A 94,730-nucleotide genomic window follows, 5' to 3' on the forward strand; every position below is an offset into this window, starting at 1 on the left:
GGCGTCGCCACAGTGCCTGTGGCGGACTCAGTCCGGAACAATTTGAAAACCAGAATCTCGCTTAGGGCCGTGTCCACATTACGCGGGTAGGATCAGATAACGTCGCGACCGTGGCATATTTACACGAGGTTCGCGAAGACAACTACCAACCTAGTGATATGCGGAGTACGGTGTGATTATTTGTTAAAATTGACTCCAACCTGTAAATTAATGTAAAAGGATTATCGTTAAAGTTTTTTGCTAATTTACATAAGGAATAGTTATGAAGAAGTTACTTGCCACTGTAGTTCTCTCAATGGTTGTTACTGGCTGTGCTCAGCAAACATTTATCGTAAAAAAAGATGTAGCGGTAACACCAAAACAGATCACTACTCACCACTTCTTTGTGGCTGGTATTGGTCAGAAGAAAACTATTGATGCTGCCGCTGTTTGTGGTGGGGCTGACAAAGTTGTCCGTACAGAAGTACAGCAAACCTTCGTTAATGGGTTGCTTGGATTTGTGACCTTTGGCATCTACACTCCGCGTGAAGCTCGCGTATATTGCTCATAATCATTTTGCTGTAAACTAAGCCTGCTTAATGCAGGCTTTTTATTATTTTAAATAGCTGTACGCCAAGTAATCGGGGAAGTTTGGTAGGGGTAAAGGTGCCATCATTTGCCAAAAATAATCTACGACCCTCTCCTTGTGTGGGGTCTTCTCTAAGTAAAAATGCTCTCGTAACTTAATAATTATAATGCGCGATTTTATTTTTTAATCCTTCTCAACATAGATGCTGAATATGGTTCAGAGGCAGTTATTTCAGAAGTAATTGTTATTTTTTTTCCATTATCGGTGAGTTCAGTTGGTATACCTTTTACCAGTCTTTTATGGCTTGCTGAGTCAGTATCAAGAGGCGTAGAAAATAATCTGACAGTGCCATAATCAAAGTTAAGATCAACTTGTTCAAATTTTGCCCCTTTAACGTAAGGTACATAGATTCTGACAGAGTCATCTTTAGGTTGAAGGTTTGATATACTGACTTGTTTTCTATCGTAAGGCCCTTTATTGCCAGTGTATATGATATTTGCATTGATAAAAGGTATGTGCTGGTTTAATAAATCACTAGACTGATAGTCAATATACCCTATGTTTTTAGAATTCAACGTTGACTCATAAGGAATATCGTAAAAATTTGATCGTGTTATAAGCATGCAGCCGGCTAAACTGACTAAAGACAACAAAATAACTCCAAATGAAATTCTTTTTATTACTTTCAATTTTAACTCCTATAATTTCTTATTTTTTATATGATTGGTAAATTGTCCAATAATTGTCGCTGTAGCAACATTAGTCGATCCTTCTTTGCCGCTGCCCTAAGAGAGGCTAGAAGTTCAAGGTAGCCATCACATTCTCTGCAGGGTGCCTTATCGCTGGTTTGGGCTATCGCTTTATTTCCTTTAAACCCGGTCGCGGTGGCAGAAATGATTTCTTCATGGCTGGTTTTGTCGCCAAGGCCGGCCAGTGTTCTTGCCATCATTAAACCCTCAATATATAAATGGTTATACTCGCCGGCATCATACAGCAATCACGACTTAACCCAAATCTCCTGCTCTTGATTGCTGGTACCGCGCTTGGATATGACAGATTCGGAAAGGGCTATGCCCCGATGCATCTGTTGTTTTCCGTATAAGTCGGGCTGATGGTCTATCCTGAATCCTTTGGAGACCAGCAGAATAAGGCGAAATGCCAATTCCCTTCTTCCCCCGCGCTTTTGCATCATTATGAACAACTAGAAATGTGAGAAACCGCAACAGACCGTAGCAGGGAAGTAAGAGATAGGCTTGTTAGAGGGTGTAGATGTCTTTAACAACAAAGAGGATCTGCGAAAGTGGCGAGAAATCCAGCAAACAAATAACGTGCTGCAACGACCAGAAATCTACCGGAACCCCAGAAAGCAAAAACCCGCCTTTTGGGCGGGTTCTTTGAATAGTGGTGCCCGGACTCGGAATCGAACCAAGGACACGGGGATTTTCAATCCCCTGCTCTACCGACTGAGCTATCCGGGCAACGGGGCGCATTAAACCGTAAAGCTCTGACGACGTCAATGGGTTTCTACAACAAAGGCGATTGTTTGCTTTCTTTTCAGCCAGTAACACAATAATGATTCGGCGCCGCAAGGCGAGTTACAATGTGTTTCAACTTACTCCAACGATCGAATTCATGCTGAAAACCATAAAAAAAAAATATCAATCTATGGCGATCAATCATCGCTAAAAATCGAATGTGTTACCTGATTGTAATAAAATGGTTTTTTTTGATTGCCTAGGTGTTTTTTTGTGCATTGTGTCACTTTTATAACATTTCACCCCTGATAATGTTAATCAAATAACAACGGTCGGCTGTCTTCTTCGTCCGAGTCTGCCAAAGAAAACGAATTATATTTTGATGCATAAGGGAAAAAATGAAGTATATCGTAGGGATATTTAGCATTCTCATCATATTCGCCTTGGCTATGTTGGTGAGTAATGGCCGCAATCGCATTCGTTATCGCCCGCTGTTTGTCATGTTGGCCTGTCAGTTCTTGCTGACGGCATTACTGCTGAAAACCAATGTCGGCAACCGAGTGATCGCGGTGATTGCCGATGTGTTTGGCAACTTACTGGCGTACGCCACAGAAGGGGTGACGTTTGTTTTTGGCGGGTTGCTCAACCATGGGGAAACGTCCTTCTTCCTTTCTGTATTACTACCGATTGTTTTTATCTCGGCGCTGATCGGCATTTTGCAGCATTGGCGTATCTTGGGGTTCGTCATTAAGTATATAGGCCTGGGGCTAAGTAAAATTAACGGGATGGGGCGTCTGGAGTCGTATAATGCGGTAGCCTCTGCGATTTTGGGGCAGTCGGAAGTGTTTATCTCCGTTAAGAAGCAATTGGGGTTGTTGCCAGAGCACCGTTTGTACACCTTGTGTACTTCCGCCATGTCTACCGTATCGATGTCGATTGTTGGCGCTTATATGGTGATGTTAGAGCCGCGCTATGTGGTTACGGCACTGGTGTTGAACCTGTTCGGTGGTTTTATCATGGCGTCATTGATCAACCCTTATCAGGTTTCCGAGCAGGAGGATCTTCTGGAGGTCGTCGAGGAAGAGTCACAGAGCTTTTTTGAAGTGCTGGGTGAGTATATTCTCGATGGGTTCAAAGTCGCGATTATTGTTGGGGCGATGCTGATTGGTTTTATTGCGCTCATCGCCATGGCTAACGCATTGTTCACCGCTTTATTTACCATCTCTTTCCAACAGGCTTTAGGTTACCTGTTCTCACCGCTGGCATTTATGGTCGGTGTTCCTTGGCATGAAGCGGTACAGGCGGGCGGGTTGATGGCGACCAAGATCGTCAGTAACGAATTCGTTGCCATGTTGAACTTCTCACAGGGCGATTTTAATTTCTCAACGCGTACCGTGGCGATCATTTCAGTATTTATGGTGTCCTTCGCTAACTTTTCTTCTATCGGCATTATTGTCGGCGCGATTAAAGCGCTTAATAACAAACAGGGTAATACCGCAGCCCGCTTCGGTCTGAAGCTGCTTTACGGTTCAACCTTGGTCAGTTTTCTTAATGCCACGGTGGTGGGTCTGTTCTTTTAACCGTCTTAGCCAACTTGGCTGCATCACGGCGTAAATTCATGCATCCCGATGAGCTGACATCAGTCAGTGATTCGGGTTAGCACGTATCGCCAACGATGATGCAGCGTGAAGTATGGCGGGTAAACCGCTATCGCTCAGCATAAATTAATGCATTATTGCAATTAAACAGGGAACGTATGATGAAATTGACTTTTTCTCACAAACTAACGTTATTGGCGATGATGATTGCCGGTTCAGTCAATGCTTCCACCATTAACCTGCGCATACTGGAAACAACGGATATGCATGGCAACATGATGGATTACGATTACTACAAAGATAAAGCAACGTCGCAATTTGGTCTGGTCCGTGCCGCTACGCTTATCGATCAGGCGCGTAAGGAGGCGGCGAATACGGTATTAGTGGATAACGGCGATGTGATCCAAGGTAGCCCGATGGCGGATTACGCTGCGGCAAACTTGGAACAAGGACAAACACACCCGGTTTATCAGGCCATGAATACGTTGAACTATGCTGTCGGTAATATTGGGAATCATGAGTTTAACTATGGGTTGGATTATTTAAAGCGTACACTCAGCGGCGCTAAATTCCCCTATGTGAATGCCAACGTTTTTGATGCTAAAACCCAGCAGCATTATTTCAAGCCGTACCTGATTGTTGATACCGAAGTTAAAGACGATGAAGGCAAAACACATAATTTACGCATCGGCTATATTGGATTTGTGCCACCGCAGATCATGTTGTGGGATAAAGCAAACCTTGAAGGTAAGGTTATTGTGAAAGATATAACCGAAACCGCCAAGCAGTTGGTGCCTCAGATGCGTAAGGAAGGCGCTGACGTTGTGGTCGCGATTGCCCACTCCGGTTTTTCTGCCGACCCCTATAAAGCCCTGGCAGAAAACTCGGTCTATTATCTCTCCAAGGTCGAAGGTATTAATGCGATTGCTTTCGGTCATTCCCATGGCGTATTCCCGAGCCATAATTTTGCTGCGATTGATGGCGTTGATATCGAGAATGGCACCGTCAATGGTATCCCTGCGGTGATGCCGGGGCGTTGGGCCGATCATCTGGGGGTGATTGATCTGACATTGGCCGATAAAGAGGGGCAATGGCAGGTTGTGGCTGGTAAAGCGCACGCTCGGCCGATCTATGATGCGAAAACGCACAAAGCATTAGTGGCTGCGAAACCTGAACTGGTTAGCGTGCTGAAAGAAGCGCACGACAGTACTCGCCACTATGTCAATCAGCCGATTGGGAAGCTGTCTGAGGATATCAACTCCTATCTGGCATTGGTACAGGATTCGGCGGCTATGCAGATAATACGTGATGCGCAAAAAGCCTATATCCAAAATGCGATTCAGGGGGATCCGGATCTGGCGGAATTGCCGGTGCTTGCTGCCTCTGCGCCCTTTAAAGTCGGGGGGAGGAAGAACGATCCGCATGATTTTGTTGATATTACTAAAGGCGAATTGAGTTTCCGTAACGCGGCCGAGTTATATCAGTACGCGAATACGCTGGCTGCCGTCAAGGTGAAAGGAAGCGATCTCAAAGAGTGGCTAGAATGTTCAGCGGGTATGTATAACCAGATCAACATCAACAGTGAAAAACCGCAGTCTTTGCTTAACTGGGAGAAATTCCGCGCCTATAACTTTGATATGTTCGACGATCTGAGTTATCAGATCGATGTTACGCAACCGGCGCGTTACGACGTCGACTGCAACCTGATTAATCCGCAGGCTCAGCGTATTGAATCATTGACCTACCAGGGTAAACCTATCGATCCTCAGGCTGATTTCTTGGTGGCGGTGAATAATTACCGTGCCTTTACCGGGAAATTTGCGGGAACCGGCGCCAGCAATGTGGCGATCAATGCACCTGATGAAGTACGTTCGATTATTGCTGACTATATTCGTTTGCAAACCAAGGAAAATGGTGCTTATTCCCCAGTGGCTAAAAACAGTTGGCGTATAGCGCCAATAACATCGCCGAAAAAACTGGACATTCGTATTGAAACATCGCCAGTCGAGGATGCGCAGAAGAAAATAATGGCTGAAGCGCAACACCCGATGACGTATCTTGAAAAAGATGATATTGGTTTTGCTATTTATCGTATTGATTTACAGAAAAAATAAAAGGAGCATTGAATAAAATAAGCGTGGTGAATATGGCCGCCTATAAAAAGCCAATAGCACGTGGCGGTTACTTTATTCATTATACTTCACGTTGTTTGTGCGTTAGTGGCATCCGGTGGCTGGGGGGCTCGCCACTTGGATGCAGCGCGAATGATGGCGAGTATCTACGCTTATCTACCCGGTGTGGCACGAGGCATAGCAACATGGAATGCTGAGCATATTGATGTGCTGGTGTCACATTATTGGGTGATGATAAAACGGACTCCTTCTCGGGAGCGATGATTAGTCCATCTTTATTGTTTCTACCCGTCAATAGCGTTTACCAATTTTTAATAAAAAATAGAAAACGGAATATTTCTATGAAAAATACAATTCGGCTCAAGCGTAATGTTTCATCAATAACTTTGGGTGCGGCGCTGCTACTCTCTTTTGATATCGGTGCTGTAGAAGTAAACAAGAAAAATAATTTATTTAACGATTTTATTCATGACAGTCATGCCGACTTGTCACTACGCAATGTGTTTAAAAACCTCAGCACTGAGGATTATGGCCAGCGCTCCAATCAAACCGCCTGGGGCCAAGGCGTGACATTGGATTATCAATCCGGTTATTTAAATAATATGCTCGGTGTCGATGCCTCTTATTATGGCGTCATAAAACTAGCCGCCAGTGATGATTTCTGGGGGCGAAGCGTATTGTATAACGATCACGGCCATGCTAAAGGCTTCAATAAGCTGGGGCAGCTTTATATGAAGGCGCGTTTGGGGGATGAAGAGACCTATTTCCATCTCTATTCCGGCTGGCAGCAGATAAAAAAATGGGGGGCACTGAATAATTCGACGCGCGCGATCCCCAGCACCTATCTTGGTTGGCGCGCAGAAGCTGGGAGTGGGCCGCTACGGCTGCGCGGTGCCTACGTGACGCGTTACAGTGACAGGGATTCACCAGAAAAAATTCACTTTGTTACTGCGGATAAAAAACAGATTAACCAGATTTTCACTGGCGAATTGAGTTACGCCCAGCGTGAATATGCTGCCCGCTACTTCTTCGGGGAAAGCCATAATTATCTCCAACGTCATGGCCTTGAAATCGACTGGCGACCAGCTGATTTGGCGGAGTATCGTTTTGGGCTGAGTAGCCAACTCTATATGAATCACGGTTTGCAGGGTTGGCGGAGTATGTCGACGGGTAAAAGAACCTTTGATGATAATGCATACCATGCTGCGCTAGCGGTCAACTGGCAGGCTGGGCGATGGAAAAACAAGGCGGGCGTTTCCTATACGCATGCACGTTTATCCCAAGGTTTGGGGCGCTTCGAATGGCACTTAGCCAAACACAGCCGTGGTACCTTTAATTCGATGGCCGACAGTTGGGGCAACGATTATGTTGGCCATAGAGAGAAAATGCTTGCTTGGACGTTTGGCTATGCGGCAACGCCGGAAATTGAACTGGGCATGGTCACAAATTACGGCTGGGGTATGAAGTATCAAAACCGCAGTATCCAGCGTGGTGAAACCTTAGTCTATTCCCGTTGGACCCCCTCAGCGGTGAAGGATTTGAGCATACAGCTTTCTGGCGGCCCTTCTTGGAATTACCAAAGTCAGAATAATCAGCCAAAGCTGACGGCCGAAGGCAAACCGATGCGGGCGCAAAACCATTCGATAGAGCTGCAGGTTGATTACAAATTTAGTTTGTTCTAAATCAGATTGATTCAGCGTAGCTGGGTAAACTGCGCTGAATCAATAATATAAATATGCACTTCAAGTGGTTAATAAATTAATCGTTATTTATTTTTTTATTTAATATCAGTTATTTGATTTATTTTTTTCTTGATTTTATGCGCATAATGCTGGCTTGAAGCCGATGAAAAAACATGTAATCATTGCGAAAATTTTATCGCTAAGGCGATATTCATTACCGTAGAGGATTACGTGCATGACTGGTTTTGTGTTACAGCCGCCATTGCGCGCACGACATCTGATGTTACCTCCCTGCCGCCGTTGTTTTCTTCCGCAGCTTGCCTGTTACCCGAATACTCTTATGCGGTAAGGCTACCTGATGCTCGCTGTTAGACATTATTAAAAATAGAGTCTTACTCTGATTTTACTGATGTCTATCGGACGCGGCCGATCCCAGTTGCCGATAGTTATTGAATGCCGTGCATTACCCGGTACGTTTCGCTTTTCTGCGGCGCCAATGGCGCCATTTGTCGGGATAACGCTGTTGTCTCATTGTGTGCCTGTGGCACGCCCTCATCCTTAACCGTTTGAGAGTTAGCTTTATGAAAGAACTGAAAATAGCATCTAGCGCCAACCTGGTCGCCAGCATTGAAACCTTGCGTGAAGTGGTGCGCATCGAGCAGACCGATTTTACCGACGTGGCGGCGGTGGTGGTGTCGGTCGGTGACATTGATGCCGGTATTTTGGCGCAATTGCAGGCTACGGGCTTTCACATCCCAACGTTTGTTGCTGTTGAAGGGGAGGAGCAGCTTTCCCCTGATTACCTGCCGTTTATCTCTGGCGTATTGGCACTGAGCCATGCCAGCAAAGCATTTTACATGGCGCAATTGGAAGCGGCGGCGGATGCTTATGAACAGGCACTGTTACCGCCGTTCTTCAAAACGCTGAAAACTTACGTTGAAATGGAAAATGCCACTTTTGCCTGTCCGGGACATCAGGGCGGCGAGTTCTTTCGTAAGCATCCGGCGGGGCGCAAATTTTTCGAGTTTTACGGTGAAACGCTGTTCCGTTCAGATATGTGTAACGCGGATGTGAAGTTGGGCGATCTGCTGATCCATGAAGGTTCGGCCAAAGACGCGCAAAAACACGCGGCACGGGTATTTAACGCCGATAAAACCTATTTCGTGCTAAATGGGACTTCGGCAGCCAATAAAGTGGTGACCAATGCGTTATTGACGCGTGGCGATCTGGTGCTGTTCGATCGTAATAACCACAAGTCCAACCATCATGGTGCGCTGATTCAGGCCGGGGCAACGCCGGTTTATTTGGAAACTGCGCGTAATCCGTTTGGTTTCATCGGCGGCATTGATGCGCACTGTTTCGATGAGCATTATTTACGGGAACAAATCCGCGTTGTCGCGCCGGAGAAGGCTAATGTAGAGCGGCCGTTCAGGCTAGCGATCATCCAGTTGGGTACCTATGACGGCACTATTTATAACGCGCGTCAGGTTATTGATACTATCGGTCATCTGTGTGATTACATCCTGTTTGATTCTGCCTGGGTGGGCTATGAAGGCTTTATCCCCATGCTGAAAGAGTGCTCGCCACTGTTGTTGGAGTTAGACGAACTCGACCCGGGCATTTTCGTGACACAATCCGTGCATAAGCAGCAAGCGGGCTTCTCGCAAACCTCGCAAATCCACAAAAAAGATGACCATATCAAAGGGCAGAAGCGCCATTGTAATCATAAGCATCTGAACAATGCCTTTATGCTGCATGCGTCAACCAGCCCATTTTATCCGCTGTTTGCTGCGTTGGACGTCAATGCCAAAATGCACGCCGGTGAAGCAGGCCGACGTATGTGGATGGATTGCGTGAAGCTGGGCATTGAGACACGCAAGCAGCTATTGCAGTGCTGTTCACAGCTAAAACCATTTATCCCGTTGCAGGTAGAAGGGCAGGCGTGGCAGGACGTGGCTACCGATGAGATTGCCGGCGATGCGCGTTTCTTCACCTTCTCACCCGGTGAGACTTGGCATGGTTTTGACGGTTACGCGCAGGATCAGTATCTGGTCGATCCTTGCAAACTGTTACTGACCACGCCGGGTATTGATGCGGCAACGGGTCAGTACAGCGATTTCGGCATACCGGCGACCATTCTGGCCAACTACCTGCGTGAAAACGGTATCGTACCGGAGAAATGCGATCTGAACTCGATCCTGTTTCTGCTAACTCCGGCAGAGAATCCCGCCAAGATGGCTCATCTGGTGGATAAGTTGGTGCAGTTCGAACGGTTTGTCGAGCAAGATGCTCCGTTAAGTGAGGTGTTGCCAACGGTTTATCGCAAAAATGAACGGCGCTATCGTGGTTATACGCTGCGGCGTTTGTGCCAGGAAATGCACGATTTATACGTGAGTTATGACGTTAAGCAACTGCAAAAAGAGATGTTCCGCCAGGCGCATTTCCCGCCGGTGATGATGAATCCGCAGGACGCCAACGTGGAGTTTATCCGCGATAACGTCGAACTGGTGCCGATCGCGCAGGCAGAAGGGCGCATTGCCGCTGAGGGGGCATTGCCTTATCCTCCGGGCGTGCTGTGCGTGGTGCCGGGGGAGGTCTGGGGTGGGGCGGTACAGCGTTATTTTCTGGCGCTGGAAGCCGGCATCAACCGTTTACCGGGATTCTCGCCGGAGTTGCAAGGGGTGTATATCGAGAAGAAAGATCATGGCTGGAAGCGTATTTTTGGTTACATGATCAAACAATAAAAAGAGCCAAGATTGATGACAACATTGCCTTTGAACCCGAGAGACTCGGGGCTGGCGCTCCGGCAGCAAGCCACGTTGACCCCTTCGGCACGCTTTCCCTAATCACACGTGTTTTCATCCACTCAGAGCGGCTATTAACCGGCTCTGAGTGGATGCGTGGAACGTATTAGTGTCTACGGTAGCTCTTCTGCGCGTTGTTGACCTTCACCAGATAACGACGGGATTCGCTGGCCGGATGTTTGCTGGTCAATGTGGTGAATACATCGCCCGGTTGTAGACCGTTGATGATGCTCACCGCTTGAGTTCTGTCTTTGGAGAACACCCTCAATACGCTGCCCGCACCGCCGTTGTAGGCGGTAATCACGGCATAGCGCCGCGAGGTCGGGTTTTGAATACCGCCGAGGTAGTTGTTCTGCAATATCGCCAGATAGGCGGTGCCGGTGTCGATATTGTTGGCGGGATCAAACAGATAGCTGCGGCTTGGTGTGCCCCCTTTGCCACGCAGTTTGAACACATCTTTACCCGCCGTGTGTTGCATGACCTGCATCAGACCAAGCGCATCGGAGCGGCTGACCGCATACGGGTTGAAGCTCGATTCAGTTTGCATGATCGCCAGAATCAGCGATTCTTCCACCCCGTATTTCACTGCCGCTTGACGAATCATGGGTAGATATTTGTGTGCACGCTTATCTAAGTGATTGGGGACCAGTTGAACCGTCACTGAGTAAATAACGTGCAGGCCAGAAGTCCGTTTTTGTAACTTGTTCTGCACTAGATAGTCGGCAAAGTGTGATGCCCGCCATTCCCAGCGGATCGGCTCGCCGTTGTTGTCCAGCACCTGGCCGTACAAGAACGGCTCTTTACTGATCTGGATGTCGTTGGCATCGGAATAGAGATCGACAGAGCCGGGATCGTCGCCCATCAATAACGTCGTCACGATCGCTTTGCGCAGGCTGGCGGCGGGATCGGTTGGCGAAATCGTTTCAAAGGTGATGGTGCCCGCATCAAAGTTGATGTGGCTGCGTGTCAGATACCGATCGGTATATTTGACGTAATCTTTCGGCCCAGCGATCAGTACCTCGCTCAGACCCCAGATATTTTCGATGTTGTGGGCGAACTGGCCCATCAGAATGTCAAAGCCGTTGGTGTCTTTCACCCAGGCCTCGTTGAACTCATCGTTTTTTTTACTGGAACAGGAAATCAGCAAAGGTGCTATCACTAGCAACGCTAAAATTTTCTTCATCTTAAGCCGTAATATTTTTTTGGTGATGCAGGGGCCAGCGCCCGGCCCCGAAACAGATTATTCGCTCGGCGGTGTATAGCCTTCAATATGGACGTCATGCCCTTCAAACAGAAAACGCACCATTTCTGCTTCCAGCAACTTGCGATCGTCTGGATTCATCATATTGAGTTTTTTCTCGTTGATCAGCATGGTTTGTTTCTTCATCCATTCAGCCCAGGCCTCTTTCGAGATTTCGTTGTAAATACGTTTACCGATCTCACCGGGATACAGTTGAAAATCCTGGCCTTCTGCTTCGCGTTGCAGGTAGGTACAAAAAAGGGTTCTGCTCATGCTAATTCCTCGTTAATGGCGCTAATCCGATGGTTTTTGGCTTCAAAAATCAACCGGATATAAAGATGGTTGGCTTGGGCTTTGTTTGGCCAGTTGTTGTAGCAGGCGCTCAACCGGCGCGGCCAGCCCGACCGACGGCGGCTGGGCTAAGTTATACCAGAGACCACAGCCTTCATCCATGCCGCTACCCGCCTGATTGAGCGGCAACCACATTGGCACAATATCCAAATGGAAGTGACTGAATGTATGGCGAAATGCGGTTAACTGTTGTAACTCACCGCCTTTTAGACCGCGCTGTTGCAGCCACAGAGTTAAATCCTGCCGTTCGCTGAACTGCGGGAAACAAAACAGACCGCCCCACAGGCCTACTGCCGGGCGTTGCTCCAGCCACACGCGTTCATGGTGTTGCAGCAATAAGAAGTAGGCGGTTTTTTCCGGCAGCGTTTGTTTGGGCTTTTTGCCAGGATAGTTCGCCCAACTGTGGTTAGCGTAGGCAATACAGCCCGCGTTGAGTGGGCACAGCTCGCATTTGGGTTTGGAACGGGTGCACACCATGGCGCCCAGATCCATCATTGCCTGATTGAATTGACCAACGCCGTTGGCTGGCGTGACGTCGCTGCTCAGTTGCCACAGGCGTTTTTCAACCTCTTTCTTGCCCGGCCACCCTTCAACCGCATAGCAGCGTGCCAGCACGCGTTTGACGTTACCATCAAGGATGGGGTAGTGCTGCCCCAGCGACAATGACAGAATAGCACCGGCAGTCGAACGGCCAATGCCCGGCAGCGCGGCAATTTCTTCGAAGGTTGTCGGGAACTCGCCGCCGTGCTGTGCGACAATAGTCTGTGCCGCTTTATGCAGATTTCTGGCTCGTGCGTAATAGCCAAGCCCGGTCCACAGATGCAGCACTTCGTCCAGCGGCGCGGCGGCCAGTTGGCGTACGTTGGGAAAACGTGCCATGAATCGCTGAAAATAAGGAATAACGGTGGCAACCTGAGTCTGTTGCAACATGACCTCAGAGAGCCATACTTGATAAGGTGTTTTATCAAGCTGCCACGGCAGGGTTTTACGGCCGTAGCGTTGGTACCAGTCAAGCACTACGTGCGAGAACTGCTGCGCTTGCATCATAATCGGGTTCGTATCAGGCTGATCGTTGATGCGCGATTGCAGCATAGAGTCTACGTGGTGTAAACCGGAACTTTCCGACGTAGCACGTCAGGTACAGCAAATGGCGATAGCCGACACGTTTTATTGGCGCGTAGCAGTTAAGCGAGCCAAGTATCGGATGAAGATGGCGTAAAGCGGCCGGTGCGCTGGCCGCTAACAAGCTTGAAGTATCAAGAAGACTTGCTAAAGCGGTCTATCTTTGCATAATGCGCGTTTCCCTAATTGGCAGCCAAACGGACAGAAAGCACTATGATTAATGACGTCATCTCTCCGGAATTTGATGAGAACGGCCGCGCGATGCGCCGTATCCGTAGCTTTGTGCGCCGCCAGGGGCGGTTGACCAAAGGCCAGCAACATGCGCTGGATAACTATTGGCCGGTGATGGGTGTGGAATATCAGGCGCAACCTGTCGATCTTGCCGCGATGTTTGGCCGAGACGCGCCCACCGTGCTGGAAATCGGCTTTGGTATGGGGGCCTCGCTGGTGGCCATGGCGGGCAATAACCCGCAGCAGAACTTTTTAGGGATTGAGGTTCACTCGCCGGGCGTAGGCGCTTGCCTGGCTGATGCCCACGACGCCGGGTTGACCAACCTGCGCGTGATGTGTCACGACGCCGTAGAAGTGCTGGAAAACATGATCCCGGCTGGCTCACTGGATATGGTGCAGCTTTTCTTCCCGGATCCGTGGCACAAGGCGCGCCATAACAAACGTCGCATCGTACAGACGCCGTTTGTTGAGTTGGTACTGCGCAAGTTGAAGGTAGGGGGCGTTTTCCATATGGCCACTGACTGGCAACCCTATGCGGAACATATGTTAGAAGTGATGAACGGTGTTGCTGATTATCGTAATCTTTCCGAGAATAACGATTACGTACCACGCCCTGATTCACGCCCGGTGACAAAATTTGAATTACGCGGCCAACGTCTGGGACATGGCGTTTGGGATTTGATGTTTGAGAGGAAGGCATAATGGCTAACAACCGCAGTCGTCGTTTACGTAAGAAGTTGCACATAGAAGAGTTTCAGGAACTGGGCTTTTCCGTCGCCTGGCGTTTTGCAGAAGGCACTGCGGTTGAGGATATCGACAGCACGCTTGATGCATTCATTGATGAAGTAATTGAACCAAATGGCTTGGCGTTTGACGGTAGCGGCTATCTGCAGTGGGAAGGCTTGGTGTGCTTGCAGAAGATCGGTCAATGTACCGACGAGCAACGCGAACTGGTCAAAAACTGGCTGGAAGCGCGTAAACTGTCGGACGTGAAAGTCAGCGCTCTGTTTGATATCTGGTGGGACTAACGCCCCCAGTTGCAACGTAGGGGCCAAGCGACGCTGGCCCGGTTTACAGCAGCATTAATGGAAGGTGCCTTTACGGCGCCTTTGTTTTGTCTGGAGTGTGGCTCAGTGGTTACAACCTTGGATAACGCGTTGCTGGAAGAGATCCTGCAACAGGTTCGTCCGCTGATTGGCAGCGGTAAAGTGGCTGATTACATCCCGGCGTTGGCTGAGATCCCCGCCGAACGCTTAGGCATTGCCGTGTGTACCGTCGACGGTGAAATGTTTCAGGCGGGTGATGCCGCCGAGCGATTTTCTATTCAGTCTATTTCCAAAGTGCTTAGCCTGACGCTGGCATTAACGCGTTATCAGGAAAGTGAAATTTGGCAGCGGGTTGGCAAAGAGCCGTCTGGTTTACCCTTCAACTCGTTATTGCAGTTAGAGATGGAACAGGGAAAACCGCGCAATCCCTTCATTAACCCGGGGGCTCTGGTGGTATGCGACATGCTGCAAACGCGGCTCAGCGCGCCAAAACAGCGGATGCTGGAAGTGGTGCGGCAACTGGCCGGAGAAGACGATCTCGCCTACGATGCCCGCGTAGCGCGATCCGAGTTTGAACACTCCGATCGTAATGCGGCGATAGCTTATCTGATGAAATCGTTTGGTAATTTTGAAAACGATGTACTCACCGTTTTGCAAACGTATTTCCACTATTGCGCATTGCGGATGAGCTGCCAGGAATTAGCGCGTAGCTTCGTCTATCTGGCGAACCGTGGGCGCGATTTGCAAAACAATAAAGTGATTACGGCATTACAGGCGCGGCAAATTAATGCGCTGATGATGACCAGCGGTATGTACGACGGTGCCGGCGAGTTTGCTTATCGCGTGGGGATGCCGGGCAAGTCAGGCGTTGGCGGCGGTATTGTTACCATCGTGCCGGATGAAATGGCGATTGTCGTCTGGTCGCCGGAGTTGGACACCTCCGGTAACTCATTAGCGGGAACTGCGGCACTGGAACTGTTGTCTCAACGAATTAATCGTTCGATTTTTTAATCCTCCGTAGCGTGGGTTGGAAGGGAGTCTCAGGAGAAACTATGTTGAAGAAAACCGGGTTAGCCTTATTGTTGTTAACGGCCTCACAGGCGCATGCTGCCTATCAGTGCAACGTAAAACCCCAAGACGACGTGATTATTAGTCAGCAGAATGTGCAAGTAGTGGGCAGCAGCGGCAATCTGCAAATTTCACCGGATGGGGATGTGACGCGCGATGGCCAGACTTTGACGCTTACCGACACGCAACGCCAGAAAGCCTTCCGCTACCAAACCGCATTACGTAAGGATTTACCGTGGATTGATAACGGCGCACAGCAGCATCTGGAAAAGGCGCGTTCCGCGCTGGATAAGGTGATCGTGAGTGAGTTGGGCAGCGACAGCAATGTGCGTCATCGTCTGACGACGCTGAACCAACAATTGAAGCAGCAGATGAACCGCATTATTGAACACCGCCAAGATGGTCTGGCTTTCCATCACAAAGCGATCGATCAGGTGGAGCAGGATGGCCGCAATATCGTGCAGCAAAGTATGGGCGGCGTGTTGCAAGATAGCCTGAATGAAATGGGAATCAAGCAGGCGAGCAGTAGCGGTGGCAACCCTTTGCAGGCGATTATGGGTAACTTGGGTGGCCTGCAAAAAGCCATTCAGAACGAGTGGAACAACCAAGAGCAGGATTTCCAAAATTTTGGTCGTGACGTGTGCAACCGCGTGACAGCGTTGGAAACCCAGCGAAAAGATTTGCTCAACGCGTTGAAGTAACGTGGGATGATTTCATTCAGTGATGCCAAGCTGATGGCATCACTGAATTGATAAGTGTGGTTCGAACAGGTTCGACCCCTACGGGCTTAGCAATATACGCGGTCATTCTCGGTGTTACGCACTGAATAATCAGCGCTTTTTCGCACTATTCGTCAGCCAAAAACAGTTCTAATAGTGAGTTAAGGAACAGCTTACCTGTTTCGGTAATCTGCCAGTATTCCGCGGTTTCCACCAGATAGCCTTTTGCTAATGCCTGATCCAACGGTGGGCGAATCACGCTTTCTTCAAGGCCAGTGTAGGCGCTGAATTCAGCACGCGGTGCCGCTTCTAGCAGGCGAAAACGGTTCATGAAAAATTCGAATGGCCGATCCGCGATCGCCACATCATGCCGTTTATCCAGATAATTACCCTGCATAAAACCACGTGGATGCTTGGTTTTCGCCGTGCGCACAATACGCCCGTCACTGAACGTCAGTTTGCCATGGGCACCGCAGCCAATCCCCAGATAGTCGCCGAAGCGCCAATAATTTAGGTTGTGTTGGCACTGATAGCCCGGCTTGGCATAGGCCGATGTTTCATACTGTTGATAACCGGCAGCGCTCAGCAACGCGTGCCCCTGTTGGAAAATATCCCACAGTGCATCATCATCCGGTAGCTGTGGCGGACGTGAGCTGAATAAGGTATTCGGTTCGATGGTCAGTTGATACCACGACAGATGCGGCGGGTTGAGGGCGATGGCTTGGCGTAAATCGTCCAATGCCTCTTCCAGCGATTGATCCGGTAAACCGTGCATCAAATCCAGGTTAAAACTGCGCAGCCCAAGGCCGGTGGCGAGATGCGCTGCGCGTTTCGCTTCTTCTGGCCCATGGATGCGCCCTAGGCGCGTTAGCTTCTCGGCGCTAAAGCTTTGCACACCGATCGAGATACGGTTCACCCCGGCTTGTTGATAGCCGCTGAAGCGATCGGCCTCAACGGTGCCTGGATTGGCTTCCATGGTGATCTCGGCGTTATCTTCCACCCGAATTCGTGCCCGCACGCCGTCCAATAAGGATTGCATCGCCTCGGCGCTTAATAGGCTTGGTGTGCCGCCGCCGATAAAGATAGTGCTGATAGCGCGGCCGCTGGTCAGCGGTAAATCGGCATCCAGATCGGCCAGCAGGTGATCGACATATTCTTGGTGTGGCACAGTGCCTTTCAACGCATGTGAATTGAAATCACAGTAAGGGCATTTCTGGACGCACCACGGTATGTGAATGTAAAGACTGAGCGGGGGTAACTGCACGGTATTATTGGGCATGACGCATCGCTTCCAGCAACAGCTTCAATGCTTGGCCACGGTGCGAGATGGCACGTTTCTCATCACGTGAGAGTTCGGCGGCGGTGCGTGACAGCGTCGGTACATAGAAAATCGGGTCATAACCAAAGCCGCCTTCGCCGACGGACGCGTGAGCGATCTCACCGGCCCAACTGCCGTGGCAAATTAGCGGTGTCGGGTCTTCGGCATGGCGCAGATAAACCAGTACGCAGTGAAATTGTGCACCGCGCTGGCCTGAAGGCACATCTTTCAATACCGTTAGCAGCTTAGCCAGATTTTGTTGGTCTGAGGCGTTGTCACCTGCGTAACGGGCGGAGTAAATCCCCGGTGCGCCGCCCAGCGCGTCCACTGCCAGACCTGAGTCATCGGCAATAGCCGGCAGGCCGGTCAGTTGCGCGGCGTGGCGGGCTTTCAGAATGGCGTTTTCAATAAACGTCAGGCCGGTTTCTTCGGCAGAATCTACGCCCAGTTCGGTTTGTGCCACCACATCAAGACCGAAATTGGCCAGCAGATCGGCGAGTTCACGCACTTTGCCGGCGTTACCGGTGGCAAGAACGACTTTTTGCATAGTAAATACCTTGAATATTATTCGATGAGCGCGGCAATAACGGGCGGGATCAGTTGCGGATGTAGAATACGTATCTGCTTGTGCCGCCCCAGTTCGCCCTTTTCAATGGTGATATTGCTTTTCGCCACTTTAAATTGTTTGGCGAGAAATTTAACCAGATGGGCATTGGCCTGACCATCGACTGGCGGAGCCGTGATGGCGACTTTAATTTCGTCGCCATGCAGGCCAATGATTTGGTCGCGACTGGCTTTTGGCTGAATATAAAGCCTGATAACCAGCCCGTCCAATATCGGGGTGACGACACTCACAGCAAGAACCAGATCTCGCCGAACAGATCCATGCCCAAGTAGTTGATCAGATAAAGAATTAAGATCACCACCATGGCCGAGAAATCAATGCCACCCATTGCCGGAATAATGCGTCGGATCGGTGCCATTAACGGTTCCGTTAATTGGAACATCACCATGTCGATGGCGTTGCGCCCTTGGCTGATCCAGCTCATCAATGCGCGGATAATCATCACCCAGAAGATCAGATAACCGGCTGATTTTACCAGCGAAATCAGACCAAATAGCAAGTTATACGGGCTAAGAGAAATCGCGCCGCCTTGGATCAGTAACAACAGAGGATACTTGACGGTCATCAGTAAGAACGCTAACAGTAATGACGCGCTGTCGATAGGCCCTAACGAGGGAATGATGCGGCGCAATGGCCCGACAATCGGCTGCGTGATTTTAACCACAAACTGCGAGAACGGGTTGTAAAAGTCGGTGCGCGTCCATTGCATCCAAATGCGCAACAGTAGCACCATGACGTAAAGGTCAATAACGGTCTTGACCAGAAAAGTCAGCGTTAACATGTAGTAGCCCTTCTCCTATTAAAATGATTTTTCCATTTCTTGTGCACGGGAAACAGCGGCCTGCATCGCTTTAGCGACGGTTTCAGGCAAGTGTTGTTCATTGAATACGCGCAATGCTTCAGCGGTAGCACCGCCTTTTGATGTCACCTGCTCACGCAGGGTCGACAGCGGCGTATCGGCATTGGCTTCGACCAACGCTGCCGCACCGCTGGCGGCTTGCTGTACCAGCTCACGCGCCTGTTGGCTACTAAAGCCCATGCGCATGGCTTCTTGATGCATGGCTTCCATAAACAAAAAGAAGTAGGCCGGCGCGCTGCCTGCGGCCGCAATGACACCGTTGATGCCATTTTCGTCATCGACCCAACAAACTTTACCAACGGCATTCATCAGTTCGCTGGTGAAGTCACGATCCTGTTGGCTGACCTGCGAAGGCGCGAACAAACCACTCATGCCTTTGCCCACCAGCGAAGGGGTGTTCGGCATAATACGCACGATATTAAGGTTGTCACCCAGTATCTGATAGAAACGACCGATCTGCACGCCAGCGGCGATTGACAGTATGAGCTTATTGCTTAAATCGACGTGCTGCTGCAACGGTTGGCACACCGCTGCCATGATTTGCGGTTTAACCGCCAACACGATGACTTCGGCCTGTTGCGCACAGGCGATGTTGTCGTCACTGCTAACCACACCGTAATCGGCAGCCAGCGCGTCTCGATTGTGGGCGGAAGGGGCACAAACGCTGATCGATTGGGCGGGATACCCACCGCTAACCAGACCGGCAATGATAGCGCGTGCCATGTTGCCAGCGCCGATAAAGGTAATTTTACGATGTTGCATTATTTCGTTTCCCTCGTATGTTCTGTCAGGCCTGTGAGTAATTGCGGGCGCCGAAAATCGCGGTACCGATGCGAACCAGCGTGCTGCCCGCGGCGATGGCCGCAGCCATATCGTCAGTCATGCCCATCGACAAGGTATCTACCTGCGGATAATCCTGTTGCAAGGCGTGGAAAGCATCGCTCATTTGCTGAAACACTGCCAGTTGACGCTGATAATCACTTTCCGGTGCCGGTATGGCCATTAAGCCGCGCAGGGTTAACTGCGGCATGGCCGCCAATGCCTGTGCCAATGGCGGTAACTCAGCCAATACAATGCCAGATTTACTTTGCTCATCGCTGATATTTATCTGGATTAACACGTTGAGCGGCGGCAGAACTGATGGGCGCTGATCGTTCAGGCGTTGAGCAATGCGTACTCTGTCAACGGTATGGCACCAGGCAAAATTTTCTGCCACCAGCCGGCTTTTATTGGATTGTAGTGGGCCAATAAAGTGCCACTCTAAACCCGCTCCTTCTGGCTGCGAGCTGAAATACTGGATTTTGTCGACGCCTTCTTGCACGTAGTTTTCACCAAATGCCCGTTGACCGGCGGCAATGGCTTCTGCGATTGCCGCCACAGGTTTGGTTTTACTGACGGCAAGCAGTGACACTTCTTCTGGAGCGCGTGCGCAGTTTTTAGCTGCGGCATCAATACGGCTCCTGACATCCTGCAGATTCTGTTGGATAGTGCTCATTATTGACCCAGGAGATTGATATGGATATCGATGAGTTTGTGGCGCTTAGTGTAAAGCATAATGCTTCCGATCTGCACCTTTGTACCGGTCATCTGCCGATGTTACGTATAGATGGTGAGCTCCAGCCACTTACCCAGGGGAGCATTTTGTCTGCGGAGCGTATGCAATCGATGTGTAATACGCTGCTGACGCCACAGCAACGGCAGGTATTACAGCAGAGTGGGCAACTTGACAGCGCATTGTCAACGACTGACGGTCGACGATTACGTGCTAACTTCTTTTTGCGTAACGGCGGTGTTTCAGTGGCTCTGCGGATGATAGCCGAGCGGTGTCCGTCGTTGGCAGTGTTGCAGGTGCCGATGAGTATTGGTGCGTTAATTCAGCGCGAGGATGGCCTGATTTTAGTCACGGGAGCCACCGGCAGCGGCAAGTCGACGACGTTGGCGGCGATGATCGATGAAATCAATCAACATCAACGGCGACACATTCTGACTTTGGAAGATCCGATCGAATTTATTCATCACAGCCAATTATCATTAATTCAGCAGCGGGAGTTAGGGCGTGATACGCACAGTTTTGATGAGGCGTTACGTGCGGCACTGCGCGAAGATCCTGACGTGATTTTATTGGGGGAATTACGTGATACAACGACCATTCGTCTGGCGTTGACGGCGGCGGAAACCGGGCATTTGGTCTTGGCAACGTTGCATACTCGCAATGCGCCTCAGGCGGTAGAGCGGTTAGTGGATGTCTTCCCGGCAGAAGAAAAACCTTATGTCAGGGCGCAACTAGCCAACAGCCTGCAGGCGGTGATTGCGCAAAAGCTGGTGCGTAAGCCAGCTGGAGGGCGAACGGCGGTGTTTGAAGTTTTAACGACCACCCCGGCGGTCAGTAGCATGATCCGTGAAGGAAAAACTCACCAGTTAGCTAGCGTGTTGCAAACGGGGGCGCAATTTGGCATGCAAACCTTCGAGCAGGGATTGCAGCATCGAGTTGCGCAGGGAATATTATAATGCCACAATCACGAAAATTAATTAAAATGTGCAGGATATTATAAATATCCATCTATTTACTTGCTAAGACTATTTTCTTGGCGAAGTGCCCGTGGCTGTATGATGGGTATTTGAGAAAGGTTGTCTCAGATTATTCTAAGTTGAATAAGGAAATTCTTATGAATACCTGGCTGATTGTTGATGATCATCCTGCTATCTGTTTTGCAGTAAAGGCTATTTTGTCCCCTCTTGGTAATAATCATATTGTCACTGCAACCAATGGTATGACAGCGCTGGCGCAGATAAAAGAAAAAATGCCCGCTTTGGTCATCTTAGATATCATGTTAAATAAAATGGATGGTTTGCAAGTTCTACAACATATTCGTCAGATTGAGCCCAACATCAAAGTGATTGTTTATACTGGATTGCCTGTTGATATCTATGCTGAACGGGCATTACGTGCAGGGGCTTCTGCTTTTTTTAGCAAGGATATGGATATTGTCCAATTGGTTCCACTGTGCCAATTAGTGTTGCAAGGTTACGCCTGCTTTCCGCAAACGACTATTACGCCATTATTGCGTGCGCCAGTACAAAAAGAAAACACATTAGCGCTTCTTTCAGATAGAGAGTTGGCAGTATTACGATATTTAGCCGAAGGGCTGAGCAATAAAGAAATTGCCGATCGTTTGATTTTGAGTAATAAAACTATCAGCACTTATAAGACTCGTCTGATGGAGAAATTAAAGATAGATAACATGGAAGAGTTGATTACTTTCTTTGAACATCAGAAAACGTGTGTCGATGATGAGTAAGTTATTTTTTATACTGTGGTTTATTTGTTTGACGGCCTCGGCCGAAGGCTCGTTACCTTATCGCGAAATTAATTTAGTCGGCAGAGGAAAAATTCAGTTATCTGAGCCAACGTTAAGTAATGCTGATTGGCAGTGGCTGCGCCGTAAACGCGTGTTGATTTTCGGTCTTGCTGCACCGAATTACCCTCCTTTTGATATCACCAGCGGTATGCGCGATTATGGCGGGATTAATGCGGACTATCTTGGCATTATTGGTTACAACCTCAACGTCCAGATCAAGGTTCGCTACTACGAGGATAATGCGGCATTACGCCAAGATTTAGCCGAAGGAAAAGTTGACCTCATTGGTAATGTGGCGATAAAGCGTGGCGTGGCCTCTGGCTTGCTGCTTTCTACACCTTATGTTCCCGTGACGCCTGCATTAGTGGCGCGAACTGACGGCCTGTTGCGGCAACATCAGCCCAAAAATATTGCCGTTGAGCGTTTGTATCGTGATAACCCGAGTTTAATCAAACAATATCCCGGCGCGCATTTTCAGACTTTTGACGTGCCACGGCGTGCATTAGAGGCGTTGTCATTCAAAAACCTTGATGAGTTTATCGGTGATGCTACTGTCGCACGCTATTTGATCAATCAGGGAAACTTAAATAATTTACGACTGCAAATGCTGCCGCTATCGGGTATTCATGGTTTTTCATTTGGTGTGACGGATGGCAATGTGCGATTGCAGCGAATCGTGAATTCGGTACTCGGTATGATCCCCGAAAGTACGCATGCTGCGATTCAGAGCAGATGGAACGGTGGCATCCAAATGTCTCAAGGGGAAAAGCATCTCTTGTTGACATCGCTGGAAAGAAAATGGGTTGAAGAGCATCGCAAGGTTCGATTGGTGGTTAATGGTGATTTTGCGCCACTAGGCTTCTTCGATTTTCAGGGGACCTTTCGTGGCTTAACTGCCGACATTCTGGATGCTATCTCCAATCGTACCGGACTTGAGTTCGATATTATTCGTGCAAAATCTTTGCAAGATTCGCTAAATGTGATTAAAGCAGGCAAGGCGGATGTGGTTGCTGGCGTCACGGTTGATGCGGCGTGGCCGAATGGCTTACAGACAACGCGTTCTTACCTGTTTAATTCTTGGGTTTTGGTTGGATTACCTTCGCAGGATGAGGAGGAACAACCACGCAAGATTGCGTTGGTAGATGGACATCCCTTGCGGGAATTTCTTTCCGCCCAATATCCTGGTAGCCATATCGTTCCGGTGGCATCGCCGCAAGCGGGGATCGATGCCGTGAGAAAAGGAAAGGCGCAGGCTTTGGTGTTGCCGATGATCAGTGCGGATTATTTTCTAGCCCATGAACCTCCTGATGGGTTACGTATTCTAAGTTCGTTAAACACGGAACCGGCCCGTTTTGTGATTGGTATTTCGGGGAATGAATATCCATTAGCCACGATTATCGATAAGGCCTTACTGAATATTCCTCCGGAAGATATTCATGCGATGACCAGCACCTGGTACAACAACACCTATTTACTTGAAGGGGCGCAAAGCGATAACAAAATAAAGTACCGCTATTACCCTTGGTTACTTTTAGGGCTGGTTATGGGGCTAGTGTTGATGGCAACAAGCTTGATCATTAGCCGTATTCGGCACAAGCGTTTTTTACAGCAGCGTTGCCAATTTATTATTGATAGCGTGCCGTTGCCGATCTATTTAGCCGATTGGAAAGACCGCATCATTATGGGGAACATTAAATTTTTTGAGGCGGTTAATGCACCGGCTGCTGAGGTTGTCGGCGCTTTGTTGGATGATTATCAGTTGAAAACCCCCGCATCGTTAAATCTTGAGCTCGGTGACGAGGAGCAGGGCGAGACGTTGTTCGTTACCCGACACATTAATATTGGGGCGGAGCCGCGCACGTTACAGCAGTGGAGCCGATTACTGATGCGCGAAAACCAGCGGGTAGAGGGCAAATTGGGTGGGTGGCTTGATGTGACTGAGCGTGACCGCCTGATTGCTCAATTGCGGCAGGCCAAGGAGCATGCTGACGGTGCCAATCGCGCTAAAACAACGTTTTTAGCCACGATGAGCCATGAGATTCGTACGCCATTGAATGCCATTATCGGTATGCTGGAACTGGTACTGAGCCGTAAACAGAGTGATAAGGATCAGGACATGGCGCTCATCGGCATTGCGCATGAATCTGCTCATTCTTTATTGGCGCTGATTGGCGATATTTTGGATATTTCGCGCATTGAGTCCGATCGATTGATTCTGCATCCTGAACGAGCCGATATTCGTCGTTTGATCGAATCGGTTGCCATGTTGTTTGAAGGCGTGGCTCGTCAAAAAGATCTGGCGTTCAAATTGGATATTGACGCCGAGATTTCCGGCGACGTATTTATCGATCCCGTGCGTTTCAAGCAGGTACTTTCCAACTTATTGAGCAATGCCATTAAATTTACCGCCCATGGGCAAGTCTCTATTTGCGCAGCGGTAGAGCAAATCAGTGAAGATCGCATTGATCTGCGGCTGCGGGTTTCCGATACCGGTAAGGGAATTGATACAGCGATGCAAGCACGCCTGTTCCAACCCTTCACTCAGGGCGGCGGCGAGAGCGGTGGTGCGGGGCTTGGGTTATATATCTGTCACAAACTGATAGAGATGATGGGGGGCACCATCAGCTTAAGCAGTGAAGTAGGCATTGGCAGCGAGGCGACGGTGACATTATCGGTGGCCAGGCTGTTGAAGTTCAGCCCACAGTCGGTAAGGGCAAGCGGTTCCGTATCCCCATCCGTCAGTTTACAGATTCTGGTAGTAGAGGATCATGCCGCAGGCAGAATGTTATTGACTCAGCAGCTTTTGTTTCTCGGTCATCAGCCCGTAGCGGCAGCCGATGGGGAGCAGGCTTTGGCTTTGTTTGAGCAACAACGCTTTGATTTGGTTATTACCGATTGTCAGATGCCAAAACTGGATGGCTATAGTCTTAGCCGTCGAATTCGCCAAGGTGAGTGTGAGCGGCAACTGAAACCGGTGACAATTTGGGGCTTAACCGCCAACGCACAGGAAACAGCGCGTGCGGCCTGTTTACAAGCCGGTATGGATGATTGCCTGTTCAAACCGATTAATCTGGAGATATTAAAGCGCCAATTGATCGCACTGCCTGCTACGAGCGTCGGTGACCGCCAAGAAACGAGCTTTTCGGGTCTGGATCGCTTGCCAGCGGAGCTGCGTCAGCCAGAAGTCCTTGAGGAGTTCATTTCGACGATGTTGCAATGCCTGCAAGAGGACTGCGCGCAACTGAGACTTGAGCTCGATACCCAGCCGTTGGCAGCAGAAAACTTGATGGCATTGGGGCATAAGTTAGCGGGTGCCGCAAGACTGGTAAATGCTGAAGAGATGAGCAAGGCGTGTCAGCTATTGCAGGAGCAGCCGGGTCTGGGCACCGCTGAGGCTGTGTTGTCACAAGCCCAGCTATTAAGTGTTGAACTAAGGAAGAGTCTACGGACTACAAACGAATAGTCCTTTCCTACAGGGTAGTTGAGACGTCTGCAGATTTTAATGTAAGTCCGTTCAAACTAATCTTTGTCCTCCAGGAAGGAGGGGGCTCCTCTCCATGTTTAGTAATGTTAAAGGATAACATAATGAAAAAGATGACTAAGTTGGCTGTATTACCAATCGTTATGGCTCTGGGTGTTGGCTTCTCTTCATTAGCGAATGCTGGCTACGGTTATAACTGTGATGCGAAAGTTGCAGCTATTGAATATCAAATTCAGCAGGCTGAACGCTATGGTAACTACTACAAAGTAGCTGGCTTGAAGCGTGCTCTGAATGAAGTGAAAGCACGTTGCAGCCTGACTGACAACAACGCAGGCGCTATTCAAAACCTGCAAAATAAAGTAACTAAACTGGAACGTAAGCTGGCTGATAAGCAAGAAGACGTACGCGAAGTACAAGCCGATCTGCGTGAAGCTCAGGCTCGCGGCGACGCTAAGAAAATCGCTAAGTACCAGCGTAAACTGCAAGACAAGAAAGCTGACGTGAAAGAAATCCGTCAAGAACTGAAACAGGTTCGTGCTGAGCTGGCTTCTCTGCAGAAGTAACTGATTGCATATAGCCACGGCAGCTATCATTGCTTGAATCAAGCGGGATAGGTGGAGATGTTGTGGTAACCAAGAGGCGCTGATGCGCCTCTTTTTGCGTGTGTTAATACATTGATTTTGTGGTTTGCACTCAGGGATAGAATGAAACCCGCTTTTCGTTTTGCTATTGCGCCTTTAGCTCTGTTCGCCAATAGCGTCTTGGCTGAAGACAACCCCATTTATCTCATCTTAAATGACAATTTTAAGGGCGAGGTGCCTGTTCACCTTGGCGTCGATGGATTGCCATGCATCACTGCGCCTTTACTACAGGAAGGTGGTGTTCCTGAGGCGTCTATCCAGACGATGGAGAAAGATGCTACGGGCTGTATTCTGCCAGCGGTGTTGCAAGAGCAGAAAATCAACGTGTCATACGATGCTGTTGCAGAGTTGCTCACCGTGGATATCCCCGCCAAACTGTTAGTAAACGACACCATGGCGCGTTGGGATGACGGCGTTAATGCGGCTTTTGTGAGTTATCAGGTTAACTATGGCCATTATTCTGCTGAGCAGTCTCGTGATGCTGAACGCAATTACAGTCTGTATGCAGACTTTTTTGCTGGGGCGAACATCGGGGCTTGGCGGTTGCGTTATCAACCGGTTTACCAGAAAGATACCTGGGGCAATCCTACCTGGCATACGGAGAAGGCGTTAGCGTACCGGGATATTAAAGCCTGGCGCGCGCTACTCACGGTGGGTGACAGTTCGACGCCGTCGGTATTGTTCGAAAATGTCAGATTTCGCGGTATCACCTTGGTGTCTGATAGCCGAATGCAACCTGAGGGATTACGGCAGTTCTCGCCTTGGATTCGTGGCGTGTCGCGCAGTAATGCCGAAGTGAAAGTACGGCAAAATGGTGAAGTGATCTACCAGACGTTTGTCCCTCCTGGGGTTTTTGTCTTGAAAGATGTTTATCCTCCCGATCTCCAAGGTGACCTTACCGTGACGATAAAAGAAAGTGACGGTAGCGAGACTGAACGTAAAATTCCTTATTCATCAATGCCTAATCTAGTTCATGGTGACCAGTGGCGCTATGACGTTAGCGTAGGGAAGTATCGGCCTTACTTTGGCATGGAAGAAGAACAGCCCAAATTTATGCAGGCATCATTAAGCTACGGTCTACCGGGCAAAGTGACGTTATATGGTGGCCTGCAAGCAGCGGATATTTATCACAGTGTTGCCGTGGGGATTGGTAAAAGCTTTAACCAATGGGGGGCATTCTCTCTGGATTACAACTATTCATTGGCTACGCAACCGCGTCGCCCGTCATCAGACAAAGGTAAGATGGTTCGGGCGCGTTATGCGAAAGCTTTTCAGGGATGGGAGTCTTCAGTCAGTGTGTTAGCGCAGTACTATCCGCGGCAGCGCTATCGGACTTTTGGTGATGCTATCGAGCAGCAGACGACCTATTGGTGGGATTGGGAAGACGGTATTTATGTCGGTGACTTTGATGATGAGAAAAAGTACCGGCTCGAAGCGCGTTATACTCAATATCTGTCAGACTCAGACAACCTTTACCTGACGCTGGCGCGGGAGGCCAGACGCGGCAGAAATAAAGGTAATAGTAGTGTTGAGTTGGGGTACAGTTCGACTTGGGGCGCAGTTGATGTAAACCTGTTTGCGGAATACAACCGAACGTCGTGGGGCAAAGAGCAGAGTCAGGTTGGACTCTCTTTCTCTGTGCCGCTTGATAAACTATCGATGCCACGTCTCAAACTCAATTACGACCACACATTTGCGAAGAATGGCGCGGATAGCCGACGAGTGGGCATTAGCGGCACTGCGCTGTCGGACTATAGCCTGAGCTACGATTTGAGTACTACTCAAAGGCAAAACCGTGGCAGTAGCCAAGATGCAAGCGCCAGCTATCAATACAATGCGGGCTCGTTACGCCTTGGGTATTCGCAAGGCCAGGGTTACCGGCAGCAAAACGCCGAGCTTACCGGCAGTATTATGGCACACCAAGAAGGGGTTACGCTGGGGCAAATGCTGGAAGAAACCATGGCGATAGTTAGCGTGCCGGGTTCTCCTGGCATCGGTGTGGATAACCAATATGGCGTGACTACCGATTGGCGCGGCTATGCCGTGGTTGGCATGTTGACCCCTTATCGAGTCAACCGACTGTCGCTGGATACTTTCAATCTACCGGAGGATGAGGAACTGCCTGAGCCAGAGAATGAGGTGGTGCCGACCGCTGGGGCGATTATGTTTAGCCGGTTTGCCCCAGCGCGTAAAGTTAACCTGGATGATGTTCAAACCAGCTCTCCAAAATAACCACTGCCGAGGCTGAATCGACACTGCCTTTGTCTAACGCACGGCAGCCGCCGCGATCAAACAGGTGAGAGCGGGCTTCCACGGTGCTCAGACGCTCGTCATGCAGCGCGATTTGTACGCCAAAGCGGCCATGCAGTCGGTTGGCAAACTTGCGAGCGCGTTCGGTCAGCGGTTGTTCGGTGCCGTCCATATTCAGGGGAAGGCCAACGATGACCAGATCCGGTTGCCACTCTTTCAGCAGTTTTTCAACCTTCTGCCAGTCTGGCGTGCCGTCTTGCGCTTTGAACGCTGCCAGGGCACGGGCGGTTCCGGTGATTTCCTGGCCGATGGCAACGCCAATGCTTTTAGTGCCGAAATCAAAGGCGATAAGGGTGCGGTTGCTCATCAGGCACGTCCTGCGTGATTGGCGATGCGGCGAATATCGATACCCAAACGGTTTGCCGCTTCGCGCCAGCGGCTGGCTATTGGTGTGTGAAACAGAATATCGCTGTCAGCCTCACAGGTCAGCCAGACATTTTCCAACACTTCTTGTTCAAGCTGGTTTTTTTCCCAACCGGCGTAACCAAGAGCAACCAGTACATCTTGCGGTTGTTCCGGAGTGCCCAGCGTTTCCAGCACGTCTTTAGAGGTGGTGATCATGGTGTCCGGTGAGATTTGTATGCTTGAGTCAAACCCAGAACGTGGCGTGTGTAGAATAAAACCGCGGTCGTCAGCCAACGGGCCGCCAGCGAATACCGGTTTATCCAGGATAATGGACGGATCGCGCTCCCTAGGCAAAATCTGAAGTTTGCTCAGCACGCTTTCGACCGTGAATTGTTCCATAGGTTTATTAATCACCAAACCCATGGCGCCGTCTTCGTTATGTTCACAGATATAAATCACTGCGTGTTTGAAGCGGGGATCCTGCATCGTTGGCATGGCGATAAGAAAATGATGCTGTAAATTCATAGCGATATAAGAAGTTAAGTGAATTGTCGTCAGTATGCGGTGAAAAGGTGGCGAAGTCACGAGGTTACGGGCGATAGTCTGACCCGTAACATCATTACATCAACGTGTAGACAGACGCTTTTCGATGGCATCCATCAGCATACCGGTAATGGAAACCGGGAAGGCGGCTTCGATCTCGCGTACACAGGTTGGGCTGGTGACGTTGATTTCTGTCAGGCGATCGCCAATAACGTCCAAACCAACAAAAATGAGTCCTTTCTCTTTCAACGTAGGTGCAACCGCACGGGCAATTTTCCAGTCGCTCTCGCTCAGTGGGCGGGCTTCTCCACGCCCACCGGCGGCCAAATTACCCCGCGTTTCTCCCTGAGCCGGGATGCGCGCCAGACAGTAAGGAACCGGCTCACCATCAACCACCAGGATGCGTTTGTCACCTTCCTTGATCGCAGGGAGGAAGTTCTGCGCCATACAAAAACGGCTACCGTGTTCAGTCAGCGTTTCGATAATCACTGACAGGTTTGGATCTTCCTGCTTAACGCGAAAAATGGAAGCGCCCCCCATGCCGTCTAGCGGCTTGAGGATGATGTCGCCGTGACGCTGGTGGAAGGTGCGGATGTGCGCCGCATTACGGCTGACTAAAGTGTCTGGCGTCAGTTCTGGGAACCAGGCGGTGAACAGCTTTTCATTACAGTCGCGCAGACTTTGCGGCTTGTTGACCACCAAGGTACCTTGTACTTCTGCGCGTTCCAGAATATAGGTGGCATAGATGTATTCGGTATCAAACGGCGGATCCTTACGCATCAGGATCACGTCCAGATCGTGTAATGCCAGATCTTGTTCGCTGCCGAAGCTGTACCAGTTTTCTTTGTCTTCCTTAACATTCAACAACCGGGTTCGGGCACGGCCGTCACCGGCATGTAAATAGAGATCGTTCATCTCTATATAATGCAGTTCCCAGCCACGGCGCTGAGCTTCCAGCAGCATGGCGAAACTGGTGTCTTTTTTGATATTGATGGATGCGATAGGGTCCATCACGATGCCGAGCTTAATCATTGTTTCTCTTCTCCTTTAACCCAGATCGCCAAAACGCACCTGCAGCGCAGTAATTACGGTGAGCGCGGTGGTTTCTGTACGTAAAACGCGTGGCCCCAGCAGGATATCAGTAAATCCGTGGTCGGTGGTCATCGCAATTTCTTCAGCGGATAAACCGCCTTCCGGCCCAATCAGCAAGCGAACATGGTTCACCGGCAGTGGCAGGGTATTAATGCTATGGCTAGCACGTGGATGCAGGTTCAGCTTTAGGCTGTCATCTTGTTCCGCACACCAGGCTTCGAGCTGCATCGCTTCGCGGATTTCCGGGATGCGATTGCGGCCACATTGCTCACAGGCGGCGATGGCGATTTTTTGCCATTGCTGTCGTTTCTTAGCCAAACGCTCGCCATCCAATTTAACGCCACAACGTGCTGAAAACAGTGGGGTAATGGTGTTCACGCCCAGTTCAATAGACTTTTGGATAGTGAACTCCATCTTCTCTCCACGAGAAATCACCTGGCCTAAATGCAGGTTAAGCGGTGATTCACGATCTTCCAACTGCCCACCTTGAACGCGTACCTGCACGCTTTTTTTATCCACTAGGGTGATTTCGGCATCGAACACCTGGTTACTGCCGTCGAACAGTTGCAGTGCTTGGCCGGGGCTCATGCGTAGAACACGCCCGACGTGGTTAGCCGCATCTTCGCTCAGGGCAATGTCAATATGGGAACTTAGCGGCTCCGGGTGGTAAATGCGAGGTATGCGCATAATTATTTTCTCATCCTGACGAAACGCGCAGCCGATGCGGCTGCAAGTTGAACTATCAAAGCTATGTTAGCTCTTTTGTCGCTGACAAGCCTGCTGAATATACGGATTGTGATTCCCTTGCACCTTAGCGATGCGTGCCTCGCGCTGGCATTCCCAATCGTTTACCGGATATTGGCGATTCCACACTTCAAAGAGTTGGGTTTGCTGACGTGACAGACGCAGATGATAACGATCGCGCATATAAAAATAGGTGCGGGCAATCGTACCGCGCGCGCGCGCCGGGGGTTCTGTCTGTTTACTTTTGAAATTGACTTTCATTGGGCACTGACCATATTGGCCTTCGCCGCCGCGCCATTGGCTATACATAAAATTACTGCGATCGCCATTCACTTCGCCAACGGCAGGTTGCAGATTATGCAGATCGGTTTCTATCCGGCGATAGCTGGGATCTTTATTACAGTTTTTGCGTCCGCCGTGCTGCCAACATTGCAGTTGGTGGCCGAACTGCCAAGCAGGAACAACATGTTCCCATTCAATGCGCCCGGCACGTTGAGCATTCTTACGTGGCTGATAGCCGCAGCTATTGAGATCGGGAATGCCTTTTTTACCGTGCCAGTTAATTTTACAGCCGCAGTAAAAGCTGCCGGGGGCGTCTTGATTGATTTTGACCGCCGCCGTTTTTGCCTGCGAAAAGTTATTGATGCCATGCGCCTGTACCGCGCCAGAAATGAGAACCACTGCGAAAAAAAATTTGCGAAGCATATTCCAAAACAGCTCAAAATTGGAAAAGCAGGCAGGGTAACGGATGTGACCAGTAGGCGCAAATCTTGATATCGCCTTGTTTTAAACGGTAAATCGTTGCTATCCGCTTATGCGTCAAGACGATTGTGCCTGGTGAGATTTAACGATCGCGGTTATCGCTCGAGTGTTTCGCCAGTGATAAAGCGCAACTTATCACCACAGTGACGACAGCGATATTCACTGTCACCGCGTAGCACTCGGTTATGGCGGCGCACCGTTAATTGATGGCGTTGACAGCTACATTGGTAAGGAAACGTTTTGCTCTGCACCGAGCTGATTTCAAACTGGTGGGTACGGTTGGCTGATACATGCAGCACCGTTTCCATCATCCATCGCCATTCGCGCCCGTGCGGCGCTACGCGGCCAAAACGACGAAATACCAGCAGGTGCGCTAATTCATGCGGAACGACTTCATCAATAAAGCTGTGTTGATTTTCCAGCAATAACACGGGATTAAGGCGAATTTCCCAAGCCTGTAACCAGGCGGTGCCCGCGCTGGTGCCGCGTTGTTGGTAGACGACCTTGGGGTCGGGAAACGTTTCGGAAAAATGCTGCTCTGCCAACTGAAGTTTATCTCGCAGGCAGCGCATTACCGCTTGTTGCAGTGCAATGGGAATTCTGACTTTGTTCATCGGCGTAGCATAGGTCAGGGAAACGTCTTAGACAATAACCCGCAATAATGATAACTCGATCGATAACCGCTGATTGTAATCAAGCTGTTAACTGCGGGATAATAATTCGTGATTGATGAGTCTGTACCCGCAGTTTTCAACGGACGAGGTTGAAAAAACTCAATGGAGATAAACTCCTTGCGATTAGCGAGGTTATTTTGCGATTTAGCGCAATAACCAACGACCTGAAAATACGTAAGGTGTGGTGAGTTTTTTTGACGCAGCGAACCCGAATGCGCTGAAAGTGTGAATTTAACGCAGCTGATGTTGCAAGTGAGAGATAAATGTCGAATAAACCGTTCCATTATCAAGATCCATTTCCGCTGAGCAAAGATGAGACAGAATACTATCTGCTGAGCCGTGACCACGTTGCCGTCACTGAATTTGAAGGGCAAGAGATCCTTAAAGTGGCGCCGCAAGCCTTGACGCTCCTCGCCCAGCACGCTTTCCATGATGCCTCATTCATGCTGCGTCCGGCACATCAGCAACAGGTAGCCGACATCCTCGCCGATCCTGAGGCCAGCGAAAATGATAGGTACGTCGCGCTGCAATTTTTGCGTAACTCAGAAATCGCCGCCAAGGGGATTTTGCCTACCTGCCAAGATACCGGAACAGCCATCATCGTCGGTAAGAAAGGCCAACGCGTGTGGACCGGCGGTGGTGATGAAGAAGCGCTGTCTCGAGGGGTATACAATACCTACATTGAAGATAATCTGCGCTACTCGCAGAACGCCGCGCTGGATATGTATAAAGAGGTGAATACCGGGAGCAACCTGCCAGCCCAGATCGATCTTTACAGCGTAGACGGCGATGAATACAAATTTTTGTGCATTGCCAAAGGCGGCGGTTCAGCGAACAAAACCTATTTGTATCAGGAAACCAAAGCGCTGCTGTCCCCGGGTAAACTGAAAGATTATCTGGTTGATAAGATGCGCACGTTAGGCACCGCTGCTTGCCCTCCGTACCATGTGGCGTTTGTCATCGGTGGCACATCGGCGGAATCGACGCTGAAAACGGTAAAGCTGGCATCAACCAAGTATTATGATAATTTACCGACCGAGGGCAACGAACACGGTCAGGCATTTCGTGATGTCGCGCTGGAACAAGAACTGCTAAAAGCAGCACAAGACCTCGGTCTGGGGGCGCAATTCGGTGGCAAATATTTTGCGCACGATATCCGCGTGGTGCGCTTGCCGCGCCACGGTGCTTCTTGCCCGGTAGGCATGGGGGTTTCTTGCTCGGCTGACCGCAACATTAAAGCCAAGATTAACCGCGAAGGTATCTGGTTGGAAAAACTGGAGCATAATCCGGGTAAGTATATTCCTCCGGCGCTGCGTCAGGCGGGGGAAGGCGAAGCTGTCAAAGTAGACCTGAACCGGCCGATGGCTGAGATCCTCCAGCAACTGTCGCAATATCCTGTCTCTACCCGATTGTCGCTAAGCGGCACGATTATCGTCGGCCGTGATATTGCCCATGCGAAACTAAAAGAACGCCTGGAGCGTGGGGAAGGGCTGCCGCAGTACGTCAAAGATCATCCTATTTATTATGCGGGGCCGGCCAAAACGCCAGAGGGTTATGCTTCCGGTTCATTGGGGCCAACGACCGCAGGGCGTATGGATTCCTATGTCGATCTGCTGCAATCTCACGGTGGCAGTATGATCATGTTGGCAAAAGGTAATCGTAGCCAGCAAGTCACTGACGCCTGTCACAAGCATGGTGGTTTCTATCTCGGCAGCATTGGTGGCCCAGCGGCGGTGCTGGCTCAGCAAAGTATCAAGAGCCTGGAGTGCGTGGAATATCCAGAGTTGGGCATGGAAGCGATTTGGAAAATTGAAGTAGAAGACTTCCCGGCGTTCATTCTGGTGGATGACAAAGGTAATGATTTCTTCCAGAAGATTCAAAGCGCACAGTGTGCACGCTGCGTGAAATAAGCGTAATAAAAATGCCGCCCCTTAGCGGGCGGCATAAGCAGAAAGCAAACCGCGTTAACGCGATCCCATTTCGCGTAGCGGTTTTCCCGCCATCAAATTGCGTTCGATATGTTCCAGTGAGATATTTTTGGTTTCAGGAACCAAAGCAATGGTCAGGAAAATAAAGAGTAGGTTCAAGCCTGCATAAACCCAGAAGGTGTGTGCACTGCCCAAGCTGTTGAGCATGGTCAGGAAGGTTGCGCCCACGATCATATTGGCAATCCAGTTCACCGTGGTAGAGCAGGTAATGCCGAAATCTCGGCCTTTTAGCGGCTGGATCTCGGAGCAGAGTACCCAAATCAGCGGGCCTGCACTCATGGCAAAACCGACGATAAACATCAGTAACATCAGGACAGCGAAGTATTGCGCCGCAGGTGTCACCATGCCGACATTCATCATGGTGCCGAGTATGCCCATGCCGATTGCCATCACCAGAAAACCCAGCTTCAGCGTTGGCTTGCGCCCCCAACGGTCTACTAATCCGATGGCGATAAAGGTTGCGAGTACATTAACCAACCCGACGATGACCGTTCCCCACATTTGTTGTGCCGTGCTGGCAAAACCGGCCAGATCGAAGATCTTGGGTGCGTAATACATGATCACATTCATACCGGTGAATTGCTGCATCACTTGTAACAAAATGCCAAGGTATACCGCACGGCGGAAGTTTTTGTTGTTCTTGAATAATGTCCAGCCACTTTGTTTGATCGTTAGGCTTTGACGAATTTCGTCCAGCTCGGCTTTGGCTTGTTCGCGGGTGTCTCGCAGCATTTCCAATACCTTGTGCGCTTCGACATCTCGCCCGCGTGATGCCAGCCAGCGTGGGCTGCGCGGCAGGAAGAACACGCCGACTAACAGCAGTAATGCCGGAAGGGTGATAATGCCGAGCATCCAGCGCCATGAGCCGCTGTAGCTGAATGCGGTATCTGACAGATAGGCGGCCAGAATACCGATGGTTATCATCAATTGGTACATTGAAATCATACTGCCACGAATACGTTCTGGCGCGATTTCAGAGAGGTATAACGGAGCGGTGAACGAGGCAATACCGACCGCTAAGCCTAACAGCACGCGAGAAACCAGCAACACATCAACATTGGGGGCGAAGGCCGAGCACAGTGAACCGGCGACAAACAGCACGGCACCGATCATTAGACTGTATTTACGCCCCAATCGATAAGACAGCCAGCCACTGCCAACTGCGCCGACCGCCGCGCCGAACATCATTGAGCTGACTACCCATTCTTGTTGCTGTGACGTTATTTGGAATTCATCAGTAATAAACGGTAATGCACCGGCGATCACACCAATATCCAGCCCAAATAACAGACCAGCTAGCGCAGCCAAAAAACAGACAAAGAAGGTCAGTTGCGCAGGGGAGCGCCCCTTGCCTGCGGTAGTTGTCGTCATAACGCCTCCATATAAAACTGGGTAAACGGCTTTAAGGCTATGTTATGGAACCTGCGTGAAGGTAAAAGTGCGCCGGATCACATTAATGTAATCGATTACATTTTTAGCTGATTGTTATTAATTTAGCATCATTGAGTTTTTATAATTTTCTTTAATATCAATTGCTAATTTACTTTAATATGATGAATTTATCATGTAATCGTTATCAGTTTTTTTATGGAAAAGGAAAGGGGCAAGGCTGTGTTTATAGGCGTAACTGCGATTAGACGGCGGTTGCGCGGTTTTTTTGTTGCACGATATCCGCCATCACGGCCAGAGCAATCTCGGCCGGGGTTTTACTGCCTAGCGGCAAACCGATCGGAGCATGAATACGACTCAGTTCCTGTGGAGAGAGTTCGGCGATCTTACGCAGGCGTTGGCGGCGGCGAGTGCTATTTTGCTGCGACCCCATGGCGCCGATATAAAAAGCAGGCGTATGTATCGCTTCCATCAGGGTTAGATCGTCCATGAGTGGATCGTGGGTTAGCGCCACTACTGCCGTGTTGGCATGACAGCCGCCTTCTTCGATGAACTTAGCCGGGAACTGCTGTAGCAATGTGATATTGGGTTTTAGCTGACTCGCGAAGTTTTCCAATGCCTCGGGGCGGCTTTCGCAGACAATGACCTCAAAACCAAGCGCGTTGGCGAAGTCGGCACAAAACAGCGCCACGTTTGAAAGCCCTGCGATAAGCAGGCGCGGCGCGGCGGCAATGTATAAGGTAATGTCATTTCCTTGCCGTATCACTCGGGTGGCGCTAGTGAAATCGCTGGTGGCTAACGTTGTACAGGCATCAGGCAGGCGCAGGCGCTTGAGCAGCGCGTGATGGCCATCTAACGCGGCTGCGATTTGCGCCAGATAGGCAATACTGTCATCACCAGCCGGTAAGTACTCAATCAGCACCTCGAGCACGCCGCCGCAGGGCAGCGCCACGTTGGGCGTCAGGCCGCCTTCACCATAGCGTACCACCTGGCTGGCAGCTTGATATTCGCCGGTAGCGATGCGTTGTAAAAAGTCTTCTTCCACACAGCCGCCGGATAATGAACCGCAATAATGCCCATTACCGATCGCGGCCATCAGCGCACCTGGGGAACGCGGTGACGAGCCATAGGTGTTCAACACAGTACAAAACCAGACGGGCTGTTGCATAAGCCAGCTAATAGACTGGCTGACTACGCTAATATCAAGATGCTGCATAGGCGCTTTACTCGCTGGCTGGTAACTGTGACGGCAGGTCAATATCTTGCACCATCTCCGCCAAATAAATCGGCAACAGATATACCCGTCGGCCATTCAGTATGGAATACCCGCCGTCATCGCCTTGCAACGCACACAGCGGCTTATGTAGCGCGGCAGAAAACCCGACCGGATGCCCCGGTTGTTGGTTAAAGCAAGGACGCACGATCGCATGTTGCCGCAATGCCGCCGCCGTCTGAATAAATATCTGCGGTGTCACAAACGGCATATCTGCTAAATGAATCAGCCAACCGTCCCATTCTTTTGTGGCGGTTACGCCTGCGGCGATGGAATCGCCTAACCCGTGACTCTCTAGCAGAGTGAAATTGACGTGGTACTCAGTGCAAACGTTTTGCAGCAGGCTATTTTCTGGCCGAGTAACCACATGCACGGGTAAGCAAGACGCCAAGGCGTGTTGCAATGTTTGTTCAAACACTGTCACTTCCCCCAATGGCGCATTCAGCTTGTTACCTTTGCCGCCCGCCTGAATAAACCGTTTACCTTGCCCGGCGGCGGCGATCACAATACCTGTCACCATGTTGATTATTCTCGTGAGTGTCATAACTCTGGGGGAGGGAAACGATATAGAAGTTAAGGATGGTTTTGGCACAATTGCAACCTGTCACGGCGCGTGTAATGAAAACGCCGTGACAGTCGGGGGTTAAAGCGTATCGGCTGGCGGTATGCCAAATAGGGGCATACCGTCATCGCTCCATGCTAATGGTTTAATGCGCGTATGCCGATTGGGGTCATAAAGCGGGTCACCGTCAATTTCAGTGTAATTTCGCGCGTGATAAACCAGCACATCGTTACCGTTTTCGTCAACGGTGAAACTGTTATGCCCTGGACCGTATTGATGATGCTCATAACTGGTGCAAAACACTGGCTGCGGCGACTTATGCCATTGGCGGGGATCAAGTAGGTTGCTGTCGATATCTGCCCACAGCAGGCCGATACAGTAGTTTTCATCGGTCGCACTGGCGGAATAACTGATGAAAATTCGCTGACCGTGTACCACTACCGCAGGCCCCTCATTAACCCAGAATCCTTTGGCTTCCCATGCGAGTTCCGGTTTACTCAGCATGACCGGCTCGCCTTTCAGCGTCCATGGATTAGCCATTTCAGCCAGATACAAATTTGAGTTGCCGCGAATAGCCGGATCTTTTTGCGCCCACAGATAATAGTGTTTGCCGTGGTGGGAAAAGTAAGTGGCGTCGAGCGAGAAACTGTCAATGTGGCTGTAAATACGCCCTTTTTCCTGCCATTTACCTTCTAGCGGATTTGCTGCGTCACACTCCAAAGCAAACATGCGGTGTTGAAACAGGCCGTCTGCGATTTCTGGGCTGTGGGCGGCGGCGAAGTAGAGATACCATTTATCATCGATGAAATGCAGTTCAGGTGCCCAAATCAGAGCGCTCATCGGCCCGCTGGCCGGCTTGTGCCACACGACTTTAGGTTCTGCCTGCGCTAGCGCACACAAGCTAGTGGCACGGCGTAACTCTAGCCGGTCGTACTCCGGTACTGAAGCGACAAAGTAGTAATAACCGTCGCTGTGGCGAATGATAAATGGGTCGGCACGCTGTTCAATTAATGGATTAGGGTACTGTTTCATCTCAGATTCCTTACGGATGTTTGGCTTCAAGCTGTTGCTCGCGGTATTCAGCCAGCTCTTGATAATTGGTACGGCGTTTTTCTAAGTCGATCTGAATTTGTTTCATTAAATTCCTGTCTACCTTCAGCAGCCGCACGACGCCTGCGGTAATTAAATAGCCGATGCCAGGGATGACGGTGAACAGCAGCACGATGCTGTTGAGGGCGCTGGCACTTTGGCTGGCTGCATCGGCTTGGTAACCAGAGAACGACATCAAGAAGCCGACCATTGCACCGGCAACGGCCAGCCCCACTTTGAGAAAGAACAGGTTACCCGAGAAACTGATACCGGTGATGCGCTTCCCTGTTTTCCATTCGCCGTAATCGTCGACGTCAGCCATCAGTGACCAGTGCAACGGGGAGGGGATTTGGTGCAGGATATTCAACAGGAAGTAAGCCACCACGATAAGCCATGTCAACTGCGGGTTAAGGAAATAGAAACCGCAAGAGCAGATCGCCAGCACGATATTGGTCCAAAAGAACACTTTCAGCTTGCAGAAGCGATCGGTGAGCGGTTTGGCCAGCGCGCTGCCGAACATCATACCGATGACGCCCAAACTGATGAACAAGCTGGCGAAGGATGCCGATTGCTGCATCACGTAGGTGACGTAATACATGGTAGCCGCCATGCGGATAAAGCCGGGGCAGACGTTAAAGAAGGTCAGTAATAAGATCCGCACCCATTGGTCATTTTTCCATACGTCTTTCAGATCGGATTTCAATGCGTCGTGGGTTGGCACTGCCGGACGAATACGCTCTTTGACCGTAGCGAAGCAGAACAAGAACATGCCCAGCGCGACCAGCGCCAGCACGCCCATCGCCATTTGATAACCCCGTGCCTTGTTATCGCCACCAAACCATTCCGCCATCGGTAATAGCGTCATCGACAAGATTAACGTGGCGATACCGACCATGATGAAACGGTAGGATTGGCAGGAAACGCGTTCGTGCGGATCGGCGGTGATCACGCCGCCCAACGAACAATAAGGAATGTTGATGGCAGTGTAGGTCAGTGACATCAGAAAATAAGTGGCAAAGGCATAGACCACTTTGCTGTTATAGCTCCATTCCGGCGTGGTAAACATCAAGACGCTAAACAGCACATAAGGCAGCGAAATCCACAGCAGCCAAGGGCGGAAACGGCCCCAACGGCTTTGGGTGCGATCGGCGATAGCGCCCATAATCGGGTCGGTTACGGCGTCAATTACCCGTACCGACAGTAACAAAATCCCCACTAATGCCGGCGTCAGGCCAAAAATATCGGTGTAGAAATAATTGAGGAATAACATAATTGCACCACCAATCATGTTACAGCCGGCATCTCCCATGCCATAGCCGATCTTTTCTTTTATCGAAAGTGCAGTGCTCTTCATGGACATTTTCTCCGCGCTGGCAGGATCAGACTGAATGACAATGATTATTACCTTGCCTGATGCTGCGGCATCAGGAGTTCATGGTTATTGAGATGGACAAACGTGTCGCGGCAAGAGAAGTGTGAAGCAGTTGGCAAAATCATCAGGTAAGAAAAAGCCCGCATGTCAGTGCGGGCTTAATTAAGTGTATATAATCAATTAGTTGTGCTGTTTGCCGATCGTTGGTTACGTTGTTTAATCATGTAGCCAATGGCGAGTATTACCACCCATACCGGAATCAACAATACAGAGATTTGAATCCCCGGCGTGAGATACATAATCACTAAAATGCCGACCATAAACAGCAGACACAGATAATTGCTGAACGGATACCAGAAGGCCTTGAACTTTGGTGTTACGCCTTCACGGTTCTTAGCCGCGCGGAACTTCAGGTGCGCCAAGCTGATCATTGCCCAGTTAATCACCAACGCAGATACCACCAGAGCCATCAATAATTCGAAAGCCCGCCCCGGAATTAAATAGTTAATCAGCACGCAGAACGCGGTCGCTAGGGCGGATATGCCGATGGCGATCACCGGTACGCCTCGGCCATCGACTTTTAACAGGCTTTTTGGCCCATTTCCTTGTTTGGCCAAGCCGTAAAGCATACGGCTGTTGCAGTACACGCAACTGTTGTAAACCGACAACGCGGCGGTGAGCACCACGATATTCAGTACATTGGCCACCAGATTGCTGTTTAGCGCATGGAAAATCAGGACGAATGGGCTGCCGCCTTCAACCACTTTGCCCCAGGGATAAAGGGAAAGCAGGATGGTCAGAGAACCAATGTAGAAAATTAAAATACGGTAAATCACCTGATTGGTGGCTTTTGGAATGCTTTTCTCCGGGTTATCGGCTTCTGCTGCGGTGATGCCCACCAGTTCCAAACCGCCAAAGGAGAACATGATGACCGCCATGGCCATGACTAACCCCATCACGCCATTTGGCAAGAACCCGCCTTGTGCCCACAGGTTGGTCACGGTTGCTTCCGGGCCTCCCATGCCGCTAAACAGCAGATAACCACCGAATAGAATCATGCCGATAATCGCCACCACTTTAATAATGGCGAACCAGAATTCCATTTCACCGTAAACTTTGACGTTAGCAAGATTGATGGCGTTAATCGCCAAGAAGAAGACCGCCGCTGACACCCAGGTAGGGATTTCCGGCCACCAGTATTGTATATAGATGCCGACGGCGGTCAGTTCCGCCATCGCGACCAGAACATACAGCACCCAGTAGTTCCAGCCAGAGGCAAAACCCGCAAAGTTGCCCCAGTATTTGTAGGCAAAATGGCTAAATGATCCAGCCACCGGTTCTTCTACCACCATTTCGCCCAACTGGCGCATGATCAGAAAGGCGATAAAACCACCGATCGCATAACCCAGAATGACCGACGGACCGGCCATTTTTATTGTTTGTGCGATACCGAGGAATAACCCGGTACCAATAGCGCCACCTAAGGCGATAAGCTGGATATGGCGGTTTTTCAGGCCGCGTTTCAGCTGGTCGCCCTGTTGTTGACCATCCATCAATTTCCCCTCTGTCGTTGCAGAATGCCCACAGGCTGTAAGGCTGTTAATACGCTTAGTGTATTTTTTTATTTACAATGTTGTGTTTGTTGATTTAACGGGAAAGCTACCGTTCGAAGAAGAATAATGTTAAGCGAAAATCTTTGCACCTGATTTATGCAGCGAGTGGTTAAGGTTTCAGCAGTTTAGGCGACAAAATGCGGATTGTGTGACCAAAGAGGGGGAAGGCTGCACAAAATAAGCAATCAGTCACAGTAATCTTCATACCGATTGCCTTTAACCCGTGGCTGGCCTGTGTCTTATTGTGACTAATGTCACGGCTGCCAGAAGAAGGGATATTCACCAAAGCTTAATACGTCTGCAATCAAACTCCGCTATTCACGGTTCAGTCTGCCTAACCAAAGGTTTCTTAAACGTTAAATCGCACGTTGATGACGTAAATGGTATTACCACTGAAGGGTTACCAGTTTGCAGCAGGGTATCGTTCGAGGTGTTAAAATGTGCGGGTGTCCCTGATTTCGATCAAGGGTCATATGGACAGGAGGTGAATACTTTGTTACTTTACCATCACGTTTTTGAAATTGGTATTACCAATTGACTCCGCGCCATTCGCAGAGAAGAAATCACTCATGGCCTACAGCAAAATCCGCCAGCCTAAGTTGTCAGACGTCATCGAGCAACAGCTCGAATATCTGATCCTCGAGGGTACGTTGCGCCCAGGCGAAAAGTTGCCTCCCGAGCGCGAGCTGGCGAAACAGTTTGATGTTTCCCGTCCTTCTCTGAGAGAGGCTATTCAGCGCTTGGAAGCAAAAGGGTTGCTCTTGCGTCGTCAGGGCGGCGGTACTTTCGTTCAAACCAATCTTTGGCAAAGCTTCAGCGATCCGTTGGCTGAACTGCTGGCCGATCATCCAGAATCACAATTCGATCTGCTCGAAACGCGCCATGCGCTTGAAGGCATTGCTGCCTATTACGCAGCATTGCGCGGTACGGATGAAGATTTGGAACGCATTCGCGATTGCCACATTGTGATTCAGCAGGCTCAGGAAAGTGGCGATCTCGACGCTGAAGCGGATGCGGTGATGCAGTATCAGATCGCGGTCACCGAAGCGGCTCATAACGTGGTGTTACTGCATTTGCTTCGCTGTATGGGGCCGATGTTGGAACAAAACGTCCGTCAGAACTTTGAATTGCTCTACTCGCGCCGTGAAATGTTGGCAAAAGTGAGCAGCCACCGCGCCGGGATTTTTGAGGCGATAGTGGCACGTGAGCCAGAAAAGGCTCGCGAAGCCTCGCACCGTCACTTGGCGTTTATCGAGGAGATTTTGCTGGATCTCAGCCGGGAACATACTCGGCGTGAGAGATCGTTACGGCGGCTCCAGCAGCGCAAGGATTAAGGACGCGTCTTCGCAAGGCACACCAGCTTGTGAGGCGATCCGAAATGCTTATTTAAGCATTTAAAGCGGCAACTACACCCAACGTATTTCGCGTGGTAGCGAGATGGCAATGGCGTCACGCCAGCCGACATGCAGCCACATGTCATACACCGGGAATTACTGATGAGCCTGTCTTCGTGTGTTTTGGCGGCAGAACATAGGAAGACAGGCTCCAAATAAACCATTAGACAGATAAGGAATACCACCATGTCAGAACGTTTAAACAATGACGTGGATCCGATCGAAACCCGCGACTGGCTGCAGGCGATCGAATCGGTCATCCGTGAAGAGGGTGTTGAGCGAGCTCAGTTTCTGATTGATCAGGTATTGGGTCAGGCCCGCAAAGGCGGTGTGAGCGTAGCGGCAGGTGCCTCTGCGCAAAACTACGTCAACACCATCGCGGTGGAAGACGAACCTGAATATCCAGGTAACCTGGATCTGGAACGTCGCATTCGCAGCGCCATCCGCTGGAATGCCATTATGACCGTTCTGCGTGCATCCAAAAAAGATCTGGATCTGGGTGGCCACATGGCTTCCTTCCAGTCTTCCGCGACGTTTTATGAAGTCTGCTTTAACCACTTCTTCCGTGCACGCAACGAAAAAGATGGCGGCGATCTGGTTTACTTCCAGGGCCACATCTCACCGGGTGTTTATGCACGTGCCTTCCTTGAAGGCCGCCTGACAGAAGAACAGATGAATAACTTCCGTCAGGAAGTTCACGGTAACGGGCTGTCTTCTTACCCGCACCCTAAATTAATGCCTGAATTCTGGCAGTTCCCGACCGTGTCTATGGGTCTTGGCCCAATCAGCGCCATCTATCAAGCGAAGTTCCTGAAGTATCTGGAGCACCGCGGCCTGAAAAATACCTCAGCACAAACCGTTTACGCTTTCCTGGGTGATGGCGAGATGGATGAGCCGGAATCTAAAGGTGCGATCACCATCGCTACCCGTGAGAAACTGGACAACCTGGTGTTTGTCATCAACTGTAACCTGCAGCGCCTGGATGGCCCGGTTACCGGTAACGGTAAAATCATCAATGAACTGGAAGGTATTTTTGCGGGCGCAGGCTGGCAGGTACTGAAAGTGATTTGGGGCGGCCGTTGGGATGAACTGCTGCGTAAAGACACCAGCGGTAAACTGGTTCAGCTGATGAACGAAACGCTGGACGGCGACTACCAGACCTTCAAATCCAAAGATGGTGCGTACGTGCGTGAGCATTTCTTCGGGCGTTACCCGGAAACCGCTGCGCTGGTCAAAGACATGACCGACGACGAAATTTGGGCGTTGAACCGTGGTGGTCACGATCCGAAGAAAGTGTTTGCTGCACTGAAAAAAGCGCAGGACACGCAAGGTAAACCAACCGTTATCTTGGCGCACACCGTCAAAGGTTACGGCATGGGTGATACCGCAGAAGGTAAGAATATCGCTCACCAGGTGAAGAAAATGAACATGGAAGGGGTACACCACTTCCGCGATCGTTTCAACGTACCGGTTGCCGATGCTGATATCGAAAAACTGCCGTACCTGACCTTCGATAAAGATTCTGAAGAGTACAAATATCTGCATGAGCGTCGTCAGTCGCTGGAAGGCTACCTGCCAAGCCGTCTGCCGAACTTTACGCAGCAGTTGGAATTACCGTCTCTGGAAGACTTCAGCTCCCTGCTGGAAGAGCAGAACAAAGAAATCTCGACCACTATCGCTTTCGTGCGCGCGCTTAACGTGATGCTGAAGAACAAGTCGATCAAAGATCGTCTGGTGCCTATCATCGCCGATGAAGCCCGTACCTTTGGTATGGAAGGTCTGTTCCGCCAGATCGGTATCTACAGCCCGAACGGCCAGCAGTACACCCCGCAGGACCGCGAGCAGGTTGCTTACTACAAAGAAGACGAGAAAGGCCAAATTCTGCAAGAAGGCATCAACGAACTGGGCGCGGCCTCTTCTTGGCTGGCTGCAGCGACGTCTTACAGCACCAACGATCTGCCGATGATCCCGTTCTACATCTATTACTCGATGTTCGGTTTCCAACGTATTGGCGATCTGTGCTGGGCTGCGGGCGACCAACAGGCGCGTGGCTTCTTGATTGGCGGTACTTCAGGCCGTACCACGTTGAACGGTGAAGGTTTGCAGCACGAAGATGGCCACAGCCATATTCAGTCGCTGACTATCCCTAACTGTATCTCTTACGATCCAGCATATGCCTATGAAGTTGCGGTTATCATGCACGATGGTCTGGTGCGTATGTACGGTGAAGCGCAAGAGAACGTGTACTACTACATCACCACGCTGAACGAAAACTACCACATGCCAGCGATGCCGCAGGGCGCAGAAGAGGGTATCCGTAAGGGTATCTACAAGCTGGAAACGCTGGAAGGCAGCAAAGGTAAGGTTCAGTTGCTGGGTTCAGGTTCTATCCTGCGTCACGTGCGTGATGCGGCTAAGATTCTGGCTGATGATTACGGCGTGGGCTCTGACATCTACAGCGTGACGTCCTTCACTGAACTGGCGCGTGATGGCCAAGACTGTGAGCGCTGGAACATGCTGCACCCAACCGAAACGCCACGTGTGCCGTACATCGCTCAGGTGATGAACGATGCGCCTGCGGTTGCGTCTACCGACTACATGAAGCTGTTCGCCGAACAGGTTCGTACTTACGTTCCAGCCAGTGATTATCGCGTACTGGGTACTGACGGCTTCGGTCGTTCAGACAGCCGCGAAAACCTGCGTCACCACTTTGAAGTAGATGCTTCTTACGTGGTGGTTGCAGCACTGGGTGAATTGGCTAAACGCGGTGAAATCGACGCTTCTGTCGTTGCTGATGCAATTAAGAAGTTCGACATTAACCCAGAGAAAGTTAACCCGCGTCTGGCATAAGAGGTACAGAAGAATGTCTATCGAAATTAACGTACCGGACATCGGTGCAGACGAAGTTGAAATCACCGAAATTCTGGTGAAAGTGGGCGACACCGTTGAAGCCGAACAATCGCTGATCACCGTTGAAGGTGACAAAGCGTCTATGGAAGTGCCTTCGCCACAGGCTGGCGTGGTGAAAGAGATCAAAGTTGCGGTTGGCGATAAAACGGAAACCGGCAAACTGATCATGATCTTCGAAGCAGAAGGTGCAGCGCAGGCTGCACCCGCGGCTAAAACAGAAGAAAAACCTGCAGCAGCGCCAGCTGCCGCAGCAAAAGATGTAGAAGTACCGGATATCGGCGCCGATGAAGTAGAAGTGACCGAAATTTTGGTAAAAGTGGGTGACACCGTTGAAGCCGAACAATCGCTGATCACTGTTGAAGGTGATAAAGCGTCGATGGAAGTGCCAGCACCGTTTGCGGGCACCGTGAAAGAGATCAAAATCAATACTGGCGATAAGGTAAAAACCGGCTCGCTGATTATGGTCTTCGACGTGGCAGGCGGCGGCTCTGCTGCACCGGCAGCGGCTGAAACTCAAGCGGCTCCGGCAGCAGCGCCAGCGGCGGCAGCGGCCAAAGACGTTGCCGTACCAGACATCGGCGGTGACGAAGTTGAAGTGACCGAAGTGATGGTCAAAGTCGGTGATAAGGTTGCCGCTGAACAGTCACTGATCACCGTAGAAGGTGACAAAGCGTCGATGGAAGTGCCAGCGCCGTTTGCGGGCACCGTGAAAGAGATCAAAATCAACACCGGCGATAAAGTGAAAACCGGCTCGCTGATTATGGTGTTCGAAGTGGAAGGTGCTGCACCTGCCGCGGCTCCTGCGCAAAAAGCAGAAGCGGCACCGGCAGCGTCAAAACCAGCCGCTGCGCCTGCTGCCAAAGCAGAAAGCAAAGGCGAGTTCACCGAGAACGACGCTTATGTGCACGCTACCCCGGTTATCCGCCGTTTAGCGCGTGAATTCGGTGTAAACCTGGCTAAAGTGAAAGGTACCGGTCGTAAAGGCCGCATCCTGCGCGAAGACGTTCAGGCTTACGTGAAAGACGCGGTGAAACGTGCCGAGTCTGCCCCTGCTGCTGCGGGTGGTGGTCTGCCAGGTATGCTGCCATGGCCGAAAGTGGACTTCAGCAAGTTCGGTGAAATCGAAGAAGTCGAAATGGGCCGCATCCAGAAGATCTCGGGTGCTAACCTTAGCCGTAACTGGGTGATGATCCCGCACGTTACGCACTTTGATAAAACGGATATCACCGATCTGGAAGCGTTCCGTAAGCAGCAGAACGAAGAAGCGGCTAAACGTAAGCTGGATGTGAAGTTCACCCCGGTGGTGTTCATCATGAAAGCCGTGGCAGCCGCGTTGGAGCAAATGCCACGCTTCAACAGCTCTCTGTCCGAAGACGGTCAGAAATTGACGCTGAAGAAATACATCAACGTGGGTGTCGCGGTTGATACGCCAAATGGCTTGGTGGTTCCGGTGTTCAAAGATGTGAACAAGAAGAGCATCACCGAGCTGTCTCGTGAACTGATGGCCATCTCCAAGAAAGCACGTGACGGTAAACTGACCGCCGGTGAGATGCAGGGCGGTTGCTTCACCATCTCGAGCCTGGGCGGTATCGGGACAACGCACTTCGCGCCAATTGTTAATGCGCCTGAAGTGGCTATTCTGGGTGTCTCCAAGTCAGCGATGGAGCCAGTCTGGAACGGTAAAGAGTTCGTTCCGCGTCTGATGATGCCGATGTCTCTCTCCTTCGACCACCGTGTCATTGACGGTGCCGATGGTGCGCGTTTCATCACTATTATCAATAACATGCTGGCTGACATCCGTCGTCTGGTGATGTAATGAACAAAGGGCGCAGCATGCTGCGCCCTTATCGCTTTAGTGGCAGTTTTGTCGGTTGTTGCATGACTCGACAGAATTGTTGAGACACGGGTCACTCGAACACGCTTTGCAGATAATTAACAATTCTGTAAACTGCTCGCGGTGTAAGCGTCCCGGTGGATGAAGGGCGTTATAAGATTGATTAATAATATATCCGAAATAATTGGAACTGCATCAAGGCGGCAAGCAAGTGAATCCTGACGAGCTGGCATCAGTCAGTGATTTGGGTGAATGAACGCAGCCAACACGATGTTAGCTTCAAGCATGATGGGTATAAAATGACGTCTGACCCGCCGGACAATCAAATAAGAGGTCATGATGAGTACTGAAATTAAAACTCAGGTCGTGGTACTTGGGGCGGGCCCAGCAGGTTACTCTGCTGCCTTTCGTTGCGCTGACTTAGGTCTTGAAACCGTTCTGGTTGAACGCTATTCCACACTGGGTGGGGTTTGCCTGAATGTGGGATGTATCCCTTCCAAAGCCCTGTTGCACGTTGCCAAAGTGATCGAAGAAGCTAAAGCACTGGCTGAGCACGGCATTGTTTTCGGTGAGCCAAAAACCGACATTGACAAAATCCGCACCTGGAAAGAAAAAGTCATTACTCAGTTGACCGGTGGTCTGGCGGGTATGGCGAAAGGCCGTAAAGTCAAAGTCGTAAACGGCTTAGGCAAATTTACCGGCGCTAACACCCTGGTAGTTGAAGGCGAAAATGGTGCGACCACCATCAATTTCGATAACGCCATCATTGCCGCGGGTTCTCGTCCGATCCAACTGCCATTCATTCCTCATGACGATCCACGCGTATGGGATTCCACTGATGCACTGGAACTGAAAAGCGTTCCTGAGCGTCTGTTGGTGATGGGCGGTGGTATCATCGGTTTGGAAATGGGCACCGTATACCATGCGTTGGGTTCTCAGATCGACGTGGTTGAAATGTTCGATCAGGTTATTCCGGCGGCGGATAAAGACGTGGTGAAAGTCTTCACTAAACGTATCAGCAAGCAATTCAACCTGATGCTGGAAACCAAAGTGACGGCGGTAGAAGCCAAAGAAGACGGCATCTACGTTACGATGGAAGGCAAAAAAGCGCCGGCGGAACCTCAGCGTTACGACGCGGTGCTGGTGGCTATCGGCCGTGTGCCAAACGGCAAACTGTTGGATGCCGGTAAGGCGGGCGTGGAGGTTGACGACCGTGGTTTCATCCACGTTGACAAACAGCTGCGCACCAACGTGCCACACATCTTTGCTATCGGCGATATCGTTGGTCAACCGATGCTGGCGCACAAAGGCGTGCATGAAGGCCACGTTGCGGCAGAAGTTATCTCTGGTAAGAAACACTACTTCGATCCGAAAGTGATCCCATCCATCGCGTATACTGAGCCGGAAGTTGCTTGGGTCGGTCTGACCGAGAAAGAAGCGAAAGAGAAAGGCATCAGCTACGAAACATCCACCTTCCCGTGGGCAGCTTCTGGCCGTGCTATTGCTTCAGACTGTGCGGAAGGCATGACCAAACTGATCTTCGATAAAGAAACGCATCGTATCATCGGCGGTGCGATTGTTGGCACCAACGGCGGCGAACTGCTGGGCGAAATCGGTTTGGCTATTGAGATGGGCTGCGACGCAGAAGATATCGCGTTGACTATCCATGCTCACCCAACGCTGCATGAATCTGTTGGTCTGGCTGCCGAGATCTACGAAGGTAGTATCACTGACTTGCCTAACCCGAAAGCCAAGAAAAAGTAATTTCTTTGCTTGAACGGTTGATAAACGGCGCCTATATAGGGGCCGTTTTTTTATGGGCGCCCGGTTAAAAGGCCGCTCAGCGAGCGGCCAGTAGCTTACTTGTTCTGAAGTATGAGATTCAGTGTGACGCTATTACCGGAAATCATCCAGCCACCTTCGCCAACGCCAAACGCAGACCCCAGTACAATGAGCAGGATAAAGAGCGAATTCCTTTTCATTGCGCAGTCCTTATTCAGGAACCACGACCACCGCGATCTCACCGGGAAAACCTCAGTGGAACAAGCGCCTTGTAGCACTTGTCTCGCAGTTGTTGCAGCACTGCTCTCAAGCCCGGCGGCCGGCTGCTAAACCGGTAGAACAGACCCGTAGTCAGGGTACACAAACAAGAGGGTTTTATCTTTCTTTTTGGTTGTTTTTTTAACCAATGTTGTGCACAATCATCTGGCCTTGTAGCGCTTGTATCGTTTTTTACGATGTAAGAAATCCGCTCGGTGCCTGCTAACACCGCACGGAACAAACAAACCGCTTTTATAGCGGTTTTTTTGTGTTCGTAGCTCATCTTTTTCCCGCAGTATATCGATAACCGTTGTAAAAGAATGGGTATTGTGATGTGCTCATTACGCTGAATAAGCGTATCCGATCGGTAGGCTGCGGACGGCAGTTTGTCAGGGTGACAGCCGATTACACTGTGCTCAACGATTCAGCAAAGATTTAATGTTGCTTTTATGTGAACGAATTAACAACCGATTCAAATCCTGATATGCTGGCTGAGCGCAACCGGGCACTGTACCTTACAGTCCAGGACATCGACAGCAGTGCCTCGTAATATTACCGTGCGCTAAAACCCGGTTTGAATATTGAGCGCCAGGCACAATAAATGACAATGAGAGCGAGGAGAAAGTCGTGCTAGAAGAATACCGTAAGCACGTGGCCGAGCGTGCTGCAGAGGGCATCGTCCCTAAGCCATTAGATGCAACACAAATGGCAGCGCTGGTTGAATCATTAAAAAATCCGCCAAAAGGCGAAGAAGAGTTTCTGTTAGACCTGCTGATTAACCGAGTACCGCCGGGCGTTGATGAAGCCGCCTATGTCAAAGCAGGTTTTCTGGCCGCTATCGTTAAAGGCGAAGCAACCTCTCCCCTGATTACCCCAGAAAAAGCCACTGAACTGTTAGGCACCATGCAAGGTGGCTATAACATTCACCCGTTGATTGAAGCGTTGGATAACGAAAAGCTGGCTCCGATTGCAGCTAAGGCGCTGTCGCATACGTTACTGATGTTCGACAATTTCTACGATGTTGAAGAGAAAGCCAAAGCCGGGAATCCGCATGCCAAGCAAATCATGCAATCGTGGGCCGATGCCGAATGGTATCTGTCACGTCCACAGTTAGCGGAAAAAATCACCGTTACCGTGTTTAAGGTGACGGGCGAAACCAACACCGACGATCTGTCTCCGGCGCCGGATGCTTGGTCGCGTCCTGATATTCCACTGCACGCGCTGGCAATGTTGAAAAACGAACGTGACGGCATTGTGCCCGATCAGCCTGGCAGCGTTGGCCCGATCAAGCAGATTGAAGAACTGAATAAAAAAGGCTTCCCGCTGGCGTATGTCGGTGATGTTGTCGGAACGGGGTCTTCGCGTAAATCTGCCACTAACTCGGTGCTGTGGTTTATGGGTGACGATATCCCGTATGTACCGAACAAACGCGGCGGTGGCGTGGTGCTGGGTGGTAAAATTGCCCCTATCTTCTTCAATACCATGGAAGATGCGGGTGCTTTGCCGATCGAAGTGGACGTGTCCGATTTGAATATGGGCGATGTGATTGACATCTTCCCGTATCAAGGTGAAGTGCGTAACCACGAAACCGGCGAACTGATTGCTAAGTTTGAGCTGAAAACCGATGTATTGCTGGATGAGGTGCGCGCCGGCGGTCGTATTCCGCTGATCATCGGCCGTGGGTTGACCACCAAAGCGCGCGAAGCATTGGGCTTACCGCAAAGTGACGTGTTCCGCATTGCCAAACCGGTTGCGGCCAGTAATAAAGGCTTCTCCTTGGCGCAGAAAATGGTTGGTCGTGCCTGTGGCGTTGCGGGTGTGCGCCCGGGGGAATACTGTGAACCGAAGATGACCTCGGTGGGTTCTCAGGACACCACCGGGCCGATGACCCGTGATGAACTGAAAGATTTGGCTTGTCTGGGCTTCTCAGCCGATCTGGTGATGCAATCGTTCTGCCACACGGCGGCGTATCCTAAGCCGGTTGATGTGACGACGCACCACACGTTGCCAGACTTTATTATGAACCGTGGCGGTGTGTCATTGCGCCCTGGCGACGGCATCATCCACTCTTGGCTGAACCGTATGTTGCTGCCTGATACCGTGGGCACGGGTGGGGATTCGCATACCCGCTTCCCGATTGGTATCTCGTTCCCGGCGGGATCGGGGTTAGTCGCGTTCGCCGCAGCAACCGGCGTTATGCCGTTGGATATGCCTGAGTCGGTGCTGGTGCGCTTTAAAGGTAAAATGCAGCCGGGTATTACGCTGCGCGATCTGGTGCACGCCATTCCTTACTACGCGATTCAGCAAGGTCTGCTGACCGTTGAGAAGAAAGGTAAGAAGAACATCTTCTCCGGTCGTATTCTGGAAATCGAAGGCTTGCCGGAACTGAAGGTAGAACAAGCGTTTGAACTGGCGGATGCGTCTGCCGAGCGTTCTGCGGCCGGTTGTACCATCAAACTGGATAAAGCGCCGATCGAAGAATACCTGAGTTCTAATATCGTGTTGCTGAAATGGATGATCTCTGAAGGTTACGGCGATCGTCGCACGCTGGAGCGCCGTATTCAGGGCATGGAAAAATGGCTGGCCGATCCGCAACTGCTTGAAGGTGATGCCGATGCCGATGCCGACTATGCCGCGGTGATCGAAATCGATCTGGCTGAGGTTAAGCAGCCCATTCTGTGTGCGCCTAACGATCCCGACGATGCGCGCCTGTTGTCCGACGTCGCCAACAGTAAAATCGATGAAGTCTTTATCGGTTCTTGTATGACGAACATCGGTCACTTCCGCGCTGCCGGTAAACTGTTGGATCAACACAAAGGCCAACTGCCGACTCGCCTGTGGGTAGCACCGCCTACCAAGATGGATGCGGCTCAACTGACCGAAGAAGGCTATTACAGCGTGTTTGGTAAGAGCGGGGCGCGTATCGAGATCCCCGGCTGTTCACTGTGTATGGGTAACCAGGCGCGCGTCGCTGATGGTGCCACGGTGGTTTCCACCTCAACCCGTAACTTCCCGAACCGCTTAGGTACTGGTGCGAATGTGTATCTGGCTTCGGCAGAGCTGGCCGCAGTGGCTTCTTTGTTGGGGCGTTTGCCGACGCCAGATGAATACCAGACTTATATGGAGCAGGTTGATAAGAGCGCGGCAGACACCTATCGCTACCTGAACTTTGATCGGTTGGAGCAATACACTGAAAAAGCGGATGGTGTGATTTTCCAGACGGCTGTCTAACAACGGTTTGGTAACATCGTCAACCAAGGGGCCGTGAGGCCCCTTTTTACATGCATCATGCCCTATTTTACCGGTTCCTATCTGGTATCGCCTTTTTCGGTGAAGGCCAAAACAGTCTCCTCCCATCCCCACATAATCTAATTATTTATCAATATATTGCCGTAGAGTCCTATGGCAGCAAGGTGCGGTAAGCGCAACAATGCCGCTTGATAGCTTCACATTGCTGGCGCAAGCCGTTATATTGCGCGCGCTCACTGAATAAGTGCCGAATTACCGATTAAACTAAAGAAAAAGGCCTCAGGAGGGCATGCTATGGATTACGAATTTCTGCGTGATGTCACCGGCCAGGTGTTAGTCAGATTTTCTATGGGGCATGAAGTCATCGGTCATTGGATTAACGAGGAAATTAAAGGCGATCTCAACTTGGTGGATCGTATCGAGGCCGGTGCGGCATCGGTAAAAGGCAGCGAGCGCCAATGGCAGCTCGACGGTCATGAATACACGTTGTTGATGGATGGTGAGGAAGTGATGATTCGCGCCAATCAGCTATCGTTTGAAGGCGATGAAATGGAAGAAGGAATGAACTATTACGACGAAGAAAGCCTGTCTTTTTGCGGTGTAGAGGACTTCCTGGCGGTGCTCAAAGCTTACCGCCACTTTATGCTGAATTATTGAGGCGATCGCCGCCCTGCATTGCGTTTTAGGGCGACGGCCGATTAGAGCAGTTTAAACCGATACTCTGCAATGAACTCTGCACTTAAAGAGTGCGAGGTGCGGTAATTTCCCTCGGTTAATAGCGGGGTTTTATTGTGATTCTTATACGACCAGCCCTGACCGAACATGGCGAATAGGCTAAAGTTTTTTAACCCCGCTTGAGACGGCTTCCAGCGGGTAAATGCGTTAATCTCACCGGTGCGCACCGTTGTACCTTGATAATCGAATTGACCATAGTTGCCCATTAGCCCGGCGATGAGATCTGCGCTCAGTCGGTATTCCAACTGGGTGGCTAACATGGTTTCGCCATCTCGCATATAATCCTCACCCGCATAGGCCATTGAGGTAAACGTCCCACGTGAGTGTTTTGACAGGTGCCGGGGATAAAAGCCTAATTCGCCGTTTCCTTTTGGCACGCGCGTATGACCGATGCCCAGTTTGATACTCCAGCGAGGCTCCTGCCACTTGGCATCTATCGCATAATGGTTAGCGTGGCGATCAAAATGGCGTTTACCTAATGCCATCGCTTTATACGCGGCTTGGGCTTGCGTGGTGTAAATTTGGCTGCCAAGGGTAAGTTGGTCAGTAGCCTGATAACGTATGTGGGCGATTTGCCGGCGTAAATAATGATGTGCTTCACCATAGGCGAGTTGGCCACTGAATCTTGTGTCTTGATAAGCGATTTCCGTGCTGGCCAGATGATTGATATAGCGGCCATCATTGGTTTGTAACCGTAAACTGTCGGGAGAGTTACGGTCGATAGAGCGCTCCACGTAAGCGCCTTTTAGTGAAAACCCTTGGTGTTTAATCCCCCCAGACCAACCTCGATAAGTTGTTGGAGATAAGCGATTTGATGTGGAGATCACGCCCTCATTACGTAACATTTGCCAACCTACGCGGGCATTAAGCTCAGTGTTACCGAGCGCGCCTTTCAGCTTGATCATGCGCTGGCCGAACTTACTGTATCCAGCCGCATTATGTTTGTTATTACCGCTGCCGTGATTATAAAGTACGCCGCGGGTATTAAAATAATCGCTGGCCCCCAGTTTTGCCGCACCGTAATAATCCACATCAATACCGATAACATCGGCCAAATAGCCAGAGTGATAATTCAATGCCATTCCTTGCCCCCAAGCATTGTGAACCTCTTTGGGGTTAGCCGCATCTTCCTTCAAGTATTTCCAATAGTTTTTAACCGATATCTCTGATGTAGCCTGTTCGAAGAATGCAGTGTGGGTAATATCGTAATTAGCGCTAGCCATTAATGGTAGCGTTAATAAAACAATAAAATTTAATAGAGTGCTTCGGTTCATTTTCCAGTCCTTGGGTGCAGGGAACCAACGCCAGAAGCAGTGGATTTCCGGCGAGGTCTTATTTGAGACGGTAAACGAGATCTTTCAATGTCTTGTTTTTATTATTTCGTGGCGTGTAATATTTCTTTCCCTTTAGCGACATAACTCATATCGCCAATATCCGTTACCGTATACTTTCCATTTTGATAGGTTATTTTGACCACCGCAGCATTTTCCAGCGGCTTATTTTTGGCTTTATTATCCGTCATGTCGGAGATCATCATCATCATAGATAACCCCGAAGAGACCGCCAATATATTGTTATCACCGGATTTCAGGGCATCCTGCACCATGCGCTGTAGCGCTTGTTGCGTACGTTCTTTGACTTGCTGTGCGTTCTCTGCCTCTTTCTTATCGTCACTGCGGCTAATGGCATCCACCATGGTAACGGCATCAATTTTATGTGCTGCTAATGCATTGAACATCGCGCTACCGGATGCCAACCCTAGCGTCTTGGCAGTGCGGTTCGCCATGTCGGCATTCGGCAGCCCCTCGAAGCCCCCAAAGAATACTTCTCGTAACCCGGGTAATTCCGTTACGTTGGCGTCAGTTTTGCCCATTTCACCTAAGATAACCTTCATGGTTTCACGTTGGCGCCCGGCATCACTGGTATAGTAATGACCAAATGGAATTCCCTTTAATCCCGCGCCGAGATAGCGTGCCGTTTCAATGCCGGATGGAGTCAGCGGTGAGTCGGCCCATCCTTGTACGCGATCGTAAGTATTCAAAATAGTTTTTCCATGGCGGGCAAAATAAATGGTGATGCTATCTGGTTCACTGGCAGTAACGTTAAATATGTTCATGGATGAAAGAATAAATACTGAAATCAGTAACCCGCTTTTTATTTTCATAAATATTCCTTGGTCAAAGTGGTTGCAACATGATGGATTATTTCTATTAATGTTTTCTGACCGTGAGAAAATTACTGCAAAAAAAAACCCAAACCGATGACAGCTTATTGTCATTAGGTTTGGGTTTTGCCTGTTGAATAACAGTAACAATCCACTTGATGCTTAAAATAACACCACAAAATAAAGAAGGGAAAGGGAAGCGTATTAATATTGTTTGAAAACGTGATAACTCTCTCGTTTTCCCGCAGAGAGTACCGACAAAGCAGTGAGGCGATGTGACTGTTGGCATTGGGCGGATGACTGCCTCCCGAGTGAAATGCTTACGGATTTAGGTGTCGTTTTGGCTGCCATCTCAGGTAGGAGATGAGTTTATGCTGAGTATTTGATTAATCGACATTTTTATACTTAATTATCATTGGGCCGCGTGATATACCACATACTTAGCGCGAAATTATTTTGTGTCTGCCCGCATTTTGGGTTACATGTTGTTAACAAATGTAAGTGGTATTTTAACAAGAAGCACTTAACAGCAGGGGGAATGGATGGATTGGGTGATAGCGGGGTTGTCTGCCATTAATGGTGTCGTTTGGGGTGTTCCAATGCTGATTGGCATTTTGGGCATCGGTATCTTTTTGCAGTTTCGGCTGGCATTTTTGCCGATTCGACGATTAGGTACAGGGTTTAAATTACTGTTTGAACGCAATCAGAATCGGGGTGATGGGCAAATTTCCCCCTTTAATGCGCTGATGACCGCGCTGTCTGCCACCATAGGTACCGGTAATATTGCCGGTGTGGCGACGGCGGTCGTGCTTGGCGGGCCCGGCGCGTTATTTTGGATGTGGATCACTGCATTAGTGGGGATGGCGACCAAATACTCCGAAGCGGTACTGGCCGTTCGTTATCGTGAAGTTGACTCACGCGGCCATTTTGTTGGCGGGCCGATGTATTACATTAAGCACGGCTTAGGCAAAAAGTGGATGTGGCTGGGGACGCTGTTTGCGTTCTTTGGCAGCATTGCGGGCTTTGGTATTGGCAATACCGTGCAGGCTAACTCGATCGCCGATGCATTAAACAGCAACTTTGGTATTTCAACCACGGTAACGGCCGCGGTATTGGTTGTTTTGGTGAGTGCCGTGTTGATTGGGGGAATTAAGCGGATTGCCGATGTGGCGGGCAAACTGGTGCCATTAATGACAGTGAGCTACTTCGGCGCCGGTATTATCGTCCTTGGGATGAACGTTTCCGAAATCCCTGCCGCATTTTCATTGATCATTACTTCAGCCTTTACGCCGGTTGCGGCACAAGGCGGCTTTGCGGGGGCGGCGGTATGGGCAGCGATTCGCTTCGGTGTGGCTCGTGGGGTCTTCTCTAATGAGGCGGGGCTCGGTAGTGCGCCCATTGCGCATGCGGCAGCGAAAACGCAAAACCCGATTCGCCAGGGCTTAATCGCCATGCTCGGCACATTCATTGATACGATTATTGTTTGTTCTGTCACTGGCCTGACGATCATTATCAGTGGTAAATGGATAAGTGGTGAAACCGGAGCGACACTCACGTCGTCCGCTTTCTCATCGATATTACCGGGTGGTAATTATATTGTTGCGGTGGCGCTGGCGATTTTTGCCTTTACGACCATTCTTGGCTGGAGTTTTTATGGTGAGAAATGCATTCAATATCTGTTCGGGCCAAAATTGATCGTGCCTTTCCGCATTGCTTGGATTGTGGCGTTACCAATTGGGGCCACGCAATCGCTGGAGTTCGTCTGGTTATTGGCCGATACGCTGAATGCGATGATGGCGATTCCTAACCTAATTGCTTTGGCATTGTTAAGCCCGGTGGTTTATCGCCTGACGCGTGAGCACATTAATAATGTGAATGATTCTGTGCCGATGGAAAAGAACAGCAATCAATAATGTGATGGAGCAAGTAGTGGGGCAGCTTTGGCTGCCCCTTATGTTTATACCTTCATACTTCACGTTGCTTGGGTGTTGGCTGCCTTCTTTCACCCTGGTCACATAGTTGGCTATGCTCCTAGGGACTCATTCAGTTTCCGCCTACAAGCAACTCGAATTATTTTGGGTATATACGTGCGGAATGTTTCGCCCGTAATAGATCTCCTGCATCTCTCTCCACAGCAGATCGGTAATCCTTTGCCGTTCTTGCTCACTCAACTGTTCCGGTTTCGCGTTAAACAGGTAGTGTTTCAGATCGAAATCTTTCAGTAGCATCTTGGTATGGAAGATATTTTCCTGATAAACGTTGACGTCCATCATGTGGTACAGCGACTTCATATCATCCGACATAAAGTTCTGGATCGAATTGATCTCATGATCGATGTAATGTTTCACGCCATTGACGTCACGGGTAAACCCGCGCACGCGGTAATCCATGGTGACGATATCCGATTCTAATTGGTGGATCAGATAGTTCAGCGCTTTCAGCGGGGATATCACCCCACAGGTTGACACCTCAATATCGGCACGAAAGGTGCACAAACCGCCTTCAGGATGGCTTTCTGGATAGGTGTGAACACAAATGTGGCTTTTATCTAGGTGCGCAACGACCGTATTGGGTAATGGGCCGGGATGTTCTGAGGTATCGACATCGTTGGGATCGACAGGTTCTTCGCTGACCAGAATGGTGACGCTAGCACCTTGTGGTTCATAGTCCTGCCGGGCGATGTTCAAAATATTGGCGCCAATAATCGAGCAGGTTTCGCTGAGGATCTCGGTCAGGCGGTTGGCATTATACTGTTCGTCAATGTAGGCGATATAGCCGTCGCGGTCATCCGCGGTCTTGGCGTAACAAATATCGTAAATACAAAAACTCAGGCTTTTGGTCAGATTATTGAAGCCGTGCAGTTTCAGCTTTTGCAATTTGGTTCACCTCCTTTAACGTCTTACTAAATGTTTAGAGCGTTGAGTAAATATTGTGGCAGGGCAAAGCTGCCAGTATGGATTGCCGGATTGTAATAACGGCAGTGTAAACCGCTTTGGTTAAAGCGTTGTTGCAGCGTAGCCATATCGAGCTGGCGTAGCGCCGGGTTTTGGCTGGCCCAAGCAAAGGTCATGATGCCACCGTAATAGGTCGGGATTGCCGCCTGATAGAAGCTGACGTCTGTAAAGTACGGGCTGAGGCGGGTGTGGCTGTTGATGGCCTCATCCTGCTGCAAGAAGCACACGCCGTTTTGCGCCACAAAGATACCACCTTCGTTCAGGCAGCGTGCGCAGCCTTCATAGAACGCCGAGGTGAACAAACTTTCACCGGGTCCGATCGGATCGGTGCAGTCAGAGATAATCACATCGAATTTTTCATCGGTCTGATTAACAAAGTTAACGCCGTCGTCAATCACCAGCTTAAAGCGCGGATCGTCATACGCTCCCGCATTATGGTTTGGTAAATATTGGCGACAGAATGTCACCACGCCGGCATCAATTTCTACCATCGTGATTTGCTCAACGCCTTGGTGTCGGCTGACTTCACGCAGCATAGCACCGTCACCGCCACCGATAATCAGCACTTTTTTGGCGTGGCCGTGTGCCAACAACGGCACATGCGTCATCATCTCGTGATAGATAAACTCATCGCGTTCGGTGGTTTGCACCACGCCGTCGAGCGCCATCACCCGTCCCAGCACCGGGTTTTCAAAAATGACCAAATCCTGATGCTCGGTTTTCTCGCGGTACAGTACGTTTTCTACCGAAAAGTACTGGCCGAAGTTGGCATGTAACGTTTCATACCAAATTTCTTTTTGCGTCATGTCGGGTTACTCCGTAATAACAGCCATGAAAAATTGGCGCAACATCATAGCTAACTCTACCTGCGGTTGCACGGCTGAATTTCAATCAAGTGGGGAGGATAACGGGAGGAGGGCGGCCAGATATCGGCCGCGTTTAGTTGGCGTAGGCCAGCAGGCTTAGCGAGTCGCGCGCCAAGGATTTGCACTTTTTAGCGGTAGGTATCGCAATACCACTGAGATCGCGGTAGCTGGCTTCGCCCAGGGCCTTCATATTGAAGCTATTATAATTGCTGAGGTCCCAGCGGTTTTGCTGAGCAAAGTAAACGATCGCGCGTTTGACTTGGAAGTTTGGCAAATCGTTATAGCCACATTCGTTCTTCAAATAAACGAACACGGTGGTCAGATCGGCGAGCTCTTCTGCCTCTGATTCATCCAGCGCCAAACTGGCGTTAGAAAACCCCAGCGTGGTCAGCAACAGTAGCGATATCGTTGTTTTTTTCATCATGAAAATAGACCTGTGTGTTGTTGGCAAACGTTATCACACTTGTCGCGGAAGGCACCAAACTTTATTAATACTTGACCTTCCGCTTGGGGGAAGGTTTAGGCTGGCCCGTCGAGCTATATCACTCAGTAAAGGGAGCCACAAATGTTACGCCGTGATTTTATTAAATTGACCGCCGCATTGGGTGCAGCAAGTGCATTGCCACTATGGAGCCGTGCCGCTTGGGCTGCCGATTTTCCTGCCCTGCCTATCCCGCCATTGTTAACGCCTAACGCGCAAGGAAAGCTGGCGTTGACGCTGCAAACCGGTGAAATGAACTGGTTACCGAACGCGGCCACCAAAACCTGGGGGGTCAACGGTGCCCTGTTGGGGCCTGCGGTACGTTTGCAACGCGGTCAACCGGTTACGGTAGACATCAACAATAACCTGCCGGAAGTGAGCACCGTGCATTGGCATGGTCTTGAGATCCCGGGTGACGTTGATGGTGGCCCACATGCGCTGATCCAACCGTCGACTCGCCGTACCGTCAGCTTTACTGTCGATCAACCGGCTGCCACCTGTTGGTTCCATCCACATACTCACGGTAAAACGGGCCAACAAGTGATGATGGGGCTGGGGGGATTGGTGCTGGTGGAGGACGAGGAAAGCGCAACGTTACCGCTGCCAAAAAGCTGGGGAAAAGACGATATTCCGGTGATCTTGCAGGACAAGCGGCTGGGAAAAGACGCGCAAATTGAATATCAGCTCGATGTCATGAGTGCAGCGGTTGGCTGGTTTGGCGACCGCATGTTCACTAATGGTGCGCAATACCCGCAGCATGTCGCACCGCGCGGTTGGTTGCGTCTGCGTTTGCTCAATGGTTGCAACGCGCGTTCGCTCAACGTGGCGGCGAGTGATAATCGTCCTTTATATGTGATCGCCAGTGATGGCGGCTTCCTTAACGAGCCGGTGAAGCTGACAGAATTACCCATGTTGATGGGGGAACGTTTTGAAGTGTTGGTTGATACCCGTGACGGCAAACCTTTCGACATTGTTACTTTGCCGGTAACGCAGATGGGGATGACGCTGGCACCGTTCGATCACCCTTTGCCTGTGTTGCGTATTCAGCCCTCTTTGGAGCAGGGGATGACATCTCTGCCTGACAGCCTGGTCAAATTACCGGTGCTGCCTGCCGTGGCGGGTATTCAAGAGCGTTGGCTGCAACTGATGATGGATCCGAAGCTTGATATGTTGGGCATGAAAGCGCTGATGGATCGTTACGGTCATCAGGCGATGGCTGGCATGAGTATGGACCACGGTCATATGCAAGGCATGGATCACGGCAACATGCAGGGAATGGATCATGGCAAGATGCAAGGGATGAATCATGCGCAGACGCCGTTTGATTTTAGCCATGGCAACAAGATCAATGGTAAAGCCTTTGATATGAATAAACCTATGTTCGCGGCTAAACGCGGGCAGTATGAGAAATGGACCATTTCCGGTGAAGGCGACATGATGCTGCATCCCTTCCATATTCATGGTACCCAGTTCCGTATTCTGACAGAAAACGGCCAACCGCCAGCGGCACACCGTGCAGGTTGGAAAGACACGGTGCGTGTAGAAGGGGCGCGCAGCGAAGTGCTGGTGAAGTTCAATCACCTGGCCAGTGCCGAAAATGCCTATATGGCACACTGCCATCTGCTTGAACACGAAGATACTGGCATGATGTTGGGCTTCACCGTCGACGCTTAATATCGCCGCCGTAGCGCGGTTTGCAGTAGGTATTGGCCAGTGGTTTCGCGGAGTTTACCGCTGCGTGACCTGTACGTTTGGCAATACATCAAAGAAAGTGATGGCGACGCACTCGCGTCGCCTCCGCAGTCAGGCTATGTTAAACTCTGCGCCTTTCTTCCGGCAACTGACCTGAAAACTATGAAACACACTGTAGATGTAATGATTTCCGAGCAGGAAGTTAAGACCCGAATCGCCGAACTTGGCCGCCAGATCACCGAACATTACCGCGACAGCGGCAGTGACATGGTGTTGGTCGGTTTGCTGCGTGGTTCGTTCATGTTCATGGCTGATTTGTGCCGTACCATTGAGGTGCCACATGAGGTCGATTTCATGACGGCATCAAGCTATGGAAGCGGCATGTCCACCACCCGCGACGTGAAAATTCTCAAAGATCTCGATGAAGATATTCGGGGTAAAGACGTGCTGATCGTCGAAGACATTATCGACTCGGGTAATACGCTGAATAAAGTGCGCGAAATTTTAGCGTTGCGAGGGCCGAAATCGCTGGCGATCTGTACGCTGCTGGATAAGCCGGAGCGTCGTGAAGTTGAGGTGCCGGTAGAATATGTTGGCTTCTCGATTCCAGATGAGTTCGTGGTTGGTTACGGCATTGACTATGCGCAACGCTATCGTCATTTGCCTTATGTTGGCAAAGTGGTTCTGCTCGACGAATAATCCGGTGTTGTTGTAGGGCGCGGTTAACCCGCGCCCGTAACGTTGGATCAGCCTTTTAGGCCTCTTTCTTGCAAGATCGTGGAGATCGCTTTGCGGTAGCCCATTTCTAGGCTCTCGCGGCTGGTCGCAACCACTTCCAGATCGCGCAATCGGCCATCCTGAATGCCGTAAACCCAGCCGTGAATCATGACTTTTTGTCCGCGCTTCCAGGCTGACTGCATGATGGTTGAGTGCCCAAGGTTGTACACCTGCTCGATCACGTTGATTTCACACAACACGTCCAGACGTTGCTCTGGCTCCAGTTCACCCAGTAACGAGCTATGCTTGAACCACAGATCGCGGATGTGCAGCAGCCAGTTGTTAATCAATCCGAGCTCTGGGTTTTCGACTGCGGCCTGAACGCCGCCACAGCCCAAGTGACCACAGATGATGATGTGTTCAACTTCGAGCACATCGACGGCGTATTGCACCACGGACAGACAGTTTAAATCGGTATGGATCACCAGGTTTGCCACGTTACGGTGGACAAACAGTTCCCCCGGCTCCAGCCCGGTCAGGCGTTCGGCGGGGACTCGGCTGTCAGAGCAACCAATCCAAAGAAAACGCGGCTTTTGCGCTTGTGCTAAACGCTCAAAAAAACCTGGATCTTCCTTATTGATATTGGTGGACCAAGCTTGGTTATTAGCGATAAGTTTTTCGATTTCTTTCATGGAGGTTATTGGCCTGTAACGAACAGTTTGCGTTGGGGTAATATAGGGCATGCGTCACAATTTTGAAATCGGAACAGTGAGGTTGACCGCACGGATTCGACTCAGTGAAAGCGCTGCTGATGATAAGATGCTCTCGACTCTTGATAAAATACAGCAGCATAGCCATCGTCATAAGGTACTCTCTAATCTATGAATTATGCACTGGAACTAGCGCAATTGACCAAGGTTTACGCCGGTGGCGTCAAGGCATTGCGCGGTATCGATTTGAATGTGGAAGCCGGGGACTTTTACGCCCTGCTGGGGCCGAATGGCGCAGGAAAATCGACCACTATCGGCATTATCAGCTCTCTGGTAAACAAAACTGCCGGCTCCGTCCGCGTGTTTGGTTACGACATCGATAAAGACATCGTCAACGCCAAACGCCAACTGGGCTTGGTGCCGCAAGAATTTAACTTCAACCCGTTTGAAACCGTGATGCAAATTGTGGTCAATCAGGCCGGTTACTATGGCGTAACGCGCCGGGAAGCGTTGGAGCGAGCGGAAAAATACCTAACGCAACTCGATCTGTGGGGTAAACGCAACGAGCGGGCGCGCATGCTATCCGGTGGGATGAAGCGCCGCCTGATGATCGCGCGTGCGCTTATGCACCAGCCCAAGTTGTTGATTCTTGATGAGCCAACCGCCGGTGTGGATATTGAGCTGCGTCGCTCAATGTGGGGGTTCCTGAAAGAGCTGAATGCGCAAGGCACCACCATTATTTTGACCACTCACTATCTGGAAGAAGCAGAAATGCTGTGCCGTAACATCGGTATCATCCAGAACGGTGAACTGGTGGAAAACACCTCAATGAAGGGGCTTTTAGCCAAGTTGAAGTCAGAAACGTTCATTCTTGACCTGGCATCAAAAAGCCCATTACCGAAGCTGGATGGCTACATCAGCCGCTTGGTGGATACCTCAACCCTTGAGGTCGAGGTCATGCGTGAACAAGGTCTGAATGGCTTGTTTAGTCAGTTGAGCACGCAGGGGGTGCAGGTGTTGAGTATGCGTAACAAAGCTAACCGACTGGAAGAGCTGTTTGTCACCCTGGTTAATGGGAATGGAGAAAAAGCATGACACGTTTGTATTGGGTGGCATTGCAAAGTATTTGGGCCAAAGAAATCAACCGCTTCGCGCGGATCTGGATACAAACGCTGGTGCCTCCAGTTATCACCATGACGCTGTATTTCATCATTTTCGGTAACCTGATTGGTTCACAGATTGGCGATATGCATGGTTTCACCTACATGCAATTTATCGTTCCCGGCTTGATCATGATGGCGGTTATCACTAACTCCTACGCTAACGTGGCGGCCTCGTTCTTTAGCGCTAAATTCCAACGTAACATTGAAGAGTTGCTGGTGGCGCCGGTTCCGACGCACGTCGTCATTGCCGGTTATGTGGGGGGCGGTGTGGCACGTGGCATCTGTGTCGGGATATTGGTGACGGCCATTTCGTTGTTCTTTGTCCCGTTGCAAATTCATGCCTGGTGGGCGATTACCGTCACGTTACTGTTAACGGCTATCCTGTTTTCGCTTGGTGGCTTGCTCAACGCGGTGTTTGCTAACACTTTTGATGATATCAGCCTGATCCCGACCTTTGTGTTGACGCCATTGACCTATTTGGGCGGTGTGTTTTATTCGCTGTCGCTGTTGCCGCCATTCTGGCAGGCAGTATCGAAGCTGAACCCGATTGTTTATATGATCAGCGGATTCCGTTACGGCTTTTTGGGCATCAGTGATGTGCCGTTGGCCCTCACCATGGCGGTGTTGGTGGCGTTTATCGCGGTGTTTTATTTGTTGGCGTGGTACTTGATCGAGCGTGGTCGCGGTCTGCGCACCTGATAGGCACAATTTCCCCGCGTTATATCGCGCGGGGAAATGGCATGATGGTGTTGCGATGCTTTTATTGAGGCATCGCTTTTCCCGTCAGGCGACCTGAACCGGTACTGCTTTTGCTTTACGTTGCAGTTGGTTGTCACCTTCAAAGTAGGCCACTTTCGGATGATGCTGGCGAGCATCGGCATCACTCATCTGCACGTAAGAACAGATAATTAGCTTATCACCCTCGCAGGCACAACGTGCTGCCGCACCGTTTACCGAAATAATACGTGAACCGCGTTCCGCGGCGATAGCATAGGTAGAAAAACGCTGACCGTTATCAACGTTATAAATATCAATGGCTTCATACTCTAAAATGCCTGCTGCTTCCAAAAAATCCTGATCGATAGCGCAGGAGCCTTCATAGTGCAAATCGGCCTGAGTCACTTTCACCCGATGCAGCTTGCCTTGTAGCATAGTACGTATCATCGCTTTACCTAACTTAATATCGGCCTTCACAGGCGTTGGAATGAATAAAGGTATCGTCACCGATAACCCCGGAATTGTCTACTTTAAACCAAGTGTATAGATGACATTTGTGCAAAAAAACAACTACGTTAAATCAACTTGCTGGTTATCGATCAGACGTGCTTTACCTAGCCAGGCTGCCATCAGCACCACCGCCCGTTGGCTGTCAATGCTGAGTGGTTGCAGGTTGTCGGCATCGCGGATAAACAGTTCGTCCGGTGTGAAGCCCGCCGCCCGCAGTTTATCTGCCGCCTGAGCCAGTAGCTCATCCACGTGACGCTCACCGTTGCCCAGTTGTTCAGCTAACGCGTTCATGATCTTACTGAGCTGCGGTGCGATTTTTCGCTCTGCGGCCGTCAGATACCCATTGCGCGAACTGAGCGCCAAGCCGTCTTTAGCTCGTACGGTTGGGACACCGACGATATCAATGTCATAACCCATATCGGCCACCATTTTGCGGATCAACGCTAACTGTTGGTAATCCTTTTCACCGAAGCAGGCCAAATCCGGTTGTACCAGGTTGAACAACTTACTGACAATGGTTGATACGCCGCGGAAATGGCCAGGGCGACTGGCACCTTCCAGCAGGGTAGACAGGCTCGGTACGTCAACGTAGGTCTGTTGTTCAAGCCCTTGCGGGTAAACTTCGGCTGGCGCGGGGGCAAAGACCAAATCGACATTACGGCGCGTTAGTTTTTCACTGTCTTCTTGCAGCGTCCGCGGATAATTGTTGAGATCTTCCGGGCGATCGAACTGCATCGGGTTGACAAAAATACTTACCACCACCACATCGCCACGCGCACGCGCTTCATCGACCAATGTCATGTGGCCTTCGTGCAGGTTGCCCATGGTAGGCACCAGCGCAATACGCTTACCTTCTTGACGCCAGCGGCGTATGTGTTGGCGCAGCAAGGGCAGAGTTTGGATAATCAACATAAAGGCTCCCGGGGCGGTGATTTAGTTGAAAGAGTGTTCGGCGGCAGGGTAAATGCCCTGTTCGACTTCTTGAATATACTGTTGCACAGCGCTGCGAAGATCGCCGCTTTGCGCCAAAAAGTTTTTGGCAAATTTTGGCGTATGGCCGCCGGTAATCCCGAAGGCATCATGCATCACCAGAATTTGACCGTCGGTGCCATTGCCTGCGCCGATTCCAATCACCGGGATGCTGAGCATAGCGGTGATCTTACTCGCCAGTTCGCTGGGCACGCATTCCAATACCAGCAGCTGTATCCCGGCTTGCTCCAGATTCTTCGCGTCTTCAATCAGTTGGTTAGCTGCTTGCTCATTGCGGCCTTGGACTTTGTAACCGCCGAAGAGATTGACCGACTGTGGCGTTAATCCCAGATGGCCGCAAACCGGGACGGCGCGTTCCGCTAACATTTTCACCGTGTCACACAACCAACTGCCGCCTTCGATTTTTATCATATTGGCACCGGCGCGCATTACTTCGGCCGCATTGGCAAAGGTTTGCTCTGGTGTGGCATAGCCCATGAACGGCAAATCTGCTAATAACAGACAGGCTGGTGCACCACGTCTCACGGCTCGCGTATGATAAGCGATGTCGGCAACGGTGACCGGCAGCGTTGAGTCGTGGCCTTGCAGCGTCATCCCTAATGAATCGCCGACCAGCAACAGCTTTATGCCTTGTTCTTCAAACAGTTTGGCAAAGCTGGCATCGTAAGCGGTCAGTGTCGCAAACTTGCGCTGTTGCTGTTTCCATTGACGTAAATGGGTCACGGTGGTGGGTTTCATCACGGGCCTCCTAAGGCGCGCCAGACAGGGTAGGTTGGCGCGGGCTACAAAAAAGAGAAATCATTCTACTGTAACCCTTCGGGGGTGGGTAGCGACGATAAAGATGATTAAGATGTTCTTAAGCACCTTGTGATGTAATCGAAGAAAATCAAAAAAAGGACGCTCATGAGAATTCTGCTGATTGAAGACGATACGATTATCGGGGATGGCATCAAGGCTGGGCTGAGCAAAATGGGCTTTACCCTTGATTGGTTTACCGATGGCGTGACGGGTCGGCAAGCTTTGAGCAGTGCGCCGTACGATGCGGTGATCCTCGATCTCAGCCTGCCCGGCATGGATGGGCTTGAGCTGCTGCGAGTGTGGCGGCGAGCAGGGCACGATGTGCCGGTGCTGATTCTGACCGCACGCGACGCATTGGAGCAACGGGTTAATGGCTTGCACAGCGGCGCTGATGATTATTTATGTAAGCCGTTTGCGTTGGCCGAGGTTGCCGCGCGCCTGCAGGCATTAATTCGTCGCCGCCACGGGCAACTGACGCCACAGTGGGTACACGGTAAGCTGGTGTTTGATGCTGCTGCACGTAGCGTCACGTTGGAAGGTGAATTGGTGACGCTAACGCCGCGTGAGCTGGCGGTGCTGGAGTTGTTATTACATAACAAAGGGCGGGTACTGGCGCGGACGCAGATTCAGGAGAAGCTCTACAATTGGGATGATGACGTCAGCAGTAACGCGGTGGAAGTGTATATTCACCATCTTCGGCGCAAGTTAGGCAATCATTTCATTCGTACCGTGCACGGCGTGGGGTATACGCTGGGGGATGAACAATGAAACGCCTGAGCCTGCGCGTACGTCTGAGCCTGATCTTCAGCCTATTAGCTCTGGTTACCTGGTGCATTGCCAGCGTAGTGGCCTGGAACATAACGCGTCACAATATCAACGAAGTGTTCGATACGCAGCAAATGTTGTTTGCCAAACGGTTGGCGACCGCCAACCTCAGCGATTTATCAACCGAGTTTCACGCCCGTAGTTTACCGAAGACGAAAAAGTGGGTGCGTCACGGCAAGCGTGGCGAGCAAGAAGATGATGCTCTGGCGTTTGCTATTTTCGATCGCAGTGGAAAAATGTTGCTGAATGATGGTGAAAACGGTGCGGATATTCAGTTCGATGATGAGCATGAAGGGTTTACCGAAGGCCGGCTGAAAGGGGACGGCGATCGCTGGCGGTTAGTTTGGTTAACCAGTCCGAACGGACAACAGCGCATTGTCGTCGGGCAGGAGGCTGATTACCGGCAGGACATGGCGTTGGCGTTGGTGACCGGCCAGCTCACACCGTGGTTAGCGATGTTACCCCTCTTAATTGTTTTGATGGTCTTGCTGGTTGGTCGCGAATTGCGGCCGCTGCGAAAAGTGGCTATGGCGTTGCAACAACGTGCGCCCGATGACGCAACGCCGATCAATGCCCAACAGGTACCCACCGAAGTGCGGCCACTAATCGACGCTCTAAATACGTTATTCGCGCGTATCGGAGCCATGCTGTTACGGGAACGGCGTTTTACCTCTGATGCCGCTCATGAACTGCGTAGTCCGCTGGCGGCACTACGGGTACAAACCGAGGTGGTACAACTGGCGGGCGACGATGCCGACATGCGTGAACATGCGGTCGAAAACCTGACCGTCAGCATCGATCGGGCGACACGGCTGGTGGATCAGCTATTGACCTTATCGCGCTTGGATTCGTTGACGAATCTTGATGACTTGCAACCGATCGACTGGGCGCATTTAGTGTCTGCTACACTGGCTGAACAGGATTATCAGGCTCATGCGAACGGTATAACGCTGCGTTATCAACAGCGTGGAACGCCATCATTGCGCCTAGGGCAGCCGTTATTACTGTCATTGTTGGTACGCAACGTGGTGGAAAATGCACTGCGCTATACGCCTGCGGGCGGCACGGTGATGGTCACACTCAATGAGCGTGAGTTACGGATTGAAGACGATGGCCCCGGGGTCACGGAGGAGCACTTGTCGCGTTTAGGCGAGCGTTTCTATCGGCCACCGGGGCAAGCGCAACCCGGCAGCGGTTTGGGGTTATCGATCGTCCAACGTATTGCTGGCTTGCATGCAATGCGCGTGAGTTTTGCCAATCGACACAAAGGGGGATTGGCCGTGGTGGTGAATCTGTCGCGCTAGTTCAGAAAACTGCGCGTGGCATCTTTGCGACCGGTGTCAGGCTTTATGCCACAGTGTCATGCCGTTCATCGGTACCCGCTTTAGGCAGTCGGCCAACGGTTCACCATCGGGCAGAATCAGATCGGGCGCGATTTCAGCCAACGGATAGAGCATGAACTCGCGCTCTTTCAGGCCGTAATGCGGTACTGTCAGGCGATCGGTATCAATCACCTGATCGCCATACATGAGCATGTCGAGATCCAGCGTACGTGGCCCCCAACGCTCATCTTTGCGCACTCGCCCCTGATTACGCTCTATCGCTTGAGTGTGATCGAGCAGTTGCTCTGCGGGCAGTAACGTATCGACGGCGACCACCGCATTGAGGAAGTCAGGCTGGTTTTGCGGCCCTAACGGTTTGGTGCGATAAAATGAGGAACACACGACCAGTTTGGTGCGTGGGACATGCTCCAACGCTTCAAGCGCGGTATTCACCTGCTGCAGCGGTTGCTCCAGATTACTGCCGAGCGCGATATAAACTCGAAAGAATTCGCTTTGCATCAAGGCCTCAACTGAGCGAATGCCCAGCCGCTTAGCGGACTAAGTGGCTGAGAAGAATAGAGGCAGGCAACTAATACGTCATTCGCTGTGTGAGCGCGCGTGACGACGATCATTATGCCCCTTCTTTACGTGGTGTCTTGCGGCGTGGGCGGCGCTGACGCGAACGACGCGGTGCTGGATCTTCGCCCAAGGTGCTCAACATGGTTTTCTGCTGTGCCGGTGTGGCATCTTGGAACTCATCCCACCATTCGGCTAAACGCAGCATTTCTGGATTGTTTTCAACTTGGGCGCGCAGCGCTAACAGATCGTAAGCCGCACGGAACTTAGGATGTTCCATCAATTTGTGGGCACGCTTGCCCTGACGGCGCGACAGACGCAGTTGCAGCTGCCAAATATCACGTACCAGTGTAGTAATTCGTTTCGGAATGGCCAGTGAGCGGCACTGCTCATCCAAGACATCATTCATCGCCAATGCAAAGGCATCGTAATACGCTAAACCACTTTCCTGCGCCAATTTCTGTGCGTGTTCCAATAACGGATACCACAGCATCGCCGCAAACAAGAAGGCCGGATTGACGCGCATGTCATTCTGTAAACGGTGATCGGTATTTTTCAACACCTGAACCAGAATGCGCTCCATCGGCGTATTATGATTTGGCGTAAAGTTACGGGCAATCAGCGGGAATAACGGTTGGAATAACTGGTATTCACACAGTTTCAGATAGGTCGGGAAACCATAACCGGATTGCAGTAGTTTGAGCGATTCTTCAAACAGGCGCGCGGGCGGAATTTCATGCAACAGGGACGCCAGACGCGGGATAGGTTCGGCGGTTTCATCACTGATTGACATGTCCAGCTTGGCGGCGAAGCGCACCGCTCGCAGCATTCGCACGGGATCTTCGCGGTAACGGGTTTCTGGATCGCCAATCAGGCGAATCACGCCCTGCTGCAAATCGCGCATGCCCCCGACATAATCACGCAGGGTGAAATCCGCGACGCCGTAGTACAGGCTGTTAATGGTAAAGTCACGTCGCTGGGCATCTTCTTCGATCGAACCAAAGATATTGTCACGCAGCAGCATGCCATTTTGGGCTTGTTGAGAGGAATTTTTGTCGTGTTCCGGTTTTTGTTCGTGGTGACCACGGAACGTCGCGACCTCAATGATTTCTGGCCCGAACATCACGTGTGCCAAACGGAAACGACGGCCGACCAACCGACAATTACGGAACAGTTTACGTACCTGTTCCGGCGTGGCGTTGGTGGTAATATCGAAATCTTTTGGCTTTCTGCCAAGCAATAAGTCACGTACGCCGCCGCCAACCAGATAAGCTTCGTAGCCGGATTTGTTCAGACGATAAAGCACCTTCAGCGCATTTTCGCTGATATCTTTACGCGAGATTGAATGCTGTTCGCGAGGGATGACGGTCATTGGGCGCGTTCCCTCTGCGGCAGACAATGGCGGACGTTTACGCGTCGCAGGGCGACGAGCGTGTTGATCTCTGCCGCTGTCGGCAGGGCGCCGTTGCGGCGCGACGGACGGTTTTACCGCCACGTTTTCTTCGCGAACGGCGTTTTTATCGCTGGCCGGCGTTGCTTCGCGGGCTTGCTTGTCATCGCGGATTAGTACCTTACGGCAGAAATTGGCTACTCGGGTAAAAATGGTACACCTCGATAGTGACTGATAAAAATGGCGCTTCCCTTCATATACTAAGCGTAGCGGCGCGGGATGTTTTTGTGACACGGCTACGGCTTAAAATCTACTGGGTATTTAAAAAAATCGCGGCTAATCATAGCTCACCATGGCTCTTTTGAGAATGCCGATGTGTTTTCATCTAAGGCTATGGCCTGTTGACATGGCACACTCGTCAATTGCCAGTGGGCGATAGAGAAGCGTAATAATGACGCTAGATCAAGATCTTGCCAGCTTTCCGGCAGGGGTTGACGCAAAAACTTCAATGCGGCGACCAGTATCGGGCGCGGATCGCTGTTCGGTAATGCCGGAGCATGATTTTGCTTGGAAAGCTTAAGGCCGTGCTCACTGAGCGCTAACGGCAGATGCACATAGCGGGGGATCGGCGCTTGCAACTGATGATACAACGCAATTTGCCGCACGGTGGGTTCGATTAAATCGGCACCGCGCACGATTTCGGTCACGCCTTGAAAATGGTCATCGACCACTACCGCTAGGTTGTAGGCGAACAGACCGTCGCGACGGCGAATAATAAAGTCTTCCTGCGCTAATGCCGGATCGGCGTGTAATTCGCCCTGCAGACGGTCGTGGAAAGTGTAAACCGGTGTGTGTTGGCGCAGGCGAATGGCTGCGTTTTGCGAGCCAAGCTGTAAATCACGGCAATGGCCGTCGTACAGGCCGCCAATGTGTTGGATACGGCTGCGGGGGCAGGTGCAGTAATAGCTGAGCCCTTGCTGCTGCAACCACTCTAGTGTTGCGCGGTACGCATCGTGACGTTGGGATTGATACATGACCTGGCCGTCCCAGTGGAGACCATAGTGCTCTAGCGCAGCCAAGATACGATCGGCGGCACCGGCGACTTCGCGCGGGGTATCGATATCTTCAATGCGTACTCGCCACTGCCCACGTTGGGCTCGAGCCTGAAGAAAACTGCCGAGAGCTGCAATCAGTGAACCGAAGTGCAAATCTCCAGAGGGTGAGGGGGCAAACCGCCCCACATATTGACGTTCTTGCATAACCTGGGAAGTGAGGTTCCCTTAAGCTTAAGGCGGCGCGTAATGCTACGCGCCGCTAGCGTTAACGAGTGTATTAGCCGGCCATCTGCTTTTCGCGGATTTCTGCCAGTGTCTTACAGTCGATGCACAAATCAGCAGTCGGACGCGCTTCCAGGCGACGAATGCCAATCTCCACGCCACAGGATTCACAGAAGCCGAAATCTTCGTCTTCCACTTTCTTCAGCGTTTTCTCGATCTTCTTAATCAGTTTGCGTTCACGGTCGCGGTTACGCAGTTCAAGGCTGAACTCTTCCTCTTGAGCGGCACGATCGACCGGATCAGGGAAGTTGGCAGCTTCGTCTTGCATATGCGATACAGTACGATCCACTTCGTCCCTGAGCTGGTTGCGCCACGCTTCAAGAATGCGCTTAAAATGCGACAGCTGGGCGTCGTTCATATACTCTTCGCCCGGCTTCTCTTGATACGGCTCCACCCCAGCGATGGCGAGAATGCTCAAGGACGAGGTTTTACGGTTTTGCCCTTCTTGCATGTTGCTTCTCCTACATACACACGCACTATCGAATCCCCAATGCGGGGGAAAAACAGGCCGCTATAAATAACAGATGGGAGGTAGGTTGGCAATTATTCCTGTCGCCTGCTTGACAATGCTGTGAAGGAAGGCGTAATTGGCGACACAATATCCGGTTGTTGAATCATGTATTTCCAGAATAATTCATCGCTAAAAACGGCACTTTACGGTCAAGACATATACCAACAGGTGATAATTTAGCCCCATAACACACCACTTCCACGCCCCGCTGCTGAACCTGAGATAGCAGTGTCGCATAATGCGCATCAATGTGATGAGCCGGGGCAACACGGTCGATGCCGCTGTGTAACACGGCAAAAAACAGCACTGCCCGCTGCCCGCTTTCAACCACGCTTTGCAGTTCACGCAGATGCTTCTGCCCTCTCAGCGTTACGGCATCAGGAAAGTAGCCCTGCTGTTGTTGCAATAATGTGACTGACTTAACCTCAATATAGCAGTTAGCCCGATTTTCCGCCTGTAATAACAAATCGATACGGCTATTTTCACCGCCATACTTCACTTCACCGCTGATTTTGCTGTAACCCGTTAATTCTTCGATCAAATTGCTTTCGATCGCTTCACGTACCAAGGTGTTGGCACGTAGGGTGTTTACGCAGATCCAGTCACCCTGCTGGGTATGCGTTAGCTCCCAGCTATGGGCGTATTTACGTTTGGGATTGGTCGAGGTGGAGTACCACACGGTATCGCCCGGCGTGGCACAGCCGGTCATCGCGCCGGTGTTAGCGCAATGCAGAGTGAACACCTCACCTTGCGGCGTCACCACATCGGCCAGAAAACGCTTGTAACGTTTAATCAGCGTGGCAGATTGCAGTGGTGGAGTATATTGCATTGAATTTCCTGATTATTTTAGTGTCCATTGCGCCAATTGCTGATAACGTGTGCGGCCGTTTTCGTTTATCGATTGATATAAACTAAAGTGCTCGGCTTTCATTACCCAGCCCGGCGTTGAGGACGGCAGGGCGACCGGCCGGGTAGCGGCGCGCAGCAGCGTAATGTGTGGGTGAAAGGGCATGGGGCTTTGATAACAGCCGCTGCGTGCGGCCTGTGAACGTAGCATGTCGGCCAGTTGCAGCAGCCCACGCGGGGCACGTTTGCTACCCAGCCAGACCACGCCGGAGCGCGGCCAATGGCCGAGATCGTCAAGCGTTATGCTAAAACCCGTTTGGCTGATGCGCCCGGCCAGGCGTGTTAGCGCGGCTTCTTTTTGTGCACTGACGTCGCCGAGAAAAGCCAGCGTCAGATGCAGGTTGGCCGCGGCGATCGGGCGGCCGTCTTCCGGTTGAAAAGCCCCGACTCGCCAGCGAATGATCGGTTGCTGGAGATCTTTAGGTAAAGTCAGAGCAAAAAACAGGTGGCGCGAATGGGACATAAGGATCTCATTGATTGAAGACAACATACTGTACAATGCCCGGTTTTGAATGTTAACCATCATGGAGGGGGCTGTGTCTTTATCATTGCCCGTCAGCGCGATTCTTGATGAGCTGCTTGCTGCGTTGCGAACGGCATCGCAGGTACTGCTGCATGCCCCAACCGGTGCAGGGAAGTCGACCTGGTTGCCGTTGCAGATTTTGGCACGGGCTAATTTACCGGGGCAAATCATCATGCTGGAACCGCGTCGGCTTGCTGCGAAAAACGTGGCTTACCGTCTGGCGCAGCAGCTTGGCGAAGAACCGGGTCATACGGTCGGTTATCGGATGCGTGGTGAAACGCGCTGCGGGCCTAATACCCGGCTGATTGTAGTGACCGAGGGCATGTTGACCCGCATGGTGCAGCGCGATGCGGAATTGACCGGCGTCTCATTAGTGATCCTCGACGAATTTCATGAGCGTAGCCTACAGGCCGATCTGGCCTTGGCGCTGTTACTGGATGTACAACAAGGGCTGCGTGACGATCTAAAAATCCTGATCATGTCGGCAACGCTGGATAATGCGCGATTGGAGCAGTTGCTACCGGATGCCCCCGTGGTGGTGTCGGAAGGTCGCAGTTTTCCGGTGGAGCGCCACTATCATCCGCTAGCCAGTCATCAACGGTTAGAGGACGGTGTGGCGGCGGCGGTTAAACGCCTGTTGGCCGAGCAACATGGGTCGATATTGTTATTTCTGCCCGGCGTGGCGGAGATTAATCGCGTACAAGAACGGTTGAACGGCGAAGTGGCTAACGATGTCGATCTTTGCCCGCTATACGGGGCGCTGCCGCTAACGCAGCAGCAGAGCGCGATCCAACCCGCTGCAGTCGGGCGGCGCAAAGTGGTGTTGGCAACCAATATCGCTGAAACCAGTTTGACCATCGAAGGTATTCGTTTGGTGATTGACTGCGGGTTAGAGCGCGCCACGCGTTACGATGTGCGCAATGGGTTAACCCGGTTGGTGACGCAGCGCATCAGTCAGGCGTCGATGATTCAGCGGGCTGGCCGTGCCGGACGGTTGGAGCCGGGGATCTGCTGGCATCTGTTGGCGAAAGAGCAGGCTGAACGCGCCGCTGAATATGCGGAGCCGGAGATATTGCACAGCGATCTCACCGCGTTTTGGTTGGAACTATTGCAGTGGGGCTGCGTGGATGCCGGGCAACTGACTTGGCTGGATGCGCCGCCAGCCACGGCGTTGGCGGCGGCACAGCATTTGCTGCACTCGCTTGGTGCGACCGATGAAGGTGGCAAGTTAACGCCGATGGGGCGCCAAATGGCGGCTATCGGTTGCGATCCACGATTGGCTTTGCTGTTATGTGCCGGTGAGCAATGCAGCGCAGACGGTTTGGCAACGGCGGCGCTGTTGGCGGCGTTGCTGGAAGAGCCGCCGCGCGGCGGGCAGATAAATATCGATTATTGGTTGAGCCGCCCACAGCCGCACTGGCAACGGCGCGCGCGTCAGCTTGCTCAGCGTCTGCCGGGTAACGTCGGGCAGATCGATGTCAGCCTGGCACCGCGTTTGCTGGCTCAGGCATTTGCCGATCGCATTGCACAACGGCGTGGGCAAGATGGCCGCTATTTGCTGGCGAATGGGATGGGGGCGTCGATGGATCACGATGATGGCCTGTCGCGCACGCCGTGGCTGATTGTGCCGCATTTGTTGCAGGGGGCGAATAGCCCAGACGCACGGATTTTGCTGGCGCTGCCCATAGATATTGATGCGTTAGCGACACAGTTACCGTCTGTTGTACATCAACAAACGGCGGTGGAGTGGGATGAGGAAAAAGGCACCCTGCGTGCCTGGCGACGTCAGCAAATTGGCCGCCTGACATTGCGTGCTCAACCGTTGGCGAAACCGGCCGACGATGAGTTGCAGCAGGCATTGATCGATTGGGTTCGTGCACAGGGATTGACGGTGCTGAATTGGGACACCGCCGCCGAGCAATTACGTCTTCGTCTACACTGCGCACAGCGTTGGCTGCCTGACGTGGAATGGCCGACGGTGGATGACGACGCGTTAGTGGCATCACTGGAACGCTGGTTGCTGCCCTCACTGAATGGCATTCGGGACTTACGCGGTCTGAGGCAGGTAAACATCGCCGAAGCATTGAGCCGATTACTGGACTGGCAACAAAAGCAGCGGCTGGATAATGCGCTGCCCACTCATTACACTGTGCCGACAGGGAGCCGCTTACCTATTCGCTACCATGCTGATAACCCTCCGTTGTTGCCGGTGCGTTTGCAGGAGATGTTCGGTGAGCAACGCAGCCCGATGCTGGCTGAGGGGCGCATCGCCGTGGTATTGGAGTTACTTTCTCCGGCGCATCGCCCGTTACAAATTACTGGCGATTTGGCGGCGTTTTGGCAAGGGGCGTATCGCGACGTGCAAAAAGAGATGAAAGGGCGTTATCCGAAACATGTCTGGCCGGACGACCCGGCTAACGCGGTGCCAACGCGACGCACCAAAAAATATCAATAAACCCTATTAATGATTACGGGCATAGAATTCAGATGTTTCTTCTGTTCAGCCGCGAGGGACAGGAACAGATTAAGCGACTAACTTATGGCCAAGGGGCCGTTTAGCGTGGAGAGCAACAGCAATGGCTGAGGATGACCGCGAGCCGATTGGGCGCAAAGGTAAACAACCCAAGCGCAGCGCGCCACGCAAGCCGCTGCGCCGTCGCAGAGACGATAATGACGATTACTCAGAAGCTGAATTTCAGGGTGAATATGACGATGATGAAGATAATGGCGAGGAGGAATCTGTGCCGCGTAAGGTAAAATCTGCACCGCCTCGGAAAAAACGGCGCTGGCTTGGCTTGATATTTAAAGTCATTTTGGTCATCGCCGTTCTGTTGGCGGTGTACGGCATCTATCTGGATTCACAAATCCGTAGCCGCATTGACGGCAAAGTCTGGCAACTGCCAGCGGCGGTTTATGGCCGTATGGTCAACCTTGAACCGGGCATGCCGTACAGTAAAAAAGAAATGGTTGCGCTACTGGAAGGGATGCAATATCGCCAGGTCACGCGCATGACACGCCCAGGGGAGTTCACCGTGCGTGCCAACAGCATTGAAATGCTGCGGCGCCCTTTTGACTTCCCCGACGGTAAAGAGGGGCAAATCCACGCTCGCCTTAATTTCCAAAACGATCGGCTGGCTAAAATCGAGAACATGGAGAACCAGCGGAGTTTCGGTTTCTTCCGTTTGGATCCTCGCCTGATTACCATGCTGCAATCGCCTAACGGTGAGCAGCGTTTGTTTGTACCGCGCAGTGGCTTCCCTGATCTGCTGGTGGATACGCTGATCGCCACCGAAGATCGTCATTTCTATGAGCATGATGGCATCAGTCCTTACTCCATCGGGCGTGCGCTGGTGGCTAACCTGACCGCTGGCCGCGCGGTGCAGGGGGGCAGTACCTTGACTCAGCAGTTGGTGAAGAACCTGTTTTTGACCAACGAACGTTCGCTGTGGCGTAAGGCCAATGAGGCTTACATGGCCTTGCTGATGGATTATCGTTACAGCAAAGACCGCATTCTGGAACTGTATTTAAACGAGGTGTACCTCGGCCAGAGCGGTAGCAATCAAATCCGTGGCTTCCCACTGGCCAGTTTGTACTACTTTGGCCGTCCGGTTGATGAATTGAGCCTCGATCAGCAAGCGTTGTTGGTCGGAATGGTGAAAGGCGCGTCGCTGTATAACCCGTGGCGTAACCCGAAATTAGCGCTCGAACGCCGCAACTTGGTGTTGAAGCTGCTGCAAAACCAAGGCGTTATCGATGCTGAGCTGTATGACATGCTTAGCGCCCGGCCATTGGGTGTGCAGCCAAAAGGTGGGGTGATCACGCCGCAACCGGCCTTTATGCAGCTGGTACGTCAAGAGTTGCAGAGCAAGCTAGGCGATAAAGTCAACGATCTGTCGGGGGTGAAGATCTTCACGACGTTGGATCCTGTCTCGCAGGATGCGGCGGAAAAAGCCGTGGAAGTCGGGGTTCCGGCGCTGCGTGCCGCGCGGAATGTGAAAGATCTGGAAGCGGCAATGGTGATCGTCGACCGCTTCAGCGGTGAGGTCCGTGCGATGGTCGGCGGGGCTGACCCGCAGTATGCTGGCTTTAACCGTGCGCTTCAGGCTCGTCGTCTGGTCGGTTCATTAGCTAAGCCGCCTACTTATCTGACGGCGCTTTCTGAGCCGGATACGTATCGTCTGAATACCTGGCTGGAGGATGCCCCACTGTCGTTGAAACAGTCCAACGGTAGCGTGTGGCAACCTAACAACTACGATCGTCGCTTCCGTGGCAAAGTGATGCTGGTGGATGCGTTGGCTAACTCGCTGAACGTACCGACGGTCAATCTGGGGATGGCGGTTGGCTTGGATCACATCAGCGCGACACTGCAACGTTTGGGGATCCCCAAAGCTGAAATCAATCCGGTGCCGTCGATGCTGCTGGGGGCGATTGGCCTGACGCCGGTAGAAGTGGCGCAGGAATACCAGACCATCGCCAGCGGGGGGAATCGTGCGCCATTGTCTGCCGTGCGTTCGGTCATTGCGGAAGATGGCAGCGTGCTTTACCAGAGCTTCCCACAGGCTGAGCGAGTGGTACCTGCGCAGGCCGCTTACCTGACGTTGTATGCGATGCAGCAAGGTGTCGAGCGGGGGACATCGCGTTCACTGTCGGCCAAGTTCTCAAAATATAACCTAGCGGCCAAAACCGGTACCACTAACGATCTGCGTGATAGCTGGTTTGCCGGCGTTGATGGCAAAGAGGTGGCGATTGCCTGGGTTGGTCGTGACAATAACGGCCCGGCTAAACTGACGGGTTCCAATGGTGCATTGACGCTGTACCGCCGCTATTTGGAAAACCAAACGCCATTGCCGTTGATGGTGCAACCGCCGGAAGGTATCAATTCAATGCGCATCGATGCCGATGGTAACTTTGTGTGTGACGGCGGTGGGGTGCGTACGCTGCCGGTGTGGACTGATAACCCGCAGGCGCTGTGCCAGGCCAGTCAGCCAGCAGTGCAGCAACAGCCGCAAAGTGAACAAAAGGATGCAGATGGCGTTGCCGGTTGGATTAAGGATATGTTCGGTCAGTAATCCGTCCGAAAGATGTAAAACAGAGTAACGTAATCGTGTCACTGTGTTATCTGGCCCGCAATGTTGTGTTGCGGGCTTTTTTGTTTTTTAGGTAAAGATATTTACAGCGCGTTAATGGTACTGAACGACCATTTTTACTGGCTTTCCCTTAGCCGAAATCCGCTTGCAGTTCAACTTATCTTCTGCATAAAATGCGACGCTTATAATAACTATTATCGTTTATATTCGTTATTACTTCACATCAGAGAAATTAACATGTCGACCCAGCGTCCTTCTTCATCTCAGGCTGTATACAGCCGGTTTTCCGTCAACGCCGCGACGATAGCCATCGCAGCGGCGTTAGGTTCCTTCTCTCTATCGACTGTTGCTGCGGAAGACACGCTTACCGTGGTTGGCAGCAGCAATGCACCACAGGAAAGTGCCTGGGGCCCCGTTGGCACGTATGCCGCCAAACACAGCGCCACCGGCACCAAAACCGATACGCCATTGGTGAAAACACCGCAGTCGGTTTCGGTGGTAACGCGTGAAGAGATGGAGATGCGTCAACCGGATACGGTGAAAAGCGCGTTGGCTTATACGCCGGGCGTGATGGTGGGCAACCGTGGCGCGTCAACAGCCTATGATGCGGTGAATATTCGCGGTTTTAGCTCGGTTGGCACCAACATGTATTTGGACGGGCTGAAGCTACAGGACGATAACTACTCCATTTATCAGATCGATCCCTACTTCCTGGAACGGGCTGAGGTATTGCGTGGCCCATCTTCAGTGCTGTATGGCAAAAGCAACCCGGGTGGCGTGGTGGCGTTAGTCAGTAAACGCCCGACCACGGAAACACTGCGCGAAGTTCAGTTTAAAATGGGCACCGATAACCTGTTCCAAACCGGCTTCGATTTTGGCGGAGCACTGGATGATAACGGTATGTATAGCTACCGTCTGACCGGGTTGGCCCGTGATGAAGATCAGCAGCAGGTGGGTGAAAAAAGCAAACGCTATGCCATTGCGCCTTCATTCACTTGGCGTCCTGACGATCGTACGTCACTGACGTTGCTCAGTAACTTCCAAGACGATCCGAGTGTGGGCTTCTACGGCTGGTTGCCAAAAGAAGGCACCGTTGAGAACGGCATTAACGGCAAACTGCCGACCAGCTTCAACGACGGCGAACCGGGATATAACAACATCTCACGCAAGCAACAGATGATCGGTTACGCCTTTGAACAGGAGCTCAGTGATGTCTGGAGCGTGCGGCAAAATCTGCGTTACTCCAAAATGGACGTGGATTATCGCTCTATTTACGGTTTAGGCATTAGCGCGGCTAATCCTGCCGAGCTAATGCGTGGGGTGATGAACTCGAAAGAGCACCTGTCCAGCTTTGCCGTCGATACCCAGGCACAGGCGAAATTCGCCACCGGCGCGGTCGATCACACCCTGTTGATGGGCGTGGATTACATGCGCATGCGTAACGATGTTGTTTATCAATATGGCAGCGCGTCCAATTTGAACGTGGTGGCGCCGGAATACGGCAACCAAAGTTATACCATTACCGGCCGCGCCAGCCAGGTAAACCGCCAAGAACAAACCGGCCTTTATTTGCAGGATCAGGCCGAGTGGAATAACTGGGTATTAACCATGGGTGGTCGTTATGATTGGAGCGACACCAACAGCACTAATCGTTTGAACGGCGACTCCGTTTCCAAGCAGCAAGATAATCAGTTTACCGGCCGTGCGGGGCTAAACTACGTCTTTGATAGCGGCGTTGCGCCGTACATTAGCTACAGCGAATCTTTTGAGCCAACTTCGGGTGCTGACGTTGGTGGTAATGTGTTCTCCGCCTCGAAAGGCCGTCAGTACGAAGCGGGTGTGAAGTATGCGCCACAAAATCGGCCCATCACCGCCAGCATGGCGATCTATCAGTTGACCAAAAGTAATAACAAAGTGGCCGACATCGACCATCCAGGGTTCACTACACAAGGCGGCGAAATCCGTTCACGCGGCGTAGAACTGGAAGCCAAGGCTGCGCTGACGGCCAACGTTAATCTGCTGGGTTCATACACCTACACCGATGCCGAGTTCAGCAAAGACACGACGCTGCAAAATCATACGCCAGCGGCTATCCCTAAACATATGGCTTCGCTGTGGGCCGATTATACCTTCTATGAAACGGCGCTTAGTGGGCTGACCTTAGGATCGGGCGTACGCTATGTCGGCTCCAGCTACGGTGATGATGCAAATACCTTTAAGGCTAAAGATTACACGGTGTTTGATGCCGCAGTGAAATACGATCTGGCGCGTTTTAACCTGCCGGGCTCATCAATTGGCATCAATATCAACAACGTGTTTGATAAGGAATATGTTTCCAGCTGCTTTGCTACCTATGGCTGCTACTGGGGCGCTGAACGTCAGGTGGTCGCTACCGCAACCTTCCGTTTCTAACAGGAAAAGCGCAGGGTGGCTTAGGTCACCCTGCGGCAAAAATTAGGGCCTATGCAGGATAAACAACATCACCAAGACGCAACGTTCGCGTTAGATAACGCGAGCTTTGCCGTGCCAGGGCGCGTATTGCTGCAACCGCTGTCGTTAAGTTTCCCACAGGGGAAAGTGAGTGGCCTGATCGGCCACAATGGCTCCGGTAAATCTACCCTGCTGAAAATCCTCGGCCGCCATCATCAACCAAGTAACGGGCAGGCTCTGCTCAACCAAAAGCCGCTGACGCAGTGGGATAGCAAAGCGTTCGCGCGCGAAGTCGCTTATTTACCGCAACAACTGCCCGCGGCCGAAGGCATGACGGTACGTGAGTTAGTGGCGATAGGGCGTTACCCTTGGCACGGTGCGCTGGGGCGATTTTCTGTTGCCGATCGTCAACTCGTTGAAGATGCCATCGCGTTGGTAGGGCTAAAGCCTTTCGCTGCCCGACTGGTGGACAGCCTGTCAGGTGGCGAGCGTCAACGTGCCTGGCTGGCAATGATGGTAGCGCAGGACAGCCGTTGTCTGTTGTTGGATGAGCCAACCTCTGCGTTGGATATTGCACATCAGGTCGAGGTGCTGGCGCTGATCCAGCGTCTCAGCCAGCAACGTGGACTGACGGTGATTGCGGTATTGCATGACATCAACATGGCGGCGCGTTATTGCGATCATTTGGTGGCGTTACGCCAGGGGGAAGTGATCGCCCAAGGCACGCCGCTAGAGTTGATGCAAGGCCCGGTTCTTGAACAGATTTATGGCATACCGATGGGCATTTTGCCGCATCCAAGCGGCGGTGCGCCGGTGAGCTTTGTATACTAATGACGCATTTCTCTCACGATCCTGTTCGCCGCCGTCTGTTGGCCGCGTTAGCGGTGGCGCCGCTATGGTATGCAATGCCGGGGCGGGCGCAAGCCGCGATCGATTTAACCCGTATCGTTGCGCTGGAGTGGCTGCCCACGGAGTTGCTGATGGCGCTTGGCGTAACGCCGCTGGCCGTAGCGGATATTCACAACTATAACCAATGGGTCAACCAACCGACGTTACCGCCCTCTGTGATTGATGTGGGGCAGCGTACTGAACCGAATCTGGAACTGTTGCAACAGTTGCAGCCTTCATTGGTTCTGTTGTCACAAGGCTATGGTCCTTCCCCCCAGCAACTCGCGCCGATTGCACCGACGATGGCATTCAGCTTCAACGATGGCAGCGGTAAACCGTTGACGGTGGCGAAACAATCGCTACGACAATTAGCGCAAAGGCTGGGGCTGCAAAGCCGTGCGGAACAACACTTGTTGCAGTTCGATACCGTGCTCAACAATATGCGTCATCGCTTGCAGAGCTATACCAGCCAGCCGTTGTTGCTGTTTTCATTGATTGATAATCGCCATGCGTTGGTGATTGGGCAGCAAAGCCTGTTTCAGGAAGTCATGGACCAACTTGGTATCGCTAATGCCTGGCAAGGGGAAACCAACTTTTGGGGTTCCGCGGTGGTCGGTATTGAACGTCTCAGTACGGTAAAGAATGCGCGGGCGATTTATTTCGATCACGGTAATCAAGCCATGATGAATCAAGTGAGCGCCACGCCGCTGTGGCAGGCATTGCCGTTTGTTCGGCAAGGGCAACTGCGGCAGGTGCCTGCGGTGTGGATTTACGGGGCGACGCTGTCGGCGATGCGTTTTTGCCACCTTTTGGCACAGGCGCAGGAGAGACCGCAATGAGCCCCCGATTCCGCGTGATGCCGATTTTGTTGATGTTGCTGTTTGCCAGCGCTACGGGTCTGACAATCTATAATCTGTTGCAGCAATTGCCGTGGGCGCTGTGGCCGCAGGCGTTCAGCGCGCCGGATATTGATGACGTGCAGCAAATGGTCTTTCACTACAGTCTGTTACCGCGCTTTAGCGTGTCGTTGCTGGCGGGGGCGGGATTAGGCTTGGTCGGCGTGTTGTTCCAGCAGGTTCTGCGTAATCCGCTGGCGGAACCGGCCACGTTGGGTGTCTCCGCTGGTGCGCAGCTAGGGCTGACTATTGCTACGTTGTGGATGCTGCCGGGCGGCGAACTCACCCAGCAATTAGCCGCGATGGCCGGGGCGATAGTGGTCGGCGGGTTAGTTTTTGGCGTGGCCTGGGGCAAGCGGATGTCGCCGGTGACGTTGATTCTGGCCGGGTTAGTGCTGGGTTTGTACTGTAGTGCGGTGAGCAGCCTATTGGCGCTATTCAACTACGAGCAATTACAGGGCTTATTCTTGTGGAATACCGGCTCACTTAACCAACAAGATTGGCGCACGGTGCAATTTATCCTGCCGCGTTTGTTGATCGCCGGTTTGTTGGCCGCCTTGCTGATTCGGCCATTGACACTACTGGGGCTGGATGACGGCGTAGCGCGTAATTTGGGATTGGGGCTGTCGCTGTCGCGTTTTGGCGCGTTGGCGTTAGCGATTACCTTTAGCGCCATGCTGGTTAATGCGGTTGGGGTGGTCGGTTTTATCGGCCTGTTTGCGCCGCTGATGGCGAAAATGCTCGGTGCACGTCGCTTGGCTCACCGTATGTTACTGGCACCGCTGGTCGGCGCTTTACTGCTGTGGTTGACCGATCAGGTAATGATTTGGTTGACGCAGGTCTGGCGTGAGATCCCGACGGGGGCGGCGACCGCATTAATTGGTGCGCCGTTGCTGCTGTGGCTGTTGCCGCGCCTGCGCAGCGCTGCTGTACCTCCGCCGATGAACTTGGGCGATCGGGTTCCGGCAGAGCGCCGTCATTTACTGCGCTGGCTATTGCTAGGAAGCGTGCTGCTGTTGGCTGGGATCGCGTTTGCCTTGACGTTCGGGCAAAGCGCCACGGGTTGGCATTGGAGCCACGGCGCGGAATTTGAGGCTTTGCTACCGTGGCGTTGGCCGCGCGTGATGTCCGCCTTGGCGGCGGGGATGATGCTGGCAGTAGCCGGAACGTTGATTCAAAAACTGACCGGTAATCCGATGGCCAGCCCCGAAGTATTGGGTATCAGTTCAGGGGCGGCGTTTGGCGTGGTGATCATGCTGTTTATCGTGCCGGGCGATGCCTTTGTTTGGCTCCTGCCTGCCGGGAGTTTGGGGGCGGCGGCGACGTTACTGATTATCATGAGCGCTGCCGGTCGCGGCGGTTTCTCAACGGAACGCATGCTGTTGGCGGGTATCGCGCTTAGTACCGCATTTTCCACCACAATTTATCTGTTGCTGGCCAGCGGCGATCCGCGGATGGGAGGGTTGCTGACCTGGATTTCCGGGTCGACCTATGCGGTGACGTCACCCCAGGCGGTGCGCACCGCAGCTATTGCTGCGGTATTGGTGTTGTTGGCGCCGCTGTGCCGTCGGTGGTTGATGATTCTTCCGCTGGGCAGTGCCACAGCACGCTCGGTGGGCATTGCGTTAACACCGGTCAGGCTGACGATTCTGTTGTTAGCGGCTACGCTGACGGCAATGGCGACTCTCACGGTCGGCCCGTTAAGTTTTATCGGCCTGATGGCACCGCATATGGCACGCATGATGGGTTTTCGTCGTGCTTTGCCGCAGATGCTGATCGCGGCGATGCTGGGTGGCCTGTTGATGATGTTTGCTGATTGGTGCGGCCGCATGGTGATGTTCCCGTATCAAATCCCTGCCGGGCTGTTGGCGACGTTTATTGGCGCACCGTATTTCGTCTATTTGTTACGCAAACAGACAGCATAGGGCGTAGTTGCTGGTGGCAGACACGTTTACTCTGTTGCTAGCATGAAAAAGGCGAGCCATTGGCTCGCCTTTTGCTTATTGCGACAGATACGGATTTATTTCAGACCAGCGGCCTCACGCAGCAGCGCAGCCTTGTCGGTCGCTTCCCATGGGAAGTGTTCGCGACCAAAGTGGCCATAAGCGGCCGTTTCGCGATAGATCGGTTGCAGCAAATCCATCATTTGAATCAGGCCGTAAGGGCGCAGATCGAAGAACTCACGTACCAGCAGCGTCAGTTGTTCGGTTGGCACTTTCTCTGTACCGAACGTTTCCACCATGATGGAGGTCGGTTCTGCCACGCCAATCGCATAGGATACCTGAATTTCGCAACGGTCAGCTAAGCCCGCAGCAACGATGTTTTTCGCCACGTAACGTGCGGCATAAGCGGCTGAACGGTCAACCTTAGACGGATCTTTACCCGAGAAAGCCCCGCCGCCGTGACGCGCCATGCCGCCGTAAGTATCAACGATGATTTTACGCCCTGTCAGGCCGCAATCGCCCATTGGGCCGCCGATAACAAAACGACCGGTTGGGTTGATGTGATATTTGGTTGCGGCGCTCAGCCACTCCGCAGGCAGAACCGGTTTGATGATTTCTTCCATCACCGCTTCTTGCAACTCTTTCAGGCCGATCTCTTCGGCGTGTTGAGTCGACAGCACCACGGCGTCAATACCCACGATTTTACCGTCGTCATACTGGAATGTGACCTGGCTTTTGGCATCCGGGCGCAGCCAAGAAAGCGTACCATTTTTACGCACTTCAGACTGACGTTGTACCAGACGGTGTGCATAGGTGACGGGGGCAGGCATCAGCACGTCGGTTTCGTTGGTGGCATAACCAAACATCAGCCCCTGATCGCCCGCGCCTTGTTCCAGCGGATCGGTACGATCGACGCCTTGGTTGATGTCAGGAGATTGCTTGCCAATTGCGCTTAGGACGGCGCAGGAATTAGCGTCAAAGCCCATGTCTGAATGAACATAGCCGATTTCACGCACGGTTTTACGGGTGATCTCTTCGATATCAACCCAAGCACTGGTGGTAATTTCACCGCCGACCAGCACCATACCGGTTTTAACGTAGGTTTCGCAGGCTACACGTGCTTTAGGATCTTGCTCCAAAATAGCATCAAGAACCGCATCAGAGATCTGGTCGGCAATTTTATCAGGATGTCCTTCAGAAACGGACTCGGACGTGAAAAGGTGTTTAGCCATTGTTTTCTTTACCTTGCATAAGACGGGTGGTAATTACTGCACAGCGCTGGAGATCCGGGCATCAAAGCGAAGGGTCTTCCGCTGATGGCGCGAGATGCATCCTGCAACGCCCCTCAGGCAAAGCCGTTAAGCAGTCTTTGGGTTAACCATTATCCCGATTTTTCACGCCTGTAGCGTACTGGCTATAACGTGAAACTTATTGGGGATATAGATGGATTAACATCTGGACGTCTATTTTAGGTGATGCTTTAGCCGGATTGCCAGTATTTTTTTGCCTGACCGCTCTTTTACGCCATTTCGTCTGCACCATTTTCATCGCTTGAAAGGGATTTCGGCGAATTTTCATTTTGCATTTTGCCCGGGTTATCGGTATAAACAGCGCGCGCGGTCATTTGATGTGCAGACCTGGCAGGGCGTTGTCCGTTTCTCTGAATGCTTGGCTTGCACGTCTGACCAACCGTAGGCGTCTGTTAGGGCGCTGCCGCTTCATCGAACGGTCACGTTCGTACACTATATATTGAGGCTTGGTCGTTTATCGCGAACGACGAGCGTGGAGGTGGTTGGATTAATGATCCGTTGTCTACCGGTTGTTGGTTCTCAACAGCAGCGCCGTTCTGGTGCAAATTCTTCTGCTATTTCCCGTCTTGTCTCTACATCTTTTTCCAGGTGCAGTAAACACGTAGGTGCTACTCAGGACTCTCGAGCCGGTTAACGGCTATTTGCAGAGTTGAACAGGGGTAGCCCGCAGCCTTCCTGTGGGAAGTTTCTTGGCCCGATTCACGAGGTTTGAACAGGGTGTCGTACAATCAATCTATTGGACTCAGACCGATCGCCAGCCGCGACCGGCAGGTTAATTCACTGTCGCAGAGGTGGTTTGCTGGGTTGTTCTCGCGGGATGTAGCTGCGATAGTGGCTGACGATAGCGTCAGTAGGGGAAGTGGGACGAGTTATGTCTGATGATCAAATGAATCACCGTCCGCAGGCTGTGGACGAAACTATTTCTTTGCGCTCCATGCAGGAGGTTGCCATGAATGATCGTAATGCCAGCAAGATGCTGCGTACTTATAACGTCGCCTACTGGGGCAACAACTACTATGACGTCAACGAATTGGGTCACATCAGCGTGTGCCCCGATCCTGACGTTCCGCAGGCGCGCGTTGATCTTGCCGAGCTGGTAAAACAGCGTCAGAAAGATGGCCAGCGTTTGCCCGCGTTGTTTTGCTTCCCACAAATTTTGCAGCACCGGTTGCGTTCGATTAATGCCGCATTCAAACGCGCGCGCGAATCATTTGGCTACGAAGGCGGTTACTTCCTGGTGTATCCGATCAAGGTTAACCAGCACCGTCGTGTTATCGAGTCACTGGTCAATTCTGGCGAACCTTTGGGTCTGGAAGCCGGTTCCAAAGCCGAACTGATGGCGGTATTGGCCCATGCGGGCATGACGCGCTCGGTGATTGTCTGTAATGGCTATAAAGACCGCGAATATATTCGTTTGGCGTTAATCGGTGAAAAGCTGGGGCACAAGGTGTACCTGGTGATCGAGAAGATGTCAGAAATCAACCTGGTGCTGGAAGAGGCTGAACGCCTGAATGTGGTGCCACGCTTAGGCGTGCGTGCGCGTTTAGCCTCGCAGGGATCGGGTAAATGGCAGTCTAGCGGCGGTGAAAAATCCAAGTTTGGTCTGGCGGCTGTGCAGGTACTGAAACTGGTGGAAACCCTGCGTGAAGCGGGTCGCCTCGACAGTCTGCAATTGCTGCACTTCCATTTGGGGTCGCAGTTAGCCAATATTCGCGATATCGCCACTGGCGTGCGTGAATCGGCTCGCTTCTACGTTGAACTGCACAAGCTGGGCGTCAACATTCAGTGCTTCGATGTGGGCGGTGGTTTGGGCGTTGACTATGAAGGGACGCGTTCCCAGTCTGATTGTTCGGTCAACTATGGTTTGAACGAATATGCCAACAATGTCATTTGGGGAATTGGGGACGCCTGTAACGAACATGGCTTACCGCACCCTACGGTGATTACCGAGTCTGGCCGCGCGGTGACGGCGCATCATACTGTGCTGGTTTCTAACGTGATCGGTGTTGAACGTAATGAGTTTAGCGAGCCGTTGCCGCCGGCTGAAGATGCGCCTCGCGCATTAGAAAGCATGTGGGAAACCTGGCAAGAGCTGAATGAACCGGAAAACCGCCGTTCGTTGCGCGAATGGTTGCATGACAGCCAGATGGATTTGCACGATGTCCATACGCAATATGCCCACGGCATGCTGGATCTGACCAAACGCGCTTGGGCGGAGCAGCTGTACCTGAATATCTGCAATATGATCCAGAAACAGCTCGATCCGAGCAACCGCGCACACCGTCCGATCATTGATGAACTGCAAGAGCGTATGGCGGATAAGTTCTACGTCAACTTCTCACTGTTCCAATCGATGCCGGATGCGTGGGGGATCGATCAGCTGTTCCCGGTATTACCGCTGGAAGGGTTGGACCAACCGCCGGAAGGCCGCGCAGTGTTGCTGGATATCACCTGTGATTCGGATGGCACCATCGATCACTATGTTGATGGCGATGGCGTTGCTACCACCATGCCGATGCCGCCATACGATCCCGAGAATCCTCCGGTTCTGGGCTTCTTCATGGTGGGCGCTTACCAAGAAATTCTGGGTAACATGCATAACCTGTTTGGTGATACGGCCTCGGTAGATGTTTTTGTCTTCCCGGATGGCAGCATCGAAACTGAACTGTCGGATGAAGGCGATACGGTGGCCGACATGCTGGAATATGTCCAACTGGATCCGATCGCATTGCTGGCTAAATTCCGCGATCAGGTTAAAGAAACCGATCTGGATGATGCATTGCAAGCGCAGTTCGTCGAAGAGTTTGAAGCCGGTTTATACGGTTATACTTATCTGGAAGACGAGTAAACGTCAGTGATTGTGAAGGTGTGGGGGAGCGCTGCACCTTCCTGTTGCGCTTCTATACTGATAACGATGAGCTATTTGGCTGACGTGGGTGCTTGAAGCGCGCACGAAATACGGCGATAATTTGCTGCATCAGCCATACTGAAAAAAACATCGAATAAATCCCTTTCTCGTCGGGCTAACGACGCGGGAGGGTTTTTTTTTGCTCATGCCTGTGCAATTTTGCAGCGGGTGAAACGTGAACAACGAGGGTTTACTATGAGTACCTTAGGCCATCAGTCTGATAATTCCTTAGTGTCCAATGCCTTTGGTTTCCTGCGCTTTCCGCTGAATTTTATGCCTTACGACAGCGATGCAGAGTGGGTCATCACCGGCATTCCTTTTGATATGGCCACTTCTGGCCGTGCAGGTGGGCGCCATGGCCCTGCAGCCATTCGCCAGGTATCAACTAACCTAGCGTGGGAAGGCCATCGTTGGCCGTGGAGCTTTGATCTGCGCGATCGGTTGAACGTTGTCGATTGTGGCGACATTGTGTTCAACTTCGGTGATGCGCAAGACATGAGCGATAAGCTGCAGGCGCATGCTGAAAAATTGCTGCAAGCGGGTAAGCGTATGCTGTCATTCGGTGGCGATCACTTTGTTACCCTGCCGCTACTGCGTGCTCATGCCAAGCATTTTGGCAAAATGGCACTGGTGCACTTCGATGCCCATACTGATACGTATGCTAATGGCAGCAAATACGATCACGGCACGATGTTCTTCCATGCGCCAAATGAAGGCCTGATTGATCCACACCATTCGGTGCAGATCGGTATCCGTACCGAGTACGATCATGATAATGGTTTCACTGTGCTGGATGCGGCGCAGGTCAACGATCGCGGCGTTGATGATCTGTTGACGCAGATCAAGCAGATCGTCGGTGACATGCCGGTGTATCTGACCTTTGACATTGACTGCTTGGATCCGGCGTTTGCACCGGGAACGGGCACGCCGGTGATTGGTGGGTTGACCTCCGATCGTGCGTTGAAACTGGTGCGGGGTATGCAGTCGCTGAACATTGTCGGGATGGACGTTGTGGAAGTGGCGCCAGCTTACGATCAGTCTGAAATCACGGCATTGGCGGCGGCAACATTGGGTCTGGAGATGCTGTACTTACAGGCGGCGAAAAAACAGGCGTAAGTGACATTAAGCAGTATCAGTCAAATACCCTGGCCTACCCGAGGTCAGGGTTTTACGGAGAAAGCATGCAGGGTAAGCAATCTATACGTCTTAACAAATACATTAGCGAGAGCGGTATCTGCTCGCGCCGCGATGCCGATCGTTACATCGAACAAGGTAATGTTTTTATTAATGGCAAGCGTGTTGCGCTTGGCGATCGGGTGTTCCCGGGGGATGTGGTCAAGGTTAACGGCCAGCTTATCGAACCGCGTAGCGAAGATAACCTGATTTTTATCGCGTTAAACAAACCGGTTGGCATCGTCAGTACCACAGAAGACGGCGAGAAAGACAATATTGTTGATTTCGTTAACCACAGCACGCGAATTTTCCCGATTGGCCGCTTGGATAAAGATTCGCAAGGGCTGATCTTTCTCACCAACCACGGCGATCTGGTGAACAAGATCCTGCGTGCCGGCAACGATCATGAGAAGGAATATTTGGTCACCGTCAACAAACCGGTGACCGATGAGTTTATTCGCGGTTTGGCCGCCGGGGTGCCGATGCTGGGCACGGTGACTAAAAAGTGCAAAGTAAAAAAAGAAGCCCCGTTCGTGTTTCGTATCGTATTGGTGCAGGGGCTAAACCGCCAGATCCGCCGCATGTGTGAACACTTTGGTTATGAAGTCACCAAGCTGGAACGCACCCGTATTATGAACGTCGGGCTGGCGGGATTACCGCTGGGGGAATGGCGCGATTTAACCGATGACGAGCTGATTGAGTTATTTAAGCTGATTGAGGATTCGTCCTCAGAAGCGAAACCGGCGAAGAAAGCTAAACCGGTAGCCAAAAAGCCGGTGGGGAATGGCGTGAAGAAAGCGGATAAAGCAGCTAGCGCCCCGGCTGGGCGTAAACGCTTTACTCAGCCTGGTCGCAAAAAGAAAGGGCGTTAATGATACGCTCAGCGTAAACATCGGTTTTTTCTGCTGCATGGCAACGCCCTCGTTCTTGATGAGCGGGGGCGTTTTGTTTTATGGCACGGTTCGTCCACTTTACGAGGAATCTGCCATGCTTAGCATGATGGAATGACAGACTCAGTTTGATAGCCAAAACATTATGGTGGGGGCGAAACAATGAGTTGGAAAAATGCGTGTGAGGTATCGCAAGTGCAAGAGGATTTCCCTTATTCGGCGCTGGTGGATGGGAAAGCGATCGGCATTTATCTGATCGACGGCCACTATTATGCATTGGAAGATATTTGCCCACATGCTTACGCTTTGCTCAGCCAGGGAATTGTTGATGACGGAAAGGTTGAATGCCCAATACACGGCGCGCTGTTTGACGTGCGTAGCGGGCACTGTCTGCGTGAGCCTGGTAAGCGCGATTTACGCACTTATTGCACACGAGTGCTTGGCAACCACATTCAAATCAGCGTGATGGATGCGGTGTAATGTTCGTAAAATATCGCCGCGTTAATTTTAAACGCTAAACGATCCGTGAGGCCGCGGTCTAACCGGGATTGCGGTGGTTAGTGGAGTAAATTTAATAACAACGTGGTAATGAATGTTATGGGCATCATCGAATAACGATGCTGTTCGGCTTAATTATCGGGCGCAGCAGGCTACGCCCGATAATATGGTTTGCTCAGCAGTTTGGAGCGAGGCTAGCCCCGCCTTGAGGATTATTTCTCTGCGGCAATACGTTCGCGAATATGTTTGGCGCGAGCGGCAGAGGAGGGGTGGTTGTCAAACATGCTGCTTTGACGCCCGGCCTCTAACTGTGACAATTTTTCAAAGCTGGTGACTAAACCATTCGGATTCAGCCCCCGTTTTTTCAGCAGATCGAATGAGTAGTCATCCGCTTCACTTTCCTGCTTTTGGGAGAACTGGGCGTTAACCAGTTTTTCACCGAGGTCAGCCAATTGCGACTGCGACAGCGAACCGATGATGCCGCCGGTTGACGCAGCGGCAGTCCGCAGCGCAACGGTGCCGTAAGCCACCTGCATCGCTTTGCGCGTATGGCCCAGCGCCACGTGGCCCATTTCATGACCCAGAACACCTTCGACTTCATTATCGTTCATCATGTCCATCAGGCCACTGTAGACACGAATACAGCCGTTAGCCATCGCCCAGGCATTGACATCTTTAGTCAGGTATACCTTATAGTTGGCCGGGGTACCGTCTATATTGTCGCCTAACGCGGCGGCGATTTTATTCAGACGTTGGGTGTAGGGGCTGTTAGCCGGTGCGATTTGTGATTTGCTATCCATCTCGGCGCAGGATTGCACACTCAAAGTTTTAACATCGTCATTACTCAGCGTGGCCGCCTGAAACGCTTGCGCGCCAGACTGCATCAAGGTATTGGTATCAAGGTTTTGACAGCCGCTTACCAACGTGGCAATGCTCAATGCAATCAAAGAAGTACGAATTTTCATGAAGCCATCTTCCTATGATAGTAACAAGGGAATCGTGTAATTTTAGTTGCAACATTTTGGTCGCACGAGCCTAGTGTACGCCAAGGCGTGGCGAAATAGTGTTATTCCGAAAATTAGACCGATTGTGTGACCAAGGCATGAACTCGCGCTCATTTGGCATTAGGGATTGCCGTTTTAATACGTAGTCTGAGAAAATAGAAAACTTGACTGCTTTTTTAATCCGACCTGGAGTAAAACATGTCCTCTCGTAAAGAGCTTGCCAACGCTATCCGCGCACTCAGCATGGACGCCGTACAAAAAGCCAAATCCGGCCACCCGGGTGCACCGATGGGTATGGCCGATATCGCCGAAGT

80 protein-coding genes and 1 tRNA gene are annotated in these 94,730 nt (G+C 51.5%); 39 read left to right on the forward strand and 42 right to left on the reverse strand.

All coding sequences use genetic code 11. The features are described 5' to 3' along the window. Positions 1-262: 262 nt before the first annotated feature. The gene (locus ACQKDS_RS15575) at positions 263-550 is read left to right on the forward strand and encodes a Bor family protein (protein WP_399672526.1); all 288 of its coding nucleotides are present in this window, start codon (positions 263-265) and stop codon (positions 548-550) included. A 194-nt stretch (positions 551-744) separates the two neighbouring features. Here ACQKDS_RS15575 and ACQKDS_RS15580 read toward each other — a convergent pair whose 3' ends face one another. From ACQKDS_RS15580 to ACQKDS_RS15590, 3 genes are all read right to left on the reverse strand, one after another. Further along, positions 745-1,257, reverse strand: a complete 513-nt coding sequence (locus ACQKDS_RS15580) for a hypothetical protein (protein WP_399672524.1) — start codon at positions 1,255-1,257, stop codon at positions 745-747. A 26-nt stretch (positions 1,258-1,283) separates the two neighbouring features. Continuing rightward, entirely contained in the window at positions 1,284-1,517 is a 234-nt protein-coding gene (locus ACQKDS_RS15585) for a hypothetical protein (RefSeq protein ID WP_399672522.1), read from the reverse strand. 453 nt (positions 1,518-1,970) lie between these two features. Then, a tRNA-Phe gene (locus tag ACQKDS_RS15590) sits at positions 1,971-2,046 on the reverse strand. 395 nt (positions 2,047-2,441) lie between these two features. On the opposite strand from ACQKDS_RS15590, the gene ACQKDS_RS15595 reads away from it, so the two are divergent. From ACQKDS_RS15595 to speF, 4 genes are all read left to right on the forward strand, one after another. Then, complete coding sequence (locus tag ACQKDS_RS15595; RefSeq protein ID WP_399672520.1) at positions 2,442-3,623, forward strand: NupC/NupG family nucleoside CNT transporter; 1,182 nt, start codon at positions 2,442-2,444, stop codon at positions 3,621-3,623. Between the two features lie 176 nt (positions 3,624-3,799). Beyond that, positions 3,800-5,755, forward strand: coding sequence for a bifunctional 2',3'-cyclic-nucleotide 2'-phosphodiesterase/3'-nucleotidase (locus ACQKDS_RS15600; protein WP_399672518.1), 1,956 nt, complete (start codon positions 3,800-3,802; stop codon positions 5,753-5,755). Between the two features lie 359 nt (positions 5,756-6,114). After that, positions 6,115-7,455 (forward strand): OprD family outer membrane porin, encoded by a 1,341-nt coding sequence (locus ACQKDS_RS15605; protein WP_399672516.1) that lies wholly within the window; start codon positions 6,115-6,117, stop codon positions 7,453-7,455. 581 nt (positions 7,456-8,036) lie between these two features. Next, on the forward strand, positions 8,037-10,199 hold the full coding sequence (speF, locus tag ACQKDS_RS15610) for an ornithine decarboxylase SpeF (RefSeq protein ID WP_399672514.1): 2,163 nt from the start codon (positions 8,037-8,039) through the stop codon (positions 10,197-10,199). A 166-nt stretch (positions 10,200-10,365) separates the two neighbouring features. Here speF and mltC read toward each other — a convergent pair whose 3' ends face one another. Genes mltC through mutY form a run of 3 tightly spaced genes read right to left on the reverse strand, consistent with a single transcriptional unit; the run spans position 10,366 to position 12,942 of the window. Beyond that, a complete protein-coding gene (mltC, locus tag ACQKDS_RS15615; protein WP_399672512.1) occupies positions 10,366-11,442 on the reverse strand; it encodes a membrane-bound lytic murein transglycosylase MltC in 1,077 nt (358 codons plus the stop codon). A 57-nt stretch (positions 11,443-11,499) separates the two neighbouring features. After that, positions 11,500-11,772, reverse strand: a complete 273-nt coding sequence (locus ACQKDS_RS15620) for an oxidative damage protection protein (protein ID WP_399672510.1) — start codon at positions 11,770-11,772, stop codon at positions 11,500-11,502. 42 nt (positions 11,773-11,814) lie between these two features. Next, positions 11,815-12,942: an A/G-specific adenine glycosylase gene (mutY, locus tag ACQKDS_RS15625; protein ID WP_399672508.1), complete on the reverse strand. Its 1,128-nt coding sequence runs from the start codon at positions 12,940-12,942 to the stop codon at positions 11,815-11,817. Between the two features lie 243 nt (positions 12,943-13,185). Between mutY and trmB the strand changes: the two genes are divergently transcribed. The 4 genes from trmB (at position 13,186) to ACQKDS_RS15645 (ending at position 16,018) form a co-directional block, all read left to right on the forward strand. Continuing rightward, positions 13,186-13,905, forward strand: a complete 720-nt coding sequence (gene trmB, locus ACQKDS_RS15630; RefSeq protein ID WP_399672506.1) for a tRNA (guanosine(46)-N7)-methyltransferase TrmB — start codon at positions 13,186-13,188, stop codon at positions 13,903-13,905. Beyond that, positions 13,905-14,231: a YggL family protein gene (locus ACQKDS_RS15635; protein WP_399672504.1), complete on the forward strand. Its 327-nt coding sequence runs from the start codon at positions 13,905-13,907 to the stop codon at positions 14,229-14,231. Before trmB ends, ACQKDS_RS15635 begins: the two co-directional genes overlap by 1 nt. Positions 14,232-14,336: 105 nt before the next feature. Then, positions 14,337-15,260, forward strand: a complete 924-nt coding sequence (gene glsB / locus ACQKDS_RS15640; protein WP_399672502.1) for a glutaminase B — start codon at positions 14,337-14,339, stop codon at positions 15,258-15,260. Positions 15,261-15,301: 41 nt separating this feature from the next. After that, complete coding sequence (locus ACQKDS_RS15645; RefSeq protein ID WP_399672500.1) at positions 15,302-16,018, forward strand: DUF2884 domain-containing protein; 717 nt, start codon at positions 15,302-15,304, stop codon at positions 16,016-16,018. A gap of 145 nt (positions 16,019-16,163) precedes the next feature. On the opposite strand, the gene hemW is transcribed toward ACQKDS_RS15645, so the two are convergent. From hemW to ACQKDS_RS15675, 6 genes are read right to left on the reverse strand one after another with little or no spacing between them, the layout of a single operon-like run. Beyond that, a complete protein-coding gene (hemW, locus tag ACQKDS_RS15650) occupies positions 16,164-17,315 on the reverse strand; it encodes a radical SAM family heme chaperone HemW (RefSeq protein ID WP_399672498.1) in 1,152 nt (383 codons plus the stop codon). Beyond that, on the reverse strand, positions 17,305-17,901 hold the full coding sequence (locus ACQKDS_RS15655; protein ID WP_399672496.1) for an XTP/dITP diphosphatase: 597 nt from the start codon (positions 17,899-17,901) through the stop codon (positions 17,305-17,307). The genes hemW and ACQKDS_RS15655 overlap by 11 nt, the downstream gene beginning before the upstream one ends. 17 nt (positions 17,902-17,918) lie before the next feature. After that, the gene (yggU, locus tag ACQKDS_RS15660; RefSeq protein ID WP_399672494.1) at positions 17,919-18,209 is read right to left on the reverse strand and encodes a DUF167 family protein YggU; all 291 of its coding nucleotides are present in this window, start codon (positions 18,207-18,209) and stop codon (positions 17,919-17,921) included. Continuing rightward, a complete protein-coding gene (locus tag ACQKDS_RS15665; protein ID WP_399672492.1) occupies positions 18,206-18,760 on the reverse strand; it encodes a YggT family protein in 555 nt (184 codons plus the stop codon). The genes yggU and ACQKDS_RS15665 overlap by 4 nt, the downstream gene beginning before the upstream one ends. Before the next feature lie 18 nt (positions 18,761-18,778). Further along, a complete protein-coding gene (gene proC, locus ACQKDS_RS15670) occupies positions 18,779-19,600 on the reverse strand; it encodes a pyrroline-5-carboxylate reductase (RefSeq protein WP_399672490.1) in 822 nt (273 codons plus the stop codon). A 25-nt stretch (positions 19,601-19,625) separates the two neighbouring features. Then, positions 19,626-20,333, reverse strand: coding sequence for a YggS family pyridoxal phosphate-dependent enzyme (locus ACQKDS_RS15675; protein ID WP_399672488.1), 708 nt, complete (start codon positions 20,331-20,333; stop codon positions 19,626-19,628). Positions 20,334-20,353: 20 nt separating this feature from the next. On the opposite strand from ACQKDS_RS15675, the gene ACQKDS_RS15680 reads away from it, so the two are divergent. From ACQKDS_RS15680 to ACQKDS_RS15700, 5 genes are all read left to right on the forward strand, one after another. After that, on the forward strand, positions 20,354-21,346 hold the full coding sequence (locus ACQKDS_RS15680; RefSeq protein ID WP_399672486.1) for a type IV pilus twitching motility protein PilT: 993 nt from the start codon (positions 20,354-20,356) through the stop codon (positions 21,344-21,346). A gap of 158 nt (positions 21,347-21,504) precedes the next feature. Then, entirely contained in the window at positions 21,505-22,137 is a 633-nt protein-coding gene (locus ACQKDS_RS15685; RefSeq protein WP_399672484.1) for a response regulator, read from the forward strand. Then, the gene (locus tag ACQKDS_RS15690; RefSeq protein WP_399672483.1) at positions 22,127-25,660 is read left to right on the forward strand and encodes an ATP-binding protein; all 3,534 of its coding nucleotides are present in this window, start codon (positions 22,127-22,129) and stop codon (positions 25,658-25,660) included. The genes ACQKDS_RS15685 and ACQKDS_RS15690 overlap by 11 nt, the downstream gene beginning before the upstream one ends. 122 nt (positions 25,661-25,782) lie before the next feature. Next, positions 25,783-26,241: a DUF1090 domain-containing protein gene (locus ACQKDS_RS15695; RefSeq protein ID WP_399672482.1), complete on the forward strand. Its 459-nt coding sequence runs from the start codon at positions 25,783-25,785 to the stop codon at positions 26,239-26,241. Positions 26,242-26,382: 141 nt separating this feature from the next. Continuing rightward, complete coding sequence (locus ACQKDS_RS15700) at positions 26,383-28,551, forward strand: fimbria/pilus outer membrane usher protein (protein WP_399672480.1); 2,169 nt, start codon at positions 26,383-26,385, stop codon at positions 28,549-28,551. Here the strand turns inward: ACQKDS_RS15700 and ruvX are convergent. The 6 genes from ruvX to ACQKDS_RS15730 form a co-directional block, all read right to left on the reverse strand. Next, a complete protein-coding gene (ruvX, locus tag ACQKDS_RS15705) occupies positions 28,514-28,936 on the reverse strand; it encodes a Holliday junction resolvase RuvX (RefSeq protein WP_399672478.1) in 423 nt (140 codons plus the stop codon). The two genes, ACQKDS_RS15700 and ruvX, sit on opposite strands and share 38 nt — an antisense overlap. Further along, entirely contained in the window at positions 28,936-29,499 is a 564-nt protein-coding gene (locus tag ACQKDS_RS15710; protein WP_399672476.1) for a YqgE/AlgH family protein, read from the reverse strand. The genes ruvX and ACQKDS_RS15710 overlap by 1 nt, the downstream gene beginning before the upstream one ends. Before the next feature lie 99 nt (positions 29,500-29,598). Further along, positions 29,599-30,549, reverse strand: coding sequence for a glutathione synthase (gene gshB / locus ACQKDS_RS15715; RefSeq protein WP_399672474.1), 951 nt, complete (start codon positions 30,547-30,549; stop codon positions 29,599-29,601). A gap of 15 nt (positions 30,550-30,564) precedes the next feature. Further along, the gene (gene rsmE / locus ACQKDS_RS15720) at positions 30,565-31,296 is read right to left on the reverse strand and encodes a 16S rRNA (uracil(1498)-N(3))-methyltransferase (protein ID WP_399672472.1); all 732 of its coding nucleotides are present in this window, start codon (positions 31,294-31,296) and stop codon (positions 30,565-30,567) included. Between the two features lie 66 nt (positions 31,297-31,362). Next, positions 31,363-32,058 (reverse strand): deoxyribonuclease I, encoded by a 696-nt coding sequence (endA, locus tag ACQKDS_RS15725; RefSeq protein WP_399672470.1) that lies wholly within the window; start codon positions 32,056-32,058, stop codon positions 31,363-31,365. A gap of 152 nt (positions 32,059-32,210) precedes the next feature. Beyond that, the gene (locus ACQKDS_RS15730) at positions 32,211-32,729 is read right to left on the reverse strand and encodes a SprT family zinc-dependent metalloprotease (protein WP_399672468.1); all 519 of its coding nucleotides are present in this window, start codon (positions 32,727-32,729) and stop codon (positions 32,211-32,213) included. A 323-nt stretch (positions 32,730-33,052) separates the two neighbouring features. Between ACQKDS_RS15730 and fumA the strand changes: the two genes are divergently transcribed. Continuing rightward, positions 33,053-34,699 carry a class I fumarate hydratase FumA gene (gene fumA, locus ACQKDS_RS15735; RefSeq protein WP_399672466.1) on the forward strand — a complete coding sequence of 549 codons (1,647 nt, stop codon included), beginning with the start codon at positions 33,053-33,055 and terminating at the stop codon, positions 34,697-34,699. A 54-nt stretch (positions 34,700-34,753) separates the two neighbouring features. Here fumA and ACQKDS_RS15740 read toward each other — a convergent pair whose 3' ends face one another. The 6 genes from ACQKDS_RS15740 to ACQKDS_RS15765 form a co-directional block, all read right to left on the reverse strand. Continuing rightward, entirely contained in the window at positions 34,754-36,148 is a 1,395-nt protein-coding gene (locus ACQKDS_RS15740; protein WP_399672464.1) for a sugar porter family MFS transporter, read from the reverse strand. Between the two features lie 262 nt (positions 36,149-36,410). Next, positions 36,411-37,382, reverse strand: a complete 972-nt coding sequence (locus ACQKDS_RS15745; RefSeq protein WP_399672462.1) for an XdhC family protein — start codon at positions 37,380-37,382, stop codon at positions 36,411-36,413. Positions 37,383-37,389: 7 nt separating this feature from the next. Beyond that, positions 37,390-37,959: a nucleotidyltransferase family protein gene (locus ACQKDS_RS15750; protein ID WP_399672460.1), complete on the reverse strand. Its 570-nt coding sequence runs from the start codon at positions 37,957-37,959 to the stop codon at positions 37,390-37,392. Positions 37,960-38,082: 123 nt separating this feature from the next. Further along, entirely contained in the window at positions 38,083-39,033 is a 951-nt protein-coding gene (locus ACQKDS_RS15755) for a glycoside hydrolase family 43 protein (protein ID WP_399672458.1), read from the reverse strand. A 10-nt stretch (positions 39,034-39,043) separates the two neighbouring features. Beyond that, the gene (locus ACQKDS_RS15760; protein WP_399672456.1) at positions 39,044-40,444 is read right to left on the reverse strand and encodes a glycoside-pentoside-hexuronide (GPH):cation symporter; all 1,401 of its coding nucleotides are present in this window, start codon (positions 40,442-40,444) and stop codon (positions 39,044-39,046) included. 194 nt (positions 40,445-40,638) lie between these two features. Beyond that, positions 40,639-42,015 carry an amino acid permease gene (locus ACQKDS_RS15765; RefSeq protein ID WP_399672454.1) on the reverse strand — a complete coding sequence of 459 codons (1,377 nt, stop codon included), beginning with the start codon at positions 42,013-42,015 and terminating at the stop codon, positions 40,639-40,641. Between the two features lie 629 nt (positions 42,016-42,644). Between ACQKDS_RS15765 and pdhR the strand changes: the two genes are divergently transcribed. The 4 genes from pdhR (at position 42,645) to lpdA (ending at position 49,977) form a co-directional block, all read left to right on the forward strand. Further along, positions 42,645-43,409: a pyruvate dehydrogenase complex transcriptional repressor PdhR gene (gene pdhR, locus ACQKDS_RS15770; protein WP_399672452.1), complete on the forward strand. Its 765-nt coding sequence runs from the start codon at positions 42,645-42,647 to the stop codon at positions 43,407-43,409. Between the two features lie 246 nt (positions 43,410-43,655). Then, entirely contained in the window at positions 43,656-46,319 is a 2,664-nt protein-coding gene (gene aceE, locus ACQKDS_RS15775) for a pyruvate dehydrogenase (acetyl-transferring), homodimeric type (RefSeq protein WP_399672450.1), read from the forward strand. Between the two features lie 13 nt (positions 46,320-46,332). Further along, a complete protein-coding gene (gene aceF / locus ACQKDS_RS15780; protein WP_399672448.1) occupies positions 46,333-48,195 on the forward strand; it encodes a pyruvate dehydrogenase complex dihydrolipoyllysine-residue acetyltransferase in 1,863 nt (620 codons plus the stop codon). Between the two features lie 357 nt (positions 48,196-48,552). Next, positions 48,553-49,977: a dihydrolipoyl dehydrogenase gene (gene lpdA, locus ACQKDS_RS15785; RefSeq protein WP_399672536.1), complete on the forward strand. Its 1,425-nt coding sequence runs from the start codon at positions 48,553-48,555 to the stop codon at positions 49,975-49,977. 95 nt (positions 49,978-50,072) lie between these two features. Here lpdA and ACQKDS_RS15790 read toward each other — a convergent pair whose 3' ends face one another. After that, a complete protein-coding gene (locus tag ACQKDS_RS15790) occupies positions 50,073-50,195 on the reverse strand; it encodes a hypothetical protein (RefSeq protein ID WP_399672446.1) in 123 nt (40 codons plus the stop codon). Positions 50,196-50,880: 685 nt separating this feature from the next. On the opposite strand from ACQKDS_RS15790, the gene acnB reads away from it, so the two are divergent. Together acnB and yacL are read left to right on the forward strand one after the other, a co-directional pair. After that, positions 50,881-53,484, forward strand: a complete 2,604-nt coding sequence (gene acnB, locus ACQKDS_RS15795) for a bifunctional aconitate hydratase 2/2-methylisocitrate dehydratase (protein ID WP_399672444.1) — start codon at positions 50,881-50,883, stop codon at positions 53,482-53,484. A gap of 312 nt (positions 53,485-53,796) precedes the next feature. Next, complete coding sequence (gene yacL, locus ACQKDS_RS15800) at positions 53,797-54,159, forward strand: protein YacL (RefSeq protein WP_399672442.1); 363 nt, start codon at positions 53,797-53,799, stop codon at positions 54,157-54,159. Positions 54,160-54,200: 41 nt separating this feature from the next. On the opposite strand, the gene ACQKDS_RS15805 is transcribed toward yacL, so the two are convergent. Next, the gene (locus ACQKDS_RS15805; RefSeq protein WP_399672440.1) at positions 54,201-55,511 is read right to left on the reverse strand and encodes an OprD family outer membrane porin; all 1,311 of its coding nucleotides are present in this window, start codon (positions 55,509-55,511) and stop codon (positions 54,201-54,203) included. A 101-nt stretch (positions 55,512-55,612) separates the two neighbouring features. Further along, positions 55,613-56,353: a histidine phosphatase family protein gene (locus ACQKDS_RS15810; protein ID WP_399672534.1), complete on the reverse strand. Its 741-nt coding sequence runs from the start codon at positions 56,351-56,353 to the stop codon at positions 55,613-55,615. Between the two features lie 590 nt (positions 56,354-56,943). Here ACQKDS_RS15810 and ACQKDS_RS15815 point away from each other — a divergent pair. Next, positions 56,944-58,314, forward strand: a complete 1,371-nt coding sequence (locus tag ACQKDS_RS15815; protein ID WP_399672438.1) for an alanine/glycine:cation symporter family protein — start codon at positions 56,944-56,946, stop codon at positions 58,312-58,314. A gap of 141 nt (positions 58,315-58,455) precedes the next feature. Here ACQKDS_RS15815 and speD read toward each other — a convergent pair whose 3' ends face one another. From speD to ACQKDS_RS15830, 3 genes are all read right to left on the reverse strand, one after another. Next, positions 58,456-59,277, reverse strand: a complete 822-nt coding sequence (gene speD / locus ACQKDS_RS15820) for an adenosylmethionine decarboxylase (RefSeq protein ID WP_399672436.1) — start codon at positions 59,275-59,277, stop codon at positions 58,456-58,458. 26 nt (positions 59,278-59,303) lie between these two features. After that, the gene (gene speE / locus ACQKDS_RS15825; RefSeq protein ID WP_399672434.1) at positions 59,304-60,161 is read right to left on the reverse strand and encodes a polyamine aminopropyltransferase; all 858 of its coding nucleotides are present in this window, start codon (positions 60,159-60,161) and stop codon (positions 59,304-59,306) included. 133 nt (positions 60,162-60,294) lie between these two features. Continuing rightward, positions 60,295-60,642 carry a YacC family pilotin-like protein gene (locus ACQKDS_RS15830; protein ID WP_399672532.1) on the reverse strand — a complete coding sequence of 116 codons (348 nt, stop codon included), beginning with the start codon at positions 60,640-60,642 and terminating at the stop codon, positions 60,295-60,297. A 144-nt stretch (positions 60,643-60,786) separates the two neighbouring features. Here ACQKDS_RS15830 and cueO point away from each other — a divergent pair, with 144 nt between their 5' ends. Then, positions 60,787-62,376: a multicopper oxidase CueO gene (cueO, locus tag ACQKDS_RS15835; protein ID WP_399672432.1), complete on the forward strand. Its 1,590-nt coding sequence runs from the start codon at positions 60,787-60,789 to the stop codon at positions 62,374-62,376. Between the two features lie 180 nt (positions 62,377-62,556). Next, positions 62,557-63,093: a hypoxanthine phosphoribosyltransferase gene (gene hpt / locus ACQKDS_RS15840; RefSeq protein WP_071827054.1), complete on the forward strand. Its 537-nt coding sequence runs from the start codon at positions 62,557-62,559 to the stop codon at positions 63,091-63,093. Positions 63,094-63,140: 47 nt separating this feature from the next. On the opposite strand, the gene can is transcribed toward hpt, so the two are convergent. Further along, positions 63,141-63,803 carry a carbonate dehydratase gene (gene can, locus ACQKDS_RS15845; RefSeq protein ID WP_399672430.1) on the reverse strand — a complete coding sequence of 221 codons (663 nt, stop codon included), beginning with the start codon at positions 63,801-63,803 and terminating at the stop codon, positions 63,141-63,143. A gap of 189 nt (positions 63,804-63,992) precedes the next feature. Here can and ACQKDS_RS15850 point away from each other — a divergent pair, with 189 nt between their 5' ends. Beyond that, entirely contained in the window at positions 63,993-64,916 is a 924-nt protein-coding gene (locus tag ACQKDS_RS15850; RefSeq protein WP_399672428.1) for an ABC transporter ATP-binding protein, read from the forward strand. Continuing rightward, positions 64,913-65,683: an ABC transporter permease gene (locus tag ACQKDS_RS15855; protein ID WP_399672426.1), complete on the forward strand. Its 771-nt coding sequence runs from the start codon at positions 64,913-64,915 to the stop codon at positions 65,681-65,683. The genes ACQKDS_RS15850 and ACQKDS_RS15855 overlap by 4 nt, the downstream gene beginning before the upstream one ends. An 84-nt stretch (positions 65,684-65,767) precedes the next feature. Here the strand turns inward: ACQKDS_RS15855 and panD are convergent, their stop codons facing one another. The 3 genes from panD to panB all read right to left on the reverse strand — a co-directional run bounded on the left by panD (position 65,768) and on the right by panB (position 67,939). Next, positions 65,768-66,148 (reverse strand): aspartate 1-decarboxylase, encoded by a 381-nt coding sequence (gene panD / locus ACQKDS_RS15860; protein WP_399672530.1) that lies wholly within the window; start codon positions 66,146-66,148, stop codon positions 65,768-65,770. A 123-nt stretch (positions 66,149-66,271) separates the two neighbouring features. Then, positions 66,272-67,123: a pantoate--beta-alanine ligase gene (gene panC / locus ACQKDS_RS15865; protein ID WP_399672424.1), complete on the reverse strand. Its 852-nt coding sequence runs from the start codon at positions 67,121-67,123 to the stop codon at positions 66,272-66,274. 21 nt (positions 67,124-67,144) lie between these two features. Continuing rightward, positions 67,145-67,939: a 3-methyl-2-oxobutanoate hydroxymethyltransferase gene (gene panB, locus ACQKDS_RS15870; RefSeq protein WP_399672422.1), complete on the reverse strand. Its 795-nt coding sequence runs from the start codon at positions 67,937-67,939 to the stop codon at positions 67,145-67,147. A gap of 165 nt (positions 67,940-68,104) precedes the next feature. Between panB and qseB the strand changes: the two genes are divergently transcribed. Together qseB and qseC are read left to right on the forward strand one after the other, a co-directional pair. Beyond that, positions 68,105-68,767 carry a quorum sensing response regulator transcription factor QseB gene (gene qseB, locus ACQKDS_RS15875; RefSeq protein ID WP_399672420.1) on the forward strand — a complete coding sequence of 221 codons (663 nt, stop codon included), beginning with the start codon at positions 68,105-68,107 and terminating at the stop codon, positions 68,765-68,767. Next, positions 68,764-70,128 (forward strand): quorum sensing histidine kinase QseC, encoded by a 1,365-nt coding sequence (qseC, locus tag ACQKDS_RS15880; protein WP_399672418.1) that lies wholly within the window; start codon positions 68,764-68,766, stop codon positions 70,126-70,128. Before qseB ends, qseC begins: the two co-directional genes overlap by 4 nt. Before the next feature lie 36 nt (positions 70,129-70,164). Here the strand turns inward: qseC and folK are convergent, their stop codons facing one another. The 6 genes from folK to thpR all read right to left on the reverse strand — a co-directional run bounded on the left by folK (position 70,165) and on the right by thpR (position 75,329). Beyond that, on the reverse strand, positions 70,165-70,665 hold the full coding sequence (gene folK / locus ACQKDS_RS15885) for a 2-amino-4-hydroxy-6-hydroxymethyldihydropteridine diphosphokinase (protein WP_399672416.1): 501 nt from the start codon (positions 70,663-70,665) through the stop codon (positions 70,165-70,167). Positions 70,666-70,777: 112 nt separating this feature from the next. Further along, positions 70,778-72,406 carry a polynucleotide adenylyltransferase PcnB gene (gene pcnB, locus ACQKDS_RS15890; RefSeq protein ID WP_399672414.1) on the reverse strand — a complete coding sequence of 543 codons (1,629 nt, stop codon included), beginning with the start codon at positions 72,404-72,406 and terminating at the stop codon, positions 70,778-70,780. A 53-nt stretch (positions 72,407-72,459) separates the two neighbouring features. After that, the gene (gene gluQRS / locus ACQKDS_RS15895; protein WP_399672413.1) at positions 72,460-73,371 is read right to left on the reverse strand and encodes a tRNA glutamyl-Q(34) synthetase GluQRS; all 912 of its coding nucleotides are present in this window, start codon (positions 73,369-73,371) and stop codon (positions 72,460-72,462) included. Between the two features lie 73 nt (positions 73,372-73,444). After that, entirely contained in the window at positions 73,445-73,900 is a 456-nt protein-coding gene (gene dksA / locus ACQKDS_RS15900; RefSeq protein ID WP_004958885.1) for an RNA polymerase-binding protein DksA, read from the reverse strand. A gap of 163 nt (positions 73,901-74,063) precedes the next feature. Continuing rightward, positions 74,064-74,789 carry a DNA/RNA nuclease SfsA gene (gene sfsA / locus ACQKDS_RS15905; RefSeq protein WP_399672410.1) on the reverse strand — a complete coding sequence of 242 codons (726 nt, stop codon included), beginning with the start codon at positions 74,787-74,789 and terminating at the stop codon, positions 74,064-74,066. A gap of 12 nt (positions 74,790-74,801) precedes the next feature. Continuing rightward, positions 74,802-75,329 carry an RNA 2',3'-cyclic phosphodiesterase gene (gene thpR / locus ACQKDS_RS15910; RefSeq protein ID WP_399672408.1) on the reverse strand — a complete coding sequence of 176 codons (528 nt, stop codon included), beginning with the start codon at positions 75,327-75,329 and terminating at the stop codon, positions 74,802-74,804. Positions 75,330-75,390: 61 nt separating this feature from the next. Here thpR and hrpB point away from each other — a divergent pair, with 61 nt between their 5' ends. The 6 genes from hrpB to fhuB all read left to right on the forward strand — a co-directional run bounded on the left by hrpB (position 75,391) and on the right by fhuB (position 86,615). Further along, positions 75,391-77,844 carry an ATP-dependent helicase HrpB gene (hrpB, locus tag ACQKDS_RS15915; protein ID WP_399672528.1) on the forward strand — a complete coding sequence of 818 codons (2,454 nt, stop codon included), beginning with the start codon at positions 75,391-75,393 and terminating at the stop codon, positions 77,842-77,844. Positions 77,845-77,965: 121 nt separating this feature from the next. Continuing rightward, complete coding sequence (gene mrcB / locus ACQKDS_RS15920; RefSeq protein WP_399672406.1) at positions 77,966-80,458, forward strand: bifunctional glycosyl transferase/transpeptidase; 2,493 nt, start codon at positions 77,966-77,968, stop codon at positions 80,456-80,458. A gap of 255 nt (positions 80,459-80,713) precedes the next feature. After that, positions 80,714-82,888 (forward strand): ferrichrome porin FhuA, encoded by a 2,175-nt coding sequence (gene fhuA / locus ACQKDS_RS15925; RefSeq protein ID WP_399672404.1) that lies wholly within the window; start codon positions 80,714-80,716, stop codon positions 82,886-82,888. A 51-nt stretch (positions 82,889-82,939) separates the two neighbouring features. After that, positions 82,940-83,737 carry a Fe3+-hydroxamate ABC transporter ATP-binding protein FhuC gene (gene fhuC / locus ACQKDS_RS15930; RefSeq protein ID WP_399672402.1) on the forward strand — a complete coding sequence of 266 codons (798 nt, stop codon included), beginning with the start codon at positions 82,940-82,942 and terminating at the stop codon, positions 83,735-83,737. Then, positions 83,737-84,633 (forward strand): Fe(3+)-hydroxamate ABC transporter substrate-binding protein FhuD, encoded by an 897-nt coding sequence (gene fhuD, locus ACQKDS_RS15935; RefSeq protein ID WP_399672400.1) that lies wholly within the window; start codon positions 83,737-83,739, stop codon positions 84,631-84,633. The genes fhuC and fhuD overlap by 1 nt, the downstream gene beginning before the upstream one ends. Beyond that, on the forward strand, positions 84,630-86,615 hold the full coding sequence (fhuB, locus tag ACQKDS_RS15940; RefSeq protein WP_399672398.1) for a Fe(3+)-hydroxamate ABC transporter permease FhuB: 1,986 nt from the start codon (positions 84,630-84,632) through the stop codon (positions 86,613-86,615). The genes fhuD and fhuB overlap by 4 nt, the downstream gene beginning before the upstream one ends. A gap of 95 nt (positions 86,616-86,710) precedes the next feature. Here the strand turns inward: fhuB and metK are convergent, their stop codons facing one another. Then, positions 86,711-87,865, reverse strand: a complete 1,155-nt coding sequence (gene metK, locus ACQKDS_RS15945; protein ID WP_399672397.1) for a methionine adenosyltransferase — start codon at positions 87,863-87,865, stop codon at positions 86,711-86,713. Between the two features lie 949 nt (positions 87,866-88,814). Here metK and speA point away from each other — a divergent pair. From speA to ACQKDS_RS15965, 4 genes are all read left to right on the forward strand, one after another. Beyond that, entirely contained in the window at positions 88,815-90,791 is a 1,977-nt protein-coding gene (gene speA, locus ACQKDS_RS15950) for a biosynthetic arginine decarboxylase (protein ID WP_399672395.1), read from the forward strand. 255 nt (positions 90,792-91,046) lie between these two features. Further along, positions 91,047-91,967: an agmatinase gene (speB, locus tag ACQKDS_RS15955; protein WP_399672392.1), complete on the forward strand. Its 921-nt coding sequence runs from the start codon at positions 91,047-91,049 to the stop codon at positions 91,965-91,967. Positions 91,968-92,032: 65 nt separating this feature from the next. Continuing rightward, positions 92,033-92,896, forward strand: coding sequence for a 23S rRNA pseudouridine(2604) synthase RluF (gene rluF, locus ACQKDS_RS15960; protein WP_399672390.1), 864 nt, complete (start codon positions 92,033-92,035; stop codon positions 92,894-92,896). 180 nt (positions 92,897-93,076) lie between these two features. Next, complete coding sequence (locus tag ACQKDS_RS15965) at positions 93,077-93,394, forward strand: Rieske (2Fe-2S) protein (protein ID WP_399672388.1); 318 nt, start codon at positions 93,077-93,079, stop codon at positions 93,392-93,394. A gap of 230 nt (positions 93,395-93,624) precedes the next feature. Here the strand turns inward: ACQKDS_RS15965 and ACQKDS_RS15970 are convergent, their stop codons facing one another. After that, positions 93,625-94,377: a M48 family metallopeptidase gene (locus ACQKDS_RS15970; protein ID WP_399672386.1), complete on the reverse strand. Its 753-nt coding sequence runs from the start codon at positions 94,375-94,377 to the stop codon at positions 93,625-93,627. 237 nt (positions 94,378-94,614) lie between these two features. Here ACQKDS_RS15970 and ACQKDS_RS15975 point away from each other — a divergent pair. After that, positions 94,615-94,730 (forward strand): hypothetical protein (locus ACQKDS_RS15975; RefSeq protein WP_168209052.1); only part of this gene is annotated, 116 nt, incomplete at its 3' end.

Source organism: Serratia sp. NPDC078593 (assembly GCF_050268245.1).
Lineage (GTDB): Bacteria > Pseudomonadota > Gammaproteobacteria > Enterobacterales > Enterobacteriaceae > JBNNGK01.

Bases quoted from the DNA above. Each gene is read 5' to 3' on its own strand.
- speE (WP_399672434.1), bottom strand. From the start codon at position 60,161: ATGACGCAAAAAGAAATTTGGTATGAAACGTTACATGCCAACTTCGGC.
- proC (WP_399672490.1), bottom strand. From the start codon at position 19,600: ATGCAACATCGTAAAATTACCTTTATCGGCGCTGGCAACATGGCACGC.
- ACQKDS_RS15830 (WP_399672532.1), bottom strand. From the start codon at position 60,642: ATGAAAAAAACAACGATATCGCTACTGTTGCTGACCACGCTGGGGTTT.
- fhuC (WP_399672402.1), top strand. From the start codon at position 82,940: ATGCAGGATAAACAACATCACCAAGACGCAACGTTCGCGTTAGATAAC.
- ACQKDS_RS15585 (WP_399672522.1), bottom strand. From the start codon at position 1,517: ATGATGGCAAGAACACTGGCCGGCCTTGGCGACAAAACCAGCCATGAA.
- ACQKDS_RS15970 (WP_399672386.1), bottom strand. From the start codon at position 94,377: ATGAAAATTCGTACTTCTTTGATTGCATTGAGCATTGCCACGTTGGTA.
- ACQKDS_RS15665 (WP_399672492.1), bottom strand. From the start codon at position 18,760: ATGTTAACGCTGACTTTTCTGGTCAAGACCGTTATTGACCTTTACGTC.
- fhuD (WP_399672400.1), top strand. From the start codon at position 83,737: ATGACGCATTTCTCTCACGATCCTGTTCGCCGCCGTCTGTTGGCCGCG.
- sfsA (WP_399672410.1), bottom strand. From the start codon at position 74,789: ATGCAATATACTCCACCACTGCAATCTGCCACGCTGATTAAACGTTAC.
- mrcB (WP_399672406.1), top strand. From the start codon at position 77,966: ATGGCTGAGGATGACCGCGAGCCGATTGGGCGCAAAGGTAAACAACCC.
- ACQKDS_RS15680 (WP_399672486.1), top strand. From the start codon at position 20,354: ATGGATATCGATGAGTTTGTGGCGCTTAGTGTAAAGCATAATGCTTCC.
- thpR (WP_399672408.1), bottom strand. From the start codon at position 75,329: ATGTCCCATTCGCGCCACCTGTTTTTTGCTCTGACTTTACCTAAAGAT.
- ACQKDS_RS15710 (WP_399672476.1), bottom strand. From the start codon at position 29,499: ATGAATTTACAGCATCATTTTCTTATCGCCATGCCAACGATGCAGGAT.
- fhuB (WP_399672398.1), top strand. From the start codon at position 84,630: ATGAGCCCCCGATTCCGCGTGATGCCGATTTTGTTGATGTTGCTGTTT.
- speF (WP_399672514.1), top strand. From the start codon at position 8,037: ATGAAAGAACTGAAAATAGCATCTAGCGCCAACCTGGTCGCCAGCATT.
- ACQKDS_RS15815 (WP_399672438.1), top strand. From the start codon at position 56,944: ATGGATTGGGTGATAGCGGGGTTGTCTGCCATTAATGGTGTCGTTTGG.
- gluQRS (WP_399672413.1), bottom strand. From the start codon at position 73,371: ATGCAAGAACGTCAATATGTGGGGCGGTTTGCCCCCTCACCCTCTGGA.
- ACQKDS_RS15635 (WP_399672504.1), top strand. From the start codon at position 13,905: ATGGCTAACAACCGCAGTCGTCGTTTACGTAAGAAGTTGCACATAGAA.
- pdhR (WP_399672452.1), top strand. From the start codon at position 42,645: ATGGCCTACAGCAAAATCCGCCAGCCTAAGTTGTCAGACGTCATCGAG.
- ACQKDS_RS15810 (WP_399672534.1), bottom strand. From the start codon at position 56,353: ATGAACATATTTAACGTTACTGCCAGTGAACCAGATAGCATCACCATT.
- metK (WP_399672397.1), bottom strand. From the start codon at position 87,865: ATGGCTAAACACCTTTTCACGTCCGAGTCCGTTTCTGAAGGACATCCT.
- rsmE (WP_399672472.1), bottom strand. From the start codon at position 31,296: ATGCGCATACCTCGCATTTACCACCCGGAGCCGCTAAGTTCCCATATT.
- ACQKDS_RS15595 (WP_399672520.1), top strand. From the start codon at position 2,442: ATGAAGTATATCGTAGGGATATTTAGCATTCTCATCATATTCGCCTTG.
- ACQKDS_RS15965 (WP_399672388.1), top strand. From the start codon at position 93,077: ATGAGTTGGAAAAATGCGTGTGAGGTATCGCAAGTGCAAGAGGATTTC.
- ACQKDS_RS15645 (WP_399672500.1), top strand. From the start codon at position 15,302: ATGTTGAAGAAAACCGGGTTAGCCTTATTGTTGTTAACGGCCTCACAG.
- ACQKDS_RS15695 (WP_399672482.1), top strand. From the start codon at position 25,783: ATGAAAAAGATGACTAAGTTGGCTGTATTACCAATCGTTATGGCTCTG.
- dksA (WP_004958885.1), bottom strand. From the start codon at position 73,900: ATGCAAGAAGGGCAAAACCGTAAAACCTCGTCCTTGAGCATTCTCGCC.
- ACQKDS_RS15745 (WP_399672462.1), bottom strand. From the start codon at position 37,382: ATGCAGCATCTTGATATTAGCGTAGTCAGCCAGTCTATTAGCTGGCTT.
- ACQKDS_RS15600 (WP_399672518.1), top strand. From the start codon at position 3,800: ATGATGAAATTGACTTTTTCTCACAAACTAACGTTATTGGCGATGATG.
- qseC (WP_399672418.1), top strand. From the start codon at position 68,764: ATGAAACGCCTGAGCCTGCGCGTACGTCTGAGCCTGATCTTCAGCCTA.
- lpdA (WP_399672536.1), top strand. From the start codon at position 48,553: ATGAGTACTGAAATTAAAACTCAGGTCGTGGTACTTGGGGCGGGCCCA.
- ACQKDS_RS15730 (WP_399672468.1), bottom strand. From the start codon at position 32,729: ATGAACAAAGTCAGAATTCCCATTGCACTGCAACAAGCGGTAATGCGC.
- qseB (WP_399672420.1), top strand. From the start codon at position 68,105: ATGAGAATTCTGCTGATTGAAGACGATACGATTATCGGGGATGGCATC.
- ACQKDS_RS15740 (WP_399672464.1), bottom strand. From the start codon at position 36,148: ATGACGACAACTACCGCAGGCAAGGGGCGCTCCCCTGCGCAACTGACC.
- ACQKDS_RS15690 (WP_399672483.1), top strand. From the start codon at position 22,127: ATGATGAGTAAGTTATTTTTTATACTGTGGTTTATTTGTTTGACGGCC.
- panD (WP_399672530.1), bottom strand. From the start codon at position 66,148: ATGATACGTACTATGCTACAAGGCAAGCTGCATCGGGTGAAAGTGACT.
- ruvX (WP_399672478.1), bottom strand. From the start codon at position 28,936: ATGAGCAACCGCACCCTTATCGCCTTTGATTTCGGCACTAAAAGCATT.
- fhuA (WP_399672404.1), top strand. From the start codon at position 80,714: ATGTCGACCCAGCGTCCTTCTTCATCTCAGGCTGTATACAGCCGGTTT.
- ACQKDS_RS15605 (WP_399672516.1), top strand. From the start codon at position 6,115: ATGAAAAATACAATTCGGCTCAAGCGTAATGTTTCATCAATAACTTTG.
- ACQKDS_RS15655 (WP_399672496.1), bottom strand. From the start codon at position 17,901: ATGCAAAAAGTCGTTCTTGCCACCGGTAACGCCGGCAAAGTGCGTGAA.
- ACQKDS_RS15850 (WP_399672428.1), top strand. From the start codon at position 63,993: ATGAATTATGCACTGGAACTAGCGCAATTGACCAAGGTTTACGCCGGT.
- hrpB (WP_399672528.1), top strand. From the start codon at position 75,391: ATGGAGGGGGCTGTGTCTTTATCATTGCCCGTCAGCGCGATTCTTGAT.
- hpt (WP_071827054.1), top strand. From the start codon at position 62,557: ATGAAACACACTGTAGATGTAATGATTTCCGAGCAGGAAGTTAAGACC.
- speA (WP_399672395.1), top strand. From the start codon at position 88,815: ATGTCTGATGATCAAATGAATCACCGTCCGCAGGCTGTGGACGAAACT.
- speB (WP_399672392.1), top strand. From the start codon at position 91,047: ATGAGTACCTTAGGCCATCAGTCTGATAATTCCTTAGTGTCCAATGCC.
- aceF (WP_399672448.1), top strand. From the start codon at position 46,333: ATGTCTATCGAAATTAACGTACCGGACATCGGTGCAGACGAAGTTGAA.
- ACQKDS_RS15855 (WP_399672426.1), top strand. From the start codon at position 64,913: ATGACACGTTTGTATTGGGTGGCATTGCAAAGTATTTGGGCCAAAGAA.
- ACQKDS_RS15805 (WP_399672440.1), bottom strand. From the start codon at position 55,511: ATGAACCGAAGCACTCTATTAAATTTTATTGTTTTATTAACGCTACCA.
- ACQKDS_RS15765 (WP_399672454.1), bottom strand. From the start codon at position 42,015: ATGGATGGTCAACAACAGGGCGACCAGCTGAAACGCGGCCTGAAAAAC.
- endA (WP_399672470.1), bottom strand. From the start codon at position 32,058: ATGCTTCGCAAATTTTTTTTCGCAGTGGTTCTCATTTCTGGCGCGGTA.
- fumA (WP_399672466.1), top strand. From the start codon at position 33,053: ATGTCGAATAAACCGTTCCATTATCAAGATCCATTTCCGCTGAGCAAA.
- ACQKDS_RS15755 (WP_399672458.1), bottom strand. From the start codon at position 39,033: ATGAAACAGTACCCTAATCCATTAATTGAACAGCGTGCCGACCCATTT.
- ACQKDS_RS15790 (WP_399672446.1), bottom strand. From the start codon at position 50,195: ATGAAAAGGAATTCGCTCTTTATCCTGCTCATTGTACTGGGGTCTGCG.
- ACQKDS_RS15620 (WP_399672510.1), bottom strand. From the start codon at position 11,772: ATGAGCAGAACCCTTTTTTGTACCTACCTGCAACGCGAAGCAGAAGGC.
- gshB (WP_399672474.1), bottom strand. From the start codon at position 30,549: ATGATTAAGCTCGGCATCGTGATGGACCCTATCGCATCCATCAATATC.
- can (WP_399672430.1), bottom strand. From the start codon at position 63,803: ATGAAAGAAATCGAAAAACTTATCGCTAATAACCAAGCTTGGTCCACC.
- ACQKDS_RS15700 (WP_399672480.1), top strand. From the start codon at position 26,383: ATGAAACCCGCTTTTCGTTTTGCTATTGCGCCTTTAGCTCTGTTCGCC.
- ACQKDS_RS15685 (WP_399672484.1), top strand. From the start codon at position 21,505: ATGAATACCTGGCTGATTGTTGATGATCATCCTGCTATCTGTTTTGCA.
- folK (WP_399672416.1), bottom strand. From the start codon at position 70,665: ATGCAAAGCGAATTCTTTCGAGTTTATATCGCGCTCGGCAGTAATCTG.
- hemW (WP_399672498.1), bottom strand. From the start codon at position 17,315: ATGCCCAATAATACCGTGCAGTTACCCCCGCTCAGTCTTTACATTCAC.
- aceE (WP_399672450.1), top strand. From the start codon at position 43,656: ATGTCAGAACGTTTAAACAATGACGTGGATCCGATCGAAACCCGCGAC.
- panC (WP_399672424.1), bottom strand. From the start codon at position 67,123: ATGTTGATTATCCAAACTCTGCCCTTGCTGCGCCAACACATACGCCGC.
- mutY (WP_399672508.1), bottom strand. From the start codon at position 12,942: ATGCTGCAATCGCGCATCAACGATCAGCCTGATACGAACCCGATTATG.
- cueO (WP_399672432.1), top strand. From the start codon at position 60,787: ATGTTACGCCGTGATTTTATTAAATTGACCGCCGCATTGGGTGCAGCA.
- ACQKDS_RS15750 (WP_399672460.1), bottom strand. From the start codon at position 37,959: ATGGTGACAGGTATTGTGATCGCCGCCGCCGGGCAAGGTAAACGGTTT.
- rluF (WP_399672390.1), top strand. From the start codon at position 92,033: ATGCAGGGTAAGCAATCTATACGTCTTAACAAATACATTAGCGAGAGC.
- ACQKDS_RS15760 (WP_399672456.1), bottom strand. From the start codon at position 40,444: ATGAAGAGCACTGCACTTTCGATAAAAGAAAAGATCGGCTATGGCATG.
- trmB (WP_399672506.1), top strand. From the start codon at position 13,186: ATGATTAATGACGTCATCTCTCCGGAATTTGATGAGAACGGCCGCGCG.
- ACQKDS_RS15575 (WP_399672526.1), top strand. From the start codon at position 263: ATGAAGAAGTTACTTGCCACTGTAGTTCTCTCAATGGTTGTTACTGGC.
- panB (WP_399672422.1), bottom strand. From the start codon at position 67,939: ATGAAACCCACCACCGTGACCCATTTACGTCAATGGAAACAGCAACAG.
- ACQKDS_RS15675 (WP_399672488.1), bottom strand. From the start codon at position 20,333: ATGAGCACTATCCAACAGAATCTGCAGGATGTCAGGAGCCGTATTGAT.
- mltC (WP_399672512.1), bottom strand. From the start codon at position 11,442: ATGAAGAAAATTTTAGCGTTGCTAGTGATAGCACCTTTGCTGATTTCC.
- yacL (WP_399672442.1), top strand. From the start codon at position 53,797: ATGGATTACGAATTTCTGCGTGATGTCACCGGCCAGGTGTTAGTCAGA.